66 protein-coding genes are annotated in these 88,080 nt (G+C 52.9%); 26 read left to right on the plus strand and 40 right to left on the minus strand.

Annotated features, from left to right (window positions below; all coding sequences use genetic code 11):
* Positions 1-390 precede the first annotated feature (390 nt).
* The 4 genes from KOR42_RS02315 to KOR42_RS02325 all read right to left on the minus strand — a co-directional run bounded on the left by KOR42_RS02315 (position 391) and on the right by KOR42_RS02325 (position 6,091).
* Positions 391-3,399, minus strand: a complete 3,009-nt coding sequence (locus KOR42_RS02315; protein WP_146507004.1) for a vitamin B12-dependent ribonucleotide reductase — start codon at positions 3,397-3,399, stop codon at positions 391-393.
* Positions 3,400-4,022: 623 nt separating this feature from the next.
* Positions 4,023-4,946, minus strand: coding sequence for a squalene synthase HpnC (gene hpnC, locus KOR42_RS02320; protein ID WP_146507005.1), 924 nt, complete (start codon positions 4,944-4,946; stop codon positions 4,023-4,025).
* A gap of 93 nt (positions 4,947-5,039) precedes the next feature.
* Positions 5,040-5,138: a 50S ribosomal protein bL37 gene (locus KOR42_RS27755; protein ID WP_390620832.1), complete on the minus strand. Its 99-nt coding sequence runs from the start codon at positions 5,136-5,138 to the stop codon at positions 5,040-5,042.
* A gap of 386 nt (positions 5,139-5,524) precedes the next feature.
* Entirely contained in the window at positions 5,525-6,091 is a 567-nt protein-coding gene (locus tag KOR42_RS02325; protein ID WP_146507006.1) for a type 1 glutamine amidotransferase domain-containing protein, read from the minus strand.
* A gap of 367 nt (positions 6,092-6,458) precedes the next feature.
* On the opposite strand from KOR42_RS02325, the gene KOR42_RS02330 reads away from it, so the two are divergent.
* Positions 6,459-8,861, plus strand: coding sequence for a CheR family methyltransferase (locus tag KOR42_RS02330; RefSeq protein ID WP_146507007.1), 2,403 nt, complete (start codon positions 6,459-6,461; stop codon positions 8,859-8,861).
* Between the two features lie 296 nt (positions 8,862-9,157).
* Here KOR42_RS02330 and KOR42_RS02345 read toward each other — a convergent pair whose 3' ends face one another.
* From KOR42_RS02345 to KOR42_RS02365, 5 genes are all read right to left on the minus strand, one after another.
* Complete coding sequence (locus tag KOR42_RS02345; RefSeq protein ID WP_146507008.1) at positions 9,158-10,561, minus strand: MBL fold metallo-hydrolase; 1,404 nt, start codon at positions 10,559-10,561, stop codon at positions 9,158-9,160.
* An 84-nt stretch (positions 10,562-10,645) separates the two neighbouring features.
* Entirely contained in the window at positions 10,646-12,367 is a 1,722-nt protein-coding gene (polX, locus tag KOR42_RS02350; protein WP_146507009.1) for a DNA polymerase/3'-5' exonuclease PolX, read from the minus strand.
* A gap of 92 nt (positions 12,368-12,459) precedes the next feature.
* A complete protein-coding gene (locus KOR42_RS02355) occupies positions 12,460-13,980 on the minus strand; it encodes a coiled-coil domain-containing protein (protein WP_146507010.1) in 1,521 nt (506 codons plus the stop codon).
* A gap of 885 nt (positions 13,981-14,865) precedes the next feature.
* Positions 14,866-16,146: a glutamyl-tRNA reductase gene (hemA, locus tag KOR42_RS02360; RefSeq protein ID WP_146507011.1), complete on the minus strand. Its 1,281-nt coding sequence runs from the start codon at positions 16,144-16,146 to the stop codon at positions 14,866-14,868.
* 19 nt (positions 16,147-16,165) lie between these two features.
* Positions 16,166-17,008 (minus strand): hypothetical protein, encoded by an 843-nt coding sequence (locus KOR42_RS02365; protein WP_146507012.1) that lies wholly within the window; start codon positions 17,006-17,008, stop codon positions 16,166-16,168.
* Between the two features lie 622 nt (positions 17,009-17,630).
* On the opposite strand from KOR42_RS02365, the gene KOR42_RS02370 reads away from it, so the two are divergent.
* Positions 17,631-18,254 carry a hypothetical protein gene (locus KOR42_RS02370; RefSeq protein ID WP_146507013.1) on the plus strand — a complete coding sequence of 208 codons (624 nt, stop codon included), beginning with the start codon at positions 17,631-17,633 and terminating at the stop codon, positions 18,252-18,254.
* Between the two features lie 40 nt (positions 18,255-18,294).
* Here KOR42_RS02370 and KOR42_RS02375 read toward each other — a convergent pair whose 3' ends face one another.
* From KOR42_RS02375 to KOR42_RS02440, 14 genes are all read right to left on the minus strand, one after another.
* Positions 18,295-19,443 carry a HEAT repeat domain-containing protein gene (locus KOR42_RS02375; protein WP_146507014.1) on the minus strand — a complete coding sequence of 383 codons (1,149 nt, stop codon included), beginning with the start codon at positions 19,441-19,443 and terminating at the stop codon, positions 18,295-18,297.
* A 370-nt stretch (positions 19,444-19,813) separates the two neighbouring features.
* Complete coding sequence (locus KOR42_RS02380) at positions 19,814-20,881, minus strand: tRNA dihydrouridine synthase (protein WP_146507015.1); 1,068 nt, start codon at positions 20,879-20,881, stop codon at positions 19,814-19,816.
* A gap of 38 nt (positions 20,882-20,919) precedes the next feature.
* On the minus strand, positions 20,920-21,483 hold the full coding sequence (locus KOR42_RS02385) for a CPBP family intramembrane glutamic endopeptidase (protein WP_231740601.1): 564 nt from the start codon (positions 21,481-21,483) through the stop codon (positions 20,920-20,922).
* Entirely contained in the window at positions 21,480-23,795 is a 2,316-nt protein-coding gene (locus tag KOR42_RS02390) for a transglutaminase TgpA family protein (protein ID WP_146507017.1), read from the minus strand. The genes KOR42_RS02385 and KOR42_RS02390 overlap by 4 nt, the downstream gene beginning before the upstream one ends.
* Positions 23,796-23,802: 7 nt before the next feature.
* Entirely contained in the window at positions 23,803-25,110 is a 1,308-nt protein-coding gene (locus KOR42_RS02395) for a DUF58 domain-containing protein (protein WP_197440787.1), read from the minus strand.
* Positions 25,111-25,532: 422 nt separating this feature from the next.
* Positions 25,533-26,747, minus strand: coding sequence for a THUMP domain-containing class I SAM-dependent RNA methyltransferase (locus KOR42_RS02400; protein WP_146507019.1), 1,215 nt, complete (start codon positions 26,745-26,747; stop codon positions 25,533-25,535).
* Complete coding sequence (locus tag KOR42_RS02405; protein ID WP_197440788.1) at positions 26,731-27,201, minus strand: ASCH domain-containing protein; 471 nt, start codon at positions 27,199-27,201, stop codon at positions 26,731-26,733. The genes KOR42_RS02400 and KOR42_RS02405 overlap by 17 nt, the downstream gene beginning before the upstream one ends.
* Before the next feature lie 339 nt (positions 27,202-27,540).
* A complete protein-coding gene (gene secD, locus KOR42_RS02410) occupies positions 27,541-30,507 on the minus strand; it encodes a protein translocase subunit SecD (protein WP_146507021.1) in 2,967 nt (988 codons plus the stop codon).
* Positions 30,508-30,579: 72 nt separating this feature from the next.
* A complete protein-coding gene (yajC, locus tag KOR42_RS02415; RefSeq protein WP_146507022.1) occupies positions 30,580-30,942 on the minus strand; it encodes a preprotein translocase subunit YajC in 363 nt (120 codons plus the stop codon).
* Between the two features lie 112 nt (positions 30,943-31,054).
* A complete protein-coding gene (gene tgt, locus KOR42_RS02420; protein WP_146507023.1) occupies positions 31,055-32,167 on the minus strand; it encodes a tRNA guanosine(34) transglycosylase Tgt in 1,113 nt (370 codons plus the stop codon).
* 62 nt (positions 32,168-32,229) lie between these two features.
* Positions 32,230-34,305, minus strand: a complete 2,076-nt coding sequence (fusA, locus tag KOR42_RS02425) for an elongation factor G (RefSeq protein ID WP_146507024.1) — start codon at positions 34,303-34,305, stop codon at positions 32,230-32,232.
* Positions 34,306-34,411: 106 nt separating this feature from the next.
* The gene (rpsG, locus tag KOR42_RS02430; protein ID WP_146507025.1) at positions 34,412-34,885 is read right to left on the minus strand and encodes a 30S ribosomal protein S7; all 474 of its coding nucleotides are present in this window, start codon (positions 34,883-34,885) and stop codon (positions 34,412-34,414) included.
* Positions 34,886-35,026: 141 nt separating this feature from the next.
* Positions 35,027-35,398, minus strand: a complete 372-nt coding sequence (gene rpsL, locus KOR42_RS02435) for a 30S ribosomal protein S12 (protein ID WP_146507026.1) — start codon at positions 35,396-35,398, stop codon at positions 35,027-35,029.
* 234 nt (positions 35,399-35,632) lie between these two features.
* Complete coding sequence (locus KOR42_RS02440) at positions 35,633-36,031, minus strand: hypothetical protein (protein ID WP_146507027.1); 399 nt, start codon at positions 36,029-36,031, stop codon at positions 35,633-35,635.
* A gap of 284 nt (positions 36,032-36,315) precedes the next feature.
* Here KOR42_RS02440 and proC point away from each other — a divergent pair, with 284 nt between their 5' ends.
* Together proC and nadB are read left to right on the plus strand one after the other, a co-directional pair.
* Positions 36,316-37,131, plus strand: coding sequence for a pyrroline-5-carboxylate reductase (proC, locus tag KOR42_RS02445; RefSeq protein WP_146507028.1), 816 nt, complete (start codon positions 36,316-36,318; stop codon positions 37,129-37,131).
* A 174-nt stretch (positions 37,132-37,305) separates the two neighbouring features.
* Positions 37,306-38,937: an L-aspartate oxidase gene (gene nadB, locus KOR42_RS02450; RefSeq protein WP_146507029.1), complete on the plus strand. Its 1,632-nt coding sequence runs from the start codon at positions 37,306-37,308 to the stop codon at positions 38,935-38,937.
* A gap of 6 nt (positions 38,938-38,943) precedes the next feature.
* Here the strand turns inward: nadB and KOR42_RS02455 are convergent, their stop codons facing one another.
* Entirely contained in the window at positions 38,944-39,948 is a 1,005-nt protein-coding gene (locus KOR42_RS02455) for an aspartate-semialdehyde dehydrogenase (RefSeq protein WP_146507030.1), read from the minus strand.
* A gap of 259 nt (positions 39,949-40,207) precedes the next feature.
* On the opposite strand from KOR42_RS02455, the gene KOR42_RS02460 reads away from it, so the two are divergent.
* Both KOR42_RS02460 and rseP read left to right on the plus strand, forming a co-directional pair.
* Positions 40,208-41,407, plus strand: a complete 1,200-nt coding sequence (locus KOR42_RS02460) for a 1-deoxy-D-xylulose-5-phosphate reductoisomerase (protein WP_231740602.1) — start codon at positions 40,208-40,210, stop codon at positions 41,405-41,407.
* Complete coding sequence (gene rseP, locus KOR42_RS02465; RefSeq protein ID WP_197440789.1) at positions 41,353-43,359, plus strand: RIP metalloprotease RseP; 2,007 nt, start codon at positions 41,353-41,355, stop codon at positions 43,357-43,359. Before KOR42_RS02460 ends, rseP begins: the two co-directional genes overlap by 55 nt.
* 12 nt (positions 43,360-43,371) lie before the next feature.
* On the opposite strand, the gene KOR42_RS02470 is transcribed toward rseP, so the two are convergent.
* The gene (locus KOR42_RS02470) at positions 43,372-44,796 is read right to left on the minus strand and encodes a sulfatase (protein WP_146507032.1); all 1,425 of its coding nucleotides are present in this window, start codon (positions 44,794-44,796) and stop codon (positions 43,372-43,374) included.
* 405 nt (positions 44,797-45,201) lie between these two features.
* Here KOR42_RS02470 and KOR42_RS02475 point away from each other — a divergent pair, with 405 nt between their 5' ends.
* Positions 45,202-47,061: a pyrroloquinoline quinone-dependent dehydrogenase gene (locus tag KOR42_RS02475; protein ID WP_197440790.1), complete on the plus strand. Its 1,860-nt coding sequence runs from the start codon at positions 45,202-45,204 to the stop codon at positions 47,059-47,061.
* A 144-nt stretch (positions 47,062-47,205) separates the two neighbouring features.
* Here KOR42_RS02475 and KOR42_RS02480 read toward each other — a convergent pair whose 3' ends face one another.
* The 5 genes from KOR42_RS02480 to KOR42_RS02500 form a co-directional block, all read right to left on the minus strand.
* The gene (locus KOR42_RS02480; RefSeq protein ID WP_146507034.1) at positions 47,206-48,306 is read right to left on the minus strand and encodes a Gfo/Idh/MocA family protein; all 1,101 of its coding nucleotides are present in this window, start codon (positions 48,304-48,306) and stop codon (positions 47,206-47,208) included.
* Positions 48,307-48,463: 157 nt separating this feature from the next.
* Positions 48,464-49,324 carry an acyl-ACP--UDP-N-acetylglucosamine O-acyltransferase gene (gene lpxA, locus KOR42_RS02485; protein ID WP_146507035.1) on the minus strand — a complete coding sequence of 287 codons (861 nt, stop codon included), beginning with the start codon at positions 49,322-49,324 and terminating at the stop codon, positions 48,464-48,466.
* A 31-nt stretch (positions 49,325-49,355) separates the two neighbouring features.
* The gene (lpxC, locus tag KOR42_RS02490; protein WP_146507036.1) at positions 49,356-50,288 is read right to left on the minus strand and encodes a UDP-3-O-acyl-N-acetylglucosamine deacetylase; all 933 of its coding nucleotides are present in this window, start codon (positions 50,286-50,288) and stop codon (positions 49,356-49,358) included.
* 205 nt (positions 50,289-50,493) lie between these two features.
* Positions 50,494-51,132, minus strand: coding sequence for an OmpH family outer membrane protein (locus KOR42_RS02495; RefSeq protein WP_146507037.1), 639 nt, complete (start codon positions 51,130-51,132; stop codon positions 50,494-50,496).
* 240 nt (positions 51,133-51,372) lie between these two features.
* Positions 51,373-51,804, minus strand: a complete 432-nt coding sequence (locus tag KOR42_RS02500; RefSeq protein ID WP_146507038.1) for a hypothetical protein — start codon at positions 51,802-51,804, stop codon at positions 51,373-51,375.
* A 977-nt stretch (positions 51,805-52,781) separates the two neighbouring features.
* On the opposite strand from KOR42_RS02500, the gene KOR42_RS02505 reads away from it, so the two are divergent.
* From KOR42_RS02505 to KOR42_RS02515, 3 genes are all read left to right on the plus strand, one after another.
* The gene (locus KOR42_RS02505) at positions 52,782-53,354 is read left to right on the plus strand and encodes a helix-turn-helix domain-containing protein (protein ID WP_146507039.1); all 573 of its coding nucleotides are present in this window, start codon (positions 52,782-52,784) and stop codon (positions 53,352-53,354) included.
* Between the two features lie 325 nt (positions 53,355-53,679).
* Positions 53,680-55,386: an ArnT family glycosyltransferase gene (locus tag KOR42_RS02510; protein ID WP_146507040.1), complete on the plus strand. Its 1,707-nt coding sequence runs from the start codon at positions 53,680-53,682 to the stop codon at positions 55,384-55,386.
* A gap of 215 nt (positions 55,387-55,601) precedes the next feature.
* Positions 55,602-55,862 carry a hypothetical protein gene (locus KOR42_RS02515; RefSeq protein ID WP_146507041.1) on the plus strand — a complete coding sequence of 87 codons (261 nt, stop codon included), beginning with the start codon at positions 55,602-55,604 and terminating at the stop codon, positions 55,860-55,862.
* Here the strand turns inward: KOR42_RS02515 and KOR42_RS02520 are convergent.
* The 3 genes from KOR42_RS02520 to rfbB all read right to left on the minus strand — a co-directional run bounded on the left by KOR42_RS02520 (position 55,857) and on the right by rfbB (position 58,583).
* Positions 55,857-56,990 carry a WD40/YVTN/BNR-like repeat-containing protein gene (locus KOR42_RS02520; RefSeq protein WP_146507042.1) on the minus strand — a complete coding sequence of 378 codons (1,134 nt, stop codon included), beginning with the start codon at positions 56,988-56,990 and terminating at the stop codon, positions 55,857-55,859. The two genes, KOR42_RS02515 and KOR42_RS02520, sit on opposite strands and share 6 nt — an antisense overlap.
* Positions 56,991-57,155: 165 nt before the next feature.
* On the minus strand, positions 57,156-57,425 hold the full coding sequence (locus tag KOR42_RS02525; RefSeq protein WP_146509965.1) for a MoaD/ThiS family protein: 270 nt from the start codon (positions 57,423-57,425) through the stop codon (positions 57,156-57,158).
* A gap of 138 nt (positions 57,426-57,563) precedes the next feature.
* Positions 57,564-58,583 carry a dTDP-glucose 4,6-dehydratase gene (gene rfbB, locus KOR42_RS02530; protein ID WP_146507043.1) on the minus strand — a complete coding sequence of 340 codons (1,020 nt, stop codon included), beginning with the start codon at positions 58,581-58,583 and terminating at the stop codon, positions 57,564-57,566.
* A gap of 181 nt (positions 58,584-58,764) precedes the next feature.
* Between rfbB and KOR42_RS02535 the strand changes: the two genes are divergently transcribed.
* The 4 genes from KOR42_RS02535 (at position 58,765) to gltX (ending at position 63,765) form a co-directional block, all read left to right on the plus strand.
* The gene (locus KOR42_RS02535) at positions 58,765-60,018 is read left to right on the plus strand and encodes a glycosyltransferase family 4 protein (RefSeq protein ID WP_197440791.1); all 1,254 of its coding nucleotides are present in this window, start codon (positions 58,765-58,767) and stop codon (positions 60,016-60,018) included.
* Between the two features lie 144 nt (positions 60,019-60,162).
* Positions 60,163-61,270, plus strand: a protein-coding gene (gene prfB / locus KOR42_RS02540; RefSeq protein WP_146507045.1) for a peptide chain release factor 2 whose coding sequence is annotated in 2 segments (ribosomal slippage) — positions 60,163-60,231 and positions 60,233-61,270 — 1,107 coding nt in all. Because the reading frame shifts where the segments join, the coding sequence is not laid out codon by codon here.
* Positions 61,271-61,326: 56 nt separating this feature from the next.
* The gene (locus tag KOR42_RS02545; RefSeq protein ID WP_146507046.1) at positions 61,327-61,884 is read left to right on the plus strand and encodes a DUF447 domain-containing protein; all 558 of its coding nucleotides are present in this window, start codon (positions 61,327-61,329) and stop codon (positions 61,882-61,884) included.
* A gap of 294 nt (positions 61,885-62,178) precedes the next feature.
* Positions 62,179-63,765, plus strand: coding sequence for a glutamate--tRNA ligase (gltX, locus tag KOR42_RS02550; protein ID WP_146507047.1), 1,587 nt, complete (start codon positions 62,179-62,181; stop codon positions 63,763-63,765).
* 13 nt (positions 63,766-63,778) lie between these two features.
* Here the strand turns inward: gltX and KOR42_RS02555 are convergent, their stop codons facing one another.
* Entirely contained in the window at positions 63,779-65,350 is a 1,572-nt protein-coding gene (locus KOR42_RS02555) for an HTTM domain-containing protein (RefSeq protein ID WP_197440792.1), read from the minus strand.
* Between the two features lie 476 nt (positions 65,351-65,826).
* Between KOR42_RS02555 and KOR42_RS02560 the strand changes: the two genes are divergently transcribed.
* The 4 genes from KOR42_RS02560 (at position 65,827) to KOR42_RS02575 (ending at position 70,458) form a co-directional block, all read left to right on the plus strand.
* Positions 65,827-66,822 carry a DUF1559 domain-containing protein gene (locus KOR42_RS02560; protein WP_197440793.1) on the plus strand — a complete coding sequence of 332 codons (996 nt, stop codon included), beginning with the start codon at positions 65,827-65,829 and terminating at the stop codon, positions 66,820-66,822.
* Positions 66,823-67,061: 239 nt separating this feature from the next.
* On the plus strand, positions 67,062-67,517 hold the full coding sequence (locus KOR42_RS02565; protein WP_146507049.1) for a hypothetical protein: 456 nt from the start codon (positions 67,062-67,064) through the stop codon (positions 67,515-67,517).
* A gap of 152 nt (positions 67,518-67,669) precedes the next feature.
* A complete protein-coding gene (locus KOR42_RS02570) occupies positions 67,670-69,076 on the plus strand; it encodes a purple acid phosphatase family protein (RefSeq protein ID WP_197440794.1) in 1,407 nt (468 codons plus the stop codon).
* 419 nt (positions 69,077-69,495) lie between these two features.
* Positions 69,496-70,458, plus strand: coding sequence for a sugar phosphate isomerase/epimerase family protein (locus KOR42_RS02575; protein WP_146507050.1), 963 nt, complete (start codon positions 69,496-69,498; stop codon positions 70,456-70,458).
* A gap of 307 nt (positions 70,459-70,765) precedes the next feature.
* Here KOR42_RS02575 and KOR42_RS02580 read toward each other — a convergent pair whose 3' ends face one another.
* Complete coding sequence (locus KOR42_RS02580; RefSeq protein WP_146507051.1) at positions 70,766-71,053, minus strand: branched-chain amino acid aminotransferase; 288 nt, start codon at positions 71,051-71,053, stop codon at positions 70,766-70,768.
* A gap of 485 nt (positions 71,054-71,538) precedes the next feature.
* On the opposite strand from KOR42_RS02580, the gene KOR42_RS02585 reads away from it, so the two are divergent.
* Both KOR42_RS02585 and KOR42_RS02590 read left to right on the plus strand, forming a co-directional pair.
* A complete protein-coding gene (locus KOR42_RS02585; protein ID WP_197440795.1) occupies positions 71,539-72,408 on the plus strand; it encodes a homocysteine S-methyltransferase family protein in 870 nt (289 codons plus the stop codon).
* 219 nt (positions 72,409-72,627) lie between these two features.
* The gene (locus tag KOR42_RS02590) at positions 72,628-76,851 is read left to right on the plus strand and encodes an inverse autotransporter beta domain-containing protein (protein WP_146507053.1); all 4,224 of its coding nucleotides are present in this window, start codon (positions 72,628-72,630) and stop codon (positions 76,849-76,851) included.
* Between the two features lie 164 nt (positions 76,852-77,015).
* On the opposite strand, the gene KOR42_RS02595 is transcribed toward KOR42_RS02590, so the two are convergent.
* The gene (locus KOR42_RS02595) at positions 77,016-78,071 is read right to left on the minus strand and encodes an XdhC family protein (RefSeq protein ID WP_146507054.1); all 1,056 of its coding nucleotides are present in this window, start codon (positions 78,069-78,071) and stop codon (positions 77,016-77,018) included.
* Positions 78,072-78,426: 355 nt separating this feature from the next.
* Positions 78,427-79,116, minus strand: a complete 690-nt coding sequence (locus KOR42_RS02600; protein WP_231740604.1) for a hypothetical protein — start codon at positions 79,114-79,116, stop codon at positions 78,427-78,429.
* A 914-nt stretch (positions 79,117-80,030) separates the two neighbouring features.
* On the opposite strand from KOR42_RS02600, the gene KOR42_RS02605 reads away from it, so the two are divergent.
* A complete protein-coding gene (locus KOR42_RS02605) occupies positions 80,031-80,534 on the plus strand; it encodes a TFIIB-type zinc ribbon-containing protein (protein ID WP_146507056.1) in 504 nt (167 codons plus the stop codon).
* A gap of 20 nt (positions 80,535-80,554) precedes the next feature.
* Here the strand turns inward: KOR42_RS02605 and KOR42_RS02610 are convergent, their stop codons facing one another.
* A complete protein-coding gene (locus KOR42_RS02610) occupies positions 80,555-81,829 on the minus strand; it encodes a CCA tRNA nucleotidyltransferase (protein ID WP_197440796.1) in 1,275 nt (424 codons plus the stop codon).
* A gap of 94 nt (positions 81,830-81,923) precedes the next feature.
* Between KOR42_RS02610 and KOR42_RS02615 the strand changes: the two genes are divergently transcribed.
* Positions 81,924-82,649, plus strand: a complete 726-nt coding sequence (locus KOR42_RS02615; protein WP_197440797.1) for an SDR family oxidoreductase — start codon at positions 81,924-81,926, stop codon at positions 82,647-82,649.
* 70 nt (positions 82,650-82,719) lie between these two features.
* On the opposite strand, the gene KOR42_RS02620 is transcribed toward KOR42_RS02615, so the two are convergent.
* On the minus strand, positions 82,720-83,433 hold the full coding sequence (locus KOR42_RS02620) for a hypothetical protein (RefSeq protein ID WP_146507059.1): 714 nt from the start codon (positions 83,431-83,433) through the stop codon (positions 82,720-82,722).
* Between the two features lie 305 nt (positions 83,434-83,738).
* Here KOR42_RS02620 and KOR42_RS02625 point away from each other — a divergent pair, with 305 nt between their 5' ends.
* The 4 genes from KOR42_RS02625 to KOR42_RS02640 all read left to right on the plus strand — a co-directional run bounded on the left by KOR42_RS02625 (position 83,739) and on the right by KOR42_RS02640 (position 87,056).
* Positions 83,739-84,071, plus strand: a complete 333-nt coding sequence (locus tag KOR42_RS02625; protein WP_146507060.1) for a hypothetical protein — start codon at positions 83,739-83,741, stop codon at positions 84,069-84,071.
* Positions 84,072-84,192: 121 nt separating this feature from the next.
* Entirely contained in the window at positions 84,193-85,197 is a 1,005-nt protein-coding gene (locus KOR42_RS02630) for a helix-turn-helix transcriptional regulator (protein ID WP_146507061.1), read from the plus strand.
* A gap of 209 nt (positions 85,198-85,406) precedes the next feature.
* The gene (locus KOR42_RS02635; RefSeq protein WP_146507062.1) at positions 85,407-85,607 is read left to right on the plus strand and encodes a hypothetical protein; all 201 of its coding nucleotides are present in this window, start codon (positions 85,407-85,409) and stop codon (positions 85,605-85,607) included.
* Positions 85,608-85,718: 111 nt separating this feature from the next.
* On the plus strand, positions 85,719-87,056 hold the full coding sequence (locus KOR42_RS02640; RefSeq protein WP_146507063.1) for a L,D-transpeptidase family protein: 1,338 nt from the start codon (positions 85,719-85,721) through the stop codon (positions 87,054-87,056).
* 118 nt (positions 87,057-87,174) lie between these two features.
* On the opposite strand, the gene KOR42_RS02645 is transcribed toward KOR42_RS02640, so the two are convergent.
* Complete coding sequence (locus KOR42_RS02645; protein WP_146507064.1) at positions 87,175-87,882, minus strand: glycosyltransferase family 4 protein; 708 nt, start codon at positions 87,880-87,882, stop codon at positions 87,175-87,177.
* Positions 87,883-88,080: the final 198 nt, after the last annotated feature.

The following is an 88,080-nucleotide window of genomic DNA, read 5'->3' on the forward strand; positions in this document are numbered from 1 at the left end:
CACCAAATCGAGCGAAGCCATGATCTATGTGGCTTCCATTGGTCGCATGCTCCGCCGCTTAGCTCCTTCACCCAACCAAGCTCCGTTCAAATACCGACTTACAGCATGAAGAGGATTCCGGATAGGCTCTTAGCGAGTATCAGCGTTGAACGTTCTTTTAAGTAGGTCTCTTGGTCCATTCTTGTCTTTTGTGGTGTTTCGCTCAAAATGTTGATTCCATCTTATTCGACGGGTACCACATAAAAAGATTTGGCATTACGTCAAAGGAATGGTATTTATCTACTCGGTTTGGTTCTGTCGAGACTCTCCAGGAGTTGATGACGTCTTTGGTTAATAGCCCCGGGTGAGTCACCCGGGGCTAAATCGTTGCGTTGAGATTGACGAAGCCGGTTATGAGCAACCCATGCTGTTGCCGCAGTTGTGGCAGAGATAGCAGTTGCCGTTGCGGCAAGTGATGGCACCGCAGTTGTCGCAGGCGGGGGCGTCCGACTGGAATTCTGCGAACTGGCTGGAACGGTTATTTACATCAAGATTGATGACTTCCAGACTCTGGGCGGTCACTTGCTCGGCAGGTTGCTGACCGTTGGCTGGTGCAGAGCGATGGCTGTTGCCATTGCTTTCATGGCCGTTGGTGTGCTGACCTTGGGTTTCCTCAGCTGGCTTTGAAGTGTTCGCTCGTTCGAAAACTCGAGCAGCGACCTTTGAAGCGGCGTCCTGTGCTTCTCCCTCTGCGTCGTCATGATGCGAGGGTTTAGTGGGGTTTGCTGATTTGTCGCTGTCGTCCCGTTTCGGAGTGTTCGCTTCGCGATAGCTTTCGATGAAAGTGATTCCGAGCCACCGAAAGATGTAGTCGACCACGCTCTTCGCGACCGGGATGTCCGGGTTCGTCGTCCATCCTGAAGGCTCAAACCGAGCGTGACTGAATTTGTTCACAAGGGCATCGAGCGGCACTCCGAACTGAAGTGCGAGCGACGTTTCTGTGCCGATCACATCCATGAGACCACCAATCGTCGACCCTTCTTTGGCCATGACGATAAAGAGTTCTCCGGGGGAACCGTCTTCGAAGAGGCCGACGGTGATGTACCCTTCGTGTCCTCCGACATTGAATTTGTGGGTGATCGATTGCCGGGTGTCCGGGAGCCGTCTGCGTTTCGGCCGGTCGGACGATCCAGCTTTGCGATCGCCTTCTTTCTTGGTGGCGAGAGGTTGGCTCTGCTTGGAACCATCGCGATAGATCGCAAGCGCTTTGAGTCCCAGCTTCCAACCTTCGATGTAGGCGTTCTCGATGTCTTCTACTGTGGAGTTGGAAGGCATGTTGACTGTCTTGGAAATGGCTCCCGAGAGGAACGGCTGGGCAGCGGCCATCATGCCGACGTGTCCACGCCAGTGAATCGAGCGGCTGCCGTTGGCTGGCTTGAATGCACAGTCAAAGACGGGGAGGTGATCGTCCTTGAGTCCCGGAGCCCCTTCGATGGTTTCGTTTTCCTCGAGGTATTCCAGAATCCCTTTGATTTCCGGCTCATCGTATCCGAGAACCTGCAGCGAGTGAGGAACCGTCTGATTGACGATTTTCATCATTCCGCCGCCGGCGAGTTGCTTGTACTTGATGAGAGCGATGTCCGGTTCGATGCCGGTGGTATCGCAGTCCATCATAAAGGCAATTGTTCCAGTCGGAGCGAGAACCGTCGCTTGAGCGTTGCGGTAACCGTTCTGTCGGCCCAGTTGCAGGCATTCGTTCCAGACTTGTCGGGCTGCATCTTGCAGATAGGAAGGGCAGGACGGGTCGATTTTCTCGACAGCATTGCGATGCATCTGCATGACGTTGAGCATCGGTTGTTCGTTGTCGCGGTAACCTGCGAACGGACCAACGTTCCCCGCGATCTCTGCCGAGGTGCGATAACCTTCTCCATTGAGAATCGCAGTCAACGCTCCACAAATTCCGCGTCCAGCGTCGCTGTCGTAAGGAATCCCCATCGACATCAACAAGCTGCCGAGGTTGGCATATCCGAGGCCGAGCGGACGATAGAGATGGGAGTTCTCAGCGATGGCAGGAGTTGGATAACTTGCGTGATCGACGAGAATTTCCTGAGCGGTGATGAAGATCGAACAGGCTCTTCGGAAGCGTTCGACATCGAAGGAACCGTCTGGTCGCATCATCTTCTTGAGGTTGATGCTCGACAGGTTGCAGGCGGTGTCGTCGAGGAACATGTATTCAGAACATGGGTTCGATGCATTGATCGGACCGGAGTTCTTGCAGGTGTGCCAGCGGTTGATCGTGGTGTCGTACTGGACACCGGGGTCTCCGCACTGCCACGTTCCTTCGGCCATCGCCCGGAGGATTTCTCGGGCTTTGTAGGTCGGCCCCTCTTTGGTGGGATCGGTGACCCAGCGAGTCGTCCAGTCTGAGTCGTTTTCGATAGACTGCATGAACTCGTCGCTGAGGCGAACGGAGAGGTTCGCGTTCTGGAACATGATCGACGAGTACGCTTCTCCGTTGAAGTTCGAATCGTATTCGCCGCTGGAGATAAGCGTGTGGGCTTTCTTTTCTTCTTTGGACTTACATTGAATGAAGTCCATGACGTCCGGATGCCAGTCTTTGATCGACTGCATTTTGGCTGCTCGGCGAGTCTTTCCTCCGGACTTCACAACAGCTGCGATCTGATCGTAAACCCGCATGAAGGAAAGCGGTCCTGAAGGAGTTCCTCCCCCGGAGAGTTTTTCGCGAGAGCTGCGGATGGTGGAAAGGTCGGTGCCGGTTCCTGATCCGAACTTGAAGAGCATCGCTTCGGAAGTCGCGAGTCGCATGATGCCGTCCATCGAGTCTTCGACGGACTGAATGAAACATGCGGACGCCTGTGGGTATTCGTAAGGAGTTTCCGGACGCTCGATCCGCTTCGTGTTCGGATCGAAGTGATAGTTCCCCTGAGAGCCTTTCACTCCGTATTCATGAAACAGGCCAACGTTGAACCAGACCGGGGAGTTGAAGGAACCGTGCTGGTGTGTGCAGAGCCAGGCGAGTTCGCGGTAGAAGTTTTCTCCATCCTCAGGAGAAGCAAAGTATCCGTCTTGAATTCCCCAGTTGGCGATCGTTCGGGCCACGCGATAGATGACCTGTCGAACACTGGTTTCGCGTTCTGGCGTCCCCGGTTCTCCGAAAAAGTATTTTGAGACGACAACATTCGTTGCCAACGCAGACCAACTGGACGGAACGAGGCATTCGTTCTGTTCGAACAGAACTCCGCCGTTTTCGTCTTTGATCTGGGCTGAACGTGGAACCCAATTGACAGTTTCAAAGGGGTCGGCGCCGGCGGGACAGAAATAAGGATCGACACGCAATCCCTTCACTCCAGCACCCTGAAAGTTCGTCTGCGACACCGTCATTCCTTCTGAATTGTGCATCGTGCACCTCTCCACTCTGCATCGTTTCTCGTCTCATTCGATCAGCAACGCGCTCATCGAAACGCTCACTACTCAACTCATTACTTACTCACGCCCCCAGAAGTCAGCTCACGAATTCCATCCGCGCAGCATGAACGCTACTGAATTCTTGTGCAGTGTACGTTCGTGACGTACTTATCATATCGGATGCAAAAAGAACCGGCAGTGGCCAAACTGGACAGAAATAGGAGATTAACACAATTTATTGTGTAAAGCTCGTCGAGTGACGCAAGATATAGTGAAGCAAGTGATGGGGTTCAACTATAAATTCTCTGTTCAGATTGTCAATTTCGATTGCTCCGCAGCTTCACTTCCGAGAGGCACCGATTGACCAAACTTCAATACTGTGTTGGACTAACGATTTCCCAAATCTTTGGAGAATAGATCCAAAGCCGTTAATTCCTCCAAATACCCGATCTTGTTGTTTGTTCTTCTCAGAAACACAAGTCAATGTGTTCGCACGAGTTGTGACAAGATGGCGGGAATACCCTAATCGTGCGAGGTCGCGCCGATGTCGCCTCTGAAGATCGATTTTCGAGACCGCATCATCTAGTGGTTAGAGACAAACATGCCGGGATTGGGAGTCATTTGCCGAGGATGCGCCCAGTGAACGACGAGCCAATGCTCTTCAGCAAGGCTTTTGCTGCATGGGCTTTGGTGATGACTGGCCGTTGCCGCCAGACGTTGTAGTCGAGCCGGACAATTTCATCGAGAACCATCTGTCCCCCACGCGAAAAGAGGTCCACCACAATTCGCCATCGCCCGGAAAGTGATCGGATCAATGGTTCCCCGTCAAGAAACAGAGCCCGAGTCCGGTCGACTTCGAACTCGAGCAGTTTCCGAAACTCGGGAGTGAACCGTTTTTCGTGGAGATCCTCGTCGGCGTACCCGAATCGTTCTCGATCTTCTCGCGGCAGATAGACGCGTCCGATGTCGTGGTCGCGAGAGACGTCCTGCCAGAAATTGGCAAGTTGCAGTCCTGTGCAGATGGAATCGGAACTGCGAAGGTTTTCGGGGTGAGGACAACCGATCAGATGGAGGACGATCCGGCCAACCGGATTGGCACTTCGCCGACAATAGTCTGTTAGTTGAGCGAATGTGTCGTAGCTTTGAATCGACTGGTCCTGCTCGAATGCGGAAATCAGATCGGCGAACGGTTCGATCGGGATGGAGAATTTCTCGATCGTTGGTTTGAGAGCCACATAAACGGGGTGGCTGACTTGTCCCTCGTAGCAGCGATGCAGTTCGGCCTTCCACCAACTGAGGAGTTTCAGCGATTCCTCAGGCGACCCGGTTTCGTCTCCCAAATCGTCTGCCCACCGGCAGAATCCGTAGACATTCGCGAAATGCTGGCGAAGGTCACGCGGGACGATTTTGGTCACGACCGGAAAATTCTCGTAATGAGTGGTCGCTAAACGACGGGTGTATTGCTCAGCTTCGAACAAATTGAGCGGTGCGGCGGTGCCATCCGGGCCCCATTTCTTCAGATCCTCAATCACAGATGACATACGCTCGACCATAAAAAAAGGACGCACTGTTCGTGCGTCCCTGTTTTCTGAATATCCGTTCAGATGCAGCAGCTTTGTCTCAGGTTGCTTACCCTAAGTCTTGATCATCTTTCGCTTTGCGCGACGAGCCTGTGCACTGGCCGGACGTTTTCCGTGATTCGCTTTCTTCAGTTTTCGCTGTGTTTTTGCCATCGGTTTCTCACTCAGCTAATGATACTTCACCCGTGGAAGGGTGGGATTTGTCGATTTCGAGCAAAGCATTATAGACGCTCTTCAACAATTTGAAAAGGAACCCTTTCTGAAGTCGCCGTCAGGCGGTCGGCTTCATTCGCTGTTTTCGACCGATGAATTTTCGGAGGGCCGAATGTTCGACTTCGTGCGAATCGATTGGCTTGTTCAACGACGATGAGTGATCGGCAAAGCAATTTCGGAAAACAAAAAGACAAAGAAACATCGAAGAGTAGAAAGTCCGGCCCATTGAATGTGGTTGATGAGAGGCCAGTACGAAAGATGACCTATCAATCTGAGAGCGTTCTCAGAGCGATAGGTCACTGGTTTTAAGAACTGGTTGGTGAGGGTCACGCGGTCTGGGCTGCGTGTTTTCCCTCGCTGAATTCTTCGATCGCTTTTTGACAGAAAGCTGGGAGGTCGTCTGGATTGCGGCTGGTGACGAGACCTTCATCGCAGACACATTCTTCGTCGACCCAGTGTGCTCCGGCGTTTTTCAAGTCTGTTTTGAGGCTGGGCCAGGAAGTAACTTTTCTGTCGAGGACAACATCGGCTTCGATTAGTGTCCAAAGTCCGTGACAAATGGCAGCGACGGGTTTGCCTTGGTCGAAGAAGTCTCGGACGAATTGAACGGAGTCTTCGTCCATTCGAAGTGAGTCGGGATTGGCGACTCCGCCGGGAAGAACGAGTCCATCAAAGTTTTCAGCTGCGACCGATCGAACGTTTTCGTCGACCGTGAAGAGATCCCCTTTTTCGTCGTGGTTCATTCCCTGAATTTTTCCATCTTTCGGGGAAACGAGCACGACGTTCGCTCCGGCTTCCTGAATGGCTTCCCATGGTTTTGTGAGTTCGACCTGTTCGAAACCATCGGTGGCCAGGAACGCGATTTTCTTGTTGTGCAGTGGCTGATCAGCCATTTGTGGTCCTCCTGAGGGTTGAAGTGGGGTTTTGTCCCGGATATTTCGAGGGATCGACGAATGGATGTCTGTCCACGCCGAATCCCTGTGAACTCGTGTTGATTGGAAGAAGTCTTCGGGACATTCCTGAAGAGAGTTCGGTAGCAATTCGAATGCCGGAAATCTCTGACCCTCGTAAACTGGTTCCATTGGTGAAGAGATTTGGACCTGTAGCGGTGTCTTCGAAGCTGTGCGATTTCGAAAATGTGTGGAGATTGGAATTATCGTTCGACAGGAACGATTGACGTGATTTCCGGGACAGTAGAGACTCGTTTGAAGAAAGCAGAATGTCAGTGCCTCTTTTAAAACGTTCAGAAGGTCACCCTGAATGAGTGCGGAGCAATTGCACGCAAGCGCGTCTCGTCCGTTAGTCGTAGGCATTGGAGCCTCGGTCGACGGAGTCGATGCTATATGCGAGTTGCTTTCGGCTCTTGGTGAATCTCCCGTTCTGGCCGTGCTGATCGCGGGGCAATTGGAATCGGAAGGTTTCGCGAACCTAGCTTCAAAGATTGCTGACGCGACTTCCATGAAAGTCGTCAAAGTGAGGCAACCCGAGCCGTTGTCAGGAAACACGGTCTATCTGTCTGGCAAGAATGACGGGCTGCGATCCTCGACGGACGAAGTTCTCTCTGGGCCGGCTGAGGAAGCTGGGAATTCCGGAGTGATTGACCAGTTGTTCCATTCGATCGCTCTCAGTCATGGAGATCATGGCGTTGGAGTTGTTCTTGCTGGGCTGGGTAGTGATGGAGCACTCGGTCTGAAAGAAATCAGTGACTTTGGCGGTGTGACTTTTGCGCAGTCTCAGGCGACTGCCGATTCTGAGGGGATACCACGCAGTGCGGCCGACATCGGGATTGCCGATCACGTTCTTGCTCCTGAGGAGATTGCAGCCGAGCTTCTGAAATATCGGCGGCACTTCGTCGACATCGAACGAGACGGCCGGGCAATACATTTACATGAAGAGGTGAGAGATTCACTCCCTGATCTTTGTGAAGCTCTTCAGCAAGCGACCGGCCACGATTTCCAGCATTATAAATCGAGCACGCTGATTCGACGGATACAGCGACGCATTCATGTTCTCAAGTTGAACACTGCGGATGAGTATCTCGGATACGTTCAGCACCACTCCGAAGAGGCACAGGTCCTGTTTCGGGAACTCCTGATCGGGGTTACAAGTTTCTTCCGTGACCCGGATGCGTTTGAGGCTCTGCGAACAGAGGTTATTCCCTCACTCTTCGAGGGGCGGAGTCCTGAGGATCCGGTCAGAATTTGGGTGGCTGGCTGCGCCAACGGTTCCGAAGCGTATTCGATGGCGATCCTGTGTCAGGAAGTGTTGCGGGAGACTAATTCCACGTGTCGCGTGCAGATTTTTGCGACAGACATCGATTCACGGGCGCTCAATATCGCAAGAAATGGTGTTTATCCATTGGGGATCGCCGAACAGGTTTCGCCCGAGCGTTTGAAACGGTTTTTCGTCCGGCGAGGGAATCAATTCCATGTCTGCAAGGAAGTGCGAGATCACGTTTTATTTTCGTCTCACAATCTGATCAGCGATCCGCCGTTTTCTCGAATGGATCTGATCTCCTGCCGAAATCTGCTGATCTATCTGGGATCGCATTTACAGGAGAAGTTGTTTTCCGTCTTTCACTACTCGTTGAGGCCGGGAGGGTATTTGTTCCTCGGTCCGAGTGAGTCAATGACGTCGCACGGCGATCTCTTCCGCAGCGTGAGCGTGAAACATCGGATCTCGCAGCGGAAAGGGGCATCGACCCGGCCAACACCGACATCACGCGCTCCCTCAGTGGAGAATTCGAGTCAACGGTCATCGCGAGAAGGGACGGAACATCCGGTCGACCTGACCGAAATGGCTCAGCGGATCGTGTTGGACGAGTTCGCTCCGAAGTACGCCGTGATCGATGAATACGGGCAGATCCTGAACCACTCCGCCGATCTTGAGAAGTACGTGAAGTTCCAATTCGGGGACTTTCACAACAACCTGGTGAAGATCGTCGATTCCAATCTCCGAATCGGGGTGCGTTCTCTTCTCAAAGAGGCTGTCGAAACGAGTCGCAAAGTTCAACGCGACGATTTATCGCTTCGCAATGGAGATCTGATTCAGCGCATGATGTTGACGGTTCAGCCGATGCCGCGCCTTGGAGAGAGCGAACCGATTTACCTTGTCGTGTTTCATGAAATCGGTTTGCCAGCGACGCTGAACGATGCGGACAATTCGCATTCCCGGCCAGAGAGTGAAGCGGACTCGCTGATCTTTCATCTCGAACGGGAATTGGAATCCACACGCTTCGATCTCGACCGGTCACTTCAGGATATGGAAGCAGCCAATGAAGAGCTGAAATCTTCCAATGAAGAACTCTTGTCGATGAACGAGGAACTTCAGTCAGCGAATGAAGAACTCGAAGCATCGAAGGAAGAGATTCGAGAGGGAAGCCTCGCGCTGCAGCGTGCCAACACCGATCTGGAGAACCTCCTTCGGAGCACTCAGATTGCCGCGGTCTTTCTCGATGAAGACCTGAATGTTCGAAGTTTTACTCCCGCGATTAAGGAGATCTACAGCTTATTGAGTACCGATGTCGGACGTCCGCTTGAGCGTTTTGTTCCGCTAGTCGACGACATGCCCAAGCTTTCCGACTTCCGTCAGATTGAGGAAGAAGGTGTCGTCGAACACACAATTGTCGCTGAGAGCCTATCCGGAATCCTCTTCATGCTGTAAGTCGGTATTTGAACGGAGCTTGGTTGGGTGAAGGAGCTAAGCGGCGGAGCATGCGACCAATGGAAGCCACATAGATCATGGGTTCGCTCGATTTGCACCAAATCGAGCGAAGCCATGATCTATGTGGCTTCCATTGGTCGCATGCTCCGCCGCTTAGCTCCTTCACCCAACCAAGCTCCGTTCAAATACCGACTTACAGCATGAAGAGGATTCCGGATAGGCTCTTAAACAGCTTCGACTGCCCGCGAACTCGATTGCATGTCGTCAATCTATCGGTGTCGTTCCCCTCGTCTTGATTACGGAATGTCGAATGTCTCCCGGAAGTGGGGGATGATCGGGTCTTCGTCGCAGTAATCGCGAATTGTCTGCGCGAGAGCTTTGGCAGAGTCAGGTTCTCCATGAACGAGAAAGACTTTGCCAAAGTGGCCGCGCTTCGTGGATTCTTCGAACCACCATTTGAAGTCGACAACATCTGCGTGCGCGGAGAGACCTTCGAGTTGTTCCACCTTGGCGTTCAGGGCAACATCGCGATCGAAGATGCGGACATACTTTCGGCGTTCTGCGATGTGTCGACCTGTTGTGTGGGGCGCCTGGTATCCCATGAGAATGACGTGATTCTGAGGATGAGGAAGCGCCTGCTTCAAATGGTGGACAACTCGACCATTTTCACACATTCCGCTTGCGGAAATGACGACAAAACAGCCGCGACGGTCGTTTAGCTCGATGCTCTGTTGTTGGTTTTCGATCTCGGTCAGGCATTCGAAACCGAAGGGGTCATCGTCGAAGCGAAGAGTGTCCTGAACGTCTGCGTCGAGCGTGTGGTCGTAGCGGCGAAAGACTTGCGTTAGACGGGATGCAAGCGGACTGTCCAGAAACATTGGAAGGCAGTCCAATTCTTTGTTGTTCGTCAGCTCGTTGAGATAATAAACGATTTGCTGAGTCCGACCGAAACTAAAGGCCGGGATAATCACTCGTCCACCCTGAAGATGAGCTTCGCCGATAATCCGTTTGAGTTCCGTTTTAATATCCTGAGCGGGCGGATGAATTCGGTTTCCGTATGTCGATTCACAGATCAGAACATCTGCCCCCTCTACCGGGACGGGATCTTTGAGAAGCGGCATGTCGCGTCTTCCCAGATCGCCGGTGAAGACCACTTTGCGATGCTCGGTTCCGTCTTTGACAAGAAGTTCGGTGATGGCCGATCCAAGCACGTGACCGGAAGGATGGAACCGAAGTTGCACTTCTCCGTCGTCAGTCAGGTCGTACCATTGTGAGAAGAGACAGGGTTCGAAGTTTCGAATCAATTCCTTAACGTCTTCTTCGGTATAGAATGGCTCAACAGGAGGGTGACCCTTTTTGAGTTTGCGAGTCAGGTACTTGGCGTCCTCCCGCTGAATCTTTGCCGAATCCATCAGCATGATCTCTGCGATATCGGCTGTGGCATCGGTGCAAAAGACCGGACCTCGAAAACCCTTTCGATAGAGCTGAGGAAGATTTCCGCAGTGATCGATGTGAGCGTGAGACAGAATGACAGCGTCGAGATCCTTCGGCTGACAGTAAAAGGTTTCGTTCTTCTGCCGAGACTCTGCCCGGCGTCCTTGAAAGAAACCGCAATCGAGGAGAATGCGCCGGTGAGTTGTCTCAATCAGGTGTTGGCTACCAGTCACTTCTCCAGCAGCGCCGAGAAAAGTCAGTTTCATGGGGTCGTCTCCAGCCGCTAAATCATCGTGATGGTTTCTCTACACGCGCGTGAACTCGGTCGATCCGACAGATGCTTCGGGGCATTACGACGACGTCCGTAGGAGTCGGCGAAATTTCGAAAGCGGAAGTGTGTTGGCGACATCTTTCTTTTCGAGCCCTGCTCGTCGTGCTTGATAAACGCCATACTCCAGTACATCGAAACCCGATGTTGAGTGTGCATCCGTGTTGATGACGATCGGGATTCCATAGTCTTTTGCGGAGGCTGCCTGAATTTCGTTGAGGTCAAGACGTGATGGATGCGAATTGATTTCCATCATGACACCTTCATCAGCGGCCGCTTTGAACAGATCGGTATAGTTGATGTCAGCGCCGGGGCGGCGTCCGATAATTCTTCCGCTGGGATGTCCGATCGCACACACATTCGGGTTACGGACCGCATTCAGCAATCGCTTCATGATCTGTTCGCGAGGTTGTTTCAGACCGTAATGCAGCACGGCGATCACCCAGTCCGCTTCACTGAGGACATCATCGGGAAGGTCGAGTTCGGCATCTTCAAGGATGTCGCATTCAATTCCGCACAGCACTTTAATCCCGCTGAGGCTCTCAGCGACTGTTCGGATTTCCTCCCAGTGTTTGCGCAACCGGTCGCTGTCGAGGCCGTTGGCCATCGTCACTCGTTTGGAATGGTCCGTAATTGCGATGTACTTCAGCCCTCTTGCTTTGGCTGCCTCGGCCATCTCTCGAATACTTGCGGTCCCGTCAGTTGCGGTTGTATGCATGTGCAGGTCCGCTTTGATATGTTGGACTTCGATCAAGTCCGGAACAGTTCCTTCCTCGGCTGCTTCGATTTCTCCGCGATTTTCTCGCAGTTCGGGAGGAATCCATGGGAGATCGACGGCTTTGTAGATGGCAGATTCGGTTTGGCTCGCGACTAGTTCGTCGTCGCGATACAGCCCGTATTCGTTGAGTTTCAGCCCTCGCTTCTGAGCACGCTGGCGAATCGCAATGTTGTGCTCTTTGGAACCGGTGAAGTATTGCATCGCTGCCCCGTACGATTCTTCAGGGACCACGCGAAGATCGAGCTCGATTCCGATTTTCAAACGCACTCGTTGCTTCGTATCGCCTCGAGCGAGGACCTTTTCGACATGATCATGACTGGCGAGGCGATCCATGACAGCTTTCGAGTCTGTCGAGGTGACGAGCAGGTCGAGATCTCCGCATGTCTCTTTCCGTCGTCGGGCACTTCCTGCGAGTTCGGCTTCAGTGACGGATTTCAGACTCTTCAGGTCGGTGACGATTTCCTCAGCAGCCGGTTTGACTTCCGCCAGATAGAAACGATTTCCCGCAGCAGCGATCTGTTCAAGACCTTCCAGAATGGTTTGAGCGGTCTTCTTCCCGAAGCCTTTCATCTCTGCGATTTGGCCCGTCTCGGCGGCCGCTTTCAAATCCTCAAGCGTTGTCACATTCAGTTCGGAGAAAATGGCCCCGACTTTCTTCGGCCCGATGCCGGGGATTCTGAGCATCTGAACCACTCCCGGAGGCACCTGATCGCGAAGCTCCTCAAGCTGGGGAATCGATCCTGTTTGTAAGAGATCGACGATCTTGCTGGCGATGTCTTTTCCGATCCCGGGAAGTTCAGTTAAGGCGGGCACGCCTTCGCTGGCAAGATCGGAGACGGGTTCGGAAAGCCCTTCGAGTGTTCGCGAAGCGTTGCGGTACGCTCGGACACGAAATGAATTGGCGCCTTGAATTTCGAGAAGGTCTCCGATTTCATCGAAGACACGAGCGATCTCCGCATTCGTCATGACGCGTGCATCCCATCAGAAACAAACAGAGCCTTCCTGAGATCAGGAAGGCTCTGAATTGTAGTGTCGTGAGTGATCTTCCGTCGAATCAATCAGTTACGGAATCGAGACGAACCAGTCGTTGATCCGCTGTCCTGCTGTTTGAAGCGACCGGAAGTTGATCCGTCAGAAGCTCGGTCTGTCCCCAACTCCTGGTTGGTTGAAGAACTCTTGGCACCGTACTTCAGTTGGAACGGTCGGTTTTCTCCGCGGACGAACAGGCGTTGCTGGTTCTCGTATCCGATGAAGTTCAGGAAGTCGCCGAAGGAGATCTTTCGAATCCCCTGTTGACGGGCTTCTTTTTCGAGGGCGGTCAGTTCGTCCATCACCTTTTGAATGTCATCGCGTCGTTCGTCGAAGCCTGCGAGTTCCGAAGGATCAGGAATTTCACCGACAACGAGGAACTTCGATTTCACAGTCATCTTGCGACCTGGAGGATTTCGGTTTCCAAGGTCGTCGACTTCGATTTCGACTCCGCCTCCGGCGTTTTCGATGATGTCATGAAGCAATTCGCGATCGCTCTCGCCATCTCCATTCATGTCGACGATGCCGACGAAGGAGAAGTACTCTTTCATGCCAGGAGAGAAGAGAGGAGAGTAGATCGGGTCGCCTTCCTGAATGGGTCGGTCGAAGTCTTCGTCGATGATTCGACATTCCGCCAAGTGAGGTCCTTGAATTTCGCTGACCTCAATTTTCGCTTTGATGTCCTGTCGTCCTCGGCCAACTCCGCGATTGTCGCGGATGTAAACGCTGAATGTGACCTGAGTCCGAAGGTTGTCTCGGCTTCCCAGATTGATCCAGACACGTCGGGTCGAGTTTTCGATTCGAACGATTTTTCCGTCTGGCTTATCGAAGCTGAGGTTTTCAAGGTCGTTCAAGCGATCGCGAAGGAAGTCGTTCGCTTTCTCGAGCAGGTTGATTTCTTCACCCAGTTCCCGGCGAACGCGGTCCAGTTCGTCGCTGACTTGCTCTTTGGCCACTCGCTCAGCATTCAGGTCGTTGCGAGTCTGCTGAATCTCTCGGTTCTTTTCAGCGAGCAATTCGTTCTGATCGGTGATGTTCTTCTGCAGCTTCTGCTCTGAAGCTTCTTGGGAGTTCTGAAGTTCAGCAGCCCGGTTTCGAGCGGCTTCCTGTTCCTGGCGGAGACGACTTTCTGTGTCAGCCAGCCCGGTTTGATACTGATTGTTGGTTGTCTGAGCTGCGTTCAACGCGGTCCGCATCGACTGCAGTGTCGCGAGAACATTCGGAGATTGCGGATTCGGCTGAACCTGCTCCATTCCGAGATCGTTCAAAGACTTGGCGATCGAGCCGTAAAGCGTGTTGGCATCTCCAGCACCGGGGCTTCCGACTTGCTCGATGTTGACGCCAAGCAGATTTCGGAGCGTTTCGATATCTGCAAGAAGCCCGGAGTTGGCTTGTTCAACACTCTGGGCTCGGCTTTGTGTCTCTTCGAGTTTTTGAGCCAGCGTCTTCTGTTCTTTGAAGGTCAGATACCAGACCAGAAACAGAATAAGCGTTGTCATCACAAAGAAGACAAGCGAGAAGTGCACTGCTGTCGGTTTTGTACTTGCCATCAAAGTCCCCTCTGGACCGTTTGGATCTGAAATCGTCTCGAAATACTAGAGCAAGTTGCTCTTCCCTGTGCACTCGCTTAAACGTCTTGGCTTCTTACTGTTGGAATCTACGTATTCTTGAGTTCGGCGTCGAAATCGACGGGAAACAGTGATCTCAGGAATCGAGTGACGATGACTCTCCCTGCAAATGTACACGTCCTTGAGGTTGTATGACTTTGCGTTTGGTCACCAATCTGTTCGGTCGTTCGTGGTTTACTCAACGCGATAAAACCCGATCCCAACGCTTTCGTGTGGAATCGCCAGAGTTGTTGCCTGACAGGGGCGTCTTTCAACGACTTAGACCAAACAGTGAATCGCGACAAATGAGGTGATCTCCAAACTTGTGGTGAGATTTGTCATCTGGTCTCCGAAATGACAACGAGGACTCTTCTCAGTTTACTCGAATCAATTGCCCGCAGACTTCAGCAGATATTGTTGCCGTCAGATAATCGATACATTGGCGCATTGATGTCTGACCGGCACAGTCGGCGAAATTGCGAGCATTCTTGGGAACGTCGGCGTTGAGAACGTTGAACTGCTACGAATTGTGGTTTCGAAAATGCTTCGATCTTTTGAAAACGTCCGGAATGGAAGTCTTCTCGAAGCTTCTGTGAGGATAGGAAACCCTCATCAGATTTAAGTTTACGGAGGGGGATGCCGGAGTCAAGGAATTCTCTGCCGGGTCGGATTTTCCTGACGAAGTGGCGATCTATTAGTCCACATATTCCGGAATTGCCAGAAGCCTGAGACGCAATTCCGTCGTCACACAGCAGTGAACTCAAAACTCGAAAGAAATGAGGGGCCTGGCCCGTTCTTTGTGGAGTCAGTTTCCGTTGGGATACTGATTCAGTCGCGAAGGTGAAAGAGTCGCTTCAACGTGTTCAGCATTCCGACTGGGGGGCCATTCCGGGCTTCGTCGCGAAGCGTTTCGAGCGGCGGATGCAGAAGTTTGTTGACGACGCGATGAATCGTTTTTTCGAACGCTTCGCGTTGTCGATCGTCGAGTTCGGGAAGCTTGCGGAACAGGAGTTCGAGTTCCTGTCGGCTAATTTCGTGCCAGTGCTCGCGGAGCCGCTTCACGATGGGACCGGTGGCTTTATGATAGATATCATGCATAAAGCTTGCGGTTTCTTCCTCGATGATCTCTCTCGCTTTGGCGATCTCGGCAGCCCGCAGCTTCCGATTCGCGTTGCAGGTCGCTTCGAGGTCGTCGATGTTGTAGAGGAAAATTCCGTCATCGACATGGCTGACGTCCGAATCGATATCACGCGGAGCACCGAGATCCAGAATGAAGACGGGTTTCGGTCCGGTCTTTTTGCGGATCGGTTTGAAATCGGCCGCTGTCAAAATTGGTCGTTCAGCTCCGGTTGTGCTGACGACAACATCCGCCTGACCCAAAAGTTCCAACCGGGATTCCCACGGATGTGCCTGCCCGGAAAACTCTTTGGCGAGAGCTTCTGCACGTTCAAGTCTTCGATTGCAAACGTGGATTTGCCGAACTCCTTCATCGCGAAGGTACATCAGCGTTTCCGAGGCCATCTCGCCGGCCCCTAAAATCAGAACCGTCTTGTCGTCGAAGCGGTCGAAAATGCTTTTTCCGAAATCTCCCACAGCGACGCTGGCGATGGAGACCCGGCCTTCTGACAGCTTTGTATCGGTGCGGACACGTGCTGAGACCGCCATCGCCCGTTGAAAGAGGGAGTTGGTCAGCGGGCCATTTGCGGAACTGTCCATCGCCAGTTGGAACGCCGCTTTGATCTGACTGACAATCTGACTCTCGCCAAGCACCATGCTATCGATGCTGGAAGCGACTTCGAAGAGATGTCTGACCGCCTCGGGGCCCTGACATTCGAGGAGATCGTCAAAGAACTCAATGACCGGGACTTGATGGAAATCGGAGAAGAAACGAGCCAAATCATCATGCGTGGGCGTATCGGCCGGATCTTCCTGAGCGGTGTACAGTTCCACGCGATTGCAGGTGGAAATGACGACATGTTCCGACTTCGGGAATCGCGCTCGCAGCTCATCATATGCACGCACAAGCAGCTCGTCTGACGAAAACGCAAGGCGTTCCCGCAATGCGAGATTGGCATTCTGATGATTACAGTAAACGACCTGGACGTTCATATCTCTTCGATGTAGTTCCTCAGATCAATTCTCGGGCGTGAATTCCATCGACACTGAGGAATTTGATCGCAAGCAGAGTGACCAGCAAAAACGTGCAGGCCAGCACCGTCCGCCACGCGACCAGTCGGCCGGTCGCCTTTCTCGAAACGACCAACCATCCAAACAGAACCGCCATCCCTAGCCAGATCAACGAAAAGGCAACAAATGTCGAGTTGGCCAGACTCACCGGGGCACTCGAAGACTGCGCCAAATAAGACATCCACAACCCTGTGATCATTCCCAGGGTGAGCAGTGGAACGGAACAGACAATCAACCACCAGTTAATTCGATTGAGTCGTTCCAGGCTCAGCAAATGAAGCGCAGGCAGTTCTGCTCGTTTATGCTTAAGTCGACGATGTTGGAGAAGATACATCACGCTGACAATCATCGCGAGGATCACCCCCAAAATTCCGAAGACCCACAAGGCAGCGTGCAACATGCTGCCCCAGTAGGAGATACTGACGCGTGGGTTCGGCTCGCTGCTGGCAAATCGAGACGTCACGACGAGAACCAAAACGAGCGGAAGAACGAAGATTCCGATGGACAACCGGCTGTCCCAGACCTTCATTCCCAGGAACCAGACGACGGCCAGCCACGCGGAGACGAGGAGCCAGTCGTGCGAAGAACCGAGAAGCGGGGGAAGATCCGTTTGTCGACTTCGTTCGACAAGGTAGATCGTCTGCGCAATCAATCCGGCAACCGTCAACCCAAGTGAAGACCACTTCAGCGTGACGCTCTGTCGAAGAAACTGCGTCAATTCGAGCATGAGTGCGCACAAGTAGCTCGCAAAGAAGCAGAAGACCGTCACATTTTCCAAACGCATTCTAAGGTCCTGTCGACCATCCCGGAGAGGATTCCCTAAGGAGTGAATCCGTATTTTCTCCCGGCGACACGCTCCGGTCAATGGCGTCCGATCAGTCCAGCCAAAGATTTCATTCTCAGGAACGCTCAGGTGTGGAGGTTTTTCGCATCGATTCGATTGATCTGAATGGACCACGAGGCAGAGTTGAGATGATTGAGGGCACCGGGAAATCATCTCGGGAAATCGTTCTTCACGGGCTGGAAAACCCCATTTGCGATTCCGTCAACGTGATTTCTCCTGAACAGACAGGATGAATTTGGTGTGACATCGCCTCGCGGAGTGCACAGGCGAGCAATATGCTCTAAGTTGCCCAGTTGTTCAGAGTTGCATGATCGTTCGGACATGCTTGCTGTACAGGACGAAATGCATGGATTTCGGAGGAATCACGCGAGGAAGGAGGGGCTCGCATTCGATTCGTTTAGCAAGAGTTCACGGTCAGAACAAATTCACGGAACGGCATTCTCCCTTTCATGAGGTTGCAAACTTCACGGGAGAAGTCGTCCGCTTCTTACGAACTTCTCGAAACAACTGTGTTCAAGTGAACACGTGTTACGTTTTATCGAGTCATCACGGAGGATGATCCATGTCCAAGCTCGATTTGGACGGGTGCGGTGATCTGAACGCCAAACAGTTCAATATGCTGGTTCGCAAGATCGGTGGGTTTTCTCGAAAACCAATTCTCGACGTCAGCGACGGCAACGATGACTGGGTTGTCCAACTCAGTCAACGTGGGGGAACGATCAACGGGATTGCCGATCGCTCGGGCGAAGCTTCGTCAGAGATCGTGGCAGTGGGCTCTCCGGCAGCATCCATCTGCTACTCAACTCTCTCGATGCATCGCGTACTGATCCGCAATAACTCTGCGTTTCAAACACCCGACGTCACGCCGGAATCAACGATCGCACTTGCCAACCTTCTCTCGTGTCTGCGGCCCGGCGGAAAATTGATCATCCCGATCAAGGATGTTGATCGATGCCAATGCTTATGGACGCGGCGTCTGGAGGGATTTCCGGGAACACTTCAGCAGCGACAGATCAAAACGGGATTGCTCGACTATCTTTCGTTTGGGTTCCTGTTCAGCGGAATCCATTCGCTTTCGGTTCTCGAGTTCACCATCGGACGCAAGCCGTTATCACGTCTGCAATGGCATCGCTTCGCACGTGAAGCAGTCATGAACCGATCGGCAGGCAATTCCGCAGCTGCGTAATCTCGCTTCCGCGATGCGAACGCGGTGAACCGAGCGTGTCTCAGTTGTTCTTCAGCTGAGCACGCACTTCGAGAATTGCAGAATTTAAAACGGCGTCCTGCGAACTCGCTGAGAGTTGGTCAAGCGACTCCAGAAGCTGGCTCCGCTCTTCGGCAGTCAACTCTGGAGCCAGCAGTCCGATGGCTTTGACGCCGTTGAGAAGCATCAGCATTCGTTCGAAATACTCCGATTCCTGATCGAGTGTCTCGACGGAACCGGGGTTCATTTTCCAGTTGGCCCCTTCATCAATCAATTCCGAGAAGATGAAGAGCCCGTCGGTCGAGCTTGTTCGGGCCAGGGCGATGGCTGCATTGACGCGGGTCATTTGATCAGGATCTTGAAGCAGTTCCTGCAATCGTTCTTGAGCAGCTGGTGAGTCCATCAGCCCGAGAGCGTAGGCCGCCTGATGACGGAGGAGCCGCTCCGGTTCACGAGAGATTTCGACAAGCTCCGCAACGAGTTCCGGGTCTTTCATCTTTGCTCCGGACTCCTGCACGGAGCCCGCAAGCATCGCGATTCCAATTAGAGAGTGCTTCCGGACGATGACGTCGCGGTCGGGAGAAATTCCTTCTCGAAAGACCGGCAGAATGACGTCCTGAACGTTCATCCGGCCAAGTGCCTTGGAAAGAAACTCAATCTGTTTCTCTTCTTCGTCGGTCGGAGAACTTGGGGACGAGAGTTTGGAATACAGCTCGGCGAGGGCTTCGGCGATCTCCGGATTCGAATCCAGGTTCTGGCTCTCTTCGCCACGTTGTTTGTCCGCATCGAGCATTTGGGCAAGACCCAGCGCACCCCGCCAGCGAACATGAGGATTCTCGCTCTTCACGTCCATCACCAGCTGTCGCCAGTCAAGCTCCTGTGAAGCGAGCGTTCCGAAGATCGTGTACACCCCGACGATGACAGCCACAATCACAGCTGGAATGAGAAACAGCTGAATGATCATCCCGGCGGAGGGAGGTTCGACCGGGGGCAACTCGCTGGGGAGTGGAACCTGGGATCCGTCGCCCACTCCGGCTGAACTGCCATCGCTGTCGATCGGCGCAGATGCATTCTCATCACTATTCATCGGCGCAGATGAATTCTCATCGCTGTTCATCGGCCCGGATGAACTCTCATCATTGTCCATGGGATTGTGAGATGGGTCTGTCATGAACGGAGAAGTCCTGGGGCGTTGGAGCAGTTGGAAGTCGGAGAAGGTCTTTCGAGGAAGACATCATGGGGAATTCACTCCGCATCGACGTTCTGCACTCGGTTGCAATTCAAGTAGAAGTCTAGAGCTTCGCCGTGTTGAATCAAGAATACCACGATTTTGACACTGGTTCGCCGCAGGTCAGGAGAAGAGGCAGCATGGATTGCGGAGAGAATTCGGTCAGAAGTCTACGGAAGAACGGCAATCTTCGAGTTGAAACCATGTGGAGAAGCTCGATTCTTGGAAGTGCGAATGGCGATTCCCAGCTTCAGCCCCTGGACAGAATGTGTCTCGAATCGCGACTAAGGCAACTTGCCGTAGCGATGGCGTTTCATGCCTGAGTTTCAACAACGCTTGGAAACTTCCCCGGCCCATCACTGCTGTAGAAGCGATCAAGGATCTGATTCCAGTCCGCCTCAGACCTCATCTTCTGAAAGGACTTGCGAATCTCATTCTCCTGAGAATGAAGCCGCGCGTACTTGAAACCGAATTTCTTGATGATCCCGTATGCCGAATCGGGAACGAGTTCGAGGGCGTAATGCAAATGTTGCTGAAGGACCGCCCGCTGTTCGTGGATAAAAGGCGGCTCCGGAAGGGTTCCGTTCTTCCAGAGTTCAATCGATTGCTGGAAGATCCACGGGTTTCCGATCGCTCCCCGAGCAATCGTGACACCATCGACACTCGTTTCACGAAGCATGGCGACACAGTCTTCGGCAGAGAAAAGATCTCCACTTCCGAGGACGATTCGGTCGCCGGCAAATTCTTTGACCTCTTTCAGAAACTCCCACGAACTCGGGCCTCGATACTTCTGTTCGACCGTTCTGCCATGCACGGTGACTGCAGCGAGTCCGTTTTCGTAAGCAGCCGAAAGGATGGCGAAGAAACGTTCCCGGCTTTCCGGACTGTCGTCGATCCCTCTTCGCATTTTGAGTGTGACCGGGATCGATGGAGGCACGTTTTCCCGGACTCTTTGGAGAATTTCAATCGCTTCCTGTGGCTGTCCAAGATGATATCCGCCGCGACAACCTCCGATTGCGGACTTCACCGGACATCCAAAATTGATGTCGATCACATCGTAGCCGAGTGAAGAAAGCTTCTTCGCTGCCTTTGCGAAGTCGACCGGATCCGAGCCCATCAATTGCGCGCCGACGGGATGATCATCATCGGAAATGTAAAAGTGATGTCGGGTTCGTGCGTTCGGACGAGCTTCGTTCGCGAATCGGTCAATCATCACTTCTGCGAGCGTGTAGGCAGCTCCGAAATCTTTCGCCACCCGCCGCATCGCCCAGTCGCTGTAACCACTGAGTGCTGCCTGAACGAACGGATGCGCGAGTTGAATCTCACCAATCCTCAGAGAAGATCGGGGGACCGATTGCGCAGCTTGGAGATGAGTCGTCATGGGAAATCTGTTGAAGTGAAAAGTCGAACTCAGGCGATTCAGGTCGATTCTGCGGATCGTTTGTAGTCGTTCGCGATGATCATAAATCCGATGAAGTCGTAAAGAGAATGAGCGACGATCGGGCGAAGCAGATTGTAGTCTCCGATCCCCCAGGTGAGACCACTGAGGATTGCTCCCAGCACTCCCGCGACGACTGCATACAAGGGCGAGACCGCGTGCAACACACCGAAGACAACGTTCGTGATCAACAGCGCGGTCCACGGTCCCAATGATTGGAGCGACTGTTCGATCAATCCGCGGAACAAGAGTTCTTCAACGATCCCGACAACGACCGCGAGAATCGCCAGATCGAACCAGCGGCAACTGGCGAGCGATTGCCCGAGACGATTGCCTGCTTCTTCCCTCAACGAGCCAAGTTGACCGAAAACCGCAAACATCAAAATGGCGGCAATGACGCCGATCAGAAAGTCACTGACTGACCAGTGAATTCTACTCATCAGCGGAATGTCTGCAATCGCAGCGATCCCCAGAGTGATCACCAACAGCGAGAGCATGAAAGTGCCGGTGAGACGTAAAAAATCAAAGCGGTCGTTCAGATTCACGATTGGGCATTCTCTCGCTGATCAACACAATCCTGGAGCTTCTTAAGCTCTTGATCGATTCGTTGAGACTGTTGCGGAGACATCGTGCTTCCACCGAAACGAACTTGATAGAAAAGCTCGACGAGTTCTTCGGGCCATTCCGAAAGGCCAGCATCGCTGAGAGGTTGTTTGAGTTCCACCAACGAGCTTTTCACGAATTCACGAGCGGTCTGACTCGGCGACTGATGGATGTCCAGCTTTGAAAGGATTTGAACGAACCTGTCAAAGAACTGCACTTCCGAGCGATGTCTTCGCTTCATGGACCGGGCGTTGCTGATTGAGCGAATCAACTGAATCAGTTTCTTGACGCACCAGACAATCGCGCTCAACAGAACCATGAGGACGAAGGCCACGATGCCACCGGTCACGCTGAACCACTGTCGAGGCGATCGAAGGAACGCGACGAAACTTCGCAGCGTCGCGGTTTTGTCGCTCTGTGCAAAGTCTTTAAGGCTGTCCCAGCTTTGAACCGCCACTGTTTGGAGAGGAGTATAGATTAACTCCTGTTGCTGTGATTTAGACATTCTCACACCCGTGCTCCAAATCTGACGGATGTTGGACCACAATTCTGAAAGTCCAAAGAACGAGTCCTCCAGTTCCTGAACAGCGACTTCTCTCGCGGCAGGCGTGGGATCAACTGTCAGCCAGGTCCCGTCGATAAATGCTTCCACCCAGGAATGGGCATGCAATTGTTGAACACGAAACGTGAGACCGTCGGAGTCGAAACTTCCTCCTTTGAATCCACTGACCAATCGTGACGGAACTCCGACTCCTCGCAGCATGATTGCCATTGCTGACGCGTAATATTCACAGTGGCCCGACTTTCGATTGAACAAGAAGTCTTCGAGTGGATCGACGGACGCATCTGTCACACTGAGGTCGAGCGAGTATTCGAATTCTGGTCCATCGAAGTATTGAAGAAGCCGCTGGACTTTGAGGTAGTCATTCTCTTCATCGGCGACAACAGATTGCGCGAGTTCGGTCACTCGCTGCAGATCGTCAGGGACCCGCAGTTGTCGACCGACATAGCCACCCCGTTGCTGACCGAGTCTCGAACCGGAAAAGTACTCGCTGGGAGCGAAGAACATTTTGTAGTACGGAGGCCAGCTTTCACGCACCTGTGAATTCGTCGCGTCCGGAGGACCGAGGTTCGCGTAGACGCTGTACTCGTAATTCCGTTCACCTGAACGGTTACTCGAATTCCGCTTCAGCTCGTCTGAATACGGTTCGATGAAAGCACGTCTTCCTGAAACGCCTACCGCATCGCCGAAGCTGAACAGCGTCGATGAATTCAAGGGCGCCATTCGATACTTCTGTTCAATCGTTGTATTCTCGACCTGACTAACTGGTGTTTCGGGACCCGGAAAATGAACCTGTTTCCAGCGTCCGTTTTCGTACTCTTCCATCACAGTTCCGCGGAACAACGGATCAGGGCCGAGGTAGGCTTCCGCCTCTTTCAATGTGAACGGTCGTTTTTGCTGTCGATGGTGAAGAGTGACCTGCATGACCGGTGCACTGTTCTCCATGATCTCGCTCATGTCTCCCAACCGAACTTCTTCCGTGAACCCGGTCAATGAGCGCCCCGCAACGGCTTCATCTCCAAACAGCGAGTAGTTTCCGATCCATACTCGGGGAGTAAAGAGGAAGAACATCAGGCCGATTGCCAGAGAGAGACACGTCACGACGCCCGTTACGAGGACAAATCGGGAATTGACCAGCCGGTGGTCAACATCGCGAGAAACTCCTTTCCACGCGTCTCCCACCACAAAGTTCGAACCTTGCTCCAGCGGGCCGCTCTTTTGAGCATCGTCCGTTTCTTTCGTCGATCGATACAGGAGAAAGACTGACAACGTCCATGTGGCGACGAACGAATACAGAATCAGTGCCGCTCCAAACCACATCGATGTCGTCAGAACCGACGCCGTAGCGATCTGTAATATGCTCAGCGCACACAGCCACCAGATTTGGCGATTGCCTTTCTTCTGGATCAAATTGACCCAGGTGAGATACACAATCAAGTGGCCGCCAGCGAGGAGCCTCGACTCAATATGCCCTCCGAAAAACTCGATCCCTGCCACGAAGAAGGCAATCAGCCCCAAAGTGTTGGCGATCGAAACCGGGACGGAAAACTTGTCTTCAATGTCGACAAAAAAGAGTGTTGCCAATGCAATCAGCAGGGTCACCCCCGCCAAAGGCGAACCTTCAGCAACGGCGAAGACAATCCCTGACAAAGAGATCATCACGGTCAGGCTGATGAAGAGGATTTGACGCATAAGTGGTTCACTTCGCCTGGTAAAACAATGGACTCAACTCTTCGGCCGACATTCCGAGCACCTGCATCTCGGGAAAGCGAGACTCTGTCGAATGGTTTAACTCATCGCGGAATTTTTCGGCCCGGGCAGACAATAAGACAACCCGGAATTGTCGCGATTGTTGATCATCGAGTCCTTCAACGACCGCCTCGGGAGGGATCTGACTTGAACTCATCACCTCGGCAAACGCATCGAGCAGTTGGTCTATGTGTGATTCCCCTTTGTCGCCCTGCCACTTGACGAGAGTTTGTCCCACCAGACGCACACTGAGAGAAGATTCACGACTGCCTCGGAGATGCTCCATGCAGACCGTCGTCGCGAAACACAGACCTCGTTCGAATTCGTCAGGGGAGGTTAAGGTCGGAGTTTCAGGTTGCCAGCAATCGACGATCAGAAGCAAATCCCGATCGCGGCTTTCTTCATATTCTCGAACCATCAATTCGTTGGTGCGTGCTGAGGTTTTCCAGTGAATCATTCTGGGATCATCACCAGCACGGTACTCGCGAATTCGGCTCATTTCATCATGGAACAAACCCGACTGCGTTTGCACGTCGGTCACCAGTTCGAAGGAATACTGAAGAAGCTTTCTCCACTTGGGAGTCAATGTGCCGACACGTGGGTACACCAGTAACTCGTCATTCACATCGAGTCCGGTTCCCCGTTGAACAAGCCCGAGTGGAAACCGTGTTGTCACCGTCATCGGACCGAATCGATATCGGCCGCGTTCGTGTAACCGAAGTTGATAATGGCCTTGCCGTGATTCCCTGGGAGGAATGCGCACGAACATGACTTCCGGTTTGATGTAGCTGTTCCCTTTGGTGACCGAGTCGAGCACGCGCATCAGCCAGACAGCCAGCCAAGATTTTCGATTCTCAAGGATGATCGTTGTCGTGAAGGTTTCCCCAGCCATGACACGCTCAGGCAGACTTCGACCTCCATTGAGACGACGCAACATCGTGAACGTGAACCATCCATTCATGATGAACGGCCCAGCCATCGACGCAAAGACCATCAACAGTAAGTTGCTGCGTCCAATGAGTGCTCCGATAAAGAGCACGCACATGATGATCAGATAGGCCCAACCTTCGACGGGCAGCAGAAAGCTGTCACTCGATTTGGTCCAGCTGGGAAACAGGCTGGCGATGACTTCTTTCAGTCCCCACACAGAAAAAGCGGTTCCACTCAAAATGGCTGCAACACGCCCTGCCGATCCGAGTTGATTGTAAACCCGCCCTGACCACATCTCGAAGACGACAAGAGTGAGTCCCAGGACCATGAGCAGGATTCCTGGAATAGATAATCGACGAAGACGATGTTTTGGGGGCATGCTCAATCCGGTGTGAGGGCGGCAGCGATTCTCCGCTCACTAAATTGTGAGCATCCCATCAGAAATGGCAAGGATGGTTTCCGAATTGATTTCGCATCTTAATCAGAAGATGCCCACTTGAGGCGATGGCTGTTCTGAGCAAATGGACGCAAAACACGTCCAGAATGGATCTCAAACAATCAGCGACTTGAAGAACCATTCGGACCGCGATTCGCAGGATCAATTTCAGCGCATCCGAGTTTCCTGCTCCGAAATGGATCGCACATTACGCTTTGCATTCAGCGAACCTGCCATCCATCAGAAGGAACGCGATCCCTGCCTCACAACAGGACCAGCCTCAGACCGGAATTCGATCGCCGATCTTTTGAGAGTTAAAACTCACCCGGAGTCGAATAGTCATCCTCTGTGTTGACGCTTGTGTCGACGTTTTCAGAGTCGGTTTCGTTCGCCTCTTGCGGAGGTCGTGGACCAAGATATTGATAGTAGGTGCAGGGGATTCGTCCACTGAAAATCTTGCGTCGTCGATCCGCTCGTTTGCCGAACTCTCGCTCGAAGTTGTCGGCCCCTGTGAAGATGTAATGTGACCAGTCTTCGAGCGGAATCAGAAGTTCTCCCATGTCATGATGCAGTTGGCGGACTTCATTCTTTTCCCCGAGTCGTTCGCCGTAAGGAGGGTTGGCGACAGTGCAGCCGAAGTCGCGATCGGTCGGGAAGGAGATAAAGTCTTTGGCTTCAAAGAAGATCTCCGAAAAGATCCCCGCTTCATTCGCATTCCGCTTGGCAATTGAAATCATCTTGCGATCACGATCACGCGCGACGATTCGTATGGGAAGCGGCGGCTCGACGAGGTCTCGGGCTTCCTGACGAGCATCCTTCCAGTGCTTCAGGTCGATCTGATTCCAGTTCTCAGCGACGAAACTTCGGTCGCGTCCCGGAGCCAGATTTCTCCCGAGCAATGCAGCCTCAATAGCGATGGTTCCGGAGCCACAAAATGGGTCGACGAGCAAGCGATTCCGATTCCAGTAGCTGAGTTTCAGCAGTGCCGCAGCGACGGTTTCCCGCAAGGGAGCAGGACCGACAAGCTGCCGATATCCGCGTTTGTGTAACCCGTCACCGGTCGCGTCGATCGTCATCAAGACCTTGTCTCGAAGGATGGAAACTTCGATGGGATATTCAACTCCATCTTCTGCAAAGCGGTGCCGGTTGTAGACTGTTTTGAGTCGTTCGACGATCGAACGCTTGACCATTCGCTGGACGTTACGTGGGCTGTTGATGACTGATCGCACACTTCGAGCACCGACTGGAAAGATGGCGTCGACAGGCAACCACTCTTCCCATGGAAGCTCTTTCGTTTGATCGAACAGTTGATCAAAGTCGACTGCGTCAAATTCGCCGACCACGACCTGCACTCGTTCCGCGCAGCGCAACCAGAGATTTGTGCGACAGATTGCCGCAGCGTCGCCTTTGAATCGAACTCGACCGTCTTCAACTGTCGTTTCCGGATATCCAAGGTCTCTCAGTTCACGTGCGACAACGGCCTCAAGTCCGAAAGCGGTGATCGCGACCAGTTCAAGCTGTTGAGTCATCAGTGGTTTTCTTTCTGCTGGGGCCCGACGACCGTCTCCGAAATGGATAAAACCACATTCCGTAGGGGAAGTACTTCGGAGTCAGGCAGGGAGCGATCCGCTGGGGATCTTCCAGATGCCAGCTGTAAAGACCTTCAAGTTCTTGTGGGGAAACACACGCGGCATCTGCATCACTTGCAGTGCTCGAAGTGCATCCGTTGATTGTGACTGTTCCGACAATCACTCCCGTCGGGAGCGTCTTCCGGTCCAGGTCATATTTCTCAATCGCTGTCTGTGCTGAAGCGATTCGTGATAGTTGCCGGGAACTGTACAGGTAAACCAGCGACTGAGTTCCAGGCGAGACCGACCGAATTTCAACGGTCTTAATTCCGCGAAGAATCAACTCTGCCCACGGTTGCTGAATCGCCAGTGCAATCAGTTCCGGATTGGGATGTTGTTGAGGGTCAGAAGACACGATGACTTGTTCTATTGACGAAGCACGCTTTACTCGAAATTTTCGTGGTCTCTCTGCCCTCGTCTCATTCGAGAGATGCTGCAAACGCTCGTGCGAGTTCGAGAAGACCATTTCAACTAAGTTTGAATGATCGTGACTGCAGACATCAAGCCCGCTGCAATGTGCACATCTCTATGCAGGAACTGGCTTTGTTTCCAGGGGTTATCGCTGGGTTTTGCCTGTCACTGGGATTTGTCTGTCAATCGACGATCGATTCAGGCCCCAGCAGCAGAAAGCGGAGAGGCGTGCCACCACGCAACTCCGCTTTAAATATCTCACTTGGATCACCGCTTCCTGCGATTAAGTGGAAGCAACTTTCTTCTGTTGTCGGTTCATCAACCAGACGAGGACCGGGCTCGCCACGTAGATGGAGCTGTAAGTTCCGACGAGAATTCCGAGGATCAAACAGTACGCGAATCCGTGAATTCCTTCCCCACCCATTACATACAGGATGAGAACGACGATCAGCGTCGTCAACGAGGTCAGAATCGTTCGTGAAAGTGTTTGATTGAGGCTCGCATTCACCATCGATTCAGTCAGTGCAGGGTTTCGTCCTCGAACCTCACGAATTCGGTCGAACACAACAATCGTATCGTTCAGCGAGTAACCGACGATGGTCAGGAAGGCCGCGATGATCGGAAGGTTAATCTTGAAGTCTTCGAGCATCAGAAGCGACCGCAGAGGCGTTCCGCTCAGGTACGCTCCAATCGCCACGAGTCCCAGCACAACAAGCACGTCGTGAATCAGTGCCGCACAGGCAGCCACACCAAAGGTGACTCGTTGGAATCGAATCCACAGGTAAGCCACGATCATCAACAGGCTGATGACCATCGCTGTGATGGCAGCCCATTTGGCGTCGCCAGTCACCGACTGTGCGAATGAGTTGACTTCCTCGAAGTGCGGATCTTTCTCAAGATCTTCCTTCATGCTGCTCAACGCTGCATTGACATCCTCAACAGGCACGGACGGACCGAACATCAGGAGGATTTCGTTCGACTTCGGCTCTTCCGGGTTCAACGACCGGGCGATGATCGTTTCTTCGATGTCCACTCCAGACAGTTCTTTGATGCTTGAGAGTGAAACGAACGCTTCATCCGCCAATGCGGCCGGTGTCATACTTTCGGAGAGAACGACAGTCGTTTGGTATCCGCCAGCCATCAACTCATCTTCTGAGCCTTCCTCAACCACAATTTCGACCGGATCGTCGTAGCGAACCGATTGCTGAACGAGACGGTACTCAGAGTCAGCGAAAGCTTCCTTGATCTTTTGACTCACAACACCGGTTTCATCGACAACGGTTCGAAGCCGGAACAGCTTGCGTGATTCGCCACCTTCGGAGACGGACAGTTGTTCAAGTGTGATTCCGTCTTCAAATTGCGGTTCCAGAACTTCACGGACATATTCCGTTTCTGGAGCTTCGCCTTCAAATCCGAAGGTCACCATCGATCCACCACGGAAGTCAATGTCGAGATTGTCTGAGCCTCGCATTCCGACGGCGGTCAAACCAACCAGGATGACCAGCACCGAAGCGGCAGCGGCAATCTGTTTCTTGCCGAGGAAGTTGATTCCTTCCGCATTGATCAGGCTCATCATTTTCAGGTCAGTGAGCCAGCGTTTCTGTTCGGCAATTTCGAAGATCAAGCGGCCGATATAGAGCGCACTGAACATACTGGTCAGAATTCCGATGAACAGAGTCACCGCGAATCCTTTGATCTGATCGGTTCCGATGTAATACAGCACAACCGCTGTCAGCAACGTGGTGATGTTGGCATCGAAAATCGTCGAGAAGGCTTTCTCGAAGCCGTTCTTGATCGACATGCGAATGCTCGAACCGCGTGCTTGTTCTTCCCGCATTCTCTCGAAAATCAGAACGTTGGCATCGACCGCCATACCGATCGTCAACACAAGACCGGCCAGTCCGGGGAGTGTGAAGGTGGCATCGATCAGAGACATCGCTCCGAGAACAAGCAGGATGTTGATGGCCAAACAGACGTCCGCCACAAACCCCGATTTCAGATAGTAAACAAGGGTGAAGATGAAGACGGCAGCGAGGGCGATTCCAATCGCGAGGAAGCCTTTCTTCTGAACTTCTTCACCGAGCAGAGCACTGATCGTAAATTCTGTCACAGGTTCGGAAACGAGTGGGACTTCCAAAGCACCAGCGTTCAGCACGCCGAGAAGGTTGTCCACTTCGTCCTGGGTGAATCGTCCTTCGATCACACCAGTCGTTGTAATCACAGCATTGATCGTCGGAGCGGAGTGGATGTTCCCGTCAAGCAAAACAGCCAGATGGCTGAAGAAGCCTTCCCCTTCCTGAGGACGATTTCGCGAGGTCACTTGTCCGAAGAGGTATCCGCCACGTTGGTTAAACGTGAAGCCGACCGCCAGACCTTTTTCAGTAATTTCCTCACGAACGCTAATCAGATAACGTCCAGTGATTCGTTTAGCGGGATCAGGATCAACCACGACCAGAAACTCGCGAAGTGGTTGTCCAGCCGCGTCAGTGAGTGGAGTCCCGTCTTCCGCTGTTAAGATCCGGCTTCGAACGCGATCTCCACCTGTCACTTTCTGAATGCCTTCTGCATCCAGAGCAGGGCGTCGCCACATTGCGATGAGTTTCCCGTCACGAAAGACGTTTCCGCCTTCGCCAACGTTATCCCCGAGGGCGATGATGTCTTGATGATTCACCGAGTTCGCAAGGAGTGCAAACTCGAGTTCTCCGAGCGAAGTAATATCCCGTTTGACCTGCTCGACCTTTTCCTGATCGGCACCGGGAACAATGACTTCGATGCGGTCAGATCCGACTCGCCGAACGGTCACTTCTTCGGTTCCGGTCGGGTTCACACGCTGTTTGACTTTTTCGACCATCTTGTTCATCAACTCATCGTCGATGACTTTACCCTCAGCTTCGGCAGCTTTTCTGTCGACTGCGAAAACCATGTTGGTTCCGCCAGCCAGGTCGATCCCGAGATTGATCGCATCCTTGAAGGGCTTGCCTTCGGCTTTTGTGATGATGAATGGGCTGACCGCAAGTGTGATTGCGAGCAACACAAGGCTGATGCGTGTCGAGAGTGATTTGAGGTTCAAGGCGGTTGCCACCAGGCTTCCGACCACGAACGGGATCACCAAGGCAGCGACAACGATGAGAAAAACACCCCAACCCATTGCCGAACTGACTTCAGCAGCTTCAGCGGCCTCAGCAGTGCCCTCAGCGGTGGTGATGCTCGTCTGAGCGAATAGCAACAAGTCTAGATTCAACGGACTCATCCCGTTTTGCTCCGTCCCGGTATTTAGCTGGCTGTCATGCCAGTTGAACGATTTGAGGTGATCCCAGTTCGATCACGACTTCTCCGAATCCTTGCTGTCTCGAGAAACCACTTCTCGGATCGCACTGGCCTGGAATTTCAAACGCGTATTGTCATCGACTTTGATCGTGACACTCTGTTTGTCTTCGGCAACCGAAACCACAGTTCCCAGAATGCCGCCAATCGTGACGATCTGGTCATTCTTCTTCAGTGCTGAGACCAATTCGTCGCGACGTGCTTTTTCTTTTGCTTCACTTTTCCCAAAAATCGTTTGCATGAAAAAAAGAAGCAACAGCGGAGGTCCAAACAGCAACAACATTTGCCACATCGGACTGCCTTCCGGTTGGTCAGCTGCATCTGCTGCCAGGATCAAAAATGGAATGGTCAGTGTCGACATAGTTGCAATGCGTTAAAGTTGAATGAGGAGGAAATCCTCCAGTTGTCGTCCCCGTTTTTCGTTCTCCAACAGGTCACCGCACACGCCAATCCGGTCGGGAGAAGCGGGTAGTTTAGGGACCGTCCCTCATCCGAGCAAGATGTTCACGTCGAAACTCTTGGGCTGAGTTTGACTTAATTGCGGACCGTAACTCCGTGACGACCCTCTGATAGAACCTCAGGTTGTGGACTGAGAGGAGCATCGGGCCGAGCATTTCTCCGACGGTGAACAAATGGCGAAGGAAACCGCGGCTGAACTGCTGGCACGTGGAACAGTCGCATTCACTGTCAAGCGGCTCACGATCGGTTTGGTATTTCAGGTTCCGCATTTTGACCGTTCCATGACTCGTGAACGCAGTCGCATTGCGGGCATTTCGCGTGGGCATTACGCAGTCAAACAGGTCAATGCCTCGTAAAACACCTTCGATAATATCAATGGGGCGGCCGACGCCCATCAGGTATCGAGGCTTCTCTTTCGGAAGCATTGGCGTTGTGAAATCGAGAGTGCGATACATCTCTTCAGGCGACTCTCCGACAGACAATCCCCCCACCGCATAGCCGGGAAAATCGAGCTTGAGGAGACCTTCGGCGGACCGTTCTCGAAGTTGGGGATGAATTCCACCTTGAACAATTCCGAACAAAGCCTGATCGGCGCGTTTGTGGGTCTCGCGACAAATTTGGGCCCATCGCGTCGTTCTAGCGACAGCTTCTTCGAGTTTCGAAACCGGAGCATCGTGTGGCGGACATTCGTCAAGACACATAATGCAGTCCGCCCCGAGGTCCTCCTGAATCTGCATCGCCCGGGCTGGCGTGAGGTCCAGAATACTGCCATCAATGTGAGACTTGAACACGACGCGGTCATCGTCGAGTTGCCGCAGAGCACCGAGGCTGAAAACCTGAAACCCGCCGCTATCAGTCAGAATCGGGCCGTTCCAGCCCATGAACTCGTGGAGACCTCCGAGTTCCTGAACAACTTTTTCCCCAGGCCGCAGAGTGAGATGATAGGTGTTTGCGAGAATCATCTGCGCGCCAGTTTCAGCCAACTGGTGCGGCCAGACGCCTTTGACGCTCCCTCGCGTTCCGACGGGCATAAACGCTGGGGTTTCGACCACTCCGTGAGGAGTTTCCCAGCGACCACACCGTGCGGAAGAGCTTGTGTCGGTGTGATCGAGGTGAAACTGAAACATCGGTCTTTCCCTGTGACTCCGACGGGTTTCCGTCAACCCGACATCGAACGTCCGTGATCGGATCAGCCAAGCATCTCGTTCAGGACAGATTGAGGAGCGAGGTCATATTTCATCGGCTCCATCGAGAAGGAAGCGCGACCCTGCGAAAGGCTTCGCACATGAGACGAGTAGCCGAACATGTTCGCCAGCGGAACTTCAGCTTGCAGAGCGGTGAGATGCCCGCGAATTTCGCTGCCGAAAATCTTCGCATGACGTTGATTCAGGTCTGCCTGAATATTGCCCACAAAGTCTGAGGGAGTGACAACTTCAAGCTTCATGATCGGTTCCAGCAAAGCGATTTCCGCTTTGCTGAGTGCGGATTGAACAGCATGAGCAGCTGCGGATCTAAGGGCCTCTTCGTTCGTTTCTCCTTCGCGGTAACCGACTGAGAGAATGACGAAGCGGACTTTCATCAACGGATAGCCGAGCACGCCTCCCGATTGAGCCGATTCGAAAACCGCTTCCCGAGCAATTTTCTCCGCTTCGGCTGGAATCGATCCGACCGGAATCCGCGACGTGACATGGATCGGGCTTTCGCCTTCGAACGGTTCCACACTGACCGTCACGCTTGCGAAATGCGATTCTCCCTGATTGCTGCGATTGAATTCCTCGTGAGCTTCGGCGGGGTGCTTGACCGTTTCGCGATAAGAAACGCGTGGTTTGTGAACGCGAACATTGAGATTGAAATCTCGATGCATGCGTTCTTTCAACACTTCCAGATGAAGCTCGCCCATTCCGCTGATAATCGTCTGCCCGGTGTCTTCGCTGATTTGGGCTTTGAATGTTGGATCTTGACGACCCAGCCGCACCAAAGCGTCTTCCAGCTTCTTCTTGTCAGCACTGGTATCTGGCTCAACCGCCATCGAGATGACGGTTTCCGGAAAGTGAATGGACTCCAGAAGGATCGGATCGGTGGTGGGACACAATGTGTCGCCGGTCACGATATCTTTGGGACCAATCACACCGCAGATGTCGCCAGCTTCGACGAGGTCGATCTCGATTTTTTCTCGCTGATCCGCCTGAATGTGCCAGATCTGACTACAGAATTCCTTCTTCCCGGTGCGGGGATTCAGGAGTCGCGAGCCGGATTTCAAGACCCCGGAGTAAACTCGGACGAAGCACAAGTCCGCGTGCTTGTCAGCCACAATCTTAAAGATCAACGCTGCGAGTGGCTCGTCGTTCGATGGCCCTCGGGTGATTTCCGCTGATTGGTTCTTCTTGGGTTTTGGATTGATTCCGTGAACCGGTGGCACGTCCAGAGGGCTCGGAAGATAACGGTTCACGCCGTCCAGAATCGGCTGAACACCGACAAAATCGAGGGCCGATCCGGTGAATGTTGGCTGGATATCTCCGGCGAGAGTTGCCTCACGAAGAAGCTTGTGGATCGTCTCGTCGGGGAGATCCCCTTCTTCGAAGTAGGTCTCCATCGCAGACTCATCGCGTTCAGCGATTGTCTCGACAAGCTTCTGTCGATATTCCTCTGCCTGGTCCTTGAGATCGTCGGGGATCTCTTCTTCCGTGATGTTCTTTCCCTGGGTCTCTGAGTCGAAATAGAGAGCCTTGCGGCCGATCAAATCGACAATCCCGAGAAAATCGTGCTCGGACCCGATAGGAAGAAAGAGCGGCAGCGGATTTCCGCCGAGACGTTTCCGAATCTGGTCCAGAACATTCTCGAAGTTCGCCCCGATACGGTCCATCTTGTTGATGAAGCAAAGACGCGGGACTTTGTATTCGTCAGCTTGTCGCCAGACTGTTTCGCTTTGAGCTTCGACGCCTTCGACTGCACTAAAGACGACGACAGCCCCGTCGAGCACGCGAAGGCTCCGCTGAACTTCGGCCGTAAAGTCGACGTGACCGGGAGTGTCGATCAGGTTGATCGTGCACTCTTTCCAACGGCAGGTCACAGCTGCGGAGTAAATCGTAATTCCGCGTTTGGCTTCTTCCGGGTCGAAGTCGGTCTCGGTATTTCCGTCGTCGACATTCCCCATGCGGTGAGTGGCACCTGCGTAGTACAGAATGCGCTCTGTCGTGGTCGTTTTTCCGGCATCAATATGCGCCACGATCCCGATGTTTCGAAGTTTTTCAATGGGGCCTGGCATAGCTGATCAAGTATCTGGATTGAAAGAACTGAGAAGTTTCCCCAAACATAAAAAAAGCCTGCTCATTCAAATAACATGAATGGCAGGCAAGGTGATTCGACAGCGTTTACCAAGCGAAGTGTGAGAACGCTTTGTTGGCTTCTGCCATACGGTGAACGTTTTCACGTTTGGTGATCGAAACGCCTTCCCGCTTGAATGCGGAAACGAACTCGTCTGCCAGAGACTGTGCGATCGGGCGGCCCTTACGTCCACGAGCCGCTTCGAGAATCCATCGGATCGACAGAGTCTGTTGTCGTTTTGCACTCACGGGAGTTGGAACCTGATAGGTGGCTCCCCCGACGCGCTTGGACCGCACTTCGATGTGTGGCTTTACGTTTTCGACTGCTTGATTGAAGACCTCAACAGGCTCTTCTTCAGGCAGGCGCTTGCTGATTTCGTCCATGGCGTCGTAGAACACGCCGAGGGCAATGCTCTTTTTTCCGTCATGCATCAGACAGTTGACGAACTTGGAGACGAGCTTGGAATCGTATCTCGGATCTCCGATCAGCTGTGTTTTACTGGCTGTAAACCGTTTGGCCATGGACGTTTCGACCTGTTAACTGAATCAAAAACAATATTGGATGATTTATTCGAATCACGCTTTCGAGCCCGATGGCCTGCGTGACGGATTGTTCAATTTCAAGCTGCGGACAGCTTGTGAGAACTGATTACGTTTTGAGCACTATTTAGGACGCTTTGCCCCGTAGCGGCTGCGTGCCTGGCGACGGCCGTCGACACCCAGGGTATCGAGCACACCGCGAATGACTTTGTATCGAACCCCCGGCAAGTCGCGAACACGACCACCACGGACAAGCACGATGGAGTGTTCCTGAAGATTGTGACCTTCGCCGGGAATGTAGGCGGTCAGCTCTTTTCCGTTCGACAGGCGAACACGAGCAATCTTCCGCAGAGCCGAGTTTGGCTTCTTAGGAGTCATGGTTCGCACTTGCAGACAGACACCACGCCTTTGCGGGCATCCCTCAAGCAGTGGAGTCTTCGACTTGGACGTCTGCTTTCTGCGAGGTTTTCGAACGAGCTGGTTAATCGTAGGCATAGATCAATTCACAATCTGAAATCGTGCAGTCGTTTGGGGAATATTGATGTCGTTTTCGGTGAGCTTGTCGGCATCAGAATCTCAATCGACTGACGCGCAAAACACCCCTGACCCACCGAGGAATCGCGAACTGTAACTCCCGCGCGGGCGATGGTCAAGTCGACCGAGGCGCTGGATTTCCCAAGAAATCTCGGTTTTTCGAAGCTGTCTCCCGATCTGCAGCACCGAGATCGGTTATGGCGAGTCGCTGTGAATTGCGTCGATTCTTTTCCAATCGATGCGGCGGATGAAGACAGTCTGGTCATCGTTGACACGATAGACGTGGCCGAAAACCTCAGTGGTATCGTGGGGGACTCGAATGATCCGCCCTGAACATTCCCATCTGACGTAATCTGTTCTTTCCCACCTGTCTGTTCCGCCGGGTTGGTAGGGATAGATCCCGACGGGGTGAGGGATCGAGGAATCTTTGTCCATGCGAAACACTCTCATCTCGAATGTGTCGGTAGAAACAGCTGAGAGTTGAATGTTTCCGTCGAAATGAAAATGTTCCACCTCAAGCGGGGAAGCGGAGAAGAAGAGAGTCGCAGCGAGAGAAGCGATGAAATTTGAGATGTGGAACCAGCCGTGATCCATGGAAATACTCCTTCACGATGAACGGAATCGTCACAAAACTGTTTTGATTCGATGAAGCTCCTGAATAGCCCCTGGCCAAGCGAATGATGAGAGTTCCTCTGAATAGTCTACCCGCAGAAAGTGGAGCATAACACGTCGAACAGGGAGGTATCAATGCGAGTAGATGCGTTCTGCTTCCTCGGCATCTGGGCGCGCGTCCGTCGCTCGTGCTATTCTTGATGATTGCGGCATTGACTGTGACCGAGAAATGAGTGACGGCAGAATTTCCTGGACGGAAGACGGTGATGAATCAGAAGCGAATCGGACTGATTGGTGCGGGGAAAATGGCGACGGCATTGGCTTCCGGGTGGATTCGTTCCGGTTTGGCTCAACCTGAGAATATGCTCGCCAGTGACCCTTACGAAGCTGCCCGGAAATCATTCAGGGAACAGACGAACATCCCGACGACAGACAGCAATCGTGAGGTGCTCGAATCGTCGGGAGTGGTGCTGCTGGCGGTGAAACCTCAAGTCGTGCCTGAGCTTCTGGAAGAACTCGCCGAGTCGGCCACGTCGGAACATCTCTTCGTTTCCATCATCGCCGGGGCACGTTTGGATCGCTTCGAAGCAGTACTGCCGAAGAGTCGACACATTCGAGTGATGCCGAATACTCCCTGTCTCGTTGGGGAAGGAGCCTCGGGATTTGCGGCCGGTTCCACTGCCACTAAGGACGACTTAAAGCTGGTCGAAGATCTTCTCTCGACCGTTGGAATCGCACTGCCAGTCGCTGAGCACTTGCTCGATGCAGTGACCGGACTTTCAGGCAGCGGACCGGCATATGTGTTTGAGATCATTGAAGCACTCAGCGACGGCGGGGTTCTGTCTGGGTTACCGCGTGCGACAGCGACTCAACTCGCAGCACAAACACTGCTCGGGGCTGCGAAAATGGTCCTTGAGAGCGGCCAGCATCCGGGGCAGTTGAAAGATGCTGTGACAAGTCCCGGGGGGACGACGATTTCGGGGCTGCATCAACTCGAACAGGGATGCATGCGGGGAACACTCATGAATGCCGTCGAAGCCGCGACGAAACGCTCGCAGGAGTTGGGAAAAACATCGACATAAGTGCGGTGCGGTGCGATGCCGATGGTCGTGGTGTTCCCAAGCGACGAATTCGCGAGATGTGGAATTCTGAACGAACGGGATTGGGAGGTGACTCCAGCAACTCTCATTGGTGAGGACGTTCCTGAATCGTTAACGTTGCATTATCGCTCTCTCACTTGATTCATAGAAAAACACATGCCTGACTTGAGCTATACTCCGCGTCAACGGTATCTCGTTCGGTTTGACCCGAAACGGATTCCGCATATGTTCGTCGACGTTCTCGTCATCGGAACAGGCATCGCCGGAGTTCGTGCTGCTTTGGAAATTGATCCGCGTTTGCGCGTTGTGATGGTGACGAAAGATGTCGTGTCGTCATCGAACAGCTCGTGGGCTCAAGGGGGCATCGCTGGAGTTCTGGACCCTTCCGACGAGTTGAGCAATCACGTCGAAGACACCATCAAAGCCGGGGCCGGTTTGTGCGATCCCGATGTCGTTCGAGAGATTGTGGAAGAAGCTCCGGAACGAATTCGAGAGCTTGTCTCGTTCGGAGCGCAGTTCGATCGGAAAGATGGTTCGATCGCACTGACGACTGAAGGAGGTCACAGCCATCCGCGTGTTGCTCATGCTCTTGGGGATGCCACCGGAAAAGAGGTGATGCGGGCCTTGATTGATACCGTTCGCGGAGCGGGATGGACGGAGATCTGGGAGAAGACGTTCTCAATCGACCTTTTGACTCACGAGGGGAGTTGTCGCGGGGCGCTGGTCTGGAATCCTCATCACGGAAAGACGTTCGTCTGGGCCAAGCAAACGATTCTGGCGACCGGGGGAGCAGGGCGTTTGTATCGGGAAACGACAAACCCTGATATCGCGACCGCCGACGGACACGCAATCGCCTACCGGGCGGGTGCGGAGCTGCGCGATATGGAGATGATGCAGTTTCATCCGACGGTGCTTTACATCGCTGGAAGTTCACGTCATCTGATCACCGAAGCGGCTCGAGGAGAAGGGGGATATCTGGTCGATGTGAATGGCGACCGGTTCATGGGGAATTACGACGAGCGGTTGGAACTCGCTCCGCGTGATGTGGTCAGTCGTGCGATCACTGATCAGATGGAACTGACCCGGCATCCGTGTGTCTATCTCGATTTGACTCACCTGCCGAAAGAGAAGATCAACGAACGGTTTCCCAATATTCTGGAGATGTGCCGCGAGTTCGGTCTCGACCTGACGCATGACCGCATTCCCGTCCGACCGGGAGCCCATTACATGATCGGCGGGTTGACGGTCGACTTGAAAGGTGCGACGACGCTTCCGGGGCTGTGGGCTGCAGGTGAAGCGACTTCCAGTGGTTTACATGGGGCAAATCGACTCGCATCCAACAGCTTGTTGGAAGGGCTATATTACGGGATTCACGCTGGCCGAGGGGCGTCGCAAGCAGCGTTGGAAATTCCCGACAGCTTTTCCGCGCCGCCTGTTTCTTCGCCGGGCCCGAAGGTGATCGAGGAGCAGGACCTGTTGAACCTCACCGACTTGCGGAACTCGCTCGGATCAATCATGTGGCGAAATGTTGGAATTCGCCGCGATGAAGAAGGACTCAAAGCGGCAGCGGAGCAGGTCGAGTTTTGGGACCGATATGTCTCTCTTCGAGAGTTTCAGACAGTCGAAGGTTGGGAACTGCAGAACATGCTGCTGGTCGGGCGATTGATGATCGAGTCAGCCCGGGCTCGCACCGAAAGTCGTGGTGTCCACTTTCGGAGCGATTTTCCGGAGTCTGATTCCTCATGGGAGAGGCACGTCACGATCGGCGAACCCTCCGCAGCTGACTGACTGCGTTTACAGATGCTTCGCCAGAAGTTCGGCAATCTGAACAGCGTTCGTTGCTGCCCCTTTTCGCAAGTTGTCGCTGACGCACCAGAAGCTGATTCCGTTCGGATGTGAGATGTCCTTGCGGATTCGTCCGATGAAGACTTCGTCGGAACCATCGCAAGTGCTCGGAAGCGGATATTGCCCGTCCTGCAGGTTGTCGACGACCTGAATTCCAGGAAATGACTCGAACAGTTCACGAGCTTCACCGGGTGAGAGTGGCTTTTCGGTTTCGACGGTGATCGACTCGCTGTGACAGTTGGCAACCGGCACGCGGACGCAGGTGGGGTTCACCTGAATCGATTCATCGCCGAGAATTTTTCGGGTCTCGTAGACCATTTTCAGTTCTTCGCTGGTGTATCCGTCTGCCTTTTCGCTTCCGATTTGGGGGATGCAGTTGAAGGCGATGGGATGCGCGAAGGCTTTGTAGGAATAGTCATCTCCGGACAGGTACGATTTGGACCCATCGAACAGATCGCTTGTTCCCTGGACGCCGGCTCCGCTTGTCGCTTGATAAGTGCTGACGATCACCCGTTTGACGACCGCAGCATCGTGAAGAGGTTTCAGAGCCAGGACCATTTGGGTTGTTGAGCAGTTCGGACTGGCGATGATGCCGGTGGCGTCGAGAGCATCCTGCGGATTCACTTCCGGAATCACGAGGGCGACTCCTTCTTTCATTCGCCAGTATCCCGATTCATCAATGACGCGGCAGCCTGCTTCAACAGCGGCAGGAAGATATTCGGCAGCGACGTCATCGGGAGTGGAAGCGATCACGAGGTCGGACCCGGCGAAGCAATCTTTGGTCAGCTCTTCGATGGTGTACTTCTGGTCACGAAAAGAAATCTGCTGACCCGTTGAACGAGCTGAGGCGATGAAGCGAAACGTTCCTGCTTGAAAGTTCCGTTCTTCCAGCAATTGCCGCATGATCTGACCGACGGCACCGGTGGCGCCCACAATGGCAACATTTCGAAACACGGATTAACCTCAATTTGCAGCTGAGCGGCAGTGATAGGGATCAAAGAGTCAATGAGCGTCCAAGACGACACGAGCGAGCATCATAGACCGGGACAAGTGGCCTCTGCAAATTGTTCGCGATCAATCCTTTCTGTTGAGAAACTGCGCCCGGGAAGATTGGGGCCTTTCAGACGTTGAGACCGGAGAAACCCGGCGACTCCGGTCTTGCGGTCATGAAGCCGGAACCTCTACAATCGCTAAAACTTAAGAGAAATAGCTCGTGTCAGATCATATCAAGCGGATCGCCGTATTGGGTGCAACCGGTTCGATTGGAACCAGTTGTCTCGATGTGGTGCGCGCTCATCCGGATGAAATGGCAGTGGACTTGCTGTCCGCTCACACCCAATGGCAACTGGTGGCCGAGCAAACTGCTGAGTTTCTGCCGCGAACAGTCGTGCTGACGGGGATCGATCGAAATTCCGTTCCGGGAAATGCGTTTCCATCGCAAGTGAACGTCGAGTTCGGTGAAGATTGCCTCGCGAACGCCATTACTCACTCGGATGCCGAGGTTGTGATTACCGGAATCGTGGGGGCTGCGGGACTCCGCGGAACCTGGGCAGCGATTGAAGCCGGGAAATCGATTGGATTGGCAAATAAAGAAACACTCGTCGTCGCCGGGAAACTCGTGACGGACAAAGCTTCCGAAACCGGTGCGACGCTGATTCCGGTCGACAGTGAACACTCCGCGATTTTTCAGTCGCTGCAGTCCGGGCGGACTGAAGAAGTGTCACGAATTATTCTGACAGCCAGTGGAGGACCGTTCCGGACATGGTCTCAGGAGCAGCTTTCACAGGTCACTTGTGCTGATGCTCTGAGTCATCCGACCTGGGAAATGGGCAGGAAAATTACCGTCGATTCCGCGACGATGATGAACAAAGCTCTGGAAGTGATTGAAGCCCGATGGTTGTTCGGACTTCCTTCTGAGCAGATCGACGTTGTCGTGCATCCGCAGTCGGTGGTCCACTCGATGGTGGAGTTTGTGGATGGCTCAGTCATCGCACAATTATCTCCCCCGGATATGAAATTACCTATACAATATGCGATTACCTGGCCCGCACGAGTGGCAGGAGCCAGCCCGAAACTGGACTTATTGGAAACATTTTCACTTGATTTTCAACCCCCTGATCTCGAACGATTCCCGGCGTTATCGTTAGGATTTGAGGTTGCTGAACGCGGCGGAACTTCTGGAGCAGTCTTGAATGCTGCCAACGAAGTGGCTGTCGAGCGTTTTCTTTCTGAAACACTGACTTTTACCGACATCCCGCGACTCTGTCGCGAGATTCTGAATGCCCACGATTTCGACAGCCAGCCGGAGTTGGATGAGTTGCTCGAACTCGATCATTGGGCGCGCCAGGAGGCATTGAATTGGATACCGTCGTCGCCGCCACACTCGCACTCTTTAGCGTCTCGGCACTGCTAAACATATTTATCGCTGCCGCCGGACTTGGTCTGGTGATCTTTTTCCATGAGCTCGGACACTTCCTCGTTGCGAAGTGGTGCGGAGTGTATGTGGAACGCTTCAGTATCGGATTCGGTCAGCCGATCCTCGCCAAGAAGTGGGGCGAGACCGAATACTGGCTGGGCTGGGCTCCGTTTGGGGGCTACGTCAAAATGCTCGGTCAGGATGATATGGATCCGGGGCAAATGACTGACGATCAGATCAGTGCTGATCCTCGCTCTTACACCTCAAAGTCTGTTCCTCAGCGGATGGCGATTATCTCCGCCGGGGTGATTATGAACATCATCACCGGGTTTCTGTTCTTTGCGATTGCCTTCAACAGCGGTGTTGAAACAACCGATCGTGTCATCGGTCACGTGCAAGTGGGAATGCCGGGATGGCAACACGGAATTCGTTCCGGCGACACCATTACCGCCATTAACGGACGGCAGGTGTCGAACTTTGAAGACCTGTTGCGTGGGACGGCACTTTCTCGCGGCCCGATTCGCTTGCAGGGTTTTCATTCCGATGGAGAAACGTTCGACATCGAACTGGAGCCATCAGCCAACGGAATCGTCCGTCAGATCGGAATTGGATCGTCCCGAAGCCTGGAAGTTCTTCCTGTTCCGGATCCGAAAGCAATTCCCTTTGTCTTTCCGGGGACCGCTGCTTCTCGAGCAGAGTTTGAGCCGGGCGACATTATCGCGGCTGTTGATGGAGTCGTGATCAAAGAGTTCAGCGAACTCGACAAGATTCTCAACGAGAAAGCAGACGAAGCGTTGGGGCTGACAGTCAAACGCAAGAGTGAGGGTGGCGACACCAAAGAAGTTCAGGTCAGCTTGCCTGCCGAACAGTTTCTCGGTTTGGGACTCCGCATGGGGATGGGAAAAATCGAAGCTGTCCAAATCGGTTCGGCTGCTGCTGAAGCGGGTTTGAAGAAGGGCGATCTCATCGCCAAGGTCGACGGGCTGGACGTCGGACACGATATCGATCCCGTTCGTCTCACAGAATACTTCTCTGAGCATGACGGGAAAGAGGTCGAAGTGACCATTTCCCGTGAAGTTTCCGGAGGGGCGCCTCAAGAACTGGTGCTCACTTTGACTCCAAGCGATCGGGCTCCGTGGGCAGAACCACCGACATCAGAAGGGGCTCCGCTTTCGGTTCCGAGCATTGGAGTTGCTTATCATCTGGTTCCGAATGTTTTCTCAGTCGATGAAGATGGTCCCGCAGCCGGACAGGGAATCAAACCACGTGATACCATTCACAAAGTGACTCTCATCAAGGCACCTGGAACTGAGCAGGACGCCAGAACGGATACGCGGTTCGAGATCCCGATCAAAGACAAGAACTGGGCCTACGCTTTCTGGACCATTCAGGAATACACTCGCTCACGAATCGTGGAACTCACCGTCAGTTCACCCGAAGATTCAAACGAACACCGGGTCGTTGAAGTGACTCCGAAGGTCGTCGAAGATTGGTATCTTCCCACGACACGCGGACTTCGTTTGAGCGAGCGGTCGATTACTCTCGAGGCAAACAGCGTTCAAAACGCCTTCGCAATGGCAGGGCGTTACACCGTTACCTCCATCGAAGATATTTACCTGACTCTTCGCGGGTTGCTGACCGGGGATATCTCCCACAAGGGGTTAAGTGGACCGATCAATATCGCCAAGCTGGCCTATGGGTTTGCGGATTTGGGGATTGGACACTTCCTGCGATTTCTCGGACTGATCAGTGTGAATCTCGCTGTGATCAACTTCCTGCCGATTCCCGTGCTGGATGGCGGTCACATGGTCTTTCTCATCTGGGAAGCTGTCACAAGGAAGAAGCCCAGCGAGAAAGTTGTTGCAACCGCCACCTACTTTGGAATGGTCTTTGTCCTGGGTCTGATGATGTTTGTGATCTATCTCGACCTGTTCGTTTCGAAAATTTAAGTCCGAAGACACTCACTCATGAGCTTCGTTGGGGGCAACCTGAACAAGTTCGTTCTTGAGCTGTTCGACCGCTTCCGAGTATTGATCTGACCCGATGAGATTCTCCATCTCATTCGGGTCTTTTTCGTGGTCGTAGAGTTCTTTGGCAGTGACGTTTCCGGTCTGCCAGTCACGCCATTCCGTATACCGGAGTCTGCCATCGGTGACAGAGTATCCCATTTGGTCAGGCTTTCCTTTGTAGTAAGCTGGGCGAGGATGTTGCGTGAGGGCGACTCTCTTCACAGACGCCGAAGGATCTCTCAGCACAGGAACCAGGCTTTCCCCTTCGACGTGGGTCTCCGGAAGTCCGCACAACTCAGCAAGTGTGGGACTGAGATCAATCAGTTCGGCAATCGAGTTCGTTCGAGCGTTCTGCGGGAATCCGGGGGCTGAAATGAGAAGTGGAACACGAGCGTCCAGCTCAAAGCAGGAGGTCTTGCACCACACGCTGTGTTGTCCCAGGTGGAATCCGTGATCCGACCAGAAGACCACAATTGTCTTTTCTCGCAGCCCGGTTTCCTCGAGGGTTTTCAGAAGCTTGCCGACTTGCTCATCGAGATAGCTGATGCTTGCATAGTAGCCATGCCACAATAATCGACGTTCTTCATCGGAGATGTTCTGCGGATCGGGGCCATAGCCTCTGAGTTCCCGTGAATCGTGAAGTGCGATCTCCGGAACGTTGCTGGGCGGAGCGAATCGATCCGGAAGGGTGAGGCTGTCTCTCTGATATCGGTCCCAATACTTTTTCGGAGCGAGAAACGGAAGATGCGGACGCCAGAATCCAACAGCAAGGAAGAATGGCTCGTGGGAAAATTCTTTCAGTTGCTGACAGGCCAGGTCGGCAATTTTTCCGTCGCGGTAAGCATCGTCTGGAAGATCCTCGTTCTCATACGCTCCCTGCTTCTTTCCGGGTTTGGCTCCTTTGAGGGGTTTTGCGTACGTGTCAGAGTGTCGACCTGCATTGAGCATGGAGGGAACCGACCATGATGGTTCATCATCGAGATTTCCCATGTTGTGAAACATCTTCCCGATACAGCGTGTGAAGTATCCGTTGTTTTTGAATCGCTGTGGAATGGTGACAGCATCGGGCTGGGCAGTGCGGAAATCGGCCCGCAGGTCATAGACGGAAATGGTGTCGGGACGCAGACCAGACATCAACGAGGCTCGCGAAGGATTGCAGACCGCCTGCTGGCAATAGGCATTCTCAAACAGGGTTCCTTCAGAGGCGAGTCGGTCCAGGTTTGGTGATGAGACGTCCTGATTTCCATAACATCCGAGGCTGCAGTTGAGGTCATCGGCAGCGATAAAAAGTACGTTCCATTGCTCGGCTGATTCCGAACTCTTTGGGACTGTACTCAGCAAGAGAGCCACGATCAGGCTCGTTAGAAGATTTCTCATGAGGCGCTTTCTGTCAAAGGTGTCAGACGTCGATGTCGCATCGAGAGTCGTATCATCACACAACTTTTCTGACCATGCAAACTGATGCCACTGGCTCATCGTGATCTCGTGCTTGATCATTTGACCAACAGTCAGATTCGGCTTTGGCCATGAGAGTCGGAAGATTCGGATTTCCGGTCGGCGTTGCTTGATTCGGTTCCTGTGCGAGGAAATCGAATTCCTGGTTTTTCTGCGAACGCAATGCTGTCTCAATTGAAGTGAGATGCAGTGACGTTGGATGATGGTCACACTCACAGTTCATGAAAGAATTCCTGACAGGCGACTTTCTGTCAGCTGACGCAGAAATCATTTCCATATCGATCGGGTGAAACAGACATGCGCTCCATCTTGATAGTGATGTCAGTCATGACATGGCTTGCGGCGAAGCCAATGGATCTCTTCGGAGATCATCCATCAGGCGCGAACTGGGAAACAGTTGGTGGCGACCGTGGCTGTCAGAGGTATTCAACTCTTTCGCAAATTAACCGCGAGAACGTTGATCAGCTTGAAGTGGCGTGGGTCTATCGAACGGGAGAGCTTGATCGCGAGCGGAAGAAGACGATTGAATGCACACCGCTCGTTATCGATGGCGTGATGTATCTCTCGACGGGGCACTTGAGAGTGGTCGCGTTAAATGCAGAAACAGGTGAGCAACTTTGGGAGTTTGATCCGTTCGCAAATCATACAGCTGCAGGCCCGCTTGCATCCGGCGGAGTGAATCGCGGACTGGCGTGGTGGAGTGATCAGAAACCTGACGGAGAACGACGCATCTTGCACGGAACGTCCGATGGTCGATTGTTCTCGATCGATGCCAGGACAGGGCAACTCGATCCGAAGTTCGGAAACGGTGGCATCAAAGATCTCCGCGAAGACTTCGAAGAGGATCTTTCCAAGATGGCTTATGGTCCGACTTCAGCCCCGGCGATTTGTGGAGACATCGTTTTTCTCGGCGTCTCCAATGGGGAAGGGCCGAACATCGCTGCTCCGGGGGATATTCGAGCGTTCGACGTCCGGACCGGGCGTCAGCTGTGGAGATTTCATACTGTTCCGCGTCCCGGAGAAAAGGGCCACGAAACCTGGGAAGGGGATTCGTGGAAGTACCGAGGAGGGGCGAATGCGTGGGGTGGCTTGAGTGTTGACGTCGAGAGGAATCTCGTCTTCGCAGGTTTGGGCTCAGCGGCATTCGACTTTTACGGAGGGGACCGTCACGGAGAGAATTTGTATGCGAATTCAACGGTTGCGCTCGATGCTTCCAGTGGAGAACTCAAGTGGCACTTTCAAACGTTGCGACACGATCTGTGGGACCATGATCTGCCGGTCTATCCGAACCTCGTCACGGTGACTCACGAGGGGAAACGTATTCCGGCCGTTGCACAGGTGACCAAGACGGGTTTCGTTTACCTCTTCGATCGGGAGTCGGGAGAACCACTCTTTGAAATCGAAGAGCGACCGGTTCCGCAGTCGGATGTTCCCGGTGAACAGGCCTCACCCACGCAACCGATTCCCGTGAAGCCGCCTCCCTTTTCCGTTCAACACTTCGATAAATCGAACGTCACCGACATCGCTGAAGCCAATCGGGAATATGTGCTGAAGGAGCTTCAGAAGATTCGAACCGGACCCGCTTTCAGTCCTCCGAGTTTGCAGGGGACTGTTGTGACTCCCGGATTTCATGGAGGGGCCAACTGGTCGGGAGCCAGCTTCGATCCCGAAACGGGAATTCTTTACGTCAACTCAAACAACGTTCCGAACGTGATGACGCTTGTCGAGTCTCCGCCGGGGGCGAAGTACAAGTACGGACATCGCGGGTACAAACAAATTCGCGATCAGGAAGGCTATCCCGGGATCAAACCGCCATGGGGGGTGTTGACGGCAATTGATCTGAATCAAGGCGAATTTGCGTGGCAGGTTCCGCTGGGGGAATACGAGGAGTTGACAGAAAGAGGTATTCCTCAAACTGGAACGGAAACCTTCGGTGGGACGATTGTCACAGCTGGCGGTCTCGTCTTTATTGGGGGAACAAAGGACGAGAAGTTTCGAGCTTTTGACAAATCGACAGGTGAAGTGCTTTGGGAGTCTCAACTCCCCGCCGGGGGATACGCGACTCCCTCAACTTACGAAGTAAACGGTCGACAATACGTCGTCATCGCAGCTGGCGGAGCAGGCAAACTGGGAACGAGGGCAGGGGATGCCTTTGTCGTCTTCGCGCTTCCCGAAGGGGGAAATTAATTCGGTAAGCACTCAGCAACCTTCACTCTCGTTGTCAAAACCTAGAGCATTTTCTGATTGTGTGTGCACGATCTCGCACGAGCAAGCACAGCCTTTTAAATTATGAAACAGTGCAAGCGAGTGCACAGGAAAGAGCAACTTGCTCTACGCTGCAGCACTGTCAGATCCGTCGGCGGAATCAGCAGAATAGAAGTTCAAAAGTGCTGATGGGCCGACTCTGCCTTCAGTGGTTCCGTCCCAGCAGTGTGACTCCACACATTCGAGGACAGTTTCTGCAACACGCAATGCTGCGAGGGCATCGCGTCCATTCACAACCGGACGATGACGGTTTCGAACCGCGTCGATGAACGAACTCAGTTCCGCTGTCAGAGCATCATCGTTGGAAGCTTGGACTTCTTGAGGTTCAATGAACGTCCCGAAGACTTGTGATTTCAATTCGTCGATCGTCCGTTCGCCGGATTGGGCGAGGTCGAACGGAAACTGACCCGATTGCATCATCGGAGTCGGTGAGAACTTCTTGACGACGCGGGAGGTCAGGTCTGCGGTTGCACAGCCTGTCTCTGACCAGCACTGAATGTTTCGTGATGGAGACGGTGAAACGCGATTGACCGTCAGGTCGGCAATGCATCCGTTCGGGAAGTAAAGCCTCGCCTGAACAGCGTCTTCCCGTCCTCCGACGAGTGAGGCTCCGAAGGCTTCGACGCGGGTCGGCATTTCCTGTGTCAGTGACAGACAGAGTTCAATGTCATGAATCATCAGGTCGTGAACGACTCCGATATCCATCGACCGAAATGCGTAGGGGCTAACGCGTTCTGTTCGAATGTATTTCGGTTCCCCGGTCCATTCAGAAAGTTCTTGAAAGGCTGGGTTGAATCGTTCGATGTGACCCACTTGAAGAGGAATCGCGTGCTCATCAGCAAGGCGGACGAGTGCTTCTCCGTCTTCGACGTTGCCAGCCAGTGGCTTCTCCATGAGAACGGGAACATCTTTGGAGAGAAAATCTCCGCCGACCTGTTTGTGCAGGAATGTCGGCACGACGACGGAAACCGCATCGACCGATTTCATAAGAGTGCGATAGTCGTTGGTCCAATTGCATCCGCACGACTCAGCGACTGTCCGCCCTTGTTGTTCATTCGGATCGGCGACAGCAATCAGCTCAACCCCATCCATTTCGGAGAGAATTCGTGCGTGATGCCGACCGAGTGCGCCGACTCCAACGACGGCAAGTTTTAATGTCCCATTCATGTCTTCACTGACTTTAAGAGAGTTGTGTGTAGATCGATCGAGAGCAACTTGCTCTTCACTGTATGTTGGCTTGGTCTGTTCGTTTCGGTGTGTCGGACAGGCCTCTTCAGCCTCTGTCACATTTCAGCGATTGCTCGATAGTGGCCCGGCACACGGCTTAAGCGGATTTCTTCGCTGCGGTTTCCTTGGATTCAACGAGAGGAGTTGTGCGGGCTGCTTCGCGAGCGCGCCCCATTCTGCCTGCACGTTGCTGTTCAATCGCTGACAGGAGCGTGATCAGTTCAATCGGAAAAATGCCCTGCAGCTCCGTTTCAAAATGTTCGCGAACGACTTTGAAAGACTTGTGTTCTCTGTAAAGCATTCGCTGGGCATGCCGAATGACACGGATCGATTCATCCGGAATCCCGGCTCGTTTCATGCCAATGAGATTGACGGTCTTGATCTCAGGATTGTCGCTTCCCGCAGCCAGCATGAACGGCGGAACGTCCGTCGGAACGCGACATCCTCCGCTGACGAAAGCGAGAGTTCCGATCGTTGCGAAGTGGTGAACGACGGAGTTGCCCGAGACAATGGCCCGATCGTGAACATGAACATGCCCGCCAAGCAACACACCGTTCACAAGCATCACGTGATCGTAAAGTCGACAGTTGTGGGCGACGTGTGAGTTCGACATCAGCAGGTTGTGATTGCCGATGCGAGTGATTCCGTCTTCCTTCTCTGCCCCGCGATTGACTGTAACGCCTTCCCGAAACTGGTTGTGATCTCCGATCACGACTTGAGTCGGTGCGGCATCTCGATAGCTGTAATCTTGAGGTTCCGCACCAATGACACTGTTTTGCCAAAAGCGGTTGTCGCTCCCCACTGTGGTTTTCCCGGTCAACGTGACATGACTTTCGAGAACCGTTCGATCACCAATCGAAACATCCGGCCCGACGAAGCAGAATGGACCGATTTGAACGTCCTGCCCGATCTGTGCTTTCGGATCGACGTGAGCGAGATGAGAGATCTGAGTCGACATTATCAACGTCCTGTTTGTGGGTGAATGATCGTCATCCGGCAGCGTTCATGGGGGTGAAAGGAGCGGGTCGATTCTTGGGGAGTGGAAAAGACGATTGATGGGGATTGAGCGCGAGAGCTTGTTTTCGAAGGGTTCGAATTATGGCGTGATTCAGTCGATGACCTGAACGGGTTGCCACAAAACGTCCTGCAAGATCACATCCCAACAGAGCGAAATCGCCAATACAGTCTAAAATTTTATGACGGGCGCATTCGTTCTCGAATCTCAAGGAATTGTCAACGATTCCTTCGTCTCCGAAAACGAGCACGTTCTGCGGAGTCGATCGTTTGCCAATTCCTTGTTTCTGGAGTTCGCGAACTTCCGACTCCAGGACAAACGTGCGGCAGTTTGCGATCTCCTGAATGAACACTTCCGGAGTGATTACAAAACTGTCGGACTGTTGTGAAATCGGACTGTTTCCGTAATCGAGAAGGAATCCGATTTCATATTCGTGTTTGCGAGGTGGTTGCGCGCCGATTCCGACAAAGTCATCTTCGACAACAACCAGTGTCTCGGTCAGTTCGACACAGGCTCGCGAGGCGTCCTGTTCGACGATGTCCGCAGACAGGAGTGCTTCAACAAATGCCTGACTCGATCCGTCACACGCAGGGGGTTCGGGTGCATCGATGCGAACAAGGCAGTTGTCGATTTGCAGCCCCGCCAGGGCTGCCATGACGTGCTCAATCACCTGCACTGATCCGCCGGGGGACTGGATCATTGTGCAGCGAGATTGAGGAACGACGAACTCAATGAGTGCGGGAATTGTCGCTGCCGACGTGAGATCGGTTCGTTCGAACACAATTCCGACATCTGGATCGGCGGGGCAAAACTCGAGCAAAACGTCGATCCCTCCGAATAATCCATATCCGGAAACCTTCGCAGTACGAGCGATCGTTCGTTGTCGTCGAGGGGGAGAGTCAAGCACGAATTGATCCTTGGACCGGACAGGAGCATGCAAAAGCGGATCTCAAACGGGTTCTGACACGGCGATGGCTTTCATTCAGAATCGCTTACTTGCGACTCAACGTCGGCGACCACTTTGTCAGAGTTCGATTGGTGTGATCCCAGCAACTGTCAACCGGAGAGTTCTTCAAACATCCATCGATTCAACGACAGTTTCGGTTCTGTTCCTAACGAGTTGTCTGACTCGCAGGTGCGCTGGCGTTCTGCTGCTTTTCCCAACGATCGTTGAGATAGTTGAGGACCGGATCGGTCAGGTCATCTCGGTTTTGATGATAGAGGACCTGGCGGTTCATGCCCTCCATCACTTCCTGAGGATTGTCTGCGGCATCGACCACAGAGCGATTAAATCGAATGATCAGTGTGTACTTGTAGTATTTCGAGTAGCGCTCGACAGCGTCGGAGACTTCAAGGTAGATGCCCTTGTAAACTTCCGTTTCCTTCTTCATCAACTCGCGTTGTTTCTGAAGTTGGGCTTTCTTGAGATCTGCCTGAGCGGTCAGAAATTCGCTCTCGAGTGCTTCGTACTCAGCACTTGTCGGAGCGAGTTCTTTCATCTTGGCCTGGATGGCCTGGATGTTTTCGATCTTGGGAGCCAGAAGTTCATCGCTGCGGCGAACTTCTTCCTGCAAGCGTTCCGTCAGGTAGACGAATTTCTTGTATTCTTTGAAGACGTGGGCCATATCAATGAGCCCAATCTGGTAACCATCATCCGCGTGGATGGGACCAGCAAATAGAAAGAGAAAGCATCCTGTCAGCAAGCATGACAGGGGACGAGTCAACGAATTCCAGCGAGGGAGCCTCAGCATGGCGAATGCACTCCTTTGCAATGCCAGTCCTATTCAACCAGAGAACTTCAGCCCCCTGGGAAATTGACATTCATCATTCCGGCGATGATCTGTCAATTCAGGGTGCATTGTCTTGACTGACGCAAACTGGTCAAGACGAGTTCAATCGTCGCCGGTCGGAATCTTCCAAAATTGCCGATTCCAAAAGCAGAAATCCCCGCTTGTCAACGACAGGCAGGGATTTCGCTCGTAACCGAACTGTCAAAAATTAGACAGATTCTGGGGGTGGTGCAGGTGCATCGCCATCAGCTGGTGCAGCTGGGACTTCTGATCCACCGGCAGGTGCTGCTGGAGCAGCTGGAACTGTGCATGGGCTTGATCCACATGGGCTTCCGTAGGAAGTTCCACAAGGAGCAGTTCCGCAAGGGCTTGTTCCACATGGAGCTGCAGTTCCGCATGGGCTGCTGTAGGAAGTGGTGCAAGGGCTGCTGCAAGCAGTTTGGCAGCTCTTAGTGCGGCGAACTCGCTGTGGGGCACATTGAGTGCGAGCTGCACGGCGAGAAACGCGGCAAGTGCGAGTTCGGACGCGACCACAGGAAGCGCTGCTGTAGGATGCGGTTGCAGTTCCGCATGCTCCGGTGGCGCACTGTGCGGATGCAGAATCCGCAGCTGCAGCGACGACGAACGCTGCAACGGCCATCAAGCTCAGAATGTTTCGTGTCATCAGAAATTGCTCCGTCTCAAAAGGTAGTCTCGGGGAAATCACATGATTCACTGCCTGGTCCCGAACACTCACTCCCGGCAGTGAAGCGTGAAGAAATCGAATCCTTTCGAGTGGCAAACATTGCCGGTCACGCGAATTTTCTCGATTAGGTAGTCTAGGTGGGCGAGATTGTCAAACGTGTGACCCTGGTAAATCTGAAGGGGATCCGAAAAACCGGAGCTTGCCAGCGAAGGGTGGAGCATCTGTTCAGTAGTCGGTGAGGTGGGATTATGCGGGCGTGTTGTCACTGAAAAACGTCGAATTGACCGCTTTGTAGAAATTGAGCCGGTCGTGCGAATTGTTTCGGTGTCATATTTCCCCCAACTGGAGCAATCGGAAGGGCGGTTTGTAACGCAGAATGCAATTCCACCGCCCGTCTGAACCGTAGTGTTGAATCCGACTGAAGTTGATGACCCGTCCACGCCGACAATGTACATCAGGTGGTTAAGTAGTTTCGGTTCGGGAGCGCCTTTCCGAACGATTGCATGACGCATATCAGCCGGAATCAACTGATCACTTATAGGGGGGAGTTCACAGTTCAGTGTGATCTCAAGAGTCGCGTGAACAAGATGTTCACAACACTCTTTTCTGATCATGACGCGACTGGGGCTCAATGGGGGATTTCTTCACTTGTGAGTCGTTAGGCGGAGGCATTGCGCTTCCATCTTTTGGACTTCCTCTCCACTGGTAGATCATCAGAGCTGCAAGGGGTTCGTGGCATCGTCTGCTACGGGCACAGTTTTGAAGTGATTTGCATGACAATAACCTGAGACGACCCCGAAAACGACGCTGGTTTATGCCATGGACCCACGGGCTAGGAGAGCCGGCCGCGTGTCGAACGAGGGGTGAAGATCTGGAACAGCATCCGCTGTTCGGACCCAGACAGATTGTGATTGGAGAGCCCGCAATGAGGACGATCTTCACTACCGGTCAAGTCGCCAAAATCTGCAAGGTCGCACCACGTACAGTAAGTAAGTGGTTCGACTCAGGCCGACTCCGAGGATACCGGATTCCCGGTTCCCAGGATCGCCGGATTCCCCGCGAGCACTTGATTCGGTTCCTGAAAGAACACGGAATGCCACTCGGTGAACTGGAAGACGAAGCAATGGGCAAGCTTTTGCTCGTTGGCGTCGACAGCACAATGCGTGGCGGGTTGGAAGGTGTCCTTCCAATCGAAGACTTTAAAGTTGAACTCGCAGCAAGTGGATTCGAAGCCGGCATCCAAGCCGAGTCGTTGCATCCCGACTGCGTCGTGATTGACTTTGCGATGGGGCGGAATGAAGCCTTGATGATCGCTCAGAATCTGCGAAAGAACGGTGACTACACTGATACCGTGCTGATTGCACTCCTCAGTGACGACGACACCGCCAGCGGATTCGATCGGACGATCTTCAACGAGACCTTCCGCAAGCCGTTCGACGCAGCTTTGCTCGCTGAACGCATCCGTACTTTGGTCAGCCGTCGCAAGACGCTTGCTTGAGCTAACTGCCTTCTAAACGAGGCGGTTCTTGCGATGTGTCGAGCATATCGCTGACCCGTAGTCATGGATGACACATGTTTCGTTGACGACGACCAGACGATGTAGCAGCTTTGAGACGCGAAGAACTGCGGACGATCAGGCCCTGTTCAAGAGACGAGTTCTCTGAATTCGTGGGTCCACCATCGCAGAGCATTGGGGAGTTCTGCTAGCGTGTTGAGAGTTCACGTTCGTGTCAGGCGAAGATCTGATTCAGTCTTTCGCTCAACGTTGTTACTTCTAAAGTTGTGAGATACGCACATGAAGTGAAGGGAATCCCGGACTCGTTATGAGCGGCTCGACCAACATTGACGAAGCGACTTTTCTTGGAAAGGTCGCTTCGTTTTTTCGTTCTGCATGGTTTTCGTGGTGGGCAGGGCTGATTGCCACTCTGCTCGTCATTGCGACCATTGACCCTGCTCAGGAACTCCCATTTCCTGCAAGTGGCCCCGGTTTGACATTCGATGAAGGCTTCAACATCGAAGTCGGAGTCACACTCGCCCGGGGATATCTGGACATTGACTGGTCTGACTTCAGCCTCGACAAGCTGGAAGAGATCTATGCGGACCCGTCGTACAACCCGGATCATCCCCCGTTGGGGCGGATTGCACTCGGGGTCTCTCACGAAGTGTGTCAGAGAATCTGGCCGATTGCCGGGCCTTGCGGATATGTTGTCAGCTACACGCGGATTGCATCGGCGATCGAATTCGGGCTGTTGGTCTTTTTCCTGATTCGATATTCGGCGAGCTGGTTCGGTCGAGACGTCGGTGCCTTTGTCGGAATTTCGGTTCTGTGCATGCCGCGCGTTTTCGGTCATGCGCATCTGGCTTCACTGGAATCGTGTACCAATCTGACATGGGTTTTGTTTTTGCTCGTGCTTGCAGATCGATGGGGACGTCAAACGGTTCCGCGTGCGCGTTCTGGTTTGATTCCCGGTTTCTTTCTGGGATTGGTCTTCCTGACCAAAATTCAGGCGATCTTTTTGCCACCCGTGGTGCTCGTTTGGGCACTCTGGAACTGGAGGCTCCGGTCTATCTTGCCGATGCTTGTTCTGTTTTTGACAGCTGCAGTTGTTTTCTTCGCAGGCTGGCCATGGTTGTGGATCGATCCTGCGGAAAACTTGAAGGAGTATTTCGCGAGCGCGACGGAGCGTGCGAGCCTGAACTGCTTCTACTGGGGCGAAAAGTTTGCGGATCGGGAAGTCCCGTGGCACTATCCAGCAGTGATGTTTCTGGTCACGATGCCAGTCGCATTTCTGGGAGCTGGTTGGATCGGGATGACCAATCGTACAGGTGATGAAAACTCATCGGCTGCGATCCTCGACCCGCGTGGGATGCTCTTTTTCGGAGCCTGGCTGTTGCCGCTGCTCGCGTTGAGTCTGCCGGGAGTGACCGTTTACGACGGCGTCCGACTGTTTCTGGTTTCGTTCCCGACCTTCGCACTCTTCATTGGGTTAGGGGCGAATCGCTCACTGACGTCCATTTACCGTCGCTATGGGAAGCGTGTCGTTCTGCCGGTCCTTGTCGTCGGCTTGGCGGGGCCGATCGCGGGAATGGTGACTCTGCATCCGTGCCAGTTGAGCTACTACAATGTTTTGACTGCAGGGCTTTGGAAAGCGGAAGAATGGGGATTCGAAGCGACTTACTGGGGTGACAGCGTCACTCCGGAACTGCTCGCAGAAGCATCGGTGAAGATCCCTGAGAATGCGACTCTTGAAATGGCCCCGGTCCTGCATCCACTGCAGTTGGAATTCATGCGATGCGGTTCCTGGATGAAACACCGGCCGGATATCAAACTCTCAGCTTACGATGATGCTCGCGAGACCCTTTCTCCCTACGTTGTGACGATTCATCGACGCGCCGACCCGTGGGATTCGCTGATTCCTCCGCCTGAAGGGACAGAGGTTCTCGCTTCGGTTCGACGGCAGGGAGTTGTTCTGGCGGAAGTCTTGAAGCTTCCTGAGAACTCTGCAACTCCCGATGCCAGCGACGATTAATGGGCTGCGCTGGCTGGATCTTTCACTCGAGGTCATTGACGCGATGCGCATCGGACGACGAGAATTGAAAGTCGGCGAATCAGATTCTCACGTCGAACAGTTTCGTTCAGTTCGTGCATGGATGGTCAATGCAGGAGAAACGTGTCGTTTTCTGAGGAAATGAGGCCATTTTTGAAATGGTCTTCGCGAACCTGCATGAGTAACGAGGAGCAATGATGTCAGAAGGAATTTCCGATACGGAATCGGAAGATGCTGCGGGGCAGAAGAAGAATCCGAATCTCGTGCCCGCCATCATGGTGATTTGCGCCACCGTGGTCATCATTGGAGCAATCAGCGGAGTTGTGACGGTCTCGCGTGATGGGGAAATTTCGATCTCGACGGCGGTCATCTTCGGACTCGCTGTGATCGGGGGCATCGTGATGACGATCAGCGGCGCGTATTTGGGGTATCTCAATTTACGCGATGACTGGTCATGAGCCCGGTTGTGATTTCGCAAACTGGACACAATAAATCTGCGGGAGTGTGTTCGAGATCGTCGACCAGGAATCGCCACCATCTTCGGTTACCCAAAGCCCACCGGTTGACGATCCCATTGCCAGTCGGTCGCCTGAAGAGTCGACATCGAGGCTGTGTCGGAAAACGATGTCATAGCAGTGATCTTGAGGAAGTCCATTGCGGAGGACTTCGAACGATTCGCCAAAGTCTCGTGTGCGTGTGACCACAAGCTGATTGTCGACGGGAATTCGACACTCATCTTTGACTCCGGGAACGAACCAGGCAGTGTTTCCATCGTGAGGATGCACGCTCACAGCGAACCCAAATGAAGACGGCGGAACATTCTCCATCTCCGTCCAGTTTTTTGCTCCGTTGCTGGACCGGAAGATTCCGTTGTGATGCTGGATCCACATTTTATCGGGGTCAGACAGGCATTGGCTGAGGCGATGAGCATCCTGAATGTTCAGGCTGTTCTGAAGATTCGGAGGCATGTATTCCGCCCGAAGCCCTTCTCCGATGAGTTCCCAGGATGCTCCTGCGTCGCGGGTTTCCCAAACTCCCCCGCACGAGATTCCGATCGTAACGTGCTGGCTGTCACGTGGGTCGACGCAAACCGAATGGATTCCCGGACGGTCTTTGCCTCCGCCGAACCAGCCCATCCGCTCTTCGCGATTCCAAAGAGACTCGACGAGTTCCCACGTCTCCCCATGATCTTTTGAAAGAAACAGCCCTCCGGGAATGGTTCCCGCCCAGAGCCATCCCGGCTGATCGGGGCCACCCGGCTCGAGTGCCCAGATTTCGTCGAGCGATGCCGGCTTCGTTTCCGTTTCGCCGGTTTCTTCGTCTTGTCCCGAGGCGTAAACTGCCCCTTCCGGATAAACAGGGACAGCGACTTCCGTCCATGTTTCGCCGTTGTCTTTCGAGCGATGCAGCTTCACACCGAAGTGACCGAGCGTCAGTGATGCATAGAGCGTTCCGTCACGCGAGTCGTGGAGAAGCATCGTGACCGGGTCGCCAAGAAAGTCGACCTTCTTGATGGCCCATTCCCGGTCACCGCGTTCAACATGAAACAAACCCTTGCGAGTCCCAGCGAAAAAACGGTCGTTCATGATCTGCCCTCGTCGTGCGTTCCGGAATCAAGATCCAGGTCGTTTCACATTCCGATGGGAAGCCAGAGCAAGTTGCTCTTTCCTGTGCACTCGCTTGAATTTTTTCATCAGATCAAAGGCTGAGTTTGCTCGTGCGAGTGAGTGCACACCGAATCTGAAACTGCTCTATCCCCCGGACAGTGCTTGCATCACAAAAATTTCGCTGTCTGAGTTGACTGGATCAGAGAGACGTTTCCGATCGCGAACCACTGCGTCATCAATGAACACGACAACGTGTTGGCGCAGCGCCCCCTGATCATCGAGCACATATCCGCGCAGCTGCGGGTTGAGTTCGAAAATCTGGTGGAACGCTTCCCCCAAAGTCTCCCCGGAAACTTCTTCCGGCGGACACTCCAAGTGTCTTTTGAGATGCGGGGTGAAGGAAACGATCGGCATGACCAGTTGAAACCTGGACAGATAGACCTGCCAGCAAAAACTCTGTTCAGACATTCTCCTCGCGAGGAGGCCATCCTGCAAGCGTTTCGAAGGCAGTCGGATTTGGGCGATCGCAACAACAACCCGGCGAGTCGGCAATCAAGCGAGTCGGCCGCCGTATTGTTCGGTGTAGTACTTGAGGTATTCACCGGAACGGATGTTGTCGACCCAATCTTCGTTGGAGAGATACCAGTCGATTGTCTCTTGCAGGCCCTGTTCGAAGGTCACTTCAGGAGCCCAGCCAAGTTCCGTCTCTGCCTTCTTACAGTCGATCGCATATCGCTGATCGTGTCCGGGACGGTCAGTGACATATTTGATGAGAGACTCAGGTTTGCCAAGCAGTTCGAGCAGCAATTTGGTGAGCGCGATATTGGTCATCTCGGTGCGTCCACCGAAGTTGTAAACCTCTCCCACTTGACCTTTTCGAAGTGCGGCATCGATTCCGCGACAATGGTCAAGGACATGGATCCAGTCGCGGACATTCTCGCCAGTTCCATATACCGGGAGCTGCTGGTCTTTACGGGCGTTTGAAATAAACAGCGGAATCAGTTTCTCTGGAAACTGGTAAGGGCCGTAATTGTTCGAACAGCGTGTCGTAATGGCGGGAAATCCGAACGTATGGAAGTAAGCACGAACGAGCAGGTCCGCAGACGTTTTCGATGCCGAGTAGGGGCTGTTCGGAGCGAGAGGTGTTTCTTCGGTGAAGAAGCCTTCAGTTCCCAATGATCCATAAACTTCGTCTGTCGAAACCTGAAGGTATCGGGGAACATCATGCTGTCGGCAGCTGTCGAGCAGAGTCAGTGTTCCGTTGACGTTTGTCGTCACGAAAGGTGTGGAGTCGAGAATGGACCGATCGACATGACTTTCGGCGGCGAAGTTCAGGACTGCATCGATATCGCCGGAGGAAAGAACAGAGTCGACGAACTCGCGGTCACAGATGTCTCCGTGTCGAAAGTCGTAGCGATCCAGACCTTCGAGGTCGGAGAGATTCGCGGGATTCCCGGCATAGGTCAATTTGTCGATGTTGATGATGGACAGATTTGGGTACGATTCCAGCATGAGTCGAATGAAATTCGAACCAATAAAACCGCAACCTCCGGTGACCACAATACGTTTCATTTCAAGGCTTCCAGCTGACCGTTGGGAGTGTTCTGCCGATGCCAAACCGGCGAAGGATGTTTCCGTATTGTACTCCATGGTCGCCCCTGTTTGTCACAGGATTGTCTGAGAAACGTGTGAAATCGTAATGCATATTGCAATTGTGACAGCTGGTGGGGCGGGAATGTTTTGCGGATCATGCATGCATGACAATACTTGGGCGCATGCGCTGATCCAGCAGGGGCACGAGGTCTCGCTGATTCCCACATATACCCCTCTTCGCCTTGACGAAGATAACGAAAGTCTCGGTCGTGTCTTTTTTGGGGGTGTTAACGTCTACCTGAACGACAAATATTCGTTCTGGAGGAAGATGCCGCGATTTCTGACCCGCTGGCTCGATCATCCCGGGCTCATCAGAATGGCGACCAAATGGTCCGTCAGCAACCAGGCCAGTGAGCTTGGTGAACTGACGATGTCCATGCTTCGCGGCGAGGAAGGACCTCATCGGACTGCGATTGAAGAACTGGACAACTTCATTTGTGACCAGCTCAAACCGGATGTCGTTATCTTCAGCAATGCACTTCTCGTCGGAGCAGTTCGTGTTCTCGAAGAGCGTTTTAACGGACCCATCTTTTGCGTTTTGCAAGGAGATGATGTTTTCCTCGACGGCCTCACTGATGACTATCGTCAGCCTGTGATTGACCTCATTTCCGAACGAGCGAAAGACTTCACCGGGTTTCTCGTTCACAGCGAATTCTACCGCGACTACATTTCGAAGTATCTGAATCTGCCACCTGAGAAGTTCAGCGTTTTGCCTTTGGGGATCAATCTGACGGGGCACGACGGTCGTCCGGAGCTGCGGAACAATCCTCGATATACCGTTGGCTATTTCGCGAGGATTTGTCGAGAGAAAGGGCTTCACAATGTCATGAGCGCTTTCGTTGAATTGCGAAAGCATGTTCCGGACGCGGAATTGAAAATTGGAGGATATCTCGGTCCCGGCGAACGAGCTTACTTTTCCGAGTCGATGGCCCTCGCAAATGAGCATATCAACGGCATTCAATACATCGGAAGTCCCGAAACTGCGGCAGAGAAAATCGCGTTCCTGAAGTCGGTCGATGTCCTTTCCGTTCCCACGGAGTTTCTGGAACCGAAAGGGCTGTACGTGTTGGAATCCCTCGCGAACGGAACACCGGTCGTTCAGCCGGAACATGGATCGTTTCCCGAGATATTGAATCGCACACAAGGGGGAATTCTTGTCGCACCGCGAGATCCGGAGGCGCTCGCGAACGGGTTGCTTCAACTCGCGGATAATGATGAACGCATCAAATACGCGGAGCCCGGCTGGGAGAACGTGCGAAGCTACTACAGTGACAGCGAAATGGCTGAGAGGACCGTCGAAATCCTCAGTTCGCACTTCACTGAAACGATCGGCATCATTCGTCCGTTCGAATGATCCGGGGAATTGGTGAACGGATCACCGAAGAGCGGATTCAAAAACTTCATCTGAGCTTAGCTGGAATCCATTCACAGGCCCGCCTAGAATCGTGGATTCCTTTTCAGAACGACCTTCCGCACATAACTGCAAGACTTAATGGCCATGGACAGCGAACTTCGAGACTCTGCAACGACACTGATGGAGCGCATTGTTCAACTGAAGGACTCTCTTTGACTACGATCAGAAAGTCGCGCGCGTAGAAGAGATCGACCAGCTTATGGCGGCGCCCAACTTCTGGGATGATCAGGAGAAAGCCCAGGAGCTGATCAAGGAGCTTCAGCGTCTGAATGCTGTCATTAAGCCCATGCAAAACCTCGTCACCGGAGCCGGCGACATTGAGGTTCTCATTGAATTTGCCGAAATGGAAGAGGGTGATGGCTCTCTCGATGAGCTGCGGCAGACGGTCGAAAAGCTCTCGAAAGATCTTGAGTCCATGGAGCTTCAGGCCAGTATGAAGAACCCGGAAGATGCCGGGAACGCATACATGACGATTCAGGCAGGCGAAGGAGGAACAGACGCGGCCGACTTCTGCGAGATGCTGATGCGAATGTATCTCCGTTGGTTTGAAGTCAACGGCTATGACGCTGAGATTGTCGATCAGTCCGAGGGCGAAGAAGCCGGGCTTCGGAATGTCACAATGCATGTCAAAGGGGATTATGCGTTCGGTTATCTCAAGGGGGAAACCGGAAACCATCGCCTTGTTCGAATCAGCCCGTTTGACTCAGCCGGACGGCGGCATACCTCGTTCGCAGCGGTTGACGTGATCCCCGATCTCGGTGAGACCGAAGTCATTGAAGTCGACTGGGACAAAGATGTCCGTGAAGACACCTACCGTTCCGGTGGGGCGGGGGGCCAACACGTCAACAAAACCGATTCAGCGGTGCGGTTAACACATCTCGCTTCGAATGTTGTCGTTCAGTGTCAAAGTGAACGAAGCCAACACAAGAATCGTGCTGCCGCCCGGAAGATGTTGCAGGCGAAGCTCTTCCAGATTGAACAAGACAAGCAAAGTGCGGCAACCGCCGCCCGGCGCGGAGAGAAGTCGAAGATCGGCTTCGGTGGTCAGACAATCCGCCACTACGTGTTGCAGCCTCAGCAGTTCGTCAAAGATGATCGAATGGATCTCAAGTTGAGCAATCCATTCGAAATTCTCGATGGAGATCTGGATGAGTTGATCGAAGCGTATCAGCGGTGGAGCATTGCAAAATAGGATGGCTCAGCATCCGGAAAATAGAGCGGGATGGGGCGCAATCAGGTTGAAGTCAAATGATCATTGAAGGTCTGTGTACCACGACGAATCCGGACGGGAGTACCAACATCGCCCCGATGGGACCCATCGTAAATGATGAGTTGACGTCTTTTCTGTTTCGCCCTTTCCAGTCTTCTGCGACGTTTCAGAACCTGCAGGCGACTCGGTGTGGTGTTTTCCATGTCACCGACGATGTCGGGATCATCGCCCGGGCTGCGATTGGAACGTTGACGGAGACGCCCCGACTGATTCCGGCTCGGGAAGTTGATGGACAGGTCTTGGCTTCCGCCTGTCGATGGTATGAATTCGATGTCATTTCGATTGACGACACTCAACCTCGCAGCGAAATTCGAACCGAGCTGAAACACACCGAAACTCTTCGTGAGTTCTGGGGTTACAATCGGGCGCGACATGCGATTCTTGAAGCTTCAATTCTGGCGACCCGCCTTCAATTGCTGAAAGCGGAAGAAGTTCGCAAACAGATGGAACGTCTTCAGGTGATTGTCGACAAGACCGCGAACGACGCCGACAAAGAAACGTTTCAACACATCGTCAGTTTCATCGGGAATCACTAAGGCGACGCACGAAGATCACGAGGAGCGTTGTTCTCGCATTCGTTCGGTCGTTCATCAATCAGTGTTGAAACGACGTCAACGTTTCAATTCGCTGACGAGATCGTCTATTTTCCCTGAGTACCCGATGCCCAACCAGAAGCTTTGAGCAGGTGCTGAAAAGTTCTCTCAAAACCGCTCGGCGAATTCCTGAATCGAGTGCCACAGCCAGCGACGGATCGCAAGAATCGCAGCTAATGCAGTCATTGACTCGATAATTTAATTAAGACAACCGTTTAGATTGATTGGTATTGATTCATGTCGACAGTTCGAACCCGATTTGCTCCATCGCCGACGGGATACATGCACATTGGCGGAATGAGGACTGCGCTCTTCAACTGGCTTTGGGCTCGTCACAACGGCGGAAAGTTTATTCTGCGCATCGACGATACCGATCGGGCTCGTAACGTCGAGGACGCACTCGAACCCATTCTGGAAGCATTCAAATGGCTTGGTCTCGACTGGGATGAAGGTCCGGAAATTGGCGGAGACTATGGGCCATATTTTCAGTCAGAGCGATCGGACTTCTACATCGAAGCCGTTCAGAAGCTCCTCGATGCCGGTCTCGCATATCATGATTTCGATCCGCCGGAACTTGTTCAACAGGATCGTGAAGCGGCCGAGAATGAAAAGCGTCCCTTCCTTAATGTTCGTCGGTCATTGGAGTTAAGCGACAGCGAGAAGAAGCAGTATCTGGAGGAAGGACGGCCTTCGGTTATTCGATTACTGGTTGATCGCAGCCAGAAGGTTTCCGTCGACGATCACATTCGCGGTCACGTCGAATGGGACTGCGGTCTGATTCCCGATCCTGTCATCATGAGAGGGGATCAAACTCCGCTCTATAACTTCGCAACAGTTGTCGACGATGCTGCGATGAAGATCACGCACGTCATTCGAGCGGAAGAACACCTCACAAATACCGCTGTTCAGGTGCTTATCTATCAGGCTCTGGGCTATGACGTTCCCGAGTTTGCACACATTCCGTTTGTGGCTGCCCCCGGCACCAAAGAGAAGCTCAGCAAACGTGATAAGAAAATCGAAAAGTACAAGAAGAATCCTCAATTTAAGAAGCTGTTCGATATCGCAGACAACGTCTTCCCGAAGCTGAATCTCGGAAGTTCGGTGACTCTCAATCCTGTGATGGTCGCTTACTATCGAGAAGCTGGTTTTCTCCCTGAAGCGATTATCAACGGGCTGTCGCGACTGGGATGGTCGCTCGATGACAAGACAGAGAATATGTCTCGCGAGTTTGTGATTGAAAACTTCACGCTGGACAGAGTTGTCAAAGCTTCCGCCGGTCTCGATCCAGATAAGTTGTTGTCCTACCAGGAACATTGGATGGAGCAACTCTCGACCGATGAGAAGTACGACTTCTGCCTTCCATTCTTGCAGCGTGCTGGACTCGTCGGTGAAGACTTCTCCGCGGAGCAGCGTGACCAGATTGTTCGCTTGATTGAGGCATCTGGAGACCGGCTCAAACTTGCCAGCGACATTCTCGCCTTCGATGAGTTCCTCGTTTCCGATGACAGCCTGACGTACGACGAGAAGGCATTTAAGAAGCGACTGCTCAAGCCTGAGAGGGCCGTTGAGATTCTCCGCGACTATCGAGCAGTGCTCGCGGATTCCAACGACTTCACCGCAGCTGCGCTGGAGAGTGAATTCAAATCATGGATGGAAGCGAACAACCTCGGCTTTGGTGACATCATTCATTCCCTGCGCGTTGCAACGACAGGAAAAGCGTCTGGCTTAGGGATGTTCGAAGCTTTGGAATTACTCGGTCGCGAGTCTTCTCTCGCCAGAATTGATCGAGCCATTGAAAAGGCTGAGAGCGAAAAGTCAGAGTGACCGTGAAAGCGGTTTATGTTTCGTCCGAAGTTTCAGACTGCCCGTCGACAGGATTCTTCGGCGGCGCATTCTGCTTCAACGCGACTTCAGCGACCGCTTCCGGGAGTGGCGGAGAGAATTCGACGACATTCAGCCAGCGATCGACCGGAATATCCCAGGCGTCGTGGCGAAATGGTTCCTTGAGCGGGACGACCCAGCTGGGGTACTTCCAACTCAACGGGACTGCGGCCAGGTCGACGTTCGGATCAATCAACAGTTGAGGTTTTCGACCATTGAGCGAAACGAGCGCAATCGTACGGATTTCAAGATCGTGATAGCCGATCGCTGCGAGCTGGTCTTGAATGTGATGGCACAGCTGATGAATCAGACGCGGATCTCGTGACAGAACAGCAAGCTGGCGAATGGTGACGAAGTCTCTTAAGTCAATCATCCCGGTTCGGCCGGTCGCTGGATCGGTTGCGTAAACAGCGAGCGCCTGCTGTTTCGCACGCAGCAGCATATGCCAGGAGAAGTGATGCCCGTATTCGTCCCAATTCGGGTCTCGTTGATAGAGAAAGTGGCGGAACGGGCATAATGACTGAAAGGCGACGAAGGCGATGAGGCAAGCTGTCGTCATCTGCTTGGAAGAGCGGGACATCGAAAAGGTCGCGACATCCGTCGAGGGGCGGTGTCGAATCCCGGTCATCCGGGAAACGACTCGCGTCGGCCAGTCGGGTTCGAAGTAGACGGTCGTTGCGAGAATCATCAGCCACGGGAAAATTCCAATGGTCCAGGTGAAGGCGTTGGTCAGGTGAAAACCTAAACAGAGAAGAAACGCCAGCAGGCGAGTTGGCTTCCAGAGGAGTGCCGGGACAATCAGAATGTCGAACAGCAACCCACCCCAGACAAACAGTTGCACAACTGTCTCGCCGTCGAGGAACTGACTGAGCATCCCGGTTTCGAGAGCGGAGTCGAAATTCAAACGCATTGGCTGACCACGCAACCAGTCCGCGTTGATCTTCGCAATCCCTCCAAAGAAGTACGGCACACCAATCTGAAACCGCACCAGCCAGAGAGTCCAGCGAGGCACAGCGAGAGAGCGGATCTCCGGATGAAGCAGCGCGTCAATTGAAAACGCGCGATTCGCCGGCAGAAACGGCATCATCCAACTCAGAATCGCGACCAGGTAATAGTGGTTCTGGTAGTAGCACTTATCGCACAGAAAGATGTACGTGAACAGGATTGCGAATGCCGTCGCGGCGATGCGGTACCAGAATCCGATCGCGATCAAAACTCCGCAGACAACCATGGCTGTGAAGACCAGGTGCATCCCATGAACTGTTGTGCCTCCGATGGTCGTCTGAAAATCCCACGGAGCAATCCATTCGAACCCGTCATAGGTGAAGTGGAACAGCGGATCGATGTAGTAGTAGTTGATCTCCTCAACGCTTTTCGAGGAGAACCACGCCATCACAAGCCCGAAGCTGATGCGGTAGACGATCAGCCAGTCGATGGACACGCCGCCAAACAGGTAGTCGCTGAGTGAGCACCTGTTCGTCTGGTTGCTTTCGGAAGGCGGATGCAACTTGTGAGATGCCTCTGTCATGGAAACGGAATCAACGTGTTTGATCGCAATAGCGTGATCGTCTCGCTCGATTGACTCAGCATGTTTCTCAGACGGGACGAAGATGCTCTTGCAGTGATTGAATGGGAGTGTTCGATCTGAACAGAAACTCTGATTCAAATATTTTAATGAGATAAGCATCGATTTGTGTTAAGGATCGATGAGATTGCAGTGAGCGCTCCCACTGCAAAACTTAATGGTTTGCGCATAATGAGTTCATGTAAGCGGATTGAAATATGTCCCCGTGTTATTGTGTGAAGAGAATCGTGACCGATCTTCATGTAACCCGTCTTCCGATGTTCACTTTCGCCAGTCCGCGCGAAAATTGGCAGTAAAACTCACTTCCAGAAGCTTTCAATGACACGCCTCATTTGTTGTACTCCGGCAGTCGTAACCGAAGTCGACTGCTCTCGAGTCGGCCGGACTGTCTTACAAAAATGGCGTGGAGGATTTTGGGAATGAATAAGTTTGTAAAACGTGCAGGGTTTACCCTCATTGAATTGTTGGTCGTGATCGCGATCATCGCAATTCTCATCGCACTGCTGCTTCCAGCTGTGCAACAGGCAAGAGAAGCTGCTCGAAGAACACAGTGTCGTAACAACTTGAAGCAAATCGGACTCGCACTTCACAACTACTACGACGTGGCTGGCGTTCTTCCAGCTGCTCTCTTTGGCGATGTCGATGATGATGCTGGTCTGGACGACGACGGATTCGCATGGTCGGTTTACATTCTCCCTTACATCGATCAGGGACCTCTCTATCAGCTGATCAATCCACAGGGGCAGCCGGGAATCATTCGCAAAGACCATCCCACCCGCATTGAGCAAATGTACCCAACACAAGTTGGACTTGGTGATGACGCTCGCGTTCCAGGTGGCGACACAGTCATCCCTGGTTTCCTTTGCCCAAGTTCCGCAATGCCAACTCAATACCCAGAATCATGGGCGATTCCAGGGGCAACAGTTGCAGGTACTGGAAATCCAAAGCTCGTTGGCTACGGAACGATTTCCTACAAAGCTTGCGCTGGATCTGCTCGGGGCGATTTCGGCTTGATGCACAAAATGGCTGAAGGTGGTGGACTTCGATTCCGTGACTGTACGGACGGTCTCAGCAACACTCTGCTGATTGGTGAATCGGCTTACACTCGCGATGGAGACCGAGTCAACACCTCATCGGCAACCAGACTCGATGACTGGCCAATCTGGATCGGCACTTCGAATTCTGACGAGAGTGCACGAATCAACGGACGAACTCGCTCACCGATTAACTGCCGCGTCAACATCAACCGAATGTTCTATGCGATCAACGACGACTGTGCCTTCAGCTGGCACGTTGGTGGAGCAATGTTTACCTTCGGAGACGGATCGGTTCACTTCCTGAGTGAGAATATCGATCAGGAAACCTATTCGAACCTGCACGACCGAAGCGACGGACAGCCAATTGGCCAATTCTAATCGTGGTCGAAGTGACTTGCATGTCGGTGTTCTTCCAGAACAACTCAATGTCATCGGATTCGGGAGTTCGCCGGTATGCAAGTTTTACGTTTTGAACTTTCAATATTGATCATTAGCGAGCCGACCGGGTCATTGATGTCTCACGGAATCAACTGGCGAACAGTTGAAGGTTGGGCATCAAGTTCCTATTGAGATGTTACCGGTCGAATCGAACACAGGCGAAAACAGGAACGAAGAAGATGCGAGAGTGTTTTGTGGGAATGATTGCCGCATGCTGCCTTGTTGGTTGCGGTGGTGGACTTGAAGAATTTGGTACCGCTCCTGTCACCGGAAAAGTGTTGTGCAAAGGGGAACCTTTGGCGAGAGCATTTGTTGCTTTCAATCCTCTCCGAAAAGGGGACTCAGCAGAGGTTGGCAAACAGGGATTCGCCATCACGAATGACAATGGAGAATTCGTTCTCGGAACTTACGATCAGGCCGATGGCGGAGTGGTCGGAGAGCACAGCGTTCGCGTTTGGCTCAATGGGGAATCCTGTGATTGTGTCGTTGGTGATACGGTCGAAGTGCGGAAAGTCGAAGTCAAAGGTGGAGAAGATAACGAATTTACGTTCGAACTCCCCGAAGCGAATCGCCGTCAGAAAATGATGCAAGACGAGCAAGCTGCTGAAGAGCGAGATGACGAAGAAGACGAGTAGTCAGACAGCGTGGTTAGTTTGTATTCAATTAGATTAGAAACTAACTAAGTTCGTGGCTGTTCGTACTTGTAATACATCTGTTGAGTAATTGCTGCGAGCGTTGAGTTTGCTGTTCATGGATTGTTGTATTAGTAATTCGGGTGACTAACTAAATGTCAAAGCTTCAAGCGTTCCTGAAGAATTCCGTGGCCATGGCAGTCTGCGTGGCTCCGATGAGTGCCTGGGGGCACGGTCCGGAAGAGGATCACGTTCATGGTCCACCTGTTGCGCGTCCGGAGCGTGTCTACGCCCCGACTGTCGTTCCAGATCGAATTGTTTTGACTTGGACAGGCGATCCAGCGACGACACAAGCTGTGACGTGGCGTACTTCAACAGACGTTCGCCAAGGGGTGGCGGAAATCGTGGTTGCTGACAGCGGCCCTGGATTTCCGGAGAAGGCAGTTCAGGTCGAGGCAACAGCAGAGGCGTTGCTGAGCGATTTGAGCACCGCTCATTATCACACCGTCGAATTTGAAGATCTGGAACCTTCCACGAAATACGCCTATCGCGTCGGTGATGGTGGCAACTGGAGTGAGTGGTTTCACTTTACGACTGCCAGTGATGCTCCTGAGCCGTTTTCGTTCATTTACTTCGGCGATGCACAGAACAATGTGCGGTCGATGTGGTCACGTGTGATTCGAGAAGCATACGGGGATGCCCCGAATACCGCCTTCTTCCTGCATGCTGGGGACCTCATCAACTCTGCCGAATCGGACGGAGAATGGGGAGAGTGGTTTGGAGCAGGGGCGTTTCTCAATGCGATGGTTCCGAGCATCGCTGTCCCGGGGAATCATGAGCAGGCGAAACAGGCTGACGGAACTCGTCGCCTTTCACACCATTGGCGACCGACCTTTGCGTTCCCGACGAATGGCCCTGTTGGATTGGAAGAGTCCTGTTACACACTCGTGTACCAGGGAGTTCGAATTATCGGAATGAACAGCAATCAGCAGCAGGAAGATCAGGCTGTCTGGCTGCGAAAAGTTCTCGAGAAGAACGAGTGTCCATGGGTTGTGTGTACATTCCATCATCCGATGTACTCGACTGGAAAAGGACGCGACAACACTGAGCTGAGAACCATCTGGAAGCCGATCCTCGATGAGTACAAGGTCGACCTCGTTCTTCAGGGACACGATCATACTTACGGACGAACGGGGCTTCACACTCCTCTGGCGGGCGTTGAAGCTGAGCCTGAGCAGGAGAATGAAGAAACTTCCAAAGTTGGAACCGTGAATGTTCCGACCGGTGTGAACAACGTCGATCCCACAACGGGAACCGTTTACGTTGTGTCTGTCAGTGGTCCGAAGATGTACAACATTCAGCCACATCCGTTCACGGAACGGGTTGCTGAAGATACGCAGCTGTATCAGATCATCCATATCGATGGAGACAAGCTTCGGTTTGAAGCACGCACAGCGATTGGCGAATTGTACGATGCGTTCACACTCGTCAAGCGGGATGGAATGATCAACGAAATGATCGAAGAAGTTCCAAACACTCCCGAACGACGCCGGGCTCCTTAAGTTCGACGACGCAATTTTGAGACGATGACGAAGCGGCCAAAGTTTTTGGTCGCTTCGTTTTTTTATGGGCTCACGAAATTCTTCCTCAATCAATATCGGGAAGCGGATGGGCGGCGCAGAATGGACAAGCGATTGTGATGGGCAACAAGCTCAACCAACGGATCAACGAATTGGTATGCGCATATGAGTTTGGCGACTTCCTCGGTCTTCCGCATCCGGCAGAGGCTGTCCAGATCAACAATCGCATGAACCAAAAAGAGTGGCGAATACTTATGCACGTGCGGTCTTTCCAGCTTGAGGTCTGACGAAGTGGTGTCTGCGCAGACTCTTTGAGTTCCTTCGTAGCGATGGAAGAACTGGGTTGGTAATCTGTTCAACAAATTCGGTTGAGCCAGAACCATTTCCGAAGGGAGAGGCTGATGCAGACAGCTCTGTATGGTGCAATTGGTTGGAAGCATCCTCGAGGGATCTTCCAGGTTCTGGAGTGGGCTCGGCGATTTGGCTGGCACGCTGTCGATGCCCGGGGAATGACTTTGGGAATCCCGGGTGATCCGCTTCGAAACTCGGCGGCCTTCGGGTACGACATGCTTGGTCCGTGTCACATTCATCAATCAGCCCGTGTGGACATCCGATCGGCCTGCGAAGAATCTGGTATCCCGATCTTGTGCTTATACGTTGCTCATCCGGTCAATCTTCGCGGAGAGTTGGGCGACGCGAACCGAAAGATGTTTCGAGAGTATATTCAGCTCGCCGCTGATCTTAACATCGAGTCAGTTCGGGCGATCAACAACACGCGTGAAAGCTACGATGACGAACCATTCTCTGAAGAGGAAGCTTTCGAGCGAACGATGACCGGGCTGCAAGATGTCGGAAAGCTGGCAGGTGACCTCGGGATCGGAATTCTCATTGAGAACAATGAGAACTCAACGACGTCGTGTGCCGACGAACTTCTCGAAATCCAAAACGCCGTCCGAAATGTCTGTCGGGTTGGAATCGCTTATGACCCGGTGAATGCGTACTTTCAAGGGCTCAACGAGTTTGATGAACTGACTGAGCTTTCCGGGTCGGTCGATTTTCTGCATCTCAAGAACGTCAAGCGTCACCACGATCCGCAATTTGCCTATATGCCCCGAGGTGACTTCAGCTACGAATGGACTTCTCTGTCTGATGGAGACATCAGTTGGGAGACTGTTCTGCGGGAGGCTGTTGAAGGAGGATTCGACGGAACATTGACCTTCGAATATGTGAATCCATTCAAAGGGATGTCAGCCGACTACTGGGAAACGATTCGAGATCCGGAACAAGCCGCTCAAGAAGAACGCAACTACCTCAACGAACTCATCGAATCGATTCAAGAAAGCGAGTCGGAGAGGAATCTCTGACAACGCTTGAAACATTGGAGTTGAACGGAGGGGCTCCTCTGGAGTTGAGGCAGCCCGGAGATACTCGACGTTGAAATGAGACGTTGAATTGATTCAGTAGTGAAGCAAGTCCACTACACAAAAAAAAGATGCCTCGATCATCCGATCGAGGCATCTACGGTAAGCTTGCAATCCGTTTCCTCACCGCGACTCTCGTGAATCCGATCAATGCAACAGGGAGTGGTGCAAAGTTCCCATGGGCATTCTCGATCGGGGAGTCATTTCGTCATTCTGGACGACCTTTCCGTCTTCTTATTGACAGAAATCGTTACTGGACTGTTTTGATGTCGTTCTCACCGATGCAGAAGTCTGGTCGGTCGAGGAAGGAGCTTGGGCTGACGTGTGCATTGTGGCCGCGAACACCAGAAGTACAGTAGCTCTGCTGGAGGCATCCGAAGGCTGATCCAACATCTTCAAGCTCATTGTTGATGTTGAGAGCGACTTCGTTGAGGCCAACGATCATTCCGAGCACGCAGATCGTCGCCACGAGGACGAGTTCAGCAGAAACGATGAAACCAGCTTCGTCATTGAGAAGTGCAGTAAAAATAGTACTCATGGTGTAGACCCTTCGGTATTGGAAACAGGAGTCGGGATTGTCTTTTGTTGATAGCGATTGTCTTTGGTTGAAATTTGGTAAAAGCAGAGCCTGTGCCGAAGAGAGTCAATCGAACTTGTCATTCACTGTCAGTGGGTGGTGAGCTGGAGATGCAACTCTTTTTGGGATAATGGGTTACGGGGTTGAAAAGATTCTGAAACACTTCAGGAATGAAACATTGTGGCCAAGCTGCGAGTGTTTCCGGTTTGCAACGTCGGAAACAGTGTTGATGTGCGGAGCTTGCCATTCGCTTCGTAAGTGTTGAAAATTCAAGAGTTTATGTCTTGCGTTGATCATCTTCATCGTCGTGGCGATTTCGAAACGCGGGGCCCGTTCCTCCGTTTCGATGAATGCGCCGGGACTCGGTTCTTTGGCGGAGAGCTGTCTTCGATCTTGCGAATCGCTCGGAAATTGAGATGAAGTTGCTCTCGAGAAGAGGTCAGACAATGCAGTCATTTCTTGAACGATACAGCGATGGAGCACCGATCCTGCTGGATGGAGCGACCGGAACAGAGTTGGAGCGGAGAGGGTTTGAGTTGGCGGCTCCTGGCTGGTCGGCGGCAGCGATTCGAAATGCTCCCGAACGACTGACGGAGATTCATCGCGACTATGTTGCAGCGGGCGCTGAAATTCTCACTGCCAATACCTTTCGTACACATGCACGAAATCTGGAAGCGACTCAATGGAGGGGAATGGCTCGCGAACTGACTGAAGAAGCTGTTGGTCTGGCGCGAGAAGCGAGTCAGGGGAGGGCTTATGTTGCAGGTTCGATCGCTCCGCTGGGAGACTGCTATTCCCCCGATGAGACTCCGGTGCGGGAAGATCTGGAACGTCACCATGCGGAGATGATCGAGCATCTCTGCGATGCGAATGTCGATCTGATTCTTGTCGAGACTCAGTTGACGATTCAGGAATCGGAAATCATCGCCCGCCGAGTTGCGCAGTCGGGCTGTCCGTTTTTCGTCAGTTTCGTGTGCAACGCCTCCGGAAATTTGCTTTCGGGAGAACCGCTGAGTGAAGCTTTAAAGCGAGTCCTCGAGTGGAATCCTCTCGGTTGTCTGCTGAACTGTGTTCCCGTCGACGAAGTGGCGCAGATCGTTTCGTCGCTTCCGTCAGAGTTGGAAGAGGGCATTCAAGGTGCGTACGCCAACACGGGACGAATGATCAGTCCAGGCGTCTGGGAATCGACTCCGGGAGTTGATCCGGCAGTTTACGCCGAGTTTGTCACGGAATGGAGAATGTACAACTTTCGCCTCATTGGGGGTTGTTGTGGGACTACTCCTTCCCATGTAAGTGCTTTGAAAGAAGTGCTTTAGGGGTTTTCTTCGGGGCGAGGGATTCTCTGCGATTTTTGAAAGTTGAGTCAATCAGGCAGCTCGACAACGGAAAGATGATCTTTCCTGCCCGTGGGACATGCAGTAATTTCCCGCGCTCAACTCTCACTTCAAATTTTCATTGGCGCCTCCGTCCTCCTCTCGGTCCGCCAATCGTCCGCACCTTCTGCGGACTCCCTTCCTCAAGACCTTCCACAATCCATGCCTCGAATCGATCTTATGGAAGACGTCAGGACGACGTGTTCGCACATCGACCCTCAAACGCATCTCGGTCCTGACCGGATTGTCGAAGATGTCGATCCGCCTGCCTCCGACAAGGGGCAGACTGATCAACAGTCAGTCACTTTCGCACCTCAAGATGGAACTCGGGGAAAAGCGATGTCATTGCTTCGCAGACTCAGCGACAAACTCACCGGTCTTCGTCAAACGTCAACTCAGGTCATGAGGCCGGTGTTGAAGACCACTACTTTCGCATTTGGAGCGCTTGCCGCATCGGTGGCGCCGCTAACGGCCCTGGCGGAACATCAAATTCCACCAGGAGGCGTTGATTACACGATGCCTTCGGATGGGTATTCGATTCCCGATTACTCGGGCTCGCTCCATTCTCAGCCTTCGTCCGGTGGACAAGGAGCTGGCGGTGTCGGAACGAAGGGTCGCGTCGGACACCAGGCTGGCGACACCGTTGGTCGAAACGGATCACTGACTTACTTCGACCTGTCACCGTACATCTTCACGAACAGCGGAGTCGTCTTCGGGGACGGTCGATTGTTCGTGATGAATAGCGGGAAGATGGGTGGAAGCGCCGGTTTGGGTGCACGTCACTTCTTCCCACAAATCAACACGATCGGTGGAGCGACGTTCTACTACGACCGTGATGATTCTCGCGGAGTGACCTTCGAACAGTTCACGATCGCCGGGGAAATCCTGAGCGAATTCTTTGACGTTCGAGCGAACTACTACATCCCCTTCGGAAATACCGAGCAGGTCACAGCTGAGCGATACGCAAACGGGTCTGCTCAGTTCGTCGAAGACCGAATCGAGTTTCAAACACGAACGTTCGCAGCCTCCGCTCTGGAAGGTCTTGATTTGACCTTCACGACACCGATTCAGGGTGAGTTCTTCGAACAGTTTAACATGGAAGCATCGGCCGGTTGGTATCACTACAAACCATCCGAGAATGATGGCGACATCTCCATCAACGGGTGGAAGATTCGTCTCGACGCCGACATCGCTGAGAATCTTTCACACACGTTTCTGAAAGTGACTCACGACAACAAGTTCAACACCAGCGTCGTGTGGGGAATCGATCTGAACTACTGGAATGGTCTGGATGCTCGCCGCCACATCGGCAAGAGCCAGTTCAATCGACTCGCAAGCTGGGTTCGACGCGAACGAACAGTTTCTGCTTTGAGCAGCAGCGTGTTGAATGCTCCGGAAGTGGCGATCAACCCCGAAACGGGTGACCCCTACGTCGTGTTGCAGGTCCGGAACAATCCGAACCCACCGCCTGACAACTTCCCACCACCGACCGGAAACGGTTCGCTGGACATGCCTTATCAGTACATTCAAGACGCGATCGATGATCCACGAATGGCAGATATTGTCTTCGTCCAGGGGAACAGTGTTTTCGATGGCGACGTCGACGGAAACTCGAATGCAACAGTTGTCATGAGAGAGGGACTTCTTGTCCTCGGAGAAGGTGTTCCACTCGACATTCCAGTTCAGGGCCCAGTGGGAACGATCCCACTCCCGACTGTGACAGAAGGACCTGTTGCTCGACCAATCATTCAAAACGTTTCCGGTCCTGTTGTCACACTGGCTGACAACAGTCGGTTCGCTGGCTTCACCATTCAGAACTTCAGTGATGGTCCTGCGATTCTTGCAGATGGTGTGAGTGGCTCGACGGTCAACGAAGTGATCATTGATACTTCGACCGGAGCGATGGCAGGCGGAATTGAAATCAACGACTCGACAGGAACCTTTACGTTCCAGAACATCTCAATCAGCGATACCGCTGGAAATGGATTGGCCGTGACCGGAGGGAATGCAGCGATTCTCTTCAATGGAACCAACTCCATCACCAACTCGCTGGGATACTCTGTTCTGGCTCAGGATGCTGCCGGGAGTGTGAATCTTCGAAACACCACCATCACCGAAGATGGCGGTCTGGGTGTCGAAGTTTCCTCGACTGGAGCCACACCGTCGACGGCGAACGTGACCTTCAATACTGTCTCGCTCTCAAATACGAACTCGCCTGATGGGGCGTTCCGAATTTTCAATCACGGAGGAGCTGTCTCAACTCTGGGGGCTGTCACAATTGACAACCCGGATGGGGCTGCGATCGTCGTCGATGAACTTCAAGCCACCGGAACGGTTTCGTTCCAGGGAAGCACGACGATCACCAACCGGACTCAAGAAGGTATCCTGGTCAACGACATTCAGGAAGGTGTCGATCCACTCGCACCGGACACAACAGTTGCAGGCTCGGTGATCTTCCAGGGTCCAGTTTCGATCGGGCAGGGCACGAATGTGGCAACTGCTGCAGCGATCGACATGAACTCAAGCCTCGGAAACGTTGTCTTTGGAAACCTGACAATCAACGGCGGTGCTGGGGACGGTATTTCGATCACCGATCTTCTTGACGAAGGGACCACAGTTGGTCAGTTCTTCGTGAACGGGTTCGCGACGATCAACGATATTCAGGGAACGTCGATCGACATCGACAATGTGCAGAAAACTCAGTTCAGTGTCAGCTTCCAGGATACGCAGATTGCGAATCGTGGAGGAACGGGGATTAACATTTCCGACTACGCTGGCCTGGCTCGCTTCTTCGGTCTGACACAGGTTGGAAACGGACTCGGCGTCACCGACAATGGTGTCACAATCACAGACAACCTTGGTGTTGTCGCCTTCGGAAACCTGACTGTTGTCAACCAGCAGGGAGCGGGGTCGTTCGGTGTGCTCGTGGCAGACAACGTCAATCTTGACGAAGACCTCACGACCAACATCACCTTCAACTCTTTGAATGTTGAGAGCTTCGATGCGACCGCTGTCAGTATTCAACGCAACGAGAACGTGGCCGTCGCGACCGGAACACTGGATGCGACCGACGCCACAGCAATTGAAGTCTTCGACAACACTCGCCATGACCTGACATTCCAGGAAGTCAGTGCCACAAACTCTGACTACGGGATCTTTGTTTCCAACAGCCCGGGAAGCTTTGTTGTCACGGGTATTGGAACAGGTGCCGGAACAGGTGGATTGATTCAAGGAATGTCCATCGCCGGTGCTCACTTCGACAACACGAACAATGTCTTCCTGCAGAATCTTGACCTGGATGCCAACCTCGTTGGTGTCGAGGGAGAAGAGATCAATCTCGAACGAGTTGGCTTTGATCCATCGATGATCTTGAACAACGTGGCGATTTCGAACTCAGCCTCACAAGCAGCTGTTTTGCAGAACGTGACCAACTTCAGCTTGCTCAACTCCTTCCTGACAAGCAACGGAAACGGCAATGCAACAGAACAGATCCTGTTCAATGCAGCTGTTCGAGAAGTGGATGTTGATGGAGATGCTGTTGTCGATGATGAAGATGACCTGATTACCTACAACGTCAACATCAATGGCAACACAATCATGGATGCTTCCGGAGCTTCAATTATCGGAGCGGACATGGTTCTGATCCAAACAACTGGAGCTGGAAACGGAGCACCGTTGATCTTCAACCTGCTGGACAACGGAATCCCGGGACTGACACCACCAACAGACATGCTTGCTCCGAATCGAACACTCGCCTCAGGGATTCACCTCGACTGGGATGGGGATGTCTTCGCGACAATGGACCAGAACACATTTGTGATGGCGACAAACGCTGGACCACAGACAGCTGTCGAGTTCGATATCGACGGTCTGGCAGATGTGACCTTCACTCGTAGTTCGGTCTCGTCCTCGGGAGTTGGTGACCGTGGTCTGCAAATGACCTTCACTGATCAGGCGAGCCTCATTGTCACCGACAACGTGGTTCTGGATGAGAACAACAACATCGTGGGTGGTTCCGGATTCCAGATGACTGGAAACAACTCTGAAGCACTCAATCTGACCTTCCAGGGAACCAACAACAACTTTGTTCTGTCCCGAAACTTGATCAACATGACCGGTTTCGATTCCTCCGGTGTTGTTGTCGAGCGAATCTTCGCTCCGTCGAATGTCACGATCAACTCGAACTCGATCTTCCTGACAACCGACTTCGACAACGTCACGGAATACGGAATTCTCTTCCGCGATGTGCGAGGTGTGATCAACCTCTTCGGAAATCAGAACAACGACATTCCGATCGGAACACTCTTCCCGTTCTATGTTGACTTCCAGGTTCCACAGGGATCAACAAATGGATCGATCATCGTGAACGGAACTGTGCGACCGTAACAATTCCAAGCGAAGATCTAAGAGAACGCTCAGGGCGGTTCATTTGATGAACCGCCCTTTTTTTTGTGTCGATAGGAAATGGTGTTCGCGAATTCTCTGTGCAATGCAAACGTTTCCCTCGAAGGAGCGACTTTAGGTCAGCGGGAAGCAAACTCAGATTTGGTTTACTTGTGAGGTCTGACCGAAGTCGACAGTTGGCTGCGAAAAGAGATGAGTTCAGCCACGATACTGATGGCAATTTCCGGAACCGTCTGCGATCCAATTTCCAGCCCGATCGGTGCGTGAACGCGTTCCAGTTCGTGGGCTTCGATTCCCTGCGCGATCAGATCATCGAAGATCAATCGAATCTTTCTCTTTGAACCGATCATCCCCAGATAGCAGGTTTGCTTTCGAATTAAGTGGAACAAAGCTTCTTCGTCGTGGTTGTGTCCACGGGTCACAATGATACAGAACGAGCGCGGACCGAATTCCATCGAATCGATGACTTCATCGAACTCGCCAACGAGGCAGTGTTTGGCGTCCGGAAGATTTTGGGGATTGCAATAGATCTCCCGATCATCGACGACTGTCACTTCGAATCCCGTCTGGCTGGCGTATTCGCTCACTTTCTTCCCGACGTGACCGGCACCGAAGATGAACAGCTCAAACTTCGGAAGCGTCGGCAAATATGCCCATCCCTGAGACATCTTGGGTCTCGGGAGCGACTTGAGTTCGGGAATGAATCCGCTGTTGGAATTCGGGAAGTCGTGATCATCTGTTTGCGCGATCAGAGTGTTGTTGTGATCGAACAGATAGCGAGCACCCGCCGGAATTGTTCCGTCATCGTCTTCGATCCGGATGGCTTGGGTGAATCCTTCGCCAGAATCAATTTGCTTGAGGAGAGATTCGTAATACTCAATCCTTGAGTTTCCGCCGATTGGATCGATCAGCGTGATCATTCTTCCGCCACAAATGAGACCATCGTCCCAGCCGTAGTCGTGGTCCAGCTGGAATGTTTCGAGTTGTCGTTGAGATGTTGAGAGACATTCCAATGCCCGCCTCTTGACCTCTGCTTCGACACAACCGCCGCCCAAAGTTCCCACTTGCCGACCATCTTCATAGATCAGCATTGTGGCACCGGCCTTCTGAGGAGTCGACCCGCGAGTTTCGATCAAAGCTGTGAAGACAACGGGACGCTGCGTTCGGTGCGCGGAAAGAAGTGAATCGATGACATCGCGCATATTGGCAGAAAACTCATTCTCTAGAGCAAGTTGCTCTGTCCTGTGCACTCGCTTGCGCTGTTTCATCAGATGCAAGGCTGAGTTTGCTCGTGCGGGTGAGTGCAAACCAAATCAAAAAGTGCTCTCAATCAATTTTCGTGATGGTCTTCGCGAATTTGCACGGGTCCAAGGACGAAGACCATGCCCAATCGTCCCAGCGAGAACAAAGGCAAGTGCAACTGACGCTCTGATGTCTTGGCAACCGTTCGGGAAGGACTCCTCATCACGGAGACTTCAATTGATCTTAGAGCGGTTTTTCGCGATCAGCAAGGACTCGATCCAGTTGAGAGCGGGGGCTCATGCAAGAGTGAGCCCGTCAGGCAGCGGATCGATTTGGAAGAGGACACGACAAAACGACGTTCACTTGAACGGTATCAGCTTCAGCAGCGTTGCCTGACCGGCGAACCGTGACCCGAGTTCCGTAGGAATAGAGTTGAGTCAGGCTGACTTTGTAGCTGTCGTCGTCTGCCTCGCACCAACCTTCAGGAATGGAGTGAAATGGAGGAAAGACGGGAATGTGAAAGTGAACAATTCGATGCCCTTCGGCGAACTCAACGGTAAAGACACCTTCAAGCTGGTCGAGTTCACCTTCCACAACAGAACGGGTCCAGCTTTGCGTGACGTTGTCCGTGTCGCAGTGCTCTTCCTGAAGCTCCTGGAAGTTGAGAAATTCTGATGGAATCGTTTCGAGTTGGACAGGTGCGGCGTGATCGGTCTGTGGGGATATTTGTTGATACGACTGAGCTGGGATTGAAATTTGAGTGAAGTAAAGAATCGTCGCAACGAGGAAGAGTGTCAGGCAGAGTCCACAACCGATCAGGCCTAATTCGGCAGCTTCGAGATTAGAGGGCAACCACAACAGGCAAGACAGGATGCAGGCTGTGCCTGCCATGAAGTGAAATGGCGAGAGTGAACCCCGTTTTCGAGCGATGCCAATCAATCCGAAACAGACGACCAGAAAAGGGATCGCTGCGATCAGCCCGGACGGACCGTTCATTTGTGACACTGTAACGACACATTCGGTCAAGACACCGAGTCCGATCAGAATGAGCGCAAACAGTGGCCAAGTCCGGAAAGTCCTTGAGTCGGAGGGCACGAGAATCCTTTCTCGAATGAACGGTTCAGTGAAGCTGGCAGTTCAAGTCGTTCCGGAAGGGGCTTCGACTTGAAAGAACGTCTGTTCGCCGGAGAGTAACCCGAGGAATGGAATCAGGGCAATCGCGATTCCGTCGTTGATCTCATCGTGCACTCCAAGCTGCGAGATGAACAAGAGAAAATGACCTCGCTCGATGACCGTGCGAATTGGTCTCGGCCGCTTCGGGGACCAGCAGAAGGCTTCCCTGAAGAATGAAAGAAAGAAAGAGGGTGTTGACCTGGGATCAGCAGGCTCGGGAACACACCCTCTTTCTTCTATCCTGGAAATGGGTCTCGTTGTCCCACGGTCGTTACAATCCGCACAATCGGTGCCAGTGCCACAGGCGATAAATTCGGGATGTTCGATTCGGCTTGTAAGTGATTGTTTCGTAATGGTTTGCGTCTTTCTGGGAGTCGTTGAGATCGTGCCGGCCGCTTTGATGCCACGTCGAATGTGTCAAGAGTTCTGAATTTGGTTGAACAATTTGCGTTCAAATCTTCGACGCGCATTCCTGCAATCGAATCCAAAGCGAGGGCGCCCCGATCACTGAGGCAAGGTCTGGTTCCGGGCGAGATCTCAGGCATCGTCATCTCGGAAACTCAGCGATTCCCGAGAGAAGGCACAGCTTCCGTCAACTGTGGCGATTTCGAGTGAGTGCAGAGAAACCATGAGAATGGTCTAAGAAATTGCGAAAACTTATGGGTTTTCGTGACTTCAAACCCGGATTTCAGTGAAACGGGTCTAGAGTTGCTCACTCAAAATCTTGGAGAACGAAGGCGGATCCAATGAATTGCGAATCCTGCGGGGCAACGATCACTGCAGATGAACAACACGGTTCTTCTCTCTGCTTCGAATGTGAAGAGACCCGCTCTGCGACAGTGGCATCGATTTCATCCGATGGAGTTTCCCCAGCGAGTGAAGTGAGCGAGTGCCTTTGTCCGAGTTGTCGGATTCCGCTTCAATGCGGATTTCTCGACGAAGAGATCGTGGAATACTGTCGGCAGTGCAACGGGATTCTATTCGACCAGGACCACTTTGCCTCCACCGTCTGGAGTCGTCGAAGTTGCTATTCCGCGTCCGATGCCGAAGCACAACCTGTCGACCGCCAAGAACTGGCTCGCCATCGTCCGTGTCCTGTCTGTGATCGGATTATGGAGTGCCACGTCTATTATGGACCGGGGAATGTGGCGATTGATAGCTGTTGCGAGTGCTTGATCGTCTGGCTCGATGAAGGCGAATTGACTCTGATCGAACAAGCACCCGGCGAGCGTTCTTCCGCAAACTTGTGACCGCCGCTCACTGCTACTTTCTATGAATTTGACTGGCGAGTTCTTTTCACAAAAACGACAGCTTCTTCTGTGGTGGAGATCTGATTGTTGAGTTGTGCGTCGCGCACAGCTGTCAGAATTTCTCGGAATTCGGGTCCCGGTTCGAGTCCCATCTTGATGAGGTCTTGCCCATCGATGAGTTCCGGAGGACTGATGTCTTCAGGGGGATTCTGATCGAGAAAATTCTGGAGATGATTCCACTCGTCGAGGTGTTGACGCGTGACGTTGACTTCTGCTTGAGCGACTGTGAGCCAATCCGGAAAGAAGGGAGATTGTGCGAGCCGTTTGAGTTTCGCGAGATCCATGTGAGTGACATTTGCGAGCGTGTGGCGATTTTCAACCAGCCAACTAGTGCGTGCTGTCACGCGGTTTGAAAGTTTGAGACGTTTGCAAATCTCAGAGACCTCCTCAACGGATTGATGCGATGAGTTGGGAATGGCGTGGCCGGCGACGTCACGCAAAACGACAGCGAAGGCCGTCTCAAACAGCGGGGCCTCCAACTGGTGAAGGATGTCGAGGAGTTCGGTCCAGTTTTCAAGTTGGCTTTCAATGGAGTGTTCAATCACTTCTGGAAGAATGACTTGCAGGAGATTCAACGACTCACAGAGTTTCATGGCTGTGGCCCGTTCGCGGTCGATGAGCATCTTCCGAAACTCCTGAGCGATTCGTTCCGGGCTGACGACGATAATCTGTGAAGCCATCTGTGTAATGGCGTCCCCTGTGACTGGATCAAGAAGAAATCCGAGCGTGGCAGCGAATCGAACGCCTCTCAACATTCGCAGCTTGTCTTCAGACATTCGATCATGAGGGTCGCCAATTGCCCGAACAATTTTCTTCTTCAGGTCCTCCTGTCCGCCAACGTAGTCGAGAACCTGCTCTTCGATTGGATCGTAGAACATGCCGTTGATGGTGAAGTCTCGACGCTGAGCATCTTCTTCCGCGGTGCAGAATTCGACGGTCGTGGGACGGCGGCCATCGAGATACTCGCCTTCTCTTCGAAAAGTGGCGACTTCTATCTGACCACTCGATTTCGGTCCCCGAACGATCATCACGCCGAAGGACTCTCCGACAGCAAGAGTCCGTTTGGGACCGAAGATCTTTCGGACCGACTCAGGCGGGGCATCTGTCGCGACGTCAAAGTCGTTCGGTTCAATATTCCGAAGCAGATCGCGGACGCATCCCCCCGCCCAATAGGCTGTAAAGCCCTCGGACTTGAGGCGGCGAATGACTTCGATTGAAAAATCTCGTGGAGACACAGGAGCGGTCAATATTTTGGAACTTTGAATCTGGGAACGCGACTCGATACAGTTTGGGCGCAGAGACAAGAATCAACAAGGAGTCGAAATAGCGATGTCTGGAAAAACTGTATTGATTACTGGTGGTGGAACAGGCATTGGAGCGGGATGCGCACACGAGTTCGCCCGAGCGGGCTATCGAGTTGCGATTTCTGGTCGACGTGTTGAAAAACTGAAAGAGGTCGCGGACTCAGCGCCGGATGGTGCCGAGATTCTGTTTCAAGCTGCGGATGTTTCCTGTCGCGACGACGTCGACTCTCTGGTGAATTGGGCCAATGAGCAGTTGGGGCACGTCGACATCTTACTGAACTGTGCCGGAATCAATATTGCGAACCGCAAGATGGACGTTCTCAGTCCTGATGACTGGGACAAGTTGATGAAGGTGAACGCCACCGGAGCTTACAACATCATGCGGGCAGTCCTGCCGCAGATGCGCGAGCGGAAAGATGGTCTGATCATCAACGTCTCATCGATCGCCGGGTTGCGCGCCAGCCTTCTCGGTGGCGTTGCCTATAGTGCGTCGAAGTTCGCGATGACGGCGCTCGGGACTTGCGTTGGCTTGGAAGAGCGAGAGAACGGGATTCGTGTGACGAATGTTTATCCCGGAGAAGTCGAGACGCCGATTCTCGACGCCCGGCCGAATCCCGTGAGTGCGGAGCATCGAGCAAGAATCCTCCAGCCGAGTGACATTGCCTCAATGATCGTCGCAGTGGCAGCCCTTCCGCCGCGAGCTCACGTTCCGGATCTCGTGATCAAACCGACGACTCAGGAATTCTGCTAACCGAACAGGTAGCCGTTTCGCCGCGGACTCTCAACTGTGATGCTCACCGCTTGATTCAAAGCGTTCAGCATCACTTTGAATGGAGAGGACTTCGGTTCAGTTTCCTGAAAGTTCTCTCGATGTCTTCGGGCCAATTCTCCGTGGAGACCTGCTCGGACGGATTACGCGAGAGGGGATGGCGTCGAGTTCGATGTTCCGGAGGAGTCCGAAACTGAACCTTGTTTGCCAGCCGATTGTGATGGCTGAACGGATAAGGTTCAACGTGTTGAATTGCTTCAATCGTCTGCACAGGTTCCGGTGAATAGGACTGTTCCAGTTCGAGTGCAGGTTCCGGCGGGGTAATGTCTGGAAGAGGTGGCGGAAGCTGAGTCGATTCATTCAGCGGAATGCTTGGGAAGACGGGCTCGTGATTTCCCTGCGAGAGATCTGTCATCGCTTCATAGTAGTGCCAGAACTGCTGGGAATAGGGCATCACCGGGGACATCTGAAAGCGTTGAGCGGTGCTCGATTGACTGAAGATGTGGTGATAGTTGTACGGACGAAAGGAATGAAACCCTCCGTAATACGGCATCACCTTGATGTATCCGTGCTTCCAGGGTTCCTGGTCGTCGTAGAAGTACAACGGCTCGCTGTTTCCGACAGTGAATGAGCCATGCACTGTTGGCCCAGCCTGTTGGATGGGGACATCGGCTGGCACAGGAGGTTGACCGGCTTGCGCTCGTGCCATCGATGGCATGACGATCGCCAGCAAGACGAAGAGTGAGGCAGGGGTCAGAGATCTCATCGACAGAATCCTGTCTGTATTCGACGCGAAGTCTCGGCCGCGTTGGCTTTCTGGAAGTGTGAATGACAATCCACATTCCTAGTCATCGGCTTGCGATTGGAGGAACTGAGTCAAAAGAGGGAGTCAAAAGCCAGAAAATTGACGTGGCCGTCATAACCCTCTTGATTGGTTTGTTCGACTTGAGACTGGGGCTGTTTCAGGTCATTTCTGTGGAATCATTCAACATCATTTTGCCACAGTTTGTAGGCTCATGAAGTGCTTTTATCATCCTCTGAAGGGTCGGACCTGTGCGACATCGATTCACAATGACTTTCATCGTTCTGGCGACTTTCGGGGTGAGCGAATGCACTCTCGATGCGGCAAGGGCTCAGGAACAAGTGGTCCCCAGTGTGGAACCCCGTGTTCCGGAACCTCCCGTCTTTGAACCCAATCCTGAACCGATTGAGAATCCTCCGATGAGTGAATTTGAACTCTCGGAAGGAAAGCCCTGGAATCCTTTGTGGTCAACTCAGCATCTGCATCCAACGGTCGGTCCATCAATCTCGGGCAGGTATCACTATCGATATCCTTACTTCAGCTACCGACGACCCTGGTTTCCTGCAGGTCCGGCAAGTCGCACCGTCGACATTATCTGGTAATTCCCGCTGAGTGGGCCACCAGAGGAAAGGGGAACGTTGAATTCACTGAACGCATGTGCGATAACCAACTTCGCCAAAGAGAGGATCGCGATAAACATTGGCTGAACAGTGAATAATCAACATGTCAGTCATCAGTAAGATTCGACGGTTGCTGCAACTTCTCGAACGATTGGAATCGGGGCGAATTCACAATACCAAGGAGTTGGCGGATTTTCTGAAAGTGAGTCGACGAACGATCTTTCGAGACATCAAGACTCTGCAGGATTCCGGGATTTCAATTCTTTACGATGCGAGCCAGCGGGGCTATTGGATCTCCGAGAGTCCCTATCTTCCTCCGACAGATCTCACGCTTGAAGAGACGTTGTCATTGGTCTTGTTGTCTCAAGAGTTGGGAAATTCGAAACGTGGAATTCCGTTCTTCGAAACGGCAGGTGAAGCTTCAATGAAGCTGCAAAGCAACCTGCCGAATCATCTCAAAAGCTACGTGGGAGAACTCACGACCGGTGTCAAGATGGGGACCGAACCGAAATCGAGTCTCGACGATTCCCGCAGCCACTACGATCGCGCACTGGCGGCAATCGCTGAAAAGAAAAAGCTTCGCATTCGATACGACAGCCTCTACGACCAGAAAGAGATCAGTACGCTTGTCAGCCCTTATCGCGTTTTCTTCAAGCGTCGATCGTGGTATCTCATCGGGCGTTCTTCGATCCACCGGGCAGTGAGAACATTTCATCTGGGAAGAGTCCACGAATCGTCGCTGACTGAAGATACGTTCGTCGTTCCGAAACGGTTCAGTCTCGAACAGTATTTCGGCAAAGCATGGAATATGGTTCGTGAACGAGGAAACAGAAAACATGTGGTCGTCCGCTTCGCGCCTCTCGTCGCCAGAAATGTGGCGGAAGTGACGTGGCATGCGACTCAGACCGTCATCTGGAACGATGATGGGACCATCGACTTTCATGTCACCGTGGATGGCATTCACGAGATTTCGTGGTGGATTCTCGGGTATGGAGACAAAGCGAAAGTTCTGGAGCCACCCGAGCTTGTGGAGCTGATTCGATCGCACATTCGAAATATGTCCGCGAACTACGAGCAACCGGAGAGTGACGAGCGGGATCGCGACTGATTGGGCAGCGAACATTTCTTCTCGCACGCTTTGCCCAGCTTCTCTATTCGGTCAATCAATGTGTCGATTTTTGCCGGTTGCTTCCTTGAGTGGCGGCCCCTGTTTGATTCCATGTTGGCAGAGCTTGACTGTGCAACTAGAGTCTCGAACTGATTCTCTCCGCGAATGAACAGGAGCTATCAACCGTCAATCCCTTGGGAAGGATTCCCATGCGACGCTTATTCTTACTGCTGACAGCAACTTCTTTAATGGTCAACGGTTGTACGATGATGCAATGGTTGGCACCCCATCAGTTGTGGAAACTCAACCGGCAGCCGGCGATCAGCCGGGATGACGCCTATTTCAGCATTCCGGCTGAACCAGTCGAGTCTGCCTCCGACCGTGAAGCGGTGTCGACGACTGCGTTCTGAGCCACTTTCATGGTTTCTCTGCTTTAGGACCAATTCAAAACCTGACGGCAAATTTGGTGTTCAGGGAGGTTGTTTTCGGGAAGACGACACTTCGTCAAGGACGACTGCGAAATGTATGAGTATCAACAACAAAAACATCCCCTGCAAACTTTTCAGTTCTGGTTTGTGATTCTGATTTGTGTGTGTGGCGTTGCCGCCTGGCAATCCGGGATGCTGGCCGACCGAAACGTTGAACCCTCGGTCACTCGTCAAGTTGTGAATGTCCCTGACGAGGCGATGCCTCCGATTCCTGGTACAGACAAAGATCGCTCTCCATCGACGAAATCGAACGATCAGATTGCGGAAAACGACCAGATTGCGGCCACTGTTGAGCAACCAGAGACTGAGACTCAAGCTGTCGACCTCACCATTCCCGAAGCTCCAATGCAGACAGAGGAACGGGATTCCTCAGAGACAACTCAGCATCGACTGGACGACAATCAGTCGACTGGAGATTTGGAATCCGACGCTCCGAAAGTGATCACTCTCTCGTTCAACCAAGTCGTTGAAGCGGATTCCTCAGAGTCCGGGATTCAGCAGGTTGCGGCAGTCACCACTGCTACAACGCCAGAAGAGCACGACTTCTCCTTACCGGAGTCAGAGTCTGTTGAGGAAACCGCCGATCACCTCAGTGAGAACGGGAATGTTGAAGCGAGTCACATCGACGAAGTGCACGAATTGCGTCCAGCCCAGCCTCGCCTGAAAGCTGTTCCGTTGGATCTCGAATCGATCGATACGATGGTCGCAGAAGGAAGAGAAGTTGAGGCACTCCGACAGCTTTCCATCTGGTACTGGAAAGAACCGGCTTCTCGCTCGCAATTTTCTGATCGATTGACGGTTCTGTCCCGACGCGTCTATTTCCACAAACAACCGCATTACATCGAACCGTATGAAGTTGTATTCGGTGACAGCCTCGAAACGATCGCCAAGCAGTATCAGGTTCCGTGGGAATATCTGTCGCGGATCAATCAAACTCCTCCGGACCGAATCCGCGCCGGACAGAAGCTCAAAGTCAATCAGGGACCGTTTGACGTTGTCGTCGATTTAAGCGACTACGAATTGACCGTCCACTCACAAGGATACTTTGTCGTCCGAATGCCGGTTGGTATTGGACGCGATGGATTGACTCCGGTTGGAAGATTTCGTGTCACCGAGAAAGTGGCCGAGCCAACTTATCAAGGTCAACACAGAACGACAGCCAGCTCCCATCCCACAAGTTCGGACGGGAAATTCTGGATCGCTTTCAATGACGAAGACGCTTCGCTCAATGGCATCGGGTTCCACGGCACGATCGATCCCGAATCGATCGGGAGAGCAGAATCGAATGGATCCATTCGATTGCACAATCAGCACATTCAAGATCTGTTCCACCTTGTCACAGTCGGCTCCGAGGTCGTGGTCTGCCACTGATCTCAAACGCAACTGTTAGAGCGTTTTCTGATTTGGTTTGCACTCACTCGCACGAGCAAACTCAGTTTTTTATCTTGTGAAAGAGTTCAAGCGAGTGCACAGGAAAGAGCAACTTGCTCTAGCGGTCGGCGATTTGTTCGAGGTGATCATCCATTTCCTGCGCTCGAATTTGCCACGCAAACCGGGATGCCAGCTCACTCGCTTCCGTCTGTCGAGAATGAAACCGTTCGGGATCAGAGAGTCGAATCTCACTCCAGCGTTTGATGGAATCGGCAAGTTCCTGAGTGGTCCCGTCGTACAGAAATGACGAAGCTTGGTTGACCAGCTCCGGGTAGGACAACCGATTGGGAAAGACGGGCAGACACCCGGCCGACATCGCTTCCACAGCTGCAATTCCGAAGAACTCATGAATCGCTGTTGAGACGATGAGGTCGGAAGAAGCAAGAATCCGACGATACTCTTCCACGGATTCGGCGTATCCCCAGTTCTCAATATGATCGGAGAATCGGTGGGAAGCCTCTTCGAAACATTTCGGGACTTCGCGAAACGTTTCTCCAACGACGTTCAAGCGAAACTCGACTCCCGCTGCTTTCAGTAGATCGAGAGCTTCGAAAAACTGCTGAGGGTTCTTGTCGTGTTCCCAACGTGCTGCCCAGAGAATCTGTATCGGTCCATCGCTGGTCGTTCGCAGTGGAATGGGATCGATGGCGGGCGAGTGAACTTCCGAAACGACTCGGCACCTGTTCAGTGATCGCTGCCATCTTTCATTGTCAGCAGGTGCCAGCTTAGGAGCACTCTTGAGAAACGATTCGATCTCCGAAAACAGAGTTTGCCTGTGAAAGTCGGAGTTAAACCAGGTGACGTCCGCTGAGAGGCTATCCGGAAACTGAGGTTTTGTGAAAGTCTGGTTTTGTTCACACTTTGCGGTTCATCAACGCAAAGGAGTGCACGGTGTCCGAGGCGATTCGAAAAGCGTACCCAAGTGACCTGACTGACCTTCAGTGGGAGATGATCGAAATGATTC

This window comes from Thalassoglobus neptunius (genome assembly GCF_007859735.1).
Lineage (GTDB): Bacteria > Planctomycetota > Planctomycetia > Planctomycetales > Planctomycetaceae > Thalassoglobus > Thalassoglobus neptunius.

Coding starts and splice junctions, on each gene's coding strand:
- KOR42_RS02315 (WP_146507004.1), bottom strand. CDS start 3,399: ATGCACAATTCAGAAGGAATGACGGTGTCGCAGACGAACTTTCAGGGT.
- hpnC (WP_146507005.1), bottom strand. CDS start 4,946: ATGTCATCTGTGATTGAGGATCTGAAGAAATGGGGCCCGGATGGCACC.
- KOR42_RS27755 (WP_390620832.1), bottom strand. CDS start 5,138: ATGGCAAAAACACAGCGAAAACTGAAGAAAGCGAATCACGGAAAACGT.
- KOR42_RS02325 (WP_146507006.1), bottom strand. CDS start 6,091: ATGGCTGATCAGCCACTGCACAACAAGAAAATCGCGTTCCTGGCCACC.
- KOR42_RS02330 (WP_146507007.1), top strand. CDS start 6,459: ATGAGTGCGGAGCAATTGCACGCAAGCGCGTCTCGTCCGTTAGTCGTA.
- KOR42_RS02345 (WP_146507008.1), bottom strand. CDS start 10,561: ATGAAACTGACTTTTCTCGGCGCTGCTGGAGAAGTGACTGGTAGCCAA.
- polX (WP_146507009.1), bottom strand. CDS start 12,367: ATGACGAATGCGGAGATCGCTCGTGTCTTCGATGAAATCGGAGACCTT.
- KOR42_RS02355 (WP_146507010.1), bottom strand. CDS start 13,980: ATGGCAAGTACAAAACCGACAGCAGTGCACTTCTCGCTTGTCTTCTTT.
- hemA (WP_146507011.1), bottom strand. CDS start 16,146: ATGAACGTCCAGGTCGTTTACTGTAATCATCAGAATGCCAATCTCGCA.
- KOR42_RS02365 (WP_146507012.1), bottom strand. CDS start 17,008: ATGCGTTTGGAAAATGTGACGGTCTTCTGCTTCTTTGCGAGCTACTTG.
- KOR42_RS02370 (WP_146507013.1), top strand. CDS start 17,631: ATGTCCAAGCTCGATTTGGACGGGTGCGGTGATCTGAACGCCAAACAG.
- KOR42_RS02375 (WP_146507014.1), bottom strand. CDS start 19,443: ATGACAGACCCATCTCACAATCCCATGGACAATGATGAGAGTTCATCC.
- KOR42_RS02380 (WP_146507015.1), bottom strand. CDS start 20,881: ATGACGACTCATCTCCAAGCTGCGCAATCGGTCCCCCGATCTTCTCTG.
- KOR42_RS02390 (WP_146507017.1), bottom strand. CDS start 23,795: ATGCGTCAAATCCTCTTCATCAGCCTGACCGTGATGATCTCTTTGTCA.
- KOR42_RS02395 (WP_197440787.1), bottom strand. CDS start 25,110: ATGGTCCTGGGACTCACTCTTGTCGTCTTCGAGATGTGGTCAGGGCGG.
- KOR42_RS02400 (WP_146507019.1), bottom strand. CDS start 26,747: ATGACTCAACAGCTTGAACTGGTCGCGATCACCGCTTTCGGACTTGAG.
- secD (WP_146507021.1), bottom strand. CDS start 30,507: ATGAGTCCGTTGAATCTAGACTTGTTGCTATTCGCTCAGACGAGCATC.
- yajC (WP_146507022.1), bottom strand. CDS start 30,942: ATGTCGACACTGACCATTCCATTTTTGATCCTGGCAGCAGATGCAGCT.
- tgt (WP_146507023.1), bottom strand. CDS start 32,167: ATGTTTCAGTTTCACCTCGATCACACCGACACAAGCTCTTCCGCACGG.
- fusA (WP_146507024.1), bottom strand. CDS start 34,305: ATGCCAGGCCCCATTGAAAAACTTCGAAACATCGGGATCGTGGCGCAT.
- rpsG (WP_146507025.1), bottom strand. CDS start 34,885: ATGGCCAAACGGTTTACAGCCAGTAAAACACAGCTGATCGGAGATCCG.
- rpsL (WP_146507026.1), bottom strand. CDS start 35,398: ATGCCTACGATTAACCAGCTCGTTCGAAAACCTCGCAGAAAGCAGACG.
- KOR42_RS02440 (WP_146507027.1), bottom strand. CDS start 36,031: ATGGATCACGGCTGGTTCCACATCTCAAATTTCATCGCTTCTCTCGCT.
- proC (WP_146507028.1), top strand. CDS start 36,316: ATGAATCAGAAGCGAATCGGACTGATTGGTGCGGGGAAAATGGCGACG.
- nadB (WP_146507029.1), top strand. CDS start 37,306: ATGCCTGACTTGAGCTATACTCCGCGTCAACGGTATCTCGTTCGGTTT.
- KOR42_RS02470 (WP_146507032.1), bottom strand. CDS start 44,796: ATGAGAAATCTTCTAACGAGCCTGATCGTGGCTCTCTTGCTGAGTACA.
- KOR42_RS02475 (WP_197440790.1), top strand. CDS start 45,202: ATGACATGGCTTGCGGCGAAGCCAATGGATCTCTTCGGAGATCATCCA.
- KOR42_RS02480 (WP_146507034.1), bottom strand. CDS start 48,306: ATGAATGGGACATTAAAACTTGCCGTCGTTGGAGTCGGCGCACTCGGT.
- lpxA (WP_146507035.1), bottom strand. CDS start 49,324: ATGTCGACTCAGATCTCTCATCTCGCTCACGTCGATCCGAAAGCACAG.
- KOR42_RS02495 (WP_146507037.1), bottom strand. CDS start 51,132: ATGCTGAGGCTCCCTCGCTGGAATTCGTTGACTCGTCCCCTGTCATGC.
- KOR42_RS02505 (WP_146507039.1), top strand. CDS start 52,782: ATGAGGACGATCTTCACTACCGGTCAAGTCGCCAAAATCTGCAAGGTC.
- KOR42_RS02510 (WP_146507040.1), top strand. CDS start 53,680: ATGAGCGGCTCGACCAACATTGACGAAGCGACTTTTCTTGGAAAGGTC.
- KOR42_RS02515 (WP_146507041.1), top strand. CDS start 55,602: ATGTCAGAAGGAATTTCCGATACGGAATCGGAAGATGCTGCGGGGCAG.
- KOR42_RS02520 (WP_146507042.1), bottom strand. CDS start 56,990: ATGAACGACCGTTTTTTCGCTGGGACTCGCAAGGGTTTGTTTCATGTT.
- KOR42_RS02525 (WP_146509965.1), bottom strand. CDS start 57,425: ATGCCGATCGTTTCCTTCACCCCGCATCTCAAAAGACACTTGGAGTGT.
- rfbB (WP_146507043.1), bottom strand. CDS start 58,583: ATGAAACGTATTGTGGTCACCGGAGGTTGCGGTTTTATTGGTTCGAAT.
- KOR42_RS02535 (WP_197440791.1), top strand. CDS start 58,765: ATGCATGACAATACTTGGGCGCATGCGCTGATCCAGCAGGGGCACGAG.
- KOR42_RS02545 (WP_146507046.1), top strand. CDS start 61,327: ATGATCATTGAAGGTCTGTGTACCACGACGAATCCGGACGGGAGTACC.
- gltX (WP_146507047.1), top strand. CDS start 62,179: ATGTCGACAGTTCGAACCCGATTTGCTCCATCGCCGACGGGATACATG.
- KOR42_RS02555 (WP_197440792.1), bottom strand. CDS start 65,350: ATGACAGAGGCATCTCACAAGTTGCATCCGCCTTCCGAAAGCAACCAG.
- KOR42_RS02560 (WP_197440793.1), top strand. CDS start 65,827: ATGAATAAGTTTGTAAAACGTGCAGGGTTTACCCTCATTGAATTGTTG.
- KOR42_RS02565 (WP_146507049.1), top strand. CDS start 67,062: ATGCGAGAGTGTTTTGTGGGAATGATTGCCGCATGCTGCCTTGTTGGT.
- KOR42_RS02570 (WP_197440794.1), top strand. CDS start 67,670: ATGTCAAAGCTTCAAGCGTTCCTGAAGAATTCCGTGGCCATGGCAGTC.
- KOR42_RS02575 (WP_146507050.1), top strand. CDS start 69,496: ATGCAGACAGCTCTGTATGGTGCAATTGGTTGGAAGCATCCTCGAGGG.
- KOR42_RS02580 (WP_146507051.1), bottom strand. CDS start 71,053: ATGAGTACTATTTTTACTGCACTTCTCAATGACGAAGCTGGTTTCATC.
- KOR42_RS02585 (WP_197440795.1), top strand. CDS start 71,539: ATGCAGTCATTTCTTGAACGATACAGCGATGGAGCACCGATCCTGCTG.
- KOR42_RS02590 (WP_146507053.1), top strand. CDS start 72,628: ATGCCTCGAATCGATCTTATGGAAGACGTCAGGACGACGTGTTCGCAC.
- KOR42_RS02595 (WP_146507054.1), bottom strand. CDS start 78,071: ATGCGCGATGTCATCGATTCACTTCTTTCCGCGCACCGAACGCAGCGT.
- KOR42_RS02605 (WP_146507056.1), top strand. CDS start 80,031: ATGAATTGCGAATCCTGCGGGGCAACGATCACTGCAGATGAACAACAC.
- KOR42_RS02615 (WP_197440797.1), top strand. CDS start 81,924: ATGTCTGGAAAAACTGTATTGATTACTGGTGGTGGAACAGGCATTGGA.
- KOR42_RS02620 (WP_146507059.1), bottom strand. CDS start 83,433: ATGAGATCTCTGACCCCTGCCTCACTCTTCGTCTTGCTGGCGATCGTC.
- KOR42_RS02625 (WP_146507060.1), top strand. CDS start 83,739: ATGACTTTCATCGTTCTGGCGACTTTCGGGGTGAGCGAATGCACTCTC.
- KOR42_RS02630 (WP_146507061.1), top strand. CDS start 84,193: ATGTCAGTCATCAGTAAGATTCGACGGTTGCTGCAACTTCTCGAACGA.
- KOR42_RS02635 (WP_146507062.1), top strand. CDS start 85,407: ATGCGACGCTTATTCTTACTGCTGACAGCAACTTCTTTAATGGTCAAC.
- KOR42_RS02640 (WP_146507063.1), top strand. CDS start 85,719: ATGTATGAGTATCAACAACAAAAACATCCCCTGCAAACTTTTCAGTTC.